Origin of the sequence: Nitrobacter vulgaris (assembly GCF_031453995.1) — a bacterium.
Taxonomy (GTDB): Bacteria; Pseudomonadota; Alphaproteobacteria; order Rhizobiales; family Xanthobacteraceae; genus Nitrobacter; species Nitrobacter vulgaris.
In genome coordinates, this window is the sequence record NZ_JAVDPZ010000017.1 from 1 (window position 1) to 80,829 (window position 80,829).

Below are 80,829 nucleotides of genomic sequence, written 5' to 3' on the forward strand. Positions count from 1 at the left end.
TCCGGCTTCGCTGCTTGCGTGTCCACATCCCAAGTGTGAATCATATTCGCTGCGATACCGGAATCCCCGCCTAGCCCAATTTTCAAACAGGCTCTAAGAGCCTGATCGACATGCACGGCGGTACGTTCACGCTGAAATCCAAGCTTCGCGTTGGCACGGAGGTCATCGTTACCTTTCCGCCGGAACGCGTGATGTCTGCTCTGGCGCCCATGGCGGAGGAAAGTCCGCGGCTTCAACCTGGGCAAGCAGACGATCACATGGCCGACGAAAGACGCCGCCTGCGAAACACACCGATCATGAACGCTGGAACAGGTCTTAGAGCATGATGGCGACTCGCACTCCAGGTCTGGCCGAAAACGCGGCAGGTGCGTTGTGATCCGCATCCTGCTCGTGATCGGAATGCTGGTGGCAACCGCCGGAGCGGTGGTTGCCTATGGGGATCCCGCACGAATATCGGCTGCGGGAAAATTGGTCTCGACGATGCTGCACAACGCCGCCGCGAGCCCCCCACGGAGCGTCCAGATTCCTCGGACAGAGAACGGCGATTTTACACTTCACGCAAAGATCAACGGCGTGAAGACGCCAATGATCATTGACACCGGCGCAACGTCCGTCGTCCTCACCTACGAAACGGCGAAGGCTGCCGGATTGCCGCTGGAATTGCTGAACTACGATGTCGATGTCGAGACCGCCGGCGGGCGCGCGCGCGCCGCTCGCCTGACGCTCGACAGGCTCGCAGTTGGGAAACTTGTCGAGCGATCCGTGCCCGCGCTCGTCGTGCCGCGCGGCCAGATGAAAGCCAACCTTTTAGGGATGAGCTTCCTCAATCGACTCGAGAGCTGGGAAGTTCGCGCGGACCGGTTGATGCTGCGCGGCTATCCCTGAGCCGCTCTGACTGCGTCCTTGTCGTTAGGGCTATAAGCCCGTTCCTGACGGTCCATTCTTTAGGTAATGCATCGTAGCCGCTTAGCATTGAGCACCGGGATTATCCAAGTGCTGTTTCAGCGATCCCGGAGCGCGTGTCGGAGCGCGCCGAGGTCGATGTGTTGGTCCAGATCTTCCAACTTGACTGGAATTCGTCTTCGCCAGTTGGGATGCTCATTCACCGTACCTGGAATATTCGGCTGATCCGTCAATCCGATCAGATCGTCGAGCGCGATCGCGAGAATCCGAGACGGCGTGCGCGCGAGAAATTCAACGGCCCCGAGAAAATTCTTCGCTGCGATATGTTCTTCACCGAGCTTCCATTCGAACGCATGACGCGCATTCGTCCGCTCCGCGTCGGTTTCGCCGGGATCGATCCCAAGCTCCCGCTTGACCCTGAGATCGGAATGCGATTGCCAGCCGGCGAAGGACGCAAGATCATGCGTCGTGAAAGTGACAAGCGCATTCGCGGCATATTCCGACGACTCAATAAAAGCACCATCGTTGCCGCGTTCGAACATCATCACCTTGTAAGACCACACACCCCATGCCGCGAGACTGTCGCGAAAACCCTCCAGTACCGTTCCAAGATCCTCGCCGATGACGATACAACGCTGGCCGACGCTCTCTTGCGCGATAACGCCGAGCATCGCCTGCAACGGCATCTCCACATATGCTCCCTGTAGAGGCGATGCCCCGGCCGGTATCAAGTAAAGCCGGCTGAGACCGAGCACATGATCCAGCCGTATGGCTCCCGCGAAACGCATCGAAGCGCGCAGCATCTCCCGAAACGGTGCAAAGTCGCTCGCCTCGAGGCCAGCGGCATGGAATCCCGCCAATCCCCAATCCTGCCCCGACGTGTTGAGTTGATCTGGCGGCGCTCCAACCGAAAGCGCGCGCGAGATGGCATTCTGCTCATTCCAGGCGTCGAACCCGCCAGCCTGAACACCGACGGCGACATCCAGATAAAGCCCGACTGCCATTTCACGTTTGGCAGCGAGATCGGCGCATGACTGTAGCTGAGCCGCCGCGCACCATTGCACGAACTCGACGAACTTCACCTCCTCGCGCTGTAGGCCGCTGCATATGGCTTGAATTCCGGCATCAGTCGGGTGGCGCCACTCTTCCGGCCACAGCCACCAAGGCGACGGACCGAATTTCCGCCGCAACACTTCGAAGCAGGCGTAGCGTTTCAACAGCTCGCCTCTCTCCTTCCTGAAGATTTCGAATGCGGCTTGCGCGGCCTGATCATGCTGAAACTCCGAAAAAGCCTGCCGGAATGCGGCGTATTTCAGTTTCGCAACCGCCGCATAATCGACCAGTTTGCCTTCCCGGACCCGATCGAGTTGTTCACGATGCTGCCTCAGCCACGCGCTCGAAAAATTCGGCATCCGCTCGGGATCGATATAAAGCGGATTAAGAAACAGCCGGCTGTTTGGCGCATAGGGGCTGCATTCAAGAGGGCGGTCATCGAACAGGGCGTGAAGTGGATTGAGGCCGATGCCCTGGCATCCCCAATCCGAGGACAGTTCGATCAGCGATGCAAGATCGGTGAAATCACCAATTCCCCAGTTGCGCGACGATGACAGCGCGTACAGTTGAACAGACAGAACCCAGACGCGCTCGAACGAGCCTTGAAAGGCTTTTTCAGGCGTGACCAGCAAGAGAACTGAATCGATGATGGTGCCGTTGCCACTTTCGAGTTCCAATCGATAAGTACCGACCGCTATTGAACGCCGGATATCGATCGTTGCCGAAGCGATGTATCCTTGAGCGAGCACCGCATCACGTTGCACGAGTCGCCAGGCGATGCCGTTCGCCTCGGCTTCGACAGGAATGCGAGACTTAATCTTGTCGGCGACGATGACCACGGGCTGTTTCAAGAAGCGATGGCGCGGGGGCGATGGCAAACTCTCAATAAAGGCGCGCAATCGATCATTTTCCAGGAGATGACGGCGGCCTAGTCCGTCGACAAAGTCTAGATTGATGCCCAAATCGCGCGCTTTTGAATAGATATCCATCCGCGTACCGGCCCTCACAGAGGGAACAAACTCGGGAACAAAAGGGCAGTTCCATCGGGAACTTTGCGGCTGCCCTGGGGTTAGCTTTTGAGTCTTTCATTATTCATCAGCAGGTTAACTGGCGCGTGATGTCCGTATCGACGCAAAAAAGCATGCCGTTGCGTGCAGACGAAAGAGGCGCAACCGTCGGCGCATTTCATATTGAAGACGTTTATCCCTGCATCGACGCCGGACGCTTTCCCGTTAAGCGCCTCGCTGGCGATAGGATCGATGTCTGGGCCGACATCTTCCGAAGCGGGCATGACGTCATCGTCGCACAGTTGATATGGCGGCAGGAGCAGGATCGCGACTGGCAAAGGTCGGTTATGACCCTGCAAGACAATGATCGCTGGTTTGGAATCTTCGCGCCGGCCGAACCAGGACGTTACGTTTATGCCATAGAGGCCTGGACCGACGAATTCGCCACCTGGAAGCGTGATTTCGAACTCAAGCAGAAGGCCGGTCAGGACATCACCCTCGACGCACTCGAAGGCGCCGCGCTGCTGACGCGCGCGCAGCATGGCGGCAAGGACGCGACCGCGATCATCCTCCGTCAATGCGAAGACTTTCTTCACAAGGGTGACCCCGCCAGCCTGCTCGTGCCGGAATTGACGAGCGCCATGGCCGAAGGTTGCGTCCGGTCCGATCTCACACGCTCCCGGTCTTACCCGCTGACGGTCGACCGCACCCTCGCCGTCGCGGGAGCGTGGTACGAGATGGTGCCACGCAGCCAGAGTGCCGTCCCCGGCCAGCACGGCACGTTCCGGGATTGTATTGCTCGGCTGCCCGATATCGCGGCCATGGGATTTGACGTCCTTTACTTCACGCCAATTCATCCCATCGGCAGAACTAATCGGAAGGGGCGCAACAATGCGCTGACGGCCGCCGACGACGATCCTGGCAGCCCCTACGCCATCGGCTCCAAGGAAGGCGGGCACGATGCCATTCACCCCGATCTCGGTACTTTCGACGACTTCCGGGAGTTGATAGCAGCCTGCAAGACTCATGGCATGGAGATCGCGCTCGACATCGCCGTGCAGTGTTCGCCCGATCATCCCTGGCTCACCCAGCATCCCGACTGGTTCAAACGGCGTCCGGACGGCTCGATGCGTTATGCGGAAAATCCACCCAAAAAATATGAAGATATTGTCAATCCAGATTTCGGTTGCGAGGACGCAGGGTCACTGTGGAACGCGCTTCGCGATGTGATCTTGTTCTGGATCAATCAGGGCGTGCGCATCTTTCGAATCGACAATCCGCACACCAAGCCGTTCAATTTCTGGGAATGGCTAATCCGTGAGGTCCAGACCAAGGATCCCGGCGTCATCTTCCTTGCCGAAGCGTTCACCCGACCCAAGGTCATGAAGGGTCTCGCCAAGCTCGGCTTCACACAATCGTATACCTACTTTACCTGGCGAACCCAGAAAGGAGAGATTGAATCCTATCTCAACGAACTGACGGGATATCCTGAGCGCGACTATTACCGGCCCAACTTTTTCGTCAGCACGCCAGACATTCTGCCTTACCATCTGCAAAGTGGCGAGCCGTGGATGTTCAAGTCCCGGGTTGCCCTGGCAGCTGCGCTGTCGAGTACCTACGGAATCTACAACGGCTTCGAGATTCTGGAGCACGAGGCCATTCCGGGGCGCGAAGAATATCTCAACTCGGAGAAGTACGAGATCAAGGTTCGCAACTGGGATGCACCCGGAAATATCAAATCTTATATCGCAGCGCTCAATCGGGCGCGGCGCACCAATCCGGCGCTTCTGCAAACTCGTAATCTGAGGTTTCTCTCCGTCGATAACGATCAGATCATCGCCTTCACCAAGCAATCCGACGATGGCTCCAACACGATCGTCGGGGCCATCGCGCTTTCGCGCGAGAGCCGTGAACTCTGGCTTCCACTTGAGTCGATCCGGATGGAGACCGTGAATGGATCAAAGCCTCCCGTCGCAATCGAAAACCTCATGACCTGCGAGCGTCACGCCATTGAGTGGGGCGGGGTACGATTGAGACTTGATCCATTACGCGATCCCGCGCTCTTGTTTCAATGTCTGGCGTGAGGTCCGTTATGAACGAAATGTCGCAGATAGATACCGACAGATACGTCCAGACCGACGATCTCTGGTATAAGGACGCTATTATCTATCAACTTCACGTCAAGGCATTCGCCGACAACAACAACGACGGCATCGGCGACTTCGTAGGTCTGACCAACAAGCTTGATTACCTTCAGGAGCTCGGCGTTACCGCTCTGTGGTTACTGCCGTTCTATCCATCGCCAGGGCGCGACGACGGATACGACATTGCCGATTACGGCTCGGTCAATCCCGATTTCGGCACCATGAAGGAATTCCGCCGGTTCATCTCGGAAGCAAAGCGGCGTGGCTTACGCGTTATTACCGAACTCGTTATCAATCATACGTCCGATCAGCACAGATGGTTCAAGCGAGCCCAGCGCAGTCCACCAGGATCGAGCGCGCGCAACTGGTATGTCTGGAGCAATACCGACAAAAAATATCAGGGCACCAGGATCATATTCACAGACACGGAAAAGTCGAACTGGGCCTGGGACGCCGAAGCCAACGCCTACTATTGGCATCGCTTCTTCAGCCATCAACCGGATCTTAATTTCGACAACCCGCGGGTCGTCCGATCTGTCATCCAGGTGATGAAGCGATGGCTCGACACGGGCGTCGACGGGTTTCGGCTGGATGCCATTCCGTATCTCTGCGAGCGTGAGGGCACCAACAACGAAAATCTCCCTGAAACGCATGCAGTGATCAAACATATTCGCGCTGAGCTTGATGCCTACGCCAAAGGAAAGGTTCTTCTTGCCGAAGCCAATCAATGGCCGGAAGATGTTCAGTTCTATTTCGGGGATGGCGATGAGTGCCATATGGCCTATCATTTCCCTTTGATGCCGCGCATCTACATGGCGATAGCTCAGGAGGATCGCTTTCCGATCACTGACATTCTGCGGCAGACGCCCGACATTCCCGACAGTTGTCAGTGGGCGATGTTCCTACGAAATCATGACGAACTGACGCTTGAGATGGTGACCGATATCGAGCGTGATTATCTCTGGTCGACCTATGCCGCAGATCCTCGCGCGCGCATCAATCTCGGTATTCGCCGCCGCCTTGCGCCCTTGATGGATAACGACCGGCGCAAAATTGAGCTGATGAATTCGTTGTTGATGTCGCTTCCGGGAACGCCGATCATTTACTACGGCGACGAAATCGGGATGGGCGACAACATCTACCTCGGCGACCGCAACGGCGTTCGCACCCCGATGCAATGGACTCCGGATCGCAACGGTGGATTTTCTCGATGCGATCCTGCGCGGCTCTATGCTCCTCCTGTCATGGATGCCGTCTACGGCTATGAGTCTGTCAATGTAGAGGCCCAGTCGCGAAGCCTTTCTTCGTTACTGAGCTGGATGAAGAAGCTGATCTCGGTACGCAAATCCAGCCACGCTTTCGGCCGGGGAACGATGTCATTTGCGCGCTCTTCGAACCGGAGCGTTCTCGCTTATGTGAGACAATACGACGATGAGGTCGTGCTCTGCGTCGCCAACCTGTCGCGATCAGCGCAAGCCTCCGAACTCGATCTGTCCCACTGGAAAGGTCGTTCACCGCTTGAAATGCTGGGACGAACGACCTTTCCCGATATCGGCGAGTTGCCGTACCTAATTACGCTCGCGCCTTATGGATTCTATTGGTTTCGGCTGAATGAAAAACCGCCGTCCCCGAACGTTGCGACAGCGACCGTACCTGATTACGAAACGTTGGTCGTACCGCTGGGTGCAACCTGGATGTCGCTGGCACGGACACGCTCGATCTTCGAGCGTGATGTGCTGCCATCCCATCTCGCCCGCGCGCGCTGGTTTCCGGAGCGATCCGCTGGCGCCATCACTGCGCGCGTGCCGGCGGCGATACCACTTACGAAGGACCAGGAATCCAGGCCGTGGCTCGTGATCTTCGACGCCGCCCATCGCGGACAATCAGGGCGATACGCGATACCGATCCGAATCCGGTGGGATCGACTGGACCGCCGAAACTATGACGCTAAAAACCTCGCCGCCGTGCGGCAGGGCTCGCGCGAAGGAACGCTGATCGACGCCGCCTATGAGGGTGATCTGATCGCGGGCATCATCGACGATCTGCGCCACTGTGCAACCTTTGAGGAAGGCCACTTGAGGCTTGCTTACGTTCCTACGGAGCGGCTGGCTTCGATTGCGGAAGAGCCCATTGAGAACGTACGAGCGGTTCAGACAGAACAGTCGAACAGCACCGCGCTGGTCGATCAAAAATTTGTGGTCAAACTCTACCGGACGCTCGAGAATGGCATCAATCCCGAAGTGGAAGTGGGACGCTTCCTGACGGACGTTGCTGGATTTACCAATACGCCCGCTCTGCTTGGCAGCGTGGAGTTGACGGGACCTGACGTGCAGGCCGCCATCGCTATCGTTCATGCCTTTGTCGGTAACCAGGGCGACGCATGGACCGTCAGCAGCGCCGCACTGGATCGCTTCATCGACGAGCAGCGGCTCGTCGGGGCGAACGATTCAGCTCCCGCGCTTGAGGAGAAGGCGGCCTATCAACGCTACATGATGCAAATCGGTAAGCGCGTCGCGGAAATGCACGTGGCACTGGCCAGCCGCGACGATATCGAGAATTTCAGTCCTGAGCCTGTGACCGCTTCGGATGTCGCACATTTCATCGATCGACTGATGGCACGTTCGGAGCAAACGTTTGATCGACTCGCTCAAGCTAAACTTTCGGAAGCGGATCGGATTCTTGTCGACGAAATCCAGAGTCTCCGCCCAGATTTGCATGGCTTGCTCACCGAGTTGCTGCCGTCATCGATTCAAATGCACAATATCCGGCATCACGGCGACTTTCATCTAGGGCAGGTTCTCGTCGTTCGCGACGACGTCTTTATCATCGATTTCGAAGGCGAACCGCGACGAAGCCTTTCCGAGCGGCGGATGAAGGCGCCGGCAGCTCGCGATGTCGCCGGGCTGATCAGATCCATCGATTATTCCGTGACCTCGGCGCAAGAGCGCGTTCTAAAAACCGGAGCGGACGACGATGGACGACTGACGGAGGCCTTGTCGGCATGGCGTGACGAGGCGACGCAGACCTTTATGGCCGCTTATCGAGAAGCGATGTCCGATTCGCGATTATGGCCGGAGGAGCAGGACGATAAAGACGGGATGCTGCGATTCTTCCTGCTCGAGAAGGCGCTTTATGAGATCGACTACGAGCTGGCGCATCGCCCGGATTGGCTGCGGGTCGCGCTGGATGGCGCACTACGGGTGCTGCGCAACAGGAAGCGAGATCGGGCATGACCGAATTGTCATCCGAAGCACGCGCCATCGTTGAAGGGCGACATTCGGACCCCTTTCACTATCTCGGCTGTCATCGCGAGACAGATCGCAACGTGGTTCGCGTTTATCTACCCGAGGCATCCGAAGTACGCCTGGTCGATGAGACCGGCGAAGAGGTCCCTCTGACGCGGATTCATGACGCCGGACTTTTCCTTGGAAATTTACCGGACGGGGCGGAGCACTACCGTCTCCGCGCTCGGTATGGTGCCGACATGGTTGAGCTTGAGGACCCTTATCGCTTTGCGCCCATCCTAAATGATTTCGACCTTTATTTGCTCGGAGAAGGAACGCACCAGAGGCTGTACGACAAGCTTGGCGCTCATCCCATAACGATGGAGGGTGTGGACGGAACAGGATTCGTCGTGCTGGCGCCGAACGCTCGGGCCGTGGCCGTCGTCGGCGATTTCAATTGCTGGGATCAACGCCGACACCCGATGCGTGTGCGGGGTAACGGATATTGGGAACTGTTCATCCCCGGTGCGCAGGTGGGTGATCGCTACAAATTCGCGATTACGACTCAAGATGGCTTTCTGCTCCCGCTGAAATCCGATCCGATGGCGTTCGCTGCCGAGGTCCGTCCGAACACGGCGTCGATCGTATTCGACGAAACAGCCTTGCCCCGCCCGACACCGACGGCCACCACGATCAATGCACGTAACGCACCTATCTCGATTTATGAAGTTCATCTTGGATCATGGCGCCGTGGCGACGGCAATCGCTGGCTATCCTATCGCGAGCTTGCCGAGACCCTGCCGCGCTATGCACGCGGCCTCGGATTTACGCATATCGAGCTGATGCCGGTGAACGAGCATCCGTTCGACGGTTCATGGGGCTACCAGCCAACCGGCCTTTACGCCCCGACCAGCCGCTTCGGCACGCCCGCCGATTTTGCATATCTCGTCGAAGCCTGCCATCGCGAAGGACTCGGTCTCCTGCTGGATTGGGTGCCAGGCCATTTTCCTGACGATCCGCACGGGCTCGGCCGTTTCGACGGAACGGCTCTGTACGAACACGCCAATCCATTGCAGGGCCGCCACCTCGATTGGGATACCCTCATCTACAACTACGGCCGCACCGAAGTTGTCAATTTTCTCGTCGCCAACGCACTGTTCTGGCTCGAGCGCTATGGCGTGGATGGTCTTCGCGTCGATGCTGTCGCGTCGATGCTCTATCTCGATTACAGCCGCCCCGAAGGCGGATGGATTCCGAACAAGCACGGCGGCCGGGAGAATCTGGAAGCCATCGAATTTATGCGCCGGTTCAACAGAGAAGTATTTGGCAGATTTCCGAACGCTACAACCGTGGCTGAAGAATCGACGGCATGGCCACAGGTCTCGCGACCGATCGAGTTCGGCGGTTTAGGGTTCGGTTACAAATGGAACATGGGCTGGATGCATGACACGTTGAGCTATTTCGGCAAGGACCCCATTCACCGCAAGCACCACCATGATCAAATTTTGTTTGGACTACACTATGCGTTCTCGGAAAATTTCATTCTGCCGCTGTCGCACGACGAGGTGGTGCACGGCAAGCGTTCCATCCTTGGCCGCATGCCGGGCGACGACTGGCAGCGGTTCGCAAACTTGCGCGCCTATTACGCCTTCATGTTCGGCCACCCCGGCAAGAAATTGATGTTCATGGGGGCTGAGTTCGGCCAGGAGCACGAATGGAACCACGATCACTCGCTCGACTGGCATCTTCTCGAACAAGCCCGTCACCAAGGGGTCCAGGCTGTTGTTCGGGATCTCAACGCGCTCTATCGCGATGTGTCGGCGTTGCACGAACTCGATTGCGATCCAGCCGGCTTCGAATGGATTGTAGCCGACGATGCAGATCACAGCGTCTTCGCATGGATGCGAAAGGGTGAGAGCGGGCGGGCCCGCTGTCTCATAGTCGCGAATCTTACACCGACGGTCCATCGCGATTATCGCGTGCGCGTCCCCTTCACCGGGCGGTGGCGCGAAGCGCTTAACACCGACTCCACTCATTATGGTGGGACCAACGTCGGAAATGATGGCGTGGTCGAGACATCAGGGGAAATCATTCCCGAGCTCAGGCTGACGTTGCCGCCTCTTGGGGTGATTTTTCTGGTTCCGGAAACTGCATGACGAGAATTTCAGAAGGTACACATGTCCGCCTCGGCTCGACTTGGGACGGCCGCGGAACGAATTTCGCACTTTTTTCCGCTCACGCAGAAAAGGTCGAGCTTTGCTTGTTCGACAGTAAGGGCCGCAGAGAGATCGAGCGTATCGCCCTGCCCGAGCACACCGAAAACGTCTGGCACGGCTATCTGAACGATGTCGCGCCCGGGCAGCTCTATGGCTACCGCGTCTATGGCCCCTACGATCCTCAGCGTGGCCATCGGTTTAATGCTCACAAGCTGCTGCTCGATCCTTATGCGAGGAAGATCAGCGGGCGACTGGTCTGGAGCGATGCACATTTCGCCTACCGCGCCGGAAGTCCGCGTGAGGATTTATCCTTCGACAGACGCGACAACGCTCGCGCCATGCCTAAAGCCACCGTCATCGACGAGACCTTCAACTGGGGAAGGCGTGAGCCGCGGCCAAGTGTCGCTTGGGAAGACACGATCATCTATGAAGCTCACGTCAAGGGCTTGACCAAGACGCGCCGGGATATTCCTCCAGAACTCCGGGGCACGTACGGTGCGCTGGCTGCGCCGGCCATGATCGATCACCTTCGACGCCTGGGCGTCACCACGATCGAACTTCTGCCGATTCATGGCTTCGTCGACGATCGCCATCTTGTCGAGCGCAAGCTCAGCAACTACTGGGGATACAACTCCATCTCGTTCTTCACGCCGGAGCAGCGTTACGCGAAGGACGCAGCGCTGGACGAATTCCGTATGTCCGTGGCCCGCCTTCATGACGCAGGCTTCGAGATCATGCTCGACGTCGTCTATAATCATACCGCCGAAGGAAATCACCTTGGCCCGACGCTGTCATTCCGCGGCATCGATAACGCCTCCTACTACTGGCTGATGCCGGACAATCCCCGCTACTACGACGACTTCACAGGAACCGGCAATTCGCTAAATCTGACCCATCCGCGCGTGCTCCAGATGGTTATGGATTCGCTGCGCTATTGGGTCGAAGTCTGTCACATCGACGGCTTCCGCTTTGATCTCGCAAGCACACTGGCGCGAGGCCCTCACGGTTTCGACCGCAACAGCGCTTTTTTCAATGCAATCCGGCAGGATCCCGTTCTCGCTAACGTTAAGCTGGTCGCGGAACCGTGGGATGTCGGCCCCGGCGGTTATCAGGTCGGCGGCTTTCCTTCGCAATGGTCGGAATGGAACGACCGGTATCGCAGCACAATGCGCCGTTACTGGGCCGGCGAAGGAAATCTGATCGGCGATGTCAGCGGCCGCATGACAGGATCATCCGACCTTTTCAATCATGACGACCGCGCACCGCGCGCCGGCATCAATCACGTCACCGTCCATGACGGCTTCACCATGGCGGATCTGTTTTCCTATAACGAGAAGCACAACGAAGCCAACGGCGAGGACAATCGCGATGGCTCCAATGATAATCTCAGCAACAATTGTGGACACGAAGGGCCGACTGACGATCCTGTAATCCTGACGCTCCGCCGTCAGCTTCGCAAGAACCAGCTCGCGTGCCTGCTGCTAGCCCAAGGGTTGCCGATTCTTCTTGCGGGCGACGAGGTCGGCAACAGCCAGAGTGGAAACAACAACGCTTATTGCCAGGACAACGAGATCGGCTGGATCGATTGGAGCAATCTTGGCGACAAGGACAACGACCTGACCGACCTCATCGGACGCCTTACCGCAATCCGAAGGCGCTTCGCCCAGATCAGGTCAAGACAATGGGTGACAGGGAAAAGGATAGACAGTTCCTACGGCGTGCTGTGGCTCACGCCGGAAGGCAACGAAATGACCGAGGCTGACTGGAGTTTCCCCGAAGGAAGGTTTCTTTCCTACGTGCTCGGACCCACGGAGCCACACCAGCAGGCGCTTTACATCGTCCTCAACGCGGCGCCGGAGCCGATCGAGTTTAAAATTCCGAACCTGGAAGAGTACAAGACGTGGTCGATCGTGCTTCATACCACGAACGACGACATCGACGTCGCCTCGCACCACCCTAACGCGACCATGCAGGCACCGCCTCGCAGTGTCATCGCGTTCGCAGGCCAGCCATGAGCGTCGGCCGCTTCGGCCCTACTCTCACGCCAGACGGCGCAACGTTCCGGCTGTGGGCGCCGGCAGCCGGCAAAGTGGCCATCGTAACCGATACCGCACATATGATGGAAAAAGACAGTAACGGCTGGTTCGTCGCGGAAGTGGCCGCAGCAAGCGCCGGTACGCGTTATCACTACCGGATCGATGATGAGCTAGACGTACCGGACCCAGCGTCATCCTATCAACGCGATGATGTGTCCGGTCGGAGCGAACTTATCGACCACCGCCGTTTCCGTTGGAAGGCAATCGATTGGCGTGGGCGGCCATGGCATGAAACGGTCATCCTAGAATGCCATGTCGGCACCTTTACGCCTGAGGGCACCTATCGTGCCATGATCGACAAGCTCGATCATCTGGCGTCAACTGGAATCACCGCCCTCGAGTTGATGCCGCTCGCCGACTTCGCTGGATCGCGAAATTGGGGTTACGACGGCGCGCTGTGGTATGCGCCTGATCATGTTTACGGCACGCCGGACGATCTGAGAGAACTGATCGATCAGGCTCATCTGCGTGGCCTGATGGTCTTTCTCGATGTCGTCTACAATCACTTCGGACCGGAGGGAAATTATCTGGGGCGCTACGCGCCGCATTTTTTTTGTGATGTAAAGACTCCCTGGGGAGCGGCAATTGATTATCGCGTTCCCGAGGTTCGCGCGTTCGCCGTCGACAATGCATTGCACTGGCTAGGCAACTATCGATTTGACGGTCTTCGCCTCGATGCGGTGCATGCCATCCCCGAGCCAGGCGAGCCGTCAATCTTGAACGATATCAGCCGCGCTGTCGGGATTCTGGCGCGGCAAGATGGACGCCATATCCACCTCGTGCTGGAGAACGACGATAACCGCGCGGGTCTGCTCGATCCTTCTTCAGGTGTGCCGAACGGGAAGTATCGCGCACAGTGGAATGACGACTACCATCATGTGTGGCACGTCATTCTCACTCAGGAAACCCACGGCTATTATGAAGATTATGCCATCCATCCACGCCATCTTCTCGCGCGAACACTCCGGGCGGGTTTTGCCTACCAGGGCGAGGCCTCTGCTCATCGCGGCGGGCGAGCTCGCGGAGAATTGATCGGTGGACTGCCCCCGGCCGCTTTCGTGAACTTCCTTCAGAACCACGATCAGATCGGCAACCGCGCGCTGGGCGATCGCCTCGAATGGTCCGCTGACGCGCGTGCTATCGAGGCGGCGCTAGCGATCACATTGCTAGCGCCGATGCCGCCACTGATGTTCATGGGCGAGGAATGGGGAGCAACCACGCCCTTCCCCTTTTTCTGCGATTTTAAGGGCGATCTCGCCGATGCGGTACGAAGAGGCCGGCGGAGGGAATTCGCCAGCGCCTACGAAATGTTCGGCAATGACGTGCCGGATCCCCTGGCGCTGTCCACATTCGAAGCGGCGGTTCTTGCTTGGCCCGACCCAGGCCAGCACCTACCGCGTCATGCACTCGTCAAGCGGCTATTGCAGGTCCGCCGGAATGAACTCATGCCGCATCTTGGCAACGCAATGTTCGCTTCCGCTGAGCTTTGCCAAAACGACCGTCTGCTGATCGCACGCTGGTCGCTGGGCAACGGCGCACAGTTGCACCTTCGCGCCAATATTTCGGATCATAACGTGACTGATGACACGTCGCCGATGCCGGGGCGACCGATTTGGGGTGGTGAGTTGCCGGCACGCCTGCCGGCATGGTCAGTTTTCTGGTCCGTGGGAGCGACCTGATAAACAGGCATTCCGCACGTAAGCGGTGAACAAAGGTTCCACAGACAGAACAGGAACGATATAATCGAAAACGAAAGGTCAACGCTGCTAAACCGCCAGTTGATCCCGGACTGCAGAAGGCGTCACATACTCTAAGTCGTGCCAGTTGCGGCTTACGAGTGATCCAGGCGGAAACAGATCGGGAGATTGGATGGTTTTAGAGATTTCGCCAAAGCGACTTCGTCGCCTCCAAGAGGACGCATCGGCGTGGCCCGAGCTTGAAGACGATGACATCGTCGCGGAAATCAAGAGTGCGATCCTGTCCAAGATCGTTCTGGTGGCAGGAAAGGACGTCAAACATGCCAACATTCACGACTGGTACATAGCGGCGGCGCTGACGCTGCGTGATCGCATCGTCTACCAATGGTTCAAGTCCGATCGGGCCACTCAGAATCATGGCGCCAAGCGCGTCTATTATCTCTCGCTTGAGTTCCTGATCGGACGGTTGCTGACAGACGCGCTGACGAATATGTCGCTGATGAGACCATTCCGAACGGCGATCGAGGATCTCGGTATCGACTTCGACGAGTTACGCGATGTCGAACCGGATGCGGCGCTCGGAAACGGCGGCCTCGGCCGACTTGCCGCATGTTTCATGGAAAGCATGGCGTCGCTCGCGATTCCAGCACGAGGTTATGGCATCCGCTATGAACACGGGCTGTTTCGCCAGATTGTTTCAGACGGATGGCAGGAAGAGTTTCCGGAGCAGTGGCTACTCTCAGGAAACCCGTGGGAGTTCGAACGCGGTGATGTCGTGTTCGACATCCAGTTTGGTGGACATCTCGATCGCATTGAGAAGCACGGGCAGGAAAGCCAGACACGATGGATACCCGATGAGACCATCCAGGCGATCGCGTACGATACGCCGATCGTCGGCTGGCGCGGCCGTCACGTCAATGCGCTGCGGCTATGGTCCGCGCGCGCGGTCGATCCGATGCGCCTCGATACCTTCAACAGCGGCGATCACCTCGGCGCGATGTCCGAGATGGCGCGGGCACAAGCGATATCGAAATTTCTATATCCAAGCGACGAGACACCAGCCGGGCGCGAGTTGCGCCTGCGTCAGGAATACTTTTTTGTTTCCGCCTCGTTGCAGGATATTCTCAACCGTCATCTCTACACCGACGGAGATCTCCGGTCTCTGCCGTCCCATGCGTCAATCCAGCTCAACGACACCCATCCCAGCCTGGCCGTTCCCGAACTGATGCGGCTGCTGATGGATAAATATCACATTGGCTGGAACGATGCCTTAGACATCACAACGAAGACAATCTCCTACACCAACCACACGCTGTTGCCTGAGGCGCTCGAGACATGGCCGGTCGAACTGTTCGAACGGATGTTGCCGCGGCATCTCGATATTATTTACCGGATCAATGTGAATCATCTTGCAGCTGCGGAGAAACATTTTGCAGCAGACACGCGGTCGCAAGCCTCGGTGTCGCTGATTGACGAGACCGGCGGCCGTCGTGTCCGCATGGGTCATCTTGCGTTCGTCGGTTCTCATCGGATCAATGGCGTTTCGGCCATGCATAGCGAACTCATGCGTGAGACCGTATTTTCCGATCTGAACAGCCTTTATCCGGATCGCATTACGAACAAGACCAATGGAATTACCTTCCGCCGCTGGCTGCATCAGTGCAATCCGGAACTCACCTCCCTGCTGCAGGATGCATGCGGAGCCGCAGTTCTCGATGAGCCCGAACGGTTACGGATGCTGGAGAGGTTGTCGGATGACCCGGCGTTTCAGCAGCGATTTCGAGCCATAAAGCGAACCAACAAGACTGCGCTCGCCCAGATCATAGCCAGACAATTCGGGATAATCGCCGATCCGTCGGCACTGTTCGACGTCCAGATCAAGCGCATCCATGAGTATAAGCGCCAGCTTCTCAACGCGGTTGAGATAGTCGCCCTTTACCAGGCCATCCTGGCGGACCCCCAAGGCAACTGGACGCCGCGCGTCAAGATTTTCGCCGGAAAAGCCGCCGCGAGCTACCGGCAGGCCAAGCTCATCATCAAGTTCATCAATGACATTGGTAATGTGATCAATAACGATCCTCGAATCAGGGATCTTCTCAAGGTCGTCTTCATTCCCAATTACAACGTCAGCGCTGCTGAAGTAATCGTCCCGGCGAGCGATCTGTCCGAACAGATTTCCACCGCAGGCATGGAAGCGTCAGGCACCGGCAACATGAAGCTCGCGCTGAATGGTGCAATCACAATCGGAACGCTCGACGGCGCCAACATTGAAATTGCCGAACATGTCGGCGAAGAAAATATCTATATCTTCGGCATGAAAGCGGATGAAGTTGTACGACGCCGCGCCATGGGGCTGGATGCAACCGATGTCATAGCGTCGTCGCCGAAACTGGCTGGCGTGATCGAGGCCATCGAGCGCGGTGTATTTTCGCCGGATGACGTTTCGCGTTTCGTGCCCATTGCTCACGCGCTGCGGTTTCTGGACTACTATCTGGTATCTGCCGATTTCGACGATTATTACCGCACGCAGCGCGCTGTCGACACAAAGTGGGACAGTCCGGAATGGACTCACTCCAGCATACTCAATGTCGCGCGCATGGCCTGGTTTTCTTCGGACCGCACGATCCGGGAATACGCCGAGGACATCTGGAACATACCCGTAGCCTGATACCGGTTACCGAGATACCGGCAAAAACCTCGACCCAATCGGCACCTGCGGATGAACCGTAGGCAAGCCTCAACATCGAACCAGCGCTTGGAAAAACAAGGGCCCCGAAGGGCCCCTGCATCACACCGCGTCTTTCGCAGCCTTGACCGGCCGCGCTCTGACGATCTTTCGGGCGGGTTTCGCCTTGAAAGTCATGGGTTCACCGGTGAAAGGGTTGGTTCCTTTGCGCGCCTTGGTCGCCGGCTTCTTGATAACCACGAACTTCGCAAAACCCGGAACCAAAAAGACACCGGTCTTTTTAAGCTCTTTGTAACCTGTCGTCGCAAGCGCCTCGAGAACGCCCTTTACGTCACTTTTGGACAATCCGGCCTGAGCCGAGATCTTCTCAACGAGCTGCGATTTCGTCATCTGGGTTGCCATCATCGATCCTGTCTGTTGATTCGGCCCAGAAAACAATATTTCCAAATCCAACGAAAAAAACACGCCTTGTGGGATTTATAACAGCTTACTTCGACCGCAGGGCTGGTCTCCCCCAGCGATTTGCAAGCAAAACCACGGTCGGGGGCGGTTCGACGAGCAGGAATTGCCCGCAGCCGCCTTCAGGAATGCTTCGACTCGGGCCGGCGCGGCCCGCAGATGTAAAGCGCGGCTGCGGTTCACGCGGCCTTCCCGTAGCGGCAAATTGTGCTATGCGCCAGCGATGAAGATTTTCTTCCGCATCGGCGCTTTCGTTCTGATCACGGCGGTCGTGTTCGCGACACTCGGGCCGGCGCGCTATCGTCCGCATGCCCCGCTCGGACAAGATGGCGAACACGCGCTAGCCTTCATTCTGCTTGGTCTCGCGGTGGGCCTTTCGTTTCCCCAGCGACGGCTACGCGTCGCAGCGGTAGCCATCCTCCTGATCGGCCTTCTTGAGATCATGCAATTGTGGGCGCCCGGCCGCCATGCGCGGCTAGAGGATTTTCTAGTTGATGCCGCAGCGGCGTGTCTCGGCCTTGTCGGCGCTGCCGCGATCGGCTGGCTTACCGCGCGATTGCGTGGATCAGTATCCCGATAACACATGAGCGTCGTTAACCGCAGCTCAACCGCTTTATAATCAGAACAATTCGCAATAACAGAGTCTGCAAATGAAAGGCGCTTGCGCAATCGGGCCGCGCTTTTATCCTGGGTGGCGGGCTGCTAAACCCCGCAGATGTCACGCCTTGCCTCCAAGTCAAAAACCAAAGTCGCCGCCATCTCGATGATGGCCAGCGCCAGCATGGCGACGATCAAACTCGTGGTCGGAATTGCGATCGGCAGTCTGGCGCTGATTTCCGAGGCGCTCCACAGTTCGATCGATCTGGTCGCCACGATCGTCACGTGGATTGTGGTGCGGATTTCCGACCGTCCCGCCGATGCCGAACATCATTATGGCCATGGCAAAATCGAGAGTCTCTCGGCCCTCGGTGTCATTGCGATGCTGTATGTCCTTGCCGGCGGCATTGTGGTGCAGGCTTACGTTCATTTGCGCGAAGGCGTGCCGCCGCCGACCCTCTCCGCCATTCCGTTCGTCGTGCTGGTCGCGGACATTGTCGTCAATGCCTGGCGCGCCCGTACGCTGCACCGAACCGCGCTCGACACCCGCAGTCAGGCGCTGGAGGCCGACGCCCTGCACTTTGCCTCCGATGTCCTGGGATCCATCGCGGTCATCATCGGGTTAACGCTATCCGGACTGGGCTACGCGTGGGGCGACGCCACTGCTGCGATCGGCGTCGCCGTCCTGATTTCCATTCTGGGTTTACGGCTCGGACGCGCCACCATCGAAACCCTCCTGGACCGTGCGCCGGATGGTGTTGCCGAACGAGCAGACGCGGCGATCAGAGCGCTGCCGGATGTCGTCGGCATCGCGAGACTAAGGGTGAGAATGGTTGGTCCTCGGCATTTCGTCGATGTGACCGCTGAGGTCCCTCGAACCTATCCGATCGACCGCATCGACGCCATCAAACAGCAGGCGCAGAACGCAGTGTCCGCCGCTCTCGGCGATGCTGATTTGACGTTTACTGCGATACCGGTCGCTCGCGACAACGAAAGCGTACGCGAACGCATCATGGTGATTGCTCGCAATTCGGGTCTCGCGATTCATCACGTCACGGTGCATGACCTTGGAGAAAAGCTGACGGTCAGCATCGACCTCGAGGTCGACGGCGAAATGCCCCTGGTGGATGCCCATGCAATCGCGCATCGGCTGGAGCATGATATTCGTCACGAGTTCGGTGCAGATGTCGAAGTGGATACGCACATCGAGCCGTTGGAGCCTGAGCTTCCGCTCGGGACCGATGCTGTCCCCACGCGTATCCACGCCATCCGGACAGCCTTGTCTGGTTTCGCCGCCGGCGGGGCGATCCACGACATTCACAACGTGCGAGTCAGAGACACCGAAGCCGGCGAAATCGTCAACTTCCATTGCCGCGCCGCGCCGTCGATGAGTGTCGCCAAGGTGCACGAAAGCGTCGATGAGATCGAACGGGCTCTGCGTCGCGCATTCCCGAGCGTTAAGCGCGTCATCAGCCACGCGGAGCCACCGCGCGAAAGCTGAAAATCCTCGCCGCTCACATGTTCTCGTTTCGGACTCAAGCGGCAACGGCAGCTAGGTACTGAATTTCTCTGTTGGACAAAATTCTTCGCGTTAACGAATCGTTGACTCTCGACAGATTCAAAAAAGTGGATTCAAATCGGAGTGATTCGGAGAAGTCAGAAATTACTCCGATGTGCGGAAAAATTCACACGGGGGCTAAAGGCATGGCGCGCGCTCAGGCGGCGAGCGCTTGCGCTCAATCCGATTCGATCAAAGGATTGGCGCAATCGATCGCGAAACCAGCCTATCGTAGACTGCTGACCGCCGAGCCTTTGCTTCGACGTGCCGTCCCAGCCCTGATCATCGCTTTCCTTGTGACGATATGCGTTGGCGCGCTGGTGCAAGTCATCGATCAGACGCGGCAAAAGCAGGTAATGACGAAACATGATCTGCTGGCACTTGCCGATCTTCTGGCAGAACAGCTTGAGCATGCCGGCGTCGTCGATCAAAAGCGCTCCGCCTCTATCGAGCGCCTCCAAAACCTTTTGCCAAAGCTCATTCCATCTTGGGGCGTTGCCGCCGGTCGCCACGTCATCGTCACCGGCGCTGATCAACGCGTTCTCGCGCGGGTGCCGATCGGGACCGAATCCGGCGAAAGTGGCCGGATATTCGAACTCATCAACATCACACAATCGCCGGCCTTGCGCGGCACGTCGCCTGCAAGCGTCGCCGACATCGTCCTGCTGGATGGCAGCAGCGCGCTTGCGGTCCAGCGAGTCGTCAGATCATTGCTGGGCCAGGTCACCGTCGTTCAGGAAGCCGACACAGTGTGGCGCCCGGACACCGCGTTGTCGATCACCCTGTCGGCCACGACCGGGTTCGTGGTCCTGATTTTGGGCTTTGCCTTTCACTGGCAATCTACCAGAGCTCGCGAAGGTGATCTGATCAATGATGCGGTCCGTGGTCGCATCGATACCGCGCTCAATCGCGGCCGATGCGGACTTTGGGATTGGGATTTGTCGCGCGGCCGGATCTTCTGGTCGCAATCGATGTTCACCTTGCTCGGACTGGAAAGTCGCAGCGACCTACTCACCTTCGGCGAGGTGACCTCACTGGTGAATTCCGAAGACATCGACCTGTTCGAAATAGCGGACCAGCTCATCTCGGGAAAGATTGGTCATATCGATCAAAGTTTCCGGATGCGACATAACAGCGGACACTGGATCTGGTTACGCGTCCGTTGCGAACTCAGTCGCAATGCGAGCGGCGGAGCTCATCTGATCGGGATTGCCGTCGATATCACGGAACAGAAGAGCCTCGCGGAAAGATCGGTCGAAGCCGATCTCCGGCTGCGAGACGCGATTGAATCCATTCCCGAGGCCTTTGTGCTGTGGGATGCAGACGACCGCCTGGTACTTTGTAACTCTCACTTCCAGCGGCTCCACAAGCTTCCAGACAGCGCGGTTGTGGTCGGTACCCCCTACGAGACCGTGGTCGAGGTCGGCCGCATGCCCGAAATCAGGGCTCGGCAGTCTGAAACCGGGACGGTGATATTGGAGGCGCACACCTTTGATGCGCAGCTCGCAGACGGCAATTGGCTTCACATCAGCGAACGCCGCACCAAGGATGGCGGCTATGTGTCGGTTGGAACGGACATCACCCGTATCAAGGAGCATGAGCAAAAGCTTGTCGAAAACGACCTCCGACTGCGGGCGACCGTTATCGATCTTAAACGAACGCAGGCAACGCTTGAGCAACAAGCCATCGAACTCGCAGACCTGGCACAGAAATACGCGGACGAGAAAAATCGCGCCGAAGACGCCAATCGGGCGAAATCAAAATTCCTCGCGAATATGAGCCACGAACTGCGAACGCCGCTTAATGCCATTATCGGGTTCTCCGAGATCATGAGCAACGGCATGTTCGGAACCCTCGGCTCGAAGAAGTACAGCGAATACTGCCGCGACATTCTGGCTAGCGGCCAATATCTCCTTGAGGTCATCAATGACGTCCTGGATATGTCCAAGATTGAAGCGGGCCGGATGAATCTTGACTTGGAGGCACTCGATCTCACCCGGGTGCTCGACGAATCGCTGCGGGTCGTCTCGGGCCGCACCAGCGACAAGGGCCTGACCTTCGACGTCAAAAGCGATGATGACATCTCCATCCATGCCGATCGTCGCGCGGTCAAGCAGATCATCGTCAATCTGCTTTCCAACGCAGTCAAATTCACGCCGGACGGCGGGCGAGTCATGGCGCGAAGCAAGATATTCGAGAATTCTATAACTCTGACGATTGCCGACACTGGAATCGGCATTGCATCACACGCGCTCCGCAAACTTGGCAAACCGTTCGAGCAGGTCGAAAGCCAATTGACCAAAATCCACGCGGGATCTGGCCTTGGCCTTGCTATAGCCAAGTCGCTGGTCAGCCTACACAGCGGCTCGATGCGGCTTCGCTCGAAACCCGGCGCGGGGACGGTAGTTCGCGTCACCCTGCCCCGTCACTGCCAAGAGCGAACGGCGGCCTGAGCGCAGCTCAAGTCTTGCCTTCTAACAATCTGAGAAATACGGCACGCACATCTGCCTGAGTATCGCGAATGCGCGCCTCGAGCGCCGAAAAATCGGGAGCGTCCCCCGCTCGCGCCAGCACCGGCAACAGATCATCGCCTGCCGTTTCCGGATTGAATTTGTCGCTGACACAGAGCCGCAGGATTTGGGTCAGGTCGTGATAGAGCCGCGCTGCTGGCCGCAGGATTTCCGCATCCGGCAACGACAGCACGCCAAGCCGCTGCGCGTTATCAAGGGCCTGCTGGGTATCGACGTTGAGAATGTCCGGCATGTCCGCAGCGTGCACGAGTTGAAGATACTGCGCGATGAAATCAATATCGACCATGCCTCCAGCGGCATTTTTCAGGTCCCATATATCGTCCTCGCCTTTTTCCAGCGCGATCGCGCGGCGCATCTCCGCGACATCGCTGGCGATAAGACGGGCGTCGCGCGGTCGCATCAGGATATCGCGAATAACTCGCTCGATCCGCTCACAAAAGTCGGGCGACGACGAAATCACACGCGCCCGCGTCAGCGCCATGTGTTCCCATGTCCACGCCTCATGCTCCTGATATTCGGCAAATGAATCGATATGCGAGGCGACGGGACCGGAACGCCCTGACGGGCGCAGCCGCATATCGACCTCGTAGAGAACGCCGTAGTTCGTTCGGGTGGTGAATGCACTGATAAGACGCTGGGTGAAGCGCGCGAAGTATTGCGCGCCCTGCAGCGGCCGCGCCCCGTCGGAATCCGGATGATCGGAATCGAAATCATACAGCAGGATGAGATCGAGATCGGACGATGCAGTCATTTCGCGACCGCCAAGCTTGCCCATCGCAACAATCGCAGTCTCCTGCCTGGAGATCTGGCCGTATTGATTTACGAACTGGTGATTCACCAGCCCATGCACGGTATCAACGATACCCTCGGCAACATCGGCGAACACATGTCCCGCCTGCCGCGCAGATACGGTACCGGACAGGATGCGGGTGCCGATTAGAAAAAGGCTTTCCTGGCCGAACAGCCGTATCCGGTCGAGAAATTCCTCGTAGGAATCCGCGTCTTGGAGCGTGGCCGAGAGCCGCGTGGACAACTCAAGCCGATCCGGCATGGCGCCGAAAAAGCGAGGATCAATCAGCCCGTCCATGATCTGGGGCCGTCGAGCCAGCATATCAGCGAGACGTGGCGCCGCACCGAGCACAAGTGCAACCAGCGCGACGAGATCCCTGTTCTGGCTCAGCAGCGATATCAGCCGACCGCCGCGCTGCAGCGCTTGCAGGAAACGATCAAACGTGACCACGGCGCTATCCGGCTCCTCGGCACGGGCCAAACCGTCGATCAGCGTCGGCACGAATGCTTCAAACGCGATACGCGTCGTCTCGGCCTTGAGGACTCGATATCCGCCTGCCATCCATTGCTGGACGGTGTCGGCAACCATTCTCGGCTGCTTAAAACCGAGCTTCGTGAGATGATCGAGAAGTCGCGGGTCGTCGGGTCCGGACCTGTAATCCGCGACCGGGAGCTTTTCTGCACCCGCGGGGTCGCCCTCAAACAACCGACTGTAGTGTCCCTGCACGCAATCCAGGTGCGCCAGCAGCTCTGCGGCAAAACTCGCCCGATCCTCAAACCCCAGAAAGCGAGCGAACCGCTCCATCGCTTCGGCGTCCGCGGGCAGAGCGTGGGTCTGCTCATCGGCGACCATCTGGATGCGGTGCTCGACCCTTCGCAGAAACAGATATGCGGCGGTCAGTTCATCCCGGGCCTGATGGGTGATCCAGTCGCTTGAAGCGAGAATATTCAGCGCATCGAGCGTGGGACGCACCCGTAATTCGGGGTGCCGCCCGCCAGCCACCAACTGCTGCGTCTGCGCGAAGAACTCGATCTCGCGGATACCGCCGCGTCCGATCTTGACGTTATGGCCTTCGACCGCGATCTCGCTTTGCCCTCGGAAGGTCTGCATCTGCCGTTTCATGTCGTGAACTTCGGCAAGAGCCGCGAAATCGAGATGCTTGCGCCAGACAAAGGGCGATATCTCCGCGATCAAGATCTCGCCAGCCTTCTGGTCGCCAGCACAGGGTCGCGCCTTGATCATGGCGGCACGCTCCCAGGTCCGTCCTTCCCGCTCGTAGTAGTCGAGCGCGGCGACGGTCGAGACGGCGACCTGCGTTGACGCGGGATCCGGCCGCAGGCGCAGATCGACCCGGAAAACATAACCGTCACCGGTCCTTTGCTGCAGCAGGCGCGCAAGTCCCTGCGTCAGGCGCACGAAGAAGGGCTGCGGCTCGATCCCGCTCGCGAGCGTCGGAGCCGCAAGATCGAAAAACACGATCAGATCGATGTCGCTGGAATAGTTGAGTTCGCCGGCGCCCATCTTGCCCATTGCGAGCACCACCAGGCCGCTGCCGCCTTCTGGATAGTCGAGATCAGGAGGGTTCAAACGGCCACGCCCCGTCTCCTGCCGCAACAGGAATCGCAACGCGCTCTGAACCGCGGCGACGGCAATGTCGGTCAATCCCGCCGTGATCTGCATCACCGGCCATACCCCGCCGACGTCGCACAACGCAATCAACAGCGCGGCCTCCGCCTTGACCGCTCGAAGCCGCCGCATGGCTTCGGCTTCATCGGCGGCCTCCGCTGCTTCCCAAATCTTGGCGATCAGCCGCCCGAGACGGCCTTCGGGATCGCCTTGTAACAGGCGAAGCATCCGGTCGGGATCGGAGCACATCAGATCAAAAAGATAGGGCGAGGACTCCGCGATGCCGAGCAGGATGGCTTTGACCTGCGGAAATGTACCGGCCAGCGTCCTGATCTCGCCCGATTGCTGCGGTGTCAGATCGGACAGCCAATCTTCCAGCCGGCGTTCGGTCTCGATAGGCGCGAACAGTTTTGGTCCGTCCGCAAGACGCGCCGCCAGACAGGCCGCGTCCGCGTCGCCCTTAACGGATGAAATCATGCATCAATCTGTTGCACGTCCACCGTCGGGGCTGCAAGCCCTGAGGCGCTTCGCGCGGGGAGCGACAGCGTGGCGCGCAGACCCGGCTGCGCATCGTCGAGCGTGAGATCGCCGCCATGCAGCTTGGCTACTGCCGACGCCAGGCTCAGACCGAGCCCGGATCCCGCCAGGGTCCGGCTGGTCTCGAGCCGCACAAACCGTTCGACCGCGTGCTTGCGGTTGGCTTCGGGAATTCCGCAGCCATGGTCGGTTACGGCGAGAATAATCCGATCGCCGTCATGGCGAGCTTCGATCAGTATCGTGCCGCCGGCCGCGGCCTCATCCGCGTCGGGCGGCTGCGCAGGCTTGGCCGGCTGCCCGTACTTGATCGCATTTTCGACGAGGTTTGCAAGCGCCTGGCTTATCAGTTCGCGATTGCCATGCAGCGGCGCAAACTCGGTCTGAACGCGGAGTTTCAGCCCGTTGTCTTCGGCTAGCGGCTCGTAGAGTTCGTGAATTCCCTGCGTGACCACTGCCGCGTCGAAATCGGCCATGTGGTCACGTGCATGTCCGGATTCCGCCCGGGCGATCATCAAGAGCGCATTGAAGGTGCGGATCAAACCATCGGATTCCTCGATAGTCTGTTCCAATGCCGCGCGATAATCGCTTTCATTGCCGGACTTGGCGAGCGCTTCCTCGGCGCGATTGCGTAGCCGCGTGAGCGGCGTTTTGAGATCGTGGGCGATATTGTCGGACACCTCCCTCAATCCATTCATCAGCGCTTCGATGCGTTCGAGCATCGCATTGAGGTTTTCCGCCAGCCGGTCCAGTTCGTCGCCGCTACGACCGACCGGAAGCCGGCCGCTCAAGTCGCCGGCCATAATGCGCTTCGTGGTCCCGGTCATAGCGTCGATCCGGTGCAGCACCCGCCTCGCCACGAAGATGCCGCCGCAAAGGCCGAGGACCACGACGATCAGCAGCGACCACTGCGCGGCCGAAGCAACCACGCCGATAATGCGATGCCGCTCCTCCAGATCGCGGCCGATCAGAAGCCGGAAATGGTTTGACAGTTCGGTCACGCGCACCAGCGCGTAGTGATGGGCCTGGTCCTGCTCGTCCAACCGGCGATAGGCGGTTTGGGCCCAGCCAGCGGTCTCCATCACACCGGGCTGAAGCGACCCGACATTGCCCGCCACCGCCAGTCCTGCCGGCGTCGTCACCAGATAAAGGTTGGAGCCCGGCCGCAACGCCCGATTTTCAATGGCGCCAACCAATCCGCGCAAGCCGCGGCGGTTGAACACGCCCGTGAGCAGGTCGATTTCCTCGCTGACTGTCGCCGTGATTTGATCGGTGATCAGGCGGCGAGTATTCCAGGCGAAGTACCCGAGAAGGGAGGCCGCAAACAGCGCGAACAACAGCAGATAGACCAACGTCAGCCGGAACGCCGTGGTACGGAACAGCTTACCGAACGCCGTCACGGATCGTCACTCTTGGACCATAGGGTTACTGCCGTCCATTGATCGACACGCTGTTACGGATATCTATGATTTCAAGCTCGGGATGAGTGAACACCATCACGTATCATGTATCCAGCGCCTCGGATCGTGTGCAGCAGGGGCTGCTCGAAGCCTTTGTCGATCTTGGAGCGCAGCCGCGAAACGTGCACGTCGATAACGTTGGTCTGCGGATCGAAATGATAATCCCAGACGTTCTCGAGCAACATGGTTCTGGTCACGACCTGACCCGCATGTTTCATAAGATACTCCAGGAGACGAAATTCACGCGGCTGCAGCGTCAGTTCCTCCCCACCCCGCGCGACGCGATGCGACAGCCGGTCGAGTTCGAGATCGCCGACGCGATAGACGGTCTCCTCAGCCCGGCCGCCATGACGGCGCGACAGAACCTCCACCCGCGCCAACAACTCGGCAAATGAATAGGGTTTCGGCAAATAGTCGTCGCCACCAGCGCGCAAGCCCTTGATACGATCGTCAACCTGGCCAAGCGCAGAGAGGATGAGCACCGGAGTCCGGATACCCTTGTCGCGCAGGCAACCGATCACGGAAAGCCCGTCGCGCTTGGGCAGCATCCGGTCGATCACCAGCACGTCGTAATCCCCACCGTCGGCAAGGGAGAGCCCCTCCTCACCATCGCTGGCGAGATCCGCGACATGTCCGACCTCGCGAAACGCCTTCACGAGGTAGTCTGCGGACTCGCGATCGTCCTCGATGATCAGCAGGCGCATCTGGCTACTGGAATTGTCCAAGAGGTATTGTCTTTCCATCACCATGGCGTGCTCATGCCCCGTGCGCAAGACTGCAAGACCAGACCCCACTACGCAAAAAACGGGCGGTGAAGCTTGGGGCAACTTCACCGCCCTAGTCCTTCCGACGGAGGGGGGCTTTTCCCATCGGAAGGTAACTCAAGGGAACGGGCTTTTGACCCGCTCCCCGGAAAGTGCCGTCGGCGGGGGGCGACTGATGCCGACGACGCTTCCCATCTCCCGCAAGGCTCGTACTTCAAGTCTGGTTGAACTGCGCTGAACCAGACTGAGCCTTATCGATCGGGCATAATCCTACTCAAAAACCAGATTCACGTTTCGGCATCAGGCTTAGCCCTTCGCGATCGGTATCGCGATGAATCGCGCCGTGCTGCCAGTGCGAACCCGCATCAGAACGCTGTTCTTCTCGTCCGCGCGTGCCGCTTTGATTGCCTCGCGTACGTCGGCCGAGTTGGACACACTCTTTCCCGCAACTTCCAAAATCACGTCGCCTTCCTTGAACCCGCGATCGGCCGCCGCGCCTTTTGGATCCACGTCGACGACAACAACACCCTCCGTTCCAGCACCCGCCACTGACGCCGCCGGCGCAACGCTCAAGCCAAGCCTCGGAACGTCGCTGTCGTGCGATGAGTCACGATCGCCATAGAGATCAGCCCGGGCTTCCACAGTGTTGGGCAGGGTGCCAAGCGTCAGATTGACGACTTTGTCCGTGCCCTTGTGCAGGATATTCAGCTTGATCGACGTTCCCGGTGCGAAGCTGCCGATGGTCCGCGCCAGTTCTCGCGCATCCCTGACATGGTCACCGTTGACGGCGGTGATCACGTCGCCGGATTGGATACCCGCCTTGGCCGCCGGGCCGTTGGGCTGCGGCTCCGCCACCAGCGCGCCTTCCGCTTTCTTGAGACCGAGGCTATCGGCGATGTCGGATGTCACCGGCTGGATCTGGACGCCGATCCATCCGCGGCTCACCGAGCCCTTGTCCTTAAGCTGAGCGACGACGCTCTTCACCGTGTTTGCGGGAATCGAAAACGCAATGCCGACGCTGCCGCCGGACGGCGAATAGATCGCGGTATTCACGCCGATGACATCGCCCTTCATGTTGAAAGCCGGGCCGCCGGAGTTGCCCTTGTTGACCGGGGCGTCGATCTGGATGAAGTCGTCATACGGACCGGTGCCGATGTCACGACCGCTGGCGGATACGATGCCGGCGGTCACTGAGCCACCAAGACCGAACGGGTTACCGACCGCGAGAACCCAATCGCCAATCCGCACTTTGTCGTCCGACAGTCTTGCAAACGGGAAATTAGAGCCGCCCTCGATTTTGATCAGAGCAATGTCTGTGCGCGGATCGGTCCCTATTACCTTGGCGGTGAAGGTCTTGCCTTCGTCTGTCGTGACTTCGACCTTGTCGGCGCCGTCGACCACATGGTTGTTGGTTACCGCATACCCGTCAGCCGAAATGAAGAAGCCGGAGCCCTGCCCTGTTACGAGGCCATGGCCACGCCGGCCACGCATTCCTGGAGGCAGACCATCCGGTCCGCCAAAGCGGCGAAAAAAACGTTCCATCGGCGAACCCGGCTGGAACGACCATTCCTCGCCGCCGGCTTCCGCCTTCTCCTTCATACGGATCTTGACCGAAATCACCGATGGTTTCACGCGCTCGACGATGTCGGCAAAGCCGATAGGCTGCGCGACCTTGCTAACATCGGTGTTCACCTGCGCATGGGCGGGACTGGTGAAGAACTCGGCTTTGTCTGCGGAAGGGTTAAACCCGTATACGGCTACGCCGACGCCCGCGACGACCGACGCCATCAACGCGAACTTGCGCGCGGTGACTTTAGAACGAGCGGGGTTTAACTGAGAGGTCGGCAAGTCGATCATGCGAAAATCTCCAGAGACAGATTTGATATAGGTGCTGAAAACCAGCACTTCATGTCCCTGAAGATGGGTATTTGCACCTTACGGCACGCTGGCCGTGAAATTAATGTTTCGTAACAACAGCAAGCGCCCTCATGCGGCGGTTTGGCGCACATCAAGGAGTTTCCGCTTCTGATGGAGTTGAAGTGAGTTCTCCGCTTTTTCTCGCGAACCCTTTGACACTTTGCTCGGAGCCGCTGTGAGCTGACTGGGTCGTCAACCGTCGCACTCCAGAACACAAAGCCAAAAACCGCTCGCTGGAGCACGATCCCAAAAATCGTACGCGGTTTAGGATGCGATCATGTCAACGCAGATGAGGTTGAAGTCGACTCAACCCTTGGACGTCTCACCCGCAGGGCGTTCCGTCGCCACCAGCTTCGCGAGCCGGACCTCTTCTTCCTCGCTCAATCGCGGCGGCGTATCCTGGGCCGCCTTCAACGCTTTCGACCGCCGCCGGCTGTATCCCCAAAGCACCAGTCCGCCGCCGACCAGAAGAATGGGAGTCAGAAGCCAAAGCGCCAGCGTGCTGGTCTCGAAAGGCGGCTTCAGCAGGACGAAGTCGCCATAACGGTCCACCAGAAAATCCCGCACCTGCTGATCGCTGTCGCCAGCGGCGATGCGCTCGCGCACCAGCAGACGGAGATCTCGGGCCAGCGGCGCCGAAGAATCGTCGATCGACTGATTCTGGCACACCATGCAGCGCAACCCGCGCGACAGGTCGCGCGCGCGCGATTCCTGTGCGGGGTCGGACATGATCTCGTCAGGCTGCACCGCATGAGCGGAAGACACCACCACGAGCACAAAACAAAAGGCGGCGCCGAAAACAGGCAGAAACCTGCTCGGTGCAATGAACCGTCTGCGTAGCGACGATAATGCTTGCACGAGTTCATGCATGGCGGCCTTACTCCGCCGGCTGGAGGGCGTGGCCAGACTTCGCCGGTTTCGGCGCCCCGACCCGCAAACGGCGGTCTGACAGCGATAGCACGCCGCCAAAAGCCATCAGAACCGGCCCAAACCAGATCAACAGCACCATTGGTTTGTGGTAGATGCGCACCGCGATCGATCCATCGGCGGAGGCATCACCGAGCGAGATGTAGAGCTGGCTCACGCCCCGCGTCAGCAGCGACGCTTCCGTAGTCGAAGCCGGGCGCGTCGTGAAGTTACGCTTCGACGGCGTCATCACCGCGATCGGCTGGCCGTCTCGACTGACGGTGAAGCGCGCGATCTGTTCACGATAGTTGGATCGCTGTTGCTGCGTCGTACCCTCGAACGTCAGACTGTAGCCACCGACCTGCGCTACATCGTTCGTCTTCATCGAGGCGATGTATTCAGTGTTCCAGGTGGTTTCGCAGACGATGCCGATCAAGGCCACTCCGAGGCCGGCGTGGGCGAAAACCGTACCCCAGGCCGAGCGCGGTAGCCCCTTCGCCCGGCGCAAGGACACCGCCAGCGACGCACGGAACAGGTTGGTGCGCTCGGCGAGATCGCAAAGGGCCCCGAGAATCACGAACACCGCCAGCCCGATCGCCAGCGGCGCAAATGTACTGCCGCCCCGTGTCCACGCCAACAGCACGGCCACTGCGATCACGCTGCCGACGCCGGCGGCGATCAGCCGTTGCGAAGCGCCGAGCAGATCACCCCGCTTCCACGCCAGCAGCGGCCCGAACGGCACCGCGATCAGGAGCGGAACGAACAAGGGTGCGAACGTCAGGTTGAAGAACGGCGCGCCGACCGAAATCCTGTTGCCGGTGATGACCTCGAGCGCAAGCGGATACAGCGTGCCGATAAAGACCGTGGCGCAGGCGGTGGTCAGGAACAGGTTGTTGAGCACGAGCGCACCCTCGCGCGAGATCGGCGCGAACAGTCCGCCCTGCTTCAACGCGGAGGCACGCCAGACGTACAGGGTCAGGCTGCCGCCGATGAAGGTGCAGAGGATCAGCAAGATGAAGACGCCACGCGTCGGGTCGGTGGCGAAGGCATGGACCGAGGTCAGCACGCCCGAGCGAACCAGGAAGGTGCCGAGCAGCGATAGCGAGAAGGTCAGGATCGCGAGCAAAATGGTCCATACCCGGAGCGCGTTGCGCTTTTCCATCACCACCGAAGAATGCAGCAGCGCCGTACCCGCCAGCCACGGCATGAGCGAGGCGTTCTCGACCGGATCCCAGAACCACCAGCCGCCCCAGCCAAGTTCGTAGTAGGCCCAGTACGACCCCATCGCGATCCCGAGGGTGAGGAAAATCCACGCCACCAGCGTCCATGGCCGCACCCAACGCGCCCAGGCTGCATCGATGCGGCCTTCGATCAGAGCGGCGACGGCGAAGGAAAACGCGATGGAGAATCCGACATAGCCGAGATACAGCATCGGCGGATGCACCGCGAGCCCGATATCCTGCAACACCGGATTGAGATCGCGGCCTTCCATCGGCGGGTTGGCGATCCGCATGAACGGGTTCGATGTCAACAGGATGAACAGGTAGAACGCGGTCGCAATCCAGCCCTGCACCGCCAGCACATGGGCGCGCAGCGTCAGCGGGAGATTATTGCCGAACGCGGCGACCAGTCCGCCGAACAGCGCGAGGATCGTCACCCACAAAAGCATGGAGCCTTCGTGATTGCCCCAGACGCCGGTGATCTTGTAGATCAAAGGCTTCAGCGAATGGGAATTCTGGAAGACATTGACGACCGAGAAATCGGAAACGACGTACAGTGTCGCCAGCGCAAAAAACGAAGCAGCGACAAACAGCAATTGCGCTAGCGCGGTCGAGCGCGCCACGTTCATCAACGCGCCGTCGTGCAGTTTCGCACCGATAATCGGAACCACGGATTGTATCAAGGCGAGCCCGAGCGCCAGCACCAGCGCGTAATGTCCGATCTCAGCGATCATTGCGACACCTCCGGCTTGCCCGAGGCCTCAACAGCTCCGGCCTGCGCGCCATAATCGTCCTTCCAATGCCCCTGCTTCTTCAAGGCATCAGCGACCTCCTTCGGCATGTAGGTCTCGTCGTGCTTAGCCAGCACGGTGTCGGCCTGGAACACACCCGACCTATCGAGCGCCCCCTCGGCGACCACACCCTGCCCTTCGCGGAACAGATCGGGTAGAATGCCCTTGTAGGTCACCGGGAGAGTCGCGCTTCCGTCAGACACCTGGAATGTCACTGCGAGATTGTCACCGCGGACCAACGAGCCAGTCTGCACCAGTCCGCCCAGCCGGAAGCGTTGCCCCGGCTGAATGTGTTTCTCCGACACCATCATCGGCGTCGAAAAAAACACAATGGAGTCGCGCAGTGCATTCAGCACCAGCGCGGCTGCGATACCGAGCACCACGAGCGATCCGCCGATCATCGTCAAGCGCCGCTGCTTGCGAGTCATGTTTCACCTGCGCGCAAAGCAAATACCTCGATCATCCATCTATCCCGAGCGCCTTGAACCCTTCGTTGAGCTGGCGCAAACCTGCTTCATTCTGCCCGAGCGCGCGGCGCGCGTCATCGCGCACGGCGCGCGACTTCTCCGGCTCATTGAGCACCATATAGGCGCGAGCCAGCCGCAACCATCCTTCAACATCGTTGCTGTCCTGCTTCAGGCGCGCAGCAAGCCGGTCGACCATCCTGTGAACCATTGCGGTGCGATCCGCTTCATTCATGTCGTTCGCCGCGGCCACCGCTTCGTCCGTCGGACGAGGCGCGCCGTCCCCGACCTGCGCCAGCGCCTCCTGTACGGTCGCACGCCACTGCGCATCCCCAGGCGCATCGGCCAACAGGGCCTTCCATATCTTGACCGCGTCGGTCGTGCGGCCGTCCTGCTCCGCGGCCATTCCGAGAAAAAAGCGTGCCTTCACTTCCTGGGGATTCAGCGCGACCGCCCGTTCGAACTCGTTTTTCGCGTCGGCGGTGACGATACCATTGGCAGCCCCAGTCATCGCTGCGCCGAGTTCGGCGCGGCGTTGCGCGGTTTCGCCCTCATACGTGATCACGTTGCGATAGGCGCGCGCTGCCTCATCGAAGCGACCGAGTTTTGCGAGCACCGGCGCCAAAACGGTCCAGCCCCGGCCGTCAGCGGGATTCTTTTCCAGGTGCGATTCGACCTGCGCCACGAGGTTGTCGAGGGACTGCGATGAATCGGCCGTTTGAATGCGCGCCGCAAGGGGGAAATCAGGCAGTTGGGGCGATCCCAGGGGAAGGTAGATCACGAACGCCAGCAACGGTATCCCGGCCAGCGCTACGACCGCCACCGCACGACGCAGCCAGAGTTTCGACTCTTGGGGCTGATGGCTTTCCACATCAGCCGCCTCCAGGAGCCGCCGTCCGATCTCGACTCGCGCCGCAGCCGCCTCTGGCTCGCCGATCAGGCCCGCGGCGGCATCACGTCCGACCTCTGCCAGCTGGTCGCGGTAAACTGTGGTCTCGCTGCCACCCGAGGTTCGCCGCTTACTCGACCGGCCGAGGGGCCACAGCACCGCAAAAGCCGCTCCGGCGGTCATCAGCGCGAACACAAACCACAACGTCATCTCATCAGGGTTCCGTTGGACCGGCGACGGAAACGGCCGATCCGATGGCCGGGTTACATCACGACTGGGAAAAGGACGCAATTGACAATTGCGGCACAATCGGCGGCAAACATCCACAACCGCATGATTTGATGGAGTTTATTCAGAAACGCCCCTGCCTGCTCACCCCGCCCGCGATGATTTGCGTTCGACCGTGAGCGCTTGTTCTGCCGCCCGGCTCATCAGCGACGAATAGTCTTGACCAAACAGAACCTCGCAGAAGCGGATCACCGCCTTGACCTGTTGCTGGCGGAATGCGCGGACACGCTCATCACCGTTGCGAAGCGATTCGACCAGTGTTTCGGCGGTCCGCTCGACGTAATGCTGCAAATCCGAATAGGTCCGCATGGTGACTTCGTTGATAGCCAGCTCGCTGGCGTAGTTCCGGCACACCGCGACGAAATCGATCAACGCGGCGGTTTCCTCGACCTCGATCGGGTCGAGCTGCGCACCGGATGGAATGTCCTTGTCGGGCCGCTGACGCAGCAGACGCCGCACGCGGCCGGAGACGCCCTCGATTTCCGATTGCAGAACCTCGGAAATATTGACCCTGATCGCCGCGAGCTGACGACCCCAGTTTGAATCGGAGCGGATATCGAGTTCGGTCCGCAGCCCGCGAACGCCATCATGCAAGGTCTTCAAGTGTTGGGAGACATTCTCGAACCGGCCGCGCCGGATATCGGTCCGCAAGCCTGCGGACGTCTGCGACAGATCGTCGAGCGCCATCTTGACCGCCACGCCATAAGGCGTCGCCGCCACTCGTATCTCGTCGTCCGAACCCGCTACCCGGACCGCCAGGCGGATGATCTGCCACGATGCGGACAACCGCTGCATCACCAGCGACAATGCAAACGGCAAGGCCAGCGGCGTTTGCAGGGAAGGAACATTAAGCGCCATCATCACGGAGGCGATCTGCGACTCGCCGAAGATGTGCAGAAAACTCGGCAGCCGGCTATTTAGGGTGTCGAGGGCATCGCGCGCGTTCAGAACCGCTCCGATTGCGGCCAGATCTTCAACGACGCTGGGGGCTCCGATGCGACCAAGTGCGCGCTGGCGATCCATATCGGAACGATCCGTGAGGGTCCGCTGGATCGCGGCTGCCGCGGCCAGCTGAAAAGTCCGCGCGGCCGCCTCGATATCGGATGTCGATCCAATCTGAGTCGCCAACGCAGCCTCGAACGCGTGCGCGGCGGCCGGTGCACCCTCGCGCGCCAGCCACTGCCAGACCGGCATGAGCGAGGTGCGCCGGATCTGCCCGGGGCGTAACACGACGCCGTCCTCCACAAGAAACGGATTCAGATGACGGAACAGATGTTGAGCCGGGTCTTCATTCCGCTGCTCGCCGTCACCCGATCTGCGGACGATCCGGCGCAGCTGATCGAGTACAAGGTTGGCGACCGCGGCATCTTCGCCGCGCTCCGCCGCGCGCTCGAACTCTCGCATAAGCAACGCCTGCGATTTCGGCGGAAGCTGCGCGAGATAGTCCTTCAGCCGTTCAATCGAGGTCTGGTCCATGCACGCACATCTTCGCGCGAACGATCGCGCGGGCACCGGAAAGCCCGTAGCGTGTCATATCAGAGACGGTCTTAAGGATGCGTTGCAGAAGGCCAGAGGACTTTCGAGACAACGGGATACCGGTTCGCGTGAAGAAAATACCTCAAATAAAATCACAATCCCGCTCCGATTCCATCGGAAGCGAAAGGGCTCGTTCGAGACTCGAACACAAATCAGCAAAGCTTTGATTTGATTCAAACTCGCGGGCCTTCCGATCGCGCCCCAGTTCTCGTCGGCATTCCGGCAAGTGGTTCTGCGCACAGTAGGGAGTTGGCATGGGGCCAGCGAAACGGGAACTCAAACCGCCGGCAGCAAGAGTTCGGCGCGCAATCCGCCGATCGGCGCCGTATCCAGTGTCAGGCGACCGCCATAGAGAGCCGCCAGATCGGTGACGATCGACAAACCCAGTCCGGAACCTGGCTTGGTCTCGTCAAGACGGCGCCCGCGCTGCGAAGCCTGCGTCCGCTCGGCATCCGACAGTCCCTGACCGTTATCGTCGACAATAATCTGCAACATCGCGGGTTCCGCTCCGGAAGGCGGACGGACCGAGACGTTGATGAACACCCGCGAATGCGCCCACTTGCAGGCATTGTCCACGAGATTGCCAACCATCTCCTCGAGATCCTGGCGCTCGCCGCAAAACTTCGCCGCCGGACTGACGTCGACATCGATGGCGACATCGCGGTCGCGGTGAATCTTCTCCATGGTCCGGCGCAGCGCCTCGACGACGGGCGCCACATCGGTCACCGTTCCAACGACGGTGAGCCGCGCAGCCATACGGGCGCGTTCCAGGTGATGAGCGACCTGATTGCGCATCATCTCGGCCTGTTCGAGCATTTTCGCGGCGAAGGGATCGCGCTCATGCGAGCTGGCCTCATTGATGATAACCGAAAGCGGTGTCTTGACCGCGTGCGCGAGGTTACCGACGTGGGTGCGGGCACGCTCGACGATGTCACGGTTGGCATCGATCAGCGCATTGGTCTCGCGGGCGAGCGGCGCGATTTCAACGGGGAATTCGCCCTCCAGTCGTTCCGCACGGCCGGACCGGATGTCGGCGATCGCATCTGAGATGCGTTTCAGCGGCGCAAGACCAAACCGCACCTGAAAGATCGTTGTAAAAAGCAGTCCGATCGTGAGCGCGGCAAATGTGCCGCCGAGATAATAGTCGAAAGTCCGCGATTCATCGAAAATTTCGCTGGCGTCTCCGGCCACAGCGACACGAAACTTGCCATCGGCACCAAGATCGACCGGCCGCTCCACCATGCGCAGGGTTTGCCCTTCTGGCCCGTCGACATATCCGACGCGGACTCCGGATAAGGAAAGCTCAATCCCCTGATCCTCCAGCTTCGGCAGCTTATTATCCCATAGCGAGCGTGACGCGCGGGTTTCCTTTTTCTTGTCCGGATCGCTGCGGTCAATTTCCCAATACCAGCCGGATAACGGCAGATCGAACAGCGGCTCGCCGAGCGACTGGAACTGATGATCGGCAGGCTCGTCAGGCGCCGTCACTTCGGCAATCAGGGTGCGAAGATAGAGGTTGAGGCGACGGTCGAAGGCACGCTCGGACGCTGAGCGATAGACCGACGACAACACCACGCCGGTGATGAGCAGAACGACCACAACCCACGCGGTCGCGGAGAGAAACAGCCGCGTAGCCAGCGAATTGGAACGGACGCCCGGAAACTGCCTAGCGCGCATTTGCCGGCGGCGTGAGCAGATAGCCGAGTCCGCGCACCGTCTGGATGATATCGACGTCCAGCTTTTTGCGGATGCGGCCGACAAAAACTTCGATGGTGTTGGAGTCGCGATCGAAATCCTGATCGTAAAGGTGTTCGACCAGCTCGGTGCGCGACACCACCCGACCGGTGTGGTGCATGAGATAGGCCAACAGCCGGTATTCATGCGACGTCATCTTGACCGGATTGCCGCCGACGCTGACGCGGCCCGTGCGGGTATCCAACGTCACCGGCCCGCAGGTCAGTTCGGACTGGGCGTGTCCTGTGCTCCGTCGCAGCAGCGCGCGCATCCGTGCCAGGATTTCCTCCAGATGGAAGGGTTTGGCGACATAGTCGTCGGCGCCAGCGTCGAATCCCTGAACCTTGTCACTCCAGCGGTCTCGCGCGGTAAGAATCAGGACGGGCATGGTCCGCCCCCCGCGTCGCCAAGCCTCCAGCACGGAAATGCCGTCCATCTTCGGGAGGCCGATGTCCAGCACCACCGCGTCATAAGGTTCGCTTTCGCCAAGGAAATGTCCCTCCTCGCCGTCAAACGCGCGATCGACCACGTAGCCGGCGTCGGTCAACGCGGTCGTAAGCTGGCGATTGAGGTCGGGATCATCTTCGACGACGAGAAGGCGCAAAGCGGACTCCTGATTCCTCCCGTCAAGATGGACCGCCACCGCGTGAATGGCAAATGAACAGCAAGAACCCGCTTACGCCTTTTTTCCGCCCGGGGGGCGGACACGCCTGCGCTGGCCGCCGAGCCGACCTACCAGGTCACGTCGTGGTCGAGCCATCATCAGGCGGCAGCGGACTCAGGAACACGTCGGCCTCGGCGTTGATCCGGGCCAGCACCGCATCGATCTCTTCGGCGGTTGCATTGCTGCCGCGTACCAGGCCGGCGATGGCCTGAACGTAGGGGATCGAGGAGACCACGCCTTGCTCGATCGCGGGGGCGACCTTGACGATGGCGCTGACGATGGCTTCAGCGGCCGCGAGGCCGGCTGTCACTTCTGCTGCGGTGACCATGCGCTATGCTCCTGATAAGAGGATTTGCTGGACGACGATCAGCGTTGACCGCGCCGCCGCTAGTGCGTTGGTGATGTCGACGGACGGATAGGCCTTCTGCAACGCGACCAGATTGTTCACGGCGAGGCGCGCCTTGCGCATCGCCGATTGCAACCTTTCGATCACCGAACGTTTGGCACAGATGTTGGCCACCCCCGGCTCGGTTCCTGTCCGGCAAAGCGGCAGTGCCTTATAGGCATTGGCGGCATTCACCGCGACGCCAAAGGCGTTCTCGATGCCGTACACCGTATTGAGCGAAACGGCGGTGTTCAGATTCAGCGACGGCAGCGCGACGGTCTGGCAACCTGCCAGCGCCAGACCGGAAACGACCGCTATCGTGGCGACAAGTTTTCGCATGAAAGCTCCTGTTGTCTGGATTACTTGACGGCACCGGTCGCGCCGCTGACGGTCGGCACGTCGGAACGCGCGGCGATGGCCGAGCGGACCGTCCTGGTGTCGGCCTTGACGTAGAGCCCCCATGCTACCGTAAAGAGCGTACCGATCGCGCCGATGACGCCGGTCACCTGGTCAGCGGTGACCCATCCCTTGCCGGTAGCGAAGCTTCCCGCCGCGATCAGCAGGTAGCGCGCGATCTGCCACACCGAATCCGATGTCATGTGTTGTCTCCAGTAATGTTTTGAGGATTGCGCGAGCCCGTCGCGCGGCGGTCGTTCTATTCACTCGCGACCCGTGCGTGCGAAGTAATCAGATTGGTATCGATGCGCTTGAACTCGATTTCGCGCTCGCTCGCCATTCTGGCCAGCTCGTAGTCTCGCTTGGCGTCGGTCTGCCGCTTGCTGGCTTCGTCCTCGTTGCGAAGCCGGATCTTCGCGAGTTCGAGTTCCTGATCGAGGGCCAGACGGCTGCGCCGCGTGACCGCGAGCGACGCAACGGCTGAAAGGCAGATGAAGGCAACGCAAAGCACGGCGGCGGAGTTGAAATCCACCGGCCCAACGATTTGAGAAAGCATGAAAGATTTTCCCTTTAGTGGATTCCGAGACTACGCTTCCATCTTGAAAGCCACGCCTCGCGATCTCGCAGCCCGACATAACCGCCGTTCAGCCGCTTTGTGACACCGCGCACGTCGTCTTTTTGAGCGAACGGAAGGCATCCGCAATTGACGAAATCTGCGACTCCGCATTTCAGAAAGTGCGCCGGATCGTTCACTAGGTCGGGATGCGTCACGACATCGAGGCCGGTCGCCGCCGCTAGTCGCCGATAGCCGTCCCTTCCTGTTGTTTGAACGGCGCCTCGGCCGCGAAAATCCCAGCCGTCGTCGGAGCCCGCGCGATTGCCCATGCGGCCGTTGTAGACTTTGTTGGCGAGCGCACGCGGATTATGCGCGTAAGGCGCGGCGCTGGACGCGTTCGGAAACCGCGACGGCCAAACCTGGGTCATTCGGCCCGCCGAATAATTCAGGTTCTCAATCACGGCAGTCCCGGCCCCGCATTCATGGCTGATCTGGGCCATGACATGGGCGATCAGCAGCGGCGTGGCGATCTCGTGTTCGTCGAATACGGCCGGTGCCGTTGCCGTGATGGTCTCGACCAGCCCGGCAATTCTGCTATTGCCGCGCGGCCAGAGCTTGCGAAGCGCTGCTCCGAAATCAGGCATGGCGGAAGCGTTCGCGGCCGAGGCTGCGTTGGGCATTGGATTGGTCCTTTTTGGCGGCGGAGCCGGGCTTCACCCGGCGAGGGCATCTGATGCTTTTCGCAAGTTCACTGACGACCGAAGACGACGACACTGAAGGCGCGATCGATCGCGCCGCCCCCGGCGCCCGTCCCGGTGATGGCAAGCGTCACGCTGGATGAAGAGCGACTCGCAAACACCTCCTGAACCGTTTCCGTGGTCCCAACCCCTCCGAACTGGTTGACGGTGGCAACTACTGCAAAACTCGTCGAGGCAAAGGGCGTCGTGAAGCCGATTGTGAGATTCCCCGTCGAATTTTTGCTGATGCTTGCGATGTTGTAGCCGGCCGACAAGGTGTATGTGCCGCCGGACTGGGTGAAATAGCCCCATGCCTTTGCCGCACTGTCATGATCCTGCTGATGCGCCGGCGTTACCGCCACTGTGTTGTCGGCGCCCGCCTGCTGCTGCGACTTGGTTGCAGCCGCCCCCGCCTCGCGCGCGATCACTTGCCAGCGCGCGGCGGTGCCGTCGTAACGAAGGATCGCGGCCTGCTTCGCCGACATCGTAAGGTTATTGTCGAGAGACAAACGATTCGATGCCGACGACGATGCGCTTTCGTTCAGCAGCGTGATCGGCTGGCTGCCCACGTTGATGACGATGAGACAACGCCCTTCGGCTCCGCCCGCAAGGCCGGACACGTTGCGCGCAGCGTTCGAACTGATTTGCAGCACCGACGCCGCCGCAAAGCCCGCGGGATTATAGTCGTTCTGATCGGCCGTGATCTGTGTGGGCGCAATGACGCCGGTCAACGCCAGTCCGCGCGGCAGCGAGACGTTGCCGCTGCCCTGATCGATGGTGAACGCCTCGGTCCAGCTTGACCCGTCCGCCGACACCTTGAGCTTGAAGGTATCAGCGCCGACGAGGCCGAACTCCGCTCGACCTGAGAAATTGTCGGAAAAGAAGATCGACGCCGTGTTAGCGGAGCTTTCCTTCGATACCTGAAGTCGCATGTCGCCGGTTCCGCCGTCGGCAGCGTCGATGGCGGCAAACAGCGCGGCATTGGATTTGACCGCGAGCAGATTGGGACTGCTCGCAGCGGTGTTGACGCCGAGATGCGCCAGGTTATCGAGCGCCGACGGACCGCCCGCACTCTGCCAGGCCGCGCCATCGAACACGAACAGGCCGCTGTCCGCCGCCGACCAGATGCACCATCCGGTCTTCGGCACGAGGAAGGCCCAAGCGCCGTCCTGCCAGGTCGCGATTGTACCGTCCTGCCCGGCCCACGCGCCGGTCGCGACGCCTGCGACCACATGACGTTCGCCCTCCGCTGGACTGGAGGGCGGCGCGGTGAGCGTCAGATCAAGCACGCCGATCTGAACCGCCGCGTCGAGAATGCGCAGCGCCTCATTGTGAGTGACGTGCTTCTGGGCTTGGCTGCCATCGATATACGGCAGCCCGAGATTCGGTGTGTCTGTCATGGCGACTCAGAGGGTGAGAGTAAGTTCAGTAGGGTGACCGGGGCCGACGGTCGCCGATACTTGCGCGACGCGGAGGTGCAGACTGCTCTGCGGCGCGCCGAAATCCGTCAGTTCGTCGGCATCGGGGTAAAACGCTTCGGGCGCGCTGCATGCGATGCTGCGCACGATCGCTCCGCCCGAGAAAACGTCGAGCGTGTATGCTTCGACATCCTCGCCGAGCGGCACTTCGACGCCCCAGCCGTCGCCGTCGATGCGCGTCCGGCGAATCCACGAGATACGCACACCGCCGTTCTCGCGGAACGCTTTCACATGCACCGGTGACAGCGGCAGCAGGGCAGTCGCGCGCGGCGTGACCGTCAGCGCCACCGCCGTGGGATCGTCATGGTTGCGTCCGGCGGCGGCAAGCCGCACCAGGATCGGACGATCCTGCGCGTTCAATCCTTTCGCCAGCGGCACAAGACGCGTGTCGAGGAGAACAAAGGGCGCGCCCGGCGGCAACACATCAGTGATGGCGTAATCGCTGCCAGCCTGCCCGCGCAGCAGGCGCGACAGTTTATACGTGCCGCTGTCCACCAGCTCCGCATTGGCAAACTGTAGGATCTCCCAATCGCCGTTCGGGTTCTGCACCGCCGCCGCATTGGCGCCGGCGAGCACGCGGGCATCGGACACCGACGTGAGCAGGCCGCCGTAGAGACGCACGCGCAAGGCGTTGCCACGGTCCCATCTCCCTGAGGCTCCGGCCGGCAGCGGATCGAGCGTTTCGCCCGATGTCGAGGGCGCTGGAATAATCGCCTCCGGCTGAAAACCCGCACCGTCCGGCGAGGTCCATACCGTCACCGACGTCGGCCAGGGGCTGGCGAAGACGGCGAGCCGCGTCAGGACCGGCGGCTCCGATGACTCGATCATCGGCAGATCGAGCACTGCAACCTGAACCGGTCCGATCGCAGCTGGAATTCCGGGTCGCGTCGGCCGCGGCGTCGACAGCGGCACGGAGAAGACTTCGGGATCGATGCTGCGGGCAGTGACTTGCCGCGCTTCGGCATCGAGCAGTGCGCTGATTTCGAATAGCCGTCTCCGCCCGTTGATCGTCACGGCGATCACATCGCCCGGCGTGAGCGACAGGCATTGCGGGCCGAGCGAGAACGCGGCGCTTTCGCGGCCGGCCCACAAATCCTGAAGCCAAACCTCGGTTCGGCGCATCATCGCCGCGTCATCGCTGACAACCGCGAGATCGGAGTGAACGCTTCGGTTCGAACCACCGTCCAGCCGGCGCGAGGTCACAGCAGAGCGCCTGTAATCCACCGTCCCGTCGGTAAAACCAAAGCGCGCTTCGCGCGGCAATTCGGTTTCCTGCGCGCGCGTGAGCCGCGCCAGCCCGCCGCCGTCCGTCAGCACCAGATCGTCATCCGAAAATTCCGCAACCGGCGCGCCGCCCCGCGAAACGAAGCGCAGCGTTCCGTCTGCCGCGGAGGCATCGAAGGCGTAAGCCCCGGCGAGCGGTTCGATCATGGCCCGCGGCGACATCGGCCGGTCGACCACGTAGCCGTCGCAGCTCTCGCGCAGCGCCGAGGTGTCGGCGCCGGTGACGCCGCAATCGGCAAGAAGCGCCTGCACCAGCGCGTCCATCGGCGCCGCGCCGAGACGGCCGGTGAGCCAATGCCCGGTCTGCCAGTTCGGTCCGTCGCTCTAGACCTCGGTCGCGGCGGGAAACGCCGGATATGGTCGCGCATCCCAGGTCCAAAGGTGGATCGCGGACGGCTCGATCATGCGGCTCCCATAGATCGGAGAGACGGGATTGTCGGCATCCGCCGCGCCGAGCGATGGATCCAGCTTGCCGAGAAAGGCTTGCAGATAGCGGCGCTGGACCAGATCATCGCGGCTACCGCTCGAGAAATACGGCAGGTGGTTTTCCGACGATTTGGGATCGGGAAACACGTTCGGTTGGTTGGCGCCTTTATCTACCGCCGGACAGCCGACCTCCGTCAGCCAGACCGGCTTGCTTTGCGGCGCCCACGCGGTCGGGCTTGGAAGCTCGACCCCGCCGACCCGCTCATAATGCGCTGACGACCACCACGACTTGATGTCCTTGACGCGGAATGTCCACGGCTTGCCAAGTCCATCGGTAATCGGCGTGCGGTTCTGCGCGGCGCGCGCCGAGTCATCTGTGTAATACCAATCGAAACCCTCGCCGCCATAGACATTCTCCGCGAGGTAATCGAGATCATAGGTCGAGGTTGCGACGCTTGCGTCCAGATGTCCGGCCTCGTCACGCCAGTCCGCGAGCGGCGCATAGTAGTCGATCCCCACGGCGTCGATCGCACTGCACGCCCACAGCGGATCGAGCGGAAAGCGAACCTCGGACGCACCGGCGTCAACGACATCCGCGCCATATTCTGTCCAGTCCGCGCCATAGGTCACGATCGTCGACGAGCCGACGATGGATTTCACGTCCACCGCAAGCGTCACCAGCGCATCGACGGCAGGATAGATGCCGGCCCCCGAGCGCACGCGCGTCAACGACCGCAACTCCGAGCCGATCAGAAACGCATCGACGCCTCCCGCGGAGGCCGTCAGGTTGGCATAATGCAGGATCATGGCGCGGTAGTTCCAGCTTCCACTCGTGAAGAAGCTGGCGACCTGCGTCGCCGCCGGCGCGGTGCCCTGCGGCGAACCCGTTTGTCCCGGCGCGGGATCGCAAGTGATGCGGCCGCGCCAGGGATAGGCTGGCTGCGACGAGGCTCCGCTCCACGGATCGCTCAGGCCGTTACCGGCCGGAAGGTCCATCATGATGAAGGGATAGAACGTGACCTTGAGGCCGCGCGCCTTCAGTTCCGCGATCAGATGCCTCACGCTGGCGTCCGACGGCGTGCCGCCGAAGGCCGGACGACCATCGACCTGTGACACCACATAAGCGCTTTCTCGTGTCACCCCCGCCACCGACCAGTCGCTGCCGCGCGTGATCTTGCTCGCGCTGTCGACGCCGGGACGCACCACGCAACTTCCGGCGCGAAGGTCCGATCCGAACCACGCCACCACTACGGCCACGCGTTCGAGATTGGGGCACATGCCCTGCAAGTCATCGAGCGCCGCGATCACGTCGGATTCGGCATTCATCACATGCCGGTTTTCCGGCGCCGACTGACCCGGACCGAGCGACCGCACGACGGCGGACGGCTCATAGCCGAATTCGGTGGTGCCGGGGATCAGCGTCACGGCACGTACCATCCGTTCGAGTTGGCCTATGGGGCGGATGATCTCGAACGAGAGCTGCGGAATGCGGTTGCCGAATTTTGCCAGCGGCATCCGCTCGAACACGACATAGGCGAGCCCGCGATAGGCCGGCGCGTTGCTCGCCCCTTCTTTTGCGACGATCAGGTCGTCCGGAGCCTGATCCTCGGTGCCGCGATGGACCCGGAAGCTCAGGCCGGAAACATCGAGAGGGCTGCCGTCGGCCCAAATCCGCCCGACACGGCCGATGACGCCGTCGCAAAGACCAACCGCGAAATTAGCGAAATAGCTGTAAGTGGTGGTCGTCGTGCTCGGTCCGCTGAACAGGCCGCCCTTGCCGCCGGACGACGAGGTTTCGCTGTTGACGGCCTCTTCGAGCCGCGTCGCCCAGATCACCTGACCCGACAGCCGCGCGCGTCCGTAAACGCGCGGAATCGGCGCGCCCTCGGTCGAGGCCATCACATCGAGATCGGCGAGGCGCGGCCCGACGATCGTCTGGTTTCCTGGCCCGAACAGCTTACGATCGACGACATTTCCGATCAGCGCGCCGGCGAGGCGTCCGGCAATTGCACCGGCCGGCCCGAACAACGCGCCAGCGGCGCCGCCTGCGACGGAAAGAACCAGCGCTGCCATCAGTCCGAAACTCCGGGAAAACGAAACGCGTAAGCCAGCCGTCGCCGCCACCACGGCGCAAGCACGATCTCGCAGACGGCCGCGCCGTCATGCGCATGAATCATGGTGCGCTCGCTGGAAGCGATCGCGACATGCTTGGCGACAAACCCGTCACGCCACCGAAACAGCAGCACGTCGCCCGCTTCGAAACCGTCGCACGTGACCGGAACGAGATCGCGCAGCGCCGCCGCGGCCAGTGTCTCGTCGCCTTTTGCTTCGGCCCAGTCCGGCGCGTAAGGCGGCGGCGCTTCCGGCTCATCGCCGATGCAATTGCGCCAGACGCCGCGCACGAGGCCGAGACAGTCGCAGCCGATCCCCTTGAGCGAGGCCTGATGCCGATAGGGCGTGCCAATCCAGGCGCGGGCTTCCGCGACGATGGCCGCGCGGGTCGAATACGCGCAAGTCACGAGCGGCTCCTTCACAACGCCTTGCTGCCGTTGCCGTTGTCGGGCGAACCGGGCAGCGGATAGCTGACGACGAAATCGTTGCCGGGAATCTGCGGAAAGCCGCGAAAATTGTCGGTGTTGGCAAAGCGGTCGCGGCAGGTCGCGAAACTCTTGTCGCAGCCGGCGGTGATCACGAAGCTGTCGCCGATGGCTATCGGCTCCGCCATCGCCTGCCACAGCGATATCAGCGCCTCACCCGCGACGACGCGGTGCTGTTTGACTTCAATCGCAAGCCCGGCATTGGCCCCGCTGGTCCAGTTCAATCGCCCCGCTGTGAACCAGCCGCCGGCAAAGCCAACAAGGCCCGAGACGGCAAGGATCGACGTTCCTTCGATTGCCGTGACCGTCCCACTGCTGCGAAAGGTTGAGCTGGTCAGATCGACACGGCATTTTCCGTCGCCAAGATCGACACCGCACCGCGCCGTAAACAGGCGTCCGCTATCCTGCGTCAGCGCATCCGCGAGCCCGCGCAATTCCGCGGTGAACGCGGCCCCCTCGCGCCGGACCTCTCCAATGGTGCCGCGGGCGATCAGGATCTTCAGCGAGACGTCGCTCCAATCAACCAGCCAGGTCGCAACCTCGGCGGCGTCGTAACGTCCGGCGGAGAGATCGGCTTCGCTCAGAGTATCGTCCGAGAATGCCCCCGATATCTCGGCGCCATCGACAGCCAGATCGAAGCGGCTGGTGGCTTCCGACGCGGTAAAACCAGTTGCGGCGCGACAGACGACGCTGCCGATCGTCAGATCGCAATCGTGATCGGTGAAGCCGAGCACGACGCCGTCGCGCCGCGTCACAATCCAGCAGCGCGCCAGAGTGGTCGCGCCGGAATCGAGTTTTGCCTGAAGCGCGGAGGGAATGCTTCTCACGTGCGGATCTCCACCAGCGGAATCTTCGGAATGGCGCCGGCGGCGAAGGTCGCGAGATCGACTTCGAGATAGTCGGTGTCGAACCGCACCGGCACGTCGAAATTGAATCCGGCGGTGACAGCCGCTCCCGGCGGCGGCGTGTGCCCCGGAAGAAACGTCACAACGCCGGCGGTGGCGTCGCAGGTGAAGGCCGATCCCGCCACCATCTCGCTATTGGCAACCGCGACACGCACGCTGCCGTTCACCGGCTTGGCGATCACGCGCGCATAAGGCGCGAACGCGCCGCCATATGTCTTGATCAACTGAAACGTCGATGTCGTTCCGTCTCCTATTCCGATGACCTGATCGAGCGGCGAGATAACGCTCCCAGTCGTCGCGGAACCGCAATCCAGCCGGTCACGCCAGCGAAAGCCGTAAAGCCTTCCGCGCCGCTCCTCGAAGAAAGCAATAACAGCCTGCAAGGCATCCAGCGTCTTGACGCCGTAGCCGGCGTCAAAGCGCCGCCGCGACTGCGCCCAGCGCGCGTTGCGCGCCTCGCGGCCCGAGCCGAAGCTGACGATATCGGTTCGCCGCTCCGGCCCGCCCGCGCTCTTCAGCGCGACGTCGAGCGGAAACAGCACTTCGTGAAAGCTGGTCATGTGTCACAAGCTCCGCTGTCCTCGCGCCACCGCGCGCGCGATCTGGCCCGCGATGTAACTCTCGGAGCGGCGGAAGCTGTCGATGTCGGGCGTCGCGATCTGCACCGTGATGCTGTTACCGCCGCCCTTGCCGGAAACGCCAAGCCGGCCGTCGGACCCGCGCGCCAGCGGCATGATCGCTTCTGGTCCCGCCTCCCCGGCGAGACCAACGCCGCCATCCATCATCGGAAAATAGCTAGGCGTGCCGATCACGCCGCCTGTCGCGAACGGCTTGATCGAGCCAAGCGCGTTGGACGCGGTCGAACCAATGCTGCCAGCAAGCCCCGAAAATAGGCTGGAGATGCCGCTGGTCAGGCTCGCCGTCAGCGGCTTGAACGCCGCCGTCACGGCGAGACCCGAGACGCGCAGCGCCAGCGTCTTCAGCACGTCGTCGAACTGCTTGCCGCCGACGACCGATGATGAAAAAGCCTGCGTCATCGCTCGTGCAAAACCGCCTGCGCTGATCGTCAGCGCCTGGGTCTTTGCGGTAAGGCCATCCAGCGTGCTCGACGTATCCTGCAAACTCGTGTCGTCAGTCATCGCGTCCTCCCTTGGGCGGCGCATCCGGAAACCGTGCCTGCAATTCATCGAGCTCGGCCCGCGCCAGCGGCGCGGTCGCATACCCCTGGATCGCGCGGATCGCCTGCGCCAGTTCGCGCGGCGTCATCCGCCAGAAATCATCCGGCGCAAGACGCAACACGCCGAAGCCGAAGCCCATTGCCTGTTGCCACGGGAACGGCTTCATGGAGCCCCACTCTCGTCGAAGGTCGCGCCGATCAGATCCGCCGCGATCCTGACGAAGCCGGCCGCGCCGCCCTCCACCGTCATCACGGCCACATCATCGTCGCTGACAGCCTCTCCCGCACCGCGCAGGCCTGCGCCGATGATACGGATCAAGTCGCGCGACGACACTCGCCCCGAACCGAACCGCTCCGCGAGCGTCATCAGGTCGCCAGCGCCGAATGCGGATTCAAGCTCCGCCAGGGCGCCCAGCGTCAACACCAGCGTGCGCTGTCGTCCGCCAAGCTCGGCACCGATCTCACCGCGATATTTGTTGGGCATTTGAATCCTTTCGTCTCACAGCGCCGTAAACGTCAGAGCGCCAGCGGACTCGAGCGAAAGATCGAACGTCACCTCGCCATTGTGTTCGCCCGCGAATTCGAGGCTTGCGATCTGGAACGGACCCTCGATGGCACCGAAGTCCGGCACCACCACCTGACAGTCATTGATCGTGCCGTTGAAGAATGCCTGTCGAACCAGCGCGTCGGATCCGGCGTCCTTGAACAGACCGCGTCCCGACAGCGACGCTCGCCTGACGCCGGCGCCCGCGAGCAACTCGCGCCAGCGGTCGGTCGATTCCGCGTTCGTGATATCGACAATCTCCGCGTTGAACGCGATCCTGCGGCTGCGCAGTCCCGCCACCGTGACGAAGCTCGAGCCATCGCTCATCTTCAGAAGCAGGTCCTTGCCTTTTTGTGCGCCCATGACGGCTCCTTGATTAGGTTGTGGGTTCGGTCACGGCACGGAACCGCACCTGTGTGTGATAGGTGCGGCCGTCGGATTCGCGCCGGATGTCGGCGACCGCGAAGCGGAAATTGACCAGCCGGTGAGCGACGAGCGTCAGTGGCGCGTCGTCGAGAGCCTGCAACACCGCGCCGGCGATGGCATGAGCTTCGCTTTGGCCGCCTTGACGGGAACGCGCATGAAGCGTGATCTGGTGCTCCTGTGTCGGCCCCTCGTCAACCGATGCGTCGGTGATGCGCGCCTCGCCGATCGAAACGTAAGGCAACAGCGCTCCGCGCGGCGGCTCGTCATAGACCCGCTTGCCGCCGAGCACGGCCTGAAGGCCGCTGTCGGCCGCGAGCGCATCGTGAACGGCAGCGCGAAGCGCTGCATTGGCGCTGGTCATGATGATGTCCTTTTCGAGAATGCGAGAACGATCAGAGCGAATGGACGCGGTAGCTCGCGATCATGGCGCCGACGCTGGCCGGCATCATCGCGACGCTCTGGCCGATGGCGATAAGGCTGCGGTTCTCGTACCAGTGCGCCACGAGCGTCCGCACCGCATGGCGGAGCACATCAGGCACGTCGGTCGCGCTCGTACCAAATCCGATCTCGACATCGAGCTCGATGCCGGCGCTGGCGCGGCCCGGCAACACCCAGGCGGACGAAACGATCACGCCTGCCGTCTTGTCGAGAACGAACGTTCCGACGTCGATCGGTGCGGCGATCCCCGCAGAGTCGTAGACGCGCGCCGCGGTGAGCGCCCGTAGCGGTCCTCGGCCCAGCTTGATGCGGCCGTCATTCGGCCACTGGTCCAGCACCAAGCGCCAGGTCTCCGCGATCAGAGCACAGCGAGTCATCGCTTCGACATGGCTTCGTGCCGCCGCGATCAGCGACGCGATGATCGCGTCGTCGTCATCGTTCTCCGCGCGCAGGAAGCTCTTGGCCTCTTCGACCGACCATGGTTCGACCGCAGGTCCGGTCAGGAGTATCGACGGCATCGGATATCCTCGCTGTGACGATGCATATGTTGACAGACACGCGACGCGATGGCTCACATCGCTGCATGATTCAAAAATTCATTCGTTTGGCTGCAGCCGCGACAGCCGTGATGCTGACGCACCCTGCCCTTGCCATGGTCGGCGGCGGCGGCGCGCCTTCGCCTGCGGTGGCGAACGCAGTCGTCACCATCGTCGGCTCGCGCGGCTCATCCTGCACCGGCACGCTGATCGCGCGCGATATCATCCTGACCGCCGCGCACTGCATCGCACCCGGCGTCACCACCAAGATGGTGGACTACAAGAGCCAGCCGCCGCGCCTGCTCGATATCAAGCGCGTAGCCGTGCATCCGCAGTTCAACCCGCAGAGCGTGCTCGCGCACCGCGCCACCGCCGACATCGGCTTGTTGCAACTCGCCGCGCCGCTCGCTGTGCAACCCTTCCGGATCGGCGGCGCGTTGATGCCGATCAACGTCGGTCAGCGCCTCACCGTCGTGGGCATGGGCGTCGCAATCGTTGGCGACGGCCGCAGCGGCGGCGTGGCTCGCGCGGCGAGTCTTGCGGTAACGGGGCAGCCCGGCACCTTGCAGATCCGTCTGGTCGATCCCGCAACCCATAATGCGCGCACGGGCCTCGGCGCCTGCACCGGCGATTCCGGCGCGCCGGCGATGCTCGACTCCAGCAGCGGCGCTATCATCGTCGGTGTCGTGAGTTGGTCGACAGGACCGAACAACGCGTCAGGCTGCGGCGGCCTTACCGGCGTCACGCCGCTCGCGCTCTACCGCGACTGGATTCTGACAACGGCGCGAAGCTGGGGCGCTGGGATATGAAAAAGGTTCGTCCCTCACTTCGGAATGTAGCTGCCTTCATCGAGCCTTCTGATAGCCGTCGCCGCCTCCCCGTTCTGTGGCTCGATGCCGGATTCACGGATACTCTCAAGAGCATTGCGAGCCAAGTCCGGATAGAGCGCGAGGAGCGAACGCGCCGTTGCCAACCGAACCTGAACGTTCGAATGTGAAAGCAGCGGCAACAGCGCCCTTCGCTGATCGCCAGGCATCTCCTTAAGCTCCGCCCTTATACGCTCCATCTTTTTGTACAAGCGACTGTACTTAGCATTGTCGATCACATAGATCGCATCATATTGCGCAAGGCCGATCTCGACGAACTGAGTGACGAGACTTTGTACTCGAGCGTCGTCCCATTGAACGGAGGTCATCACCTACTCCTTTACGCGCAGGATATTCAACTCCTCTCGCATTTGCTCATTCCAGCTCCTGCCGCGAAGATAGTCCCGTGGCGATAAATCACCATAATCCGGGCTAGGCGTAGAGTACCATCCATTGATGCGAAGATGTTCGACCTTTGAAATCCACGCCGCATTCTCCGCTCTATCGCAACTTGATGGCGATGACGTTGCGAAGCTGGCGGAGGCCGTGAGCTACGTCGGCTTGAAAATTCCACGATCAAGGTTAAGCAAGCACATGCCGGCATCGCCAGATTGAGGTAACCATCGCGAAGATGCAATAGCCTCAATTTTCCTGCGAGCCTCGTCAGACACAACAGCCAGCGTGAGCTTGGCTGCCTGCAGCTGAACCTGCATGTTGGGGTGGTTATAAAGCGCTATCAATGCGCGTCGTTGATCGCCTGGACGTCCTTTCAGTTCTTCCGAGACTTCCATCATTCGATCGAAGAGACGATTGAATTTTGTGAGTTCGTTGCCGAGAAGCGCGTCATCCTGTGCGGCAGTGATTGCCGCAAATCGAACGACCAGCTGATCGACGGCCATTGCGTCGAGTCTAATTTTTCTGAAGATCATGGCTTGAGAAAGTATGTCCTTGAGGACATGCGCTCCAAAAAGGAAAGCGGCGCGATTATACTTAGCATTGTCAGACTACATAAATCGCATCATATTGCGCGATGCCGACCTCGATGAACTACGCAACGAGACTTTGTACTCGGGCGTCATCCGATTTGAACGGAGGTCATCACTTAAGCACTCCTTTACTGCGCAGAATCTTCAATCCCTCTTGCATCTGCTCGTCCCAACTCTTGCCGCGAAGATAGTCACGACAACGGCACGGAGTTGAAATGCGAGGATATAGGGAGCGAGCCGGTTTAATCCCGCTTCAATCCCGCCAGCTTCAAGTCACCATCCATGATGGCCAGTGCCATGCCGGCGTCGCCCGCCTGAGGCATCCAGTGGCTCTCGGCGATAGCCTCGATTTGCTGGCGAGCCTCAACGGGCAAAACCTCGCGCGTGTGTATCGCGGCTTTGAGCCTGACCTGCATATTTGGATGCTGATAAAGAGATGCAAGCGCCCGTCGCTGATCACCGTCCCGCTTCTTCAGTTCATTCGATAGTTCAACCATTTGTTTAAATAGGCGATTGAATTTTGAGGTCTGGCCCCCAAGCAATGCCTGATCCTGCGCAACACCGATCTCTGTAAAACGCTCGACGAGATCAGGAGAGCTCATTTCTTTCAAGTTGGCGCGTTTCATTGGCTTAGAACCTTGAATTTAACTAGAGCAAGGTTTGTCTCTGTCGTTCCTCACTTTGGAATATAGCTGCCCTCATCAAGCCCGCTGATTGCCATTGCAGCCTCTCCATCTTGTGGCTCGATGCCAGATCTGCGGATACTTTCAAGCGCATTGCGAGCCAAATCCGGATAGAGCGCAAGAAGAGAGTGAGCCGCTTTCAGTCGAACCTGTACGTTCGGATGGGAGAGCAGCGGCAACAGAGCCCTCCTTTGATCGCCAGGCATCTTTTTTAGCTCTGCTCTTATACGCTCCATCTCCTTGTACAAGCGATTATACTTAGCATTGTCGATTACATAAATCGCATCATATTGCGCTATACCGACCTCGACAAACTGCGCAACGAGGTTCTTCACAAGAGCATCATCCGGCTGAACAAATATCATTACTTGAGCACCCCATTCTTGCGCAGGATTTTTAGTCCTTCATGTGTCTGCTCATCCCAACTCTTGCCACGAAGATAATCTCTGGGCGACCGACCATTATATTGCTCGTTGGCCCTTGAATAGTAACCGTTGATATCGAGGTGCTTTACGACAGGAATCCGCACCGCATTTTCAGGGCTGTCAATCCGCACGCGCCCGAATTGCAGCCTGTTTTGCGCGAGTTGACCAACGATGTGATGATCCTGGCAGCCGGGCTCGCTGGGCAGCTGCGCGCGGGCTTGCAACTCCTCGAGCGTGCGCGGCGGATCATTTGCTGATTTGATCGCCGCCGTCTCTCCTCTAAGTCCCTCGGCTTGCCGCAGCGCCTCGAAAACTGAGTCAGCGGCAGGCGACATAGGACCGACGACGCGAAGATATTTAATCACTCGGCGAATAAGCTCGATCGGTCGTTCCCCTGGCTTCCGGGCAGCTGGTGGAATCTCCGGCGGTTCTTCGGTGGACGGCGGTTCTCCCGCGAGCCGCACGCCGTCGATCGTGTTATCGCGCGGCGTGATCTGAAAGAGGCCGAGACTGCCTCCTCCTGCGCCGCCATCCGTCCATTGCCCGCCATCGGAATTGCCCGCCGGCACACGCGGCTGGTTTGGATTGTATTTCCAGGCCAACGTCGGAAACGCTTTGGCTACATCTGCGCCGGGCGGGAGAAACCGCGCGGCGTCAGGACGAACCCAACGTGCCGCATCCGGCCGCAGCCATCGTGATTGCTGATGGCGCAGCCAGGCTTCGTGATGCGATGGCATGGAAGTATGTTCTTGAGGAACGATATGCGCTCCAAAAAGAAAGCGGCGCGCCAAAGAAGCGCGCCGCTGAATTTCCGGTCATGCTTGAACGCAGGCGCGAAACGCGCGGCAACGCTGGCGCTCTACCGCGACTGGGTTCTAACAATGGCACGAAGCTGGGGAGCGTGGATATAAGTTACGACAAGCCCTATGGTCCATCAGCTCGGCTTGAATGTGCCATTATCGAGAAGCTCAAGACACATCCCAGCATCCCCAGCTTGCGGCATCCAATGTGTCTCCGCGATAGACTCGAGTTGCTGTCTTGCTTCGATCGGCAAGACAGCAAGCGTATGCTTGGCCGCTTTAAGCCGCACCTGCATGTTTGGATATTCGTACAGCCTTACAAGACTACGGCGATGATCCCCTGTGCGCGCCTTCAGCTCGTTGGAGACATCACTCATTAGCTCGAACAACCGATTGAATTTCGCGATTTGCCCACCGAGCAGCGCTTGATCCTGCTCAACACCGATCTGCGCAAATCGATCAACAAGGTCTTCTGTTGATACGTCAGCCAAGCGAACCCGTTTGACGTTCATGGCTTTAATACCTTAAACCTTACAAGAGCCTGCAGGCCAACCCGCCGACGCGAATCCCAGCCCTTGTCCGCAAGATACTGACGCGGCGAGAGCCCGCCAAATTCTTCGGTGCTGGTCATATACCAGCCTGTTGTTTGATAATGCGTCAACCGTGGAATACTGACAAGATTGGATGGATCGTCGATCTCGCTGCGGCTATAGCCGAACCGCTCTGCCCACGTCTGCTCGACGATATGATGATCATCGTAACCTGGCCGCTTCAAACCGACATTGGCTTGTAATTCGTCAAGCGACTTCGGTTCGTCGCGCGCCGCTTGAACCAGATCACGGTAATCCTTGAGCCATTCCGCATTGTTCATTGCGCCCGTGTAAATTTCGCCTGCGAGCCCTCCGTGCCGAACCAGCCAACTAGCGGCCGCACGGAGATAGCTCGTTCGTTCGGCGCTTGTGCTAGGTTGCTTTGGCGGAATTTGCGGCGGCTCGTCACTCGGAATGCCGGGTCCGTCATCCGGCGGCCAATCACCCGCGAGTTGCACGCCGTCGATCATGTTATCGCGCGGCGTGATCTGAAAAAGGCCGAGACTGCCTCCTCCTGCGCCGCCATCCGTCCACTGGCCGCCGTCCGGATTTCCGACCGGCACGCGCGGCTGGTTTGGATTGTATTTGCGCGCCAGTCTGGGAAACGCTTTGGCAACATCCGCTCCGGGCGGAAGAAAGCGCGCGGCGTCGGGACGAATCCAGCGTGCCGCATCCGGCCGCAGCCATCGCGATTGCTGATGGCGCAGCCAGGCGTCGTGATGCGGTGGCATGAAAATATGTCCTTGAGGAACGACGCGCGCTCCAAAAAAACGGCGCGCCAGAAAGGCGCGCCGCTGAATTTCAGGTCATACGCGGGGGCCTGCGTGAAGACACGCTTCGCGGTTTGGTCCGGCCATGACGCCGGATGCAGGACCGGCGACCTTCCTTAGCTCGCTGCGAACTTCATCAGCTTGATGGCATCGAAGTCCTGCACGCCGCCGCCGACGCGCTTGGTGGTATAGAACAGCACGTAAGGTTTTGCCGAATAGGGATCGCGCAACACGCGCACGCCGGCGCGGTCCACCACGAGGTACCCGCGGCGGAAATCACCGAACGCGATCGACAGCGAATTCGCCGCGACATCCGGCATGTCTTCGGCCTCGACCAGCGGGAAGGTCATCAGCGAGGCGCGTCCGCCAGCCTGCGCCGGCGGCTGCCACAGATAGGCCCCGCCGGTGTCCTTGAACTTGCGGATCGCGGCTTGCGTTTTGCGGTTCATGATGAAAGCAGCATTCTGGCGATAGCCAGCCTTCAGCGCATAGATCAGATCGACCAGCGCATCCGACGGGTTGCTCGAGGCGAACGCGCCGGCCGCGCCGCTGGCAACGTAACCCAGCTTGCTCCACACCCACGAGCCGTTCGCAACCGTATCGGATTGCAAAAAACCCTTCGGCTGGTTAGTGCCGTCACCGTTAACGAACGCCGCGCCTTCCTGCACCGCGAAGGTCAGCTCGACTTCTTGCGCGATCCACTCGTCAATGTTGACGGCGGAATCGTCAAGCAGCGTCGCAGTCGCCGCGGGCATGGCGTAAAGCTCCATCGCCGGGAAGCTCAAGGCATCCAGCGTCGGCGAGGTGGTTTGCGTTCGCGAGTCCGTCTCACCGACCCAACCCGTGGCGGGACCCGCGGTCATGAACGGCTTCTTGTAGACATTGCCCGAGATGGTGCGAACCGACGCGAGCGCGCGGATCGGCGAAATCGCCGCCAGGCGTTGCCCGATTTCGTGCTCGAGTTCGACCGGCACGAGATAACCGCCATCCGGATTGGAGCCGACCGACATCGCCTTGGTCTCGAGCGCGCGCAAGGCGCCGGTCTCGCCGCCACGCACGTAAGCCTCGAAGGCGCTTTTGTGCTCGCGGGAGCCAGCATCCCTGAGGATTCCAGCGCGGCCTTCGAGCGCCGGGCGAGCGCTCTTGAGCGCCAGTTCATCCATGCGCCTGTGCTGGGCATCGAGCGCGGCATTGATGCGATCGACCTTCTCCTCCAGCAGTACGTCGCCGCGCTTTTGCTCCAGCCTTGCCAGGCGCTCGTCGTTGGCCGCCTTGAATTCCTCGAAGGTGACGCGGAAGTCGTCGTAGCCGCCGCGGACGGCACCACCGGATTTATGCTCCGGCGCGATGTCGGTGATATCGAAGTCCATTCATGCTCTCCTCAGTGATAATAATTTCGCCCCGTCGTGTCTGACGTTTGAGACTTGTTTGACCTCAAGACCTGTTGACCCCAAGACCCTGTTGACCCCAAGGCTTCTCTGACACCCAAGACTTGCGCGCGGTTGTGCGCTACAATGGCTTCCGGCAACGGCAGCACGTTGAGGCGAACCATGCGATTTCTGATCTTTGTCTGGATAACTCTGGCCGTCGCCTCGGCCGGAAGCGCGTGGTATGCGATGCAGCCCTTGAGGCGGGTCGTCGCCTGGTTCGCGATCGCCGCCTGCGTCGTCCTGTTGGCGGCGTTCGGGATATCCTTCGTAATGCTGAGCGCCAGCGCCGAAAAATCGCTGCTGTCGATAGTGCTTTATCTTTTGAACTGGAGCATGGCCACCGGTGGCGCGGCGATCTGCGTCGGAGCCATCGCAGGCCTCGCGCTGGCGCTGGCGTTCAAACGGTGATCCGATATGTCCGCAGGCGAACCCGCGACAGGATACCGTCCGCGCCGATTACAAAATAGCGGCTGCGAGCCGAAATCGGACTCTGGAAGCCATGAGATCAGATTTTTGGAGCCTTTCCGCTTCTGATGGAATCAGAAGCGGAACTGTCAGATCTTGATCTGATGCCTTTCCTTCACGCGTGCGAACGCGTGTCTACCGGCCCTTGCGTTTCTCGCTGTCTCCTAATCGATCGCGTCCCGTATCAGCGTCAATACCCCGCGTATGTTGTCAAAGAAGTAGTCGGCCCCGGCATCGTTCCATATCCGCCCCAACTCGGCGTCCGTAAGGTTTTGCGCGAGCAATTCCTGCAGAAAGCGCTTGACGATCGCTTGATCCTGTTTGTTCGAATATCCCAGGGCCAGCGCAACCCACTCTTCCATCGAGGAGACTTCAGCGCTGCTGCCCTGATAGAAGCATTGGACCACGTGGTCGAACTCTTTCGGAACCAACATGACCTCTCCTTGCTATTTGCTAGGTTCGTTTCTGGGATAGGCCGTTATCACGCTGAAACCCCTGGCAGCGCGTGGATCATGTACGATAGATACGCCGACCCCATAGGTGTCTCGGAGGTAAGGCACCGCATCGACGTCTTCCCTGAAAGCCTCGCGGCCGGCTAACCGCCCAGTCGCCACGGCCTCGACTTGATCAGGATTCCGCTCAAGTGTCCGGTTGACGAAATCGTTTGCACTTTCTACGGAGACGAAAGATCCGTTCGTTGATGCCGCCGCCGCCATCCGTCCACTGTCCGCCGTCCGGATTGCCCGCCGGCACGCGCGGCTGGTCCGGGTTGAACTTGCGTTGAAGCGCCGGATAGACATCACGAGGATCAATGCCGGGAGCGAGAAAGCGCGCGGCGTCCGGCCGGATCCATCTGTAGGCATCGGGCCGCATCCAGCGCGCGCTGCGCGGCTTCGAATATGCCAGCATGATTTGACATCAGCGCGCTCCCGCCAACTGCGCGCGCACCGCGCCGTGAAGCGTAGCGCGCCGCGCTTCCCTTCCGCGCAGAGACGCCGAAACCATCGCCGAACGCGGGCGGAGCTGCGGTGCCGGTTCATCCGCGGCCTCCGTCATGCTCCGCCAGCCGCGCTCGGCCTGTGTCCGCACGCGTGAGCGCGGCGACTGGGTTGTCGCCTGCTTCACCGCGCGGACACGCGCTCCCGCCAGCAGCGGGAACGTGACGATGGAAATCTCCCACAAGTCGACCTGATAGAGATGGCGCACGCGCGTGCGCGGATCGATTCGACCACGTACGGTGCGATAGCCGATCGACAGCCCGTCCACCGCGCCAGCCTCGACCAGAGAAAGTAATTCGCGCGCGCGCATCACGTCGGGAATCAACTTTCCCCGCACCCACAGGCCACGAAAATCCTCGCGCAGTTCGAGCCAGACGCCGACCGGCTCGGCGGGATCATGCTGAAACAGCATCGGGATCCTGCGTAGCCCCCGGGTCTTCAGCGTCTGCGTGAACGCACCGGGCATCATCATGTCGCGCGCCTGATCGATCTCGCCGAACAGGCTGGCATAACCTTCGACCGTGCCGTCGCCGGAGAACGACAGACGCGAGACGGATGACAACGGAGCATGCATGATCGGCCTCGCAACAGGCGGGGAGGATGTCTGAAATTCGTAACAGGACGTTGTGCGCCACGCGCCCATCAGGGCACCGGGCGTCACTGGATGAACGCTATCCCTTGCGGTTGCGCTTCACCGGCTTGCGCCGCGTCTGCGATTTGGCACGAGGCGCGCGAGCCGCGGGTGGCTTGCGCTGAACGCGATCAAGATGCGCGAGGAATTCGCGAAACACGGTGAGATGATCACGCGAGGATTTCGTTTCGGCGCCGAATGACCGTAACACGCTGTGAAGGGTATCCATCAGTCCAGATCCTCTTTGAGGTTTCCGGCGCGGCGATGCGCCTTGCGGTTGAAGCGCTGCAATTCGCGAACGAAATCATCGAAACGGCGCGAGGCCGCAGACAGTTCGCGAAGCGTGAACAGCAGACCCGCGCTCGCGGCGCTCGCCCAAAGAAACAGCGCGAGATGCGCAAGATCGCCGCGCTCGCTGAAGATGCGGATGAGGTCCGGCATGACGATCTTTCTCGCCTCTTTCCCTTGCGGAAAATGGCTGCTTACTCCAGCCTGTCGCCGCCCTCGATCGGTGCATAGCCGACCGCTTCGCGCTTTTCGTTGAGCGTAAGAAACGCCGCGTTGCTGACTCGTTCCCACAATGCCGCACGATCGGCGGCCAGCGCGTCGATCCTGTCGGTGTCGACGACGATACGGATTCTCTCGCCGAATTGCGGCGACAGCCATTGCGCGAATGAGTTACCGATACGGGACGCCGGCGGAAGAACGGTCTGACGAAAGAAGCAGCGATTGGCCTCCAGGAAATTTGCATAGGTGTTGTCGCCGGGAATGCCGAGCATCATTGGCGGCACACCGAAAGCGAGTGCAATCTCACGCGCGGCCGTGTGCTTGGCCTCCAGGAAGTCCATGTCCTTCGGCGTCAGCGACATTGTTTTCCAATCGAGTCCGCCTTCGAGCAGCAGCGGCCGGCCGGCATTCACCGCGCCCTGATAGGTGTCGGTCAACTCGCGCTTGAGCCGATCGAACTGTGAATCCGACAGCACCGCGCCTTCCGGCCCGGAATAGACCAGCGCGCCGGACGGCCGCGCCGCGTTGTCGAGAAGCGCCTTGTTCCATTTCGATCCGGCGTTGTGGGTGTCGATGGCGACAGCAGCAGGCTCGATCGGCGCAAGACCGTAGTGATCGTCGAGCGGATGAAAGAATGTCAGGTGCAGGATCGGCGGCACCACGGATGACGCTTGATCGAAGCGCACGCTGCGCCCGCCGACGCTATATTCATACGCTTCCGCCCAGCCCTCGGAGCCGGGCACCACCTTCATGCGATCGGGCCGCAGCGCATGAAGCTCCCGAACCGCCCCGTCAAGAGCGACGGTTTCGACATAGGCATTGCCTGCCAGCAGCAGATGCGACACCAGCATCTCGAGAAATGCGCCGCCGTCCTGCCGTGTATTGGGTCGCGCGAGCAGCAGCGACAGCGGATGCGCTTCGTGTTCCTGCGCGCCCTCGAACACGAGGTAGCTGCAGGACGCAACATTCTCCGCAATCAGCCGCACCGCGCGATGCACGATGGGGTTGGTTAGATATCCTTCGCGCGCCAGCGCAGCATAATCGCGTGGTGTCCAGCGCGCGCGGCCGCCACTCTCGAAGGCGAGCAGTCTGGCCGTGCGGCTGGCTTTTGTCTCGGGCGGGGTGAACATGTTTTTCAAGCGCAAGCGCATGGCCATTTTCCTGTTATGTCGTGGCTGCAACGCAGCGCTCTGTGCGGCATTGCAGTTCCCTCTCAGAACCCCCTCACCCGCGGCTGAGCACGCGGTGCGAGCGCCAGCGATGTCACCGCCCACACCAGGGCGTCGAGCCGGTCGGGCGAGCGCCCGGACGACAGGCCGGACAGAGCGAAATCACACATCTCGTCTTCCAGCGCGGCGAAGCTACCGGCGTGCCTGACGCGGCCTTGCTCGTAGAGCGTCGCCACCGGCTCGGCGCGCAGCCATTTGCCGCGAGTCGCGCGCACCGCGATCACGGGCACCTCCGCGTCGACCTCCGCGATCACGGCTTTCACCATGTCGCCGCCCTGATTGACTTCCGCCACCAGCGCATCGGCCTCACACCGCCGCCACAGCGCGATCGCCTTCGCCGCCCACAGCGCCGGGGTCACGCCTGCCACGGTCTCGTCGGCAATCACGTAAACAGTGCCGTCCGCGGCTTGCCCCGCCGCGACAATGCCGCAGGCGTCCGCGCGCTTGCTTGCGCTCGCCGGCGGATCGACCGCGACCACGATGCGTTGCAACGGCGGCGCCTCGTGCACGCGACATCGCTCCAGAAGCGTACGCGATCACAGCGCATCCGGCCGATCCTCGATGATTTCGCCATCAAGCTCCTGACGTCCAAGCCGCGTTCCGGCGTAGCGCGCCATCACGCCTTGCAAGAAGGTCGGCGCCAGATTGAAAGCATTCGCTTGCGTCGGCGCGCGCGTCACCACGCTCGCCCGGTCGTTCATCAGGCGTTTCAAAAGCGCGGTCGGCCGCGGCGTCGTCGTGATGAGCTGGCGGGGCTGCGATCCCAGCCGCAAGCCGAACTGCAGCATATCGAACGCGGCTTCCGCGTAGCGCCACTTCGCCATTTCGTCGGACCAGGCACAGCCGAACTGCGGCCCGCGCAGGCTTTCGGGATCTTCGGCCGAGAACGCCTGCGCCACCGCGCCGTTGTTCCACTCCAGCCGCTTGCGCGACGGCGACCACGATGGCCGCTCATGAGCGGCGTGAACCGCGAGCAACCCGGAGACGCCTTCGATCATCACCTCGCGCGCGTCATGCTCGGTCTCGCCGACCAGTGCGATGCGCGACACCGCCTCGCTGGCGAACGGCGGCAGACCCAACGCCTGCGCACGAATCCATTCAGCTCCTGCGCGGGTCTTTCCGGCGCCGCGGCCGCCAATCATCAGCCAGATCAGCCACGGCGCGCCGTTCGGAGCGAGTTCGGAAGGCCGTTGATGCGGATGCGCGAAAACATCCCACTGTCGGGCAAGAAATCCGAGTTCCGTCTCACTCATGCTCTCCAGCAGGAGCCGGCGTTGGCGCGGCGACCATTTGCTCCAGTCGGCGCGAAAGCGCGCGCCGGAACTCGTCAAGGTCGCGGGGCACGGCGTCGTCATCGGCTGGCTTCACCTTCTCCTGACCTGCGCGCAGCCGCGTCACCTCTCCCGAGCGTACGCGCGAGACTCGCCAGCGTCCGGGCACGGCGCTCGGCCTCCGTGCGCTGCTGCGGTTTCAGATGGCTGCCGCCGACGATCACCTCGATCAGGGACAGCTCGCGCTCAATCGCGCGCGTCACCCTCTCAATCAAAAGCGCGCCTGTCGCCGGCGGCGGATCGTCGACACGCTCGACTGCGGTGCGCTTGATGCGCGGGCTTGGTTGATCCTTGCGGCGGGCGGTTGTCGGCCGCTTGCGCTGCCGCTTCAATCCGGCCTTTGCCGCATCGTCGTCTTCATCAACGATAACGGGGACATCATCAACGTACCGTGTGGTGGCAGCGATTGTCGCCTTGCGCGCGAGAACGGCGGCGCGGGTCTTGCTGGGAGGCGACGTTCTAACCGCGCTTCGCTTTATCGCCGCTTCGGCCGGCGTGAGCGGCTTATTCTGCTCCGATGACGACGACGCTTTCTTCTTCGATGCTGAGGACGTTCCGGTCCTGGATGGCGTCAGCTTTGAGCGAGAGGCAACGCGCCCCGCCGCCGGCTTTCGTGCCGGCTTGCCGGTTCGCGTCGCACACATGAAGATCAAGAACTCCCTTCAAGCGGACCCAATGCCGCTGAATTCCTGGATTAGCTGGATTGCGATGAAGATTTCGGGTCCCTTGGCCGGCTTCATCCCCGCCGACCAAAACCGTATTTTTTATTGTGTAGACCCTTGAGTCCCACTCTCACTGATGGACGAATACGAGCCACGTTACGCAAAGGATCAACGCGACCAGACCGGTGCTGATGGTCGACAGCAAAAGGGCGGGAAGCTCAGGCTCGGACCGTCGCATCTCCATGGATGTCTTCACAGTTTGACTGTGTTTTTCCGTCGTCATGTTCGTTCTCCCCCACGGTCCGCCATCGCATGCCAATTGTTCAGGACAACAGCAGACTCCCTGCGATGTTCCGTGCAAAAAAAGAGCCGTGGTTACGACTCGCTATGAGCTTCATCCGGGAATTCCCGGCAATGTTCGTTTGACGGTTTCGTCAGCCGCGCGATCAGAAAGCATCGCGTGATGTCTCGGCGCAACTGTGGAGCATGGCGTAAACCTACTCCGGCAGCGTCACGCTGTCAAGGTATATTTTCCTAGGAAAATTTACCTGTCGTCTAGCCTTATTTCAGCAGCCCGTTCAGCGTGTCGAAGCGGTCCTTGAGCGAACTGCCGATGCCGGTGACCGCGGCCACGATGACGATGCTAATGCCGGAAGCAATCAGGGCATATTCGATCGACGTGGCGCCTGTTTCGTCCCGCAGAAAATCCGACGCAAGTTTTGGAATGAGGTGCAACGCCAACTCCAGCCTTTGAATCCCCGCGGATGCTCCAATAGTGATCGGGCGCAGCGCGACAACCTTTCAAAAATAGGATGCTAGAGTTGAAAGATTTCTCGGAGCCTAACCGACACTCTGAAAGAATGCTTAAGAGCGATAGCAAAAGTTGCGTGCGGATCAAGCCGGGGGGCCGGTGAGCGGCCGTTCCTCCATTCGCACCAGCAACAGCGCGGCCCCCGCCAGCATCGCGGCTGTGGCGGCGAATACATAGCGAAATGCGGTCGTGAGGTCGGAGGCGGAGATTACACCGACCCGACCGCCGCCCTCATTGCCGATCGAGGCATCGGTTCCCAGCGCCATCAGCAGGATGGCGGCAAATGCAGCGACGGCGAACGAGGAAACCAACGCGCGAAAAAAATTCATCGCGCCGGTGACGGTTCCGACCTGCTGACGCGCCACCGCGTTCTGCAGCGACACCACGCTGACGGGAAATATCGTGCCGAGGCCGAAGGCGAACAAGGATAGCAACGCAAGCAGCGGCCATAGAGGCGGCGTCACCACAGCCAGAATCGCGGCCACGACGGCGGCAAATGTGGTCCCCAGTACCGCGACCCGCTTGTAGTGAAGGGTACGCGTCATGGAGCGGCCCGCAAGCGCCGCCCCGCCGGTCGAAATCGCCGCGATCGGAATCAATGCCAGTCCGGATTCGCTCGCGCTGAGATGGTGGACGACCTGATAGTACAGCGGCAAATGCACGGTGATCCCGATAATCGCGCCGAGCGCCAAAGCACCCGCGGCTATCGCATACGGAACCACCGGGCCGCCCATCAGCGACAGCGGCAGGAATGGTTCGGACGTCTTGCGCGCGTGCCGGACAAAGACCGTGGCAAGCACCAGCGAGGCGCCAAGCATGGCGGCGATTTGCGGCGACGCCCAGGCGAAGCGGTTACCGCCCCATGTCAGCACCAGCAGGAAAACGACGGCGGATGCCATCAGCAACAGGCCACCGGTCCAATCCACTCTGCGGCGGCGGTGGAACACCGGAATCTTACCCATTTTCGGCAACAGCAACGCCAGCGAGACAAAGCCGAGCGGCACGTTGATCCAGAAAATCATCGACCAGTGCAAGTGCTCGGCGAAAACGCCCCCCAGCACCGGCCCCGCGATGCCTGCCGCAGTCCATACGCCACTGAAATAAGCCTGATACTGACCACGCTCCCGGGGCGTCACCACATCGGAGATCACAGTCTGCACCACGGGCAGGATGCCACCGCCGCCGATGCCCTGCACGCCGCGCGCCATGATCAGCGCCGCCATGTTCGGCGCCAGCGCGCACAGGACCGAACCCGCAACGAACAGACCGAGCGCGGTGACGATCATGGCACGGCGACCGTAGATATCGCTCAAGGTACCGAACAACGGCGCGACCGCTGTGGACGCCAACAGGTACGCCGTAATGACCCACGACAGGGTGGTGACCTCGTGGAACTGGCGGCCGATGGTCGGCAGCGCGGTTGCGACAATGGTCTGATCGAGGGCGGCGAGGAACATGGTCAGCATCAGGCTGACCAGAATGGTGCGCACCTCGCTCCGGCTCAGCGGCGCGGGCGTCACGACCGGCGGCGCATTGGCGTCACCCTCAGCCTTGCCAGAACGCGCCGCAGCCTCTGGCGCGGCGTCGCCGGACAGAATCGGGGGATCCGACGGACCCCGACCCAGACGCTCGAATGTATTCATGCGGACAGACAAAATATGAACTGGCTAACAAGAAACGGAGGCCGGTGCGGTTCGCTGCTTTGTGAACATTAACGCTTGAGGCCCACGTTCGGACAGCAACCGACGGAATAAAAAGCCTCCAATGCAAAATCGCAAATTTGTGATGGGAGACCGGTCAACCCTTCGGCGGTTTCCGAAGCCGGGCGCGCTTCGGCAGCCGAACCGGCCACTGCACGATATGATCCTCCAGTTCAGAATCCGGAATCTCATCCTCGGTGCCGCGGACCCGGCCACGCACCGAAACACCGGCCTCGTGGACGGTATTGGGATTCCCGGAAATCAGCGGGTGCCACCAGTAGAGATCGCGCCCCTCCGCGACCAAGCGATAACCGCAGCTCGGCGGCAACCAGTTCAAGGTCCGGACATTGTCCGGCGTGAGGCGGACGCAGTCCGGAACTTGTTCGGAACGCTTCGGGTAATCCTTGCAGGCGCAGACCCCGGCATCCAGAAGCCGGCAGGAAACATGCGTGAAATAAATGTCGCCGGTATCCTCGTCCTCCAGCTTCTCCAGGCAGCAGCGTGCGCAACCATCGCACAGGCTTTCCCATTCGGCGCTGGACATTTCATCCAAGGATTTGGTCTTCCAGAAGAACCCGTTTTGTTCCGACGATCGCGCGGGTCGTTGGGTCATGGAGTGAGCCAAGGGGGGTGCCAGAGGTTGCGCCGAAGAAAACCGATTTTCCGTCTATGGGCTTCGCCGGCACTTCGCGCAAGCGCCCTAGGGGGATCTGGGGTACCAATAGCGGCTGTGCCAGGCTGAAATCGCAACCGGCCATTGGTTTATCTTCCGCGCTCGGATAGAAGAAAATCGGCTTTCCCGAGGATGCCAAGATGATGGTCCAGCGCGGGTTTTGAGATGCCTTCTCGAGTGCCTTGGGTTTGCCGTAACGTTCTTGCATGAGGGTGGCGAGATGGCGCCTTAGAGAAGGCGCTGCGATGCCGCAGATCGGTCACAGGCCTTGGTGCGCAACAACCTGCCCTCCGATTGGAAGAAGCGAATCCGGCATATCCTGCTGGATCTCGATTCGCGCATCGATTCGACCCTGTTCTCCTCGGCGGCCGGCGCGCGGGAACTTTATGAGCGCTTCTCCACCTTCATGGACCGCTTCTATGTCGGCCATTGGAAGCGCTGGGTCATCGTCGAGCCGCTGTCTGAAGCTGCAACCTTGGGCCTCGGCGGTCTCATCCTCCTGCTGGCGCTGGCACAGCCGGCGTTCCGCGAAACCGCCGACGAGGACTGGCTGAAGAAATCCGATCTCGCGGTGGCGTTCCTCGATCGCTACGGCAATCCGATCGGCAGCCGCGGCATCAAACACAACGATTCGATTCCGTTGGAGGAATTTCCCGACAACCTGGTCAAGGCGACGCTCGCGACCGAAGATCGTCGCTTCTACGATCACTTCGGTATTGACGTCGGCGGCACCTTCCGCGCGCTGGTAACCAATGCGCAAGCCGGCGGCGTGCGGCAAGGTGGCTCATCGATCTCCCAGCAGCTTGCGAAGAATCTGTTTCTCTCCAACGAGCGCACCATCGAGCGCAAGGTCAATGAGGCCTTCCTTGCCGTCTGGCTGGAAACCCGACTGAGCAAGAACGAGATCCTTAAACTGTATCTCGACCGCGCCTACATGGGCGGCGGAACCTTCGGCGTCGACGGCGCGGCGCATTTCTACTTCAACAAGTCGGTGCGTGACGTCAACCTCGCCGAATCCGCGATGCTCGCCGGCCTGTTCAAGGCACCGACAAAATACGCGCCGCACATCAACCTGCCCGCCGCCCGCGCCCGCGCCAACCAGGTGCTCGACAACATGGTCGATGCAGGCTTCATGACCGAGGGCCAGGTGTTCGGTGCGCGGCGCAATCCCGCCACCGCGGTCGACCGCCGCGACGAGAACTCGCCGAACTATTATCTCGACTGGGCATTCGAAGAAATGCGCAAGCTGGTCGACACGTTTCCGCGCTCCTACACCGAGCGCGTGTTTGTCGTCCGCACCGCAATCGACATGAATGTGCAACAAGCGGCGGAAGAGGCGATCGAGAGCCAGTTGCGCCAGTTCGGACGCGACTATCACGCGACGCAAGCGGCAACGGTCGTCGCAGATCTCGACGGTGGCGTGCGCGCAATGGTCGGTGGACGCGATTATGGCGCAAGTCAGTTCAATCGCTCGACGGATGCCCTGCGCCAGCCCGGATCATCGTTCAAGCCGTATGTCTACACCACAGCGCTGCTCAACGGCTTCAGTCCGACATCCAAGATCGTCGACGGCCCCGTCTGCCTCGGCAACTGGTGCCCGCAGAATTACGGCCATTCCTACTCCGGGACGGTGACGCTAACCCAGGCACTGACGCGGTCGATCAATGTCGTGCCGGTAAAACTCTCGATCGCGCTCGGCAAGGGGGCAAAGAATCCCGCTAAAGCCGGCCGCGCCAAGATCGTCGAGGTCGCCCGCAAGTTCGGCATTGTCACACCGCTGCCCGACACGCCCTCGCTGCCGATCGGGGCCGACGAGGTCAACGTGCTCGAACACGCCGTCGCCTATGCGACATTCCCGAACAAGGGCAAGGCGGTGGCGCCGCACGCGGTTCTGGAGGTCCGGACCGGCGCCGGCGATCTGGTATGGCGCTACGACCGCGACGGCCCAGCACCGCGCCAGATCATTCCGCCTTCAGTCGCCGCCGACATGGCCGGTATGATGAGTCATGTGGTCAGCGAAGGCACCGCACGACGCGCCATTCTCGACGGCATTCCGGCCGCGGGCAAGACCGGAACCACAAACGCTTATCGCGACGCATGGTTCGTCGGCTACACCGGCAACTTTGTATGTGGTGTTTGGTACGGCAATGACGACTATTCGCCAACCAATCGCCTGACCGGCGGCGCGTTGCCCGCCCAAACCTGGCACGACATCATGACGGCCGCGCATCGCGGTATCGAAGTCAAAGACCTCGCCGGCGTTGCAGCGCCAGCGAAGCCGACCGCCGACGCGGCAGCCAAAACCGCCGCCAGCGACGACAATGCAAAACCGGCCCCCCCGCCGATCCTGACCAAACGCGGAGCCGACATCCTGGTCCGCGTGGAAAAGATGCTGGATCAAGCAGCCAAGACAATCGGAAAAACCTCGGCCGGAAAACCGGTCGATCCGGCTCGCTCCGGCGCCCTTAGTCCCACCTCCTCTGGCGGCGGCGCAGAAAACTTGGCGGCCGCGACGTCCAGCGACCGAGCAGCCCCGGCGCCAAGCAAGAATTAGAGTGGGATGCGGAAGTGTGTACGGTTTGCGACCGCTATAAACAATGGAATCGATCACGGTTATGATTTGGATCTTTCTGATCCAAACGTGGCGTGTTTCCGACATTCGCATTACAGATGCGCGACTCGAATGGCTTCAACACCGGAGCGCCGACACGTGCGGCTGATTGTCATTTTGCTGGGCCTCGGTCTCGCCACCGCGATAGGCCTCGGAACTACCTGGATCACCGCAACGCGCGGCACTAATCTCGGCACGCTGACCATCGGCGCATGGACGGCAAAACCAAGGATTGGATCCGCCGAGATCGACCCTTACTCCCGCGCCGCAATTGCGCGAAGTGGAGAGCTGCCGATCGGAGCGGGAGACGGCATAGCATTTCTTGCCACGACCGACGACGCCAAGCGACCGCTCGATGGCCGATGCGACGTCATCATCAGCGGCGTCACACCGGCAGCGCGGTTCTGGACGCTGACGCTCCACGACCGCAAGGGCCATCTGGTGGCGAACTCGCTGCAACGCTATGGCTTCACCAGCCAGGAAATTGTGCGGAATTCCGACGGCTCATTCGTGGTGCATGTGGCGTCTCGCGCGCGTGCCGGCAACTGGCTGCCGACCGGCGGCATCGAGAGCTATGTGCTGATGCTTCGACTCTATGACACGCCCGTCGGAGTGGGTACGCGAACCCGACGCGACGCCCCAATGCCTTCCATCGCGACAGAGAGGTGTTCATGATCCGCCTGCTGTTTGCGATCGTCGGCGGCATTCTGCTCGGCGGGATCGTGCATCTCGTCAGCGTATTGGCGCTGCCGCGGATCGCCTCGCAGGACGCCTATTCGCGACTAACGGAAATGACGACGCTGAACGCCGTGACGCCCTTGCCGCCGGCGGATCCCGCCAACTCGCTGATGCCTTTCATGGACCCCGCCTTTGCCGTCGCGGTCTGCCGCTACGATCTGTCAGACGGATCGATCAAGCTCACGGTACCCGTGAGCGAGGCCTACACGTCGGTGTCATTTTACACCCAAAGCAACGTCGCCTATTACGCCATCAACGACCGTTCAGCTGGACGCAAGGTGATCGAACTCAATCTGATGACCGAAGCACAGCACGCAGAGCTGCCCGAAGAAGAGGACGTGACGGCCGCGGACCGCCTCATCATCGACTCCCCCTCGACGACGGGGCTGATCGTTCTGAAGGCGCTGGCGCCTGAGTCCGGCATGACGGAGCAGGCGAAATCATCTCTCGCCGCCGCAAAATGCCGGCTGCAAACTGAGCCGCCCGTGGTGAAACCGGAAGCGAAACGATAGGACGTTTGCGAGGAAATCCGGGTTAACGAGACTTGGTCGGTTTTGCTCTTGTCAAGCGTTCGCTACAATCAAGGATGCGCTACCCGCGCGTGCGGAGAGCGCGGCCGATCACGGGGGCCGCGGTCACAGGGGGATTGGCGGCCAACATCGCAAGTTGCCCGATCAGGCGGTCTGCGTCGGCCGCCATACCGTCCGGCGCCTGAACCACCAGATGCTCGAGCGCCCAGCGATAGGACGCGATCCGCTGCTCGAGGCATTGTTGCACCCACTGCACGATCAGAGTGTTTTCCTCCATGCGGGCGACGGCGTCAGCGTGCTCACGCGGCGATAGGTCGGACACCAATCTCAGGCTGGCGTTGCGCTTGCCGTCGAGAACGAAGACCTGCCGGGCGGTGTTGAAGAACGGATCAAAACGGGTGATGTCGTCGCGGACGTCATCGATTAATTGCGTATAGCGCGAAGTGTGAGAACGATGCGGCTCGTCGATGAGCAGGCGGCCGTAAGCGGAGCGATCAAATGCAGGCTTTTGCCGCCATGGCGTAGCGAGCGGGTCGTAGTCGCCGAACACACTCTTCCAGGCCGGCCGCGAATGCGGCGGCTCGACCAGCGGATAGGCGAGATCGCGCAACATCCTCTCGCTCTCGGTTAGTTGAAACCGCGACGGCTGACGACCGATGCTGCCGGTCGCTTCCGCGCCCATCCAGCGGTGCATGTCGTCGTTGCGTGCATCCTGACGAACGCGGCCGAAGTCACCACCACTGCATGCTGCGAGCGCAGTTCCTAATAGAATCACGGAAACAAGCGAAGTGAGAGGTGAACGTTTCAGCCCTGGCATCGCAAGCGACGTCTCCTGCATCGGGCGTGTCCGGAAAAATCAGGAGCGGGCGCGGCGGCGGCGCCGCCGCCCGGCAGCCGTGCCTTGCTCGGGACCGCTTCCACCGCTGGTTTCGTCGGTCTCGCGGTCGATGCGTATGACCGGCAGAATCACCACCGTTCCCCTCATCTGATCCGAAGAGCGATTTACCGTCGATCCCAGCCGCGAAGCCGCATCTGCCGGAAACGCAATAACGGTGCCCATGCTCAGCCTCTCCTCGCCCCAGCGCTCGTCGCGATTTGGGCAGCGACGCGTCGGGATTTAGAACCCCGCATGGTTAACGGCCTGTTAAAGCGGCCGCGCTAGGTTGAGAACAAACTGGTTCCGTAAGCGTAAGCCGCCATGACCACATCTCCGATGTTTCCCGGCTTCGACGGGTTGTTGATGCTGTCCCGCCGGGACGGCGTTGACATCCGTCCGACTCTGCTACGGGTCCTGACCGATCTTTACGTGCAGACCAGCACACACTCTGTCGAAGAGGAACGACATTTCGTCGAACTCACCTCACGCCTGATCGATCATGTCGACGACGCCACCCGCGCCGTAGTGCGCGCCCGCCTGTCGATCTACCCGCGGACGCCGGCGGCGATCATGAGCAAGCTGCGGCTCGACGCGTCCACCACCCCACCGCAGGCTGGTAGCCCCGCGCCGCCATCGCCGCCCGCGACGGCGGCCCCAGCGACGAAACCGCACACGGTCGCAACGCTATCGATGGCACCAGGTGACGCCGCCGAAATAAGTGAGATGTTCTTTGGCGCAAGCTCTAAAGATCGCGCTTTGATCCTGCACAACCTATCCACGGCCCCGCTGCGGCCGTCGCCGCATATTCATCCGTCCCGTGCCCTGCGGGCGATCGAGATTTTGCACATGGCCGCATTCGCGTCCGACGTTGATAGCTTCGCGACCGAACTCAGCGCAACCTTGATGCTTCCCGCCGCGATCTCCGAACAGGTGGTGAAGGATGCGGGCGGCGAGCCACTCGTTTGCGCCGCCAAGGCCATCGGCATTCCCTCTGAAATCTTCCAGCAGATTTTGCTGTTTCTCGATCCGGCCATCGGCACGTCCGTCACTGAGGTCTATCGGCTCTCGCGCCTCTACGACGCGCTCAGTGAACGCTCTGCGCGAATCATGCTGGCCGCCTGGCGCGGCGCCACGATGACGGAAGCTCGGGCGAAGTATCGCTCCACCCTTTACGATGACGGGCGCAATCGCACGCGGACAGCGCCGGCGCACGGGCGTCACGGCGCTGTCCAACCCGGCACGGCGCCTGCCGCGCGCGGAACCGGACGCAATCCAATAAAAGGGTAGATGAGCGGATTGCCAAACCGGTTCTTGAAGGCCGAGCGGTCAAGGGCAGGCCGAAACATCGAGGCTAGGATGCCGTCATCGTCTCCTTGACCTTGGCGATCAGCGCACTGAGCGCGAAAGGCTTCGCAAGGAAAGCGAACTGCTCGTTCTCCGGCAGACTCTTGTCGAATGCTTCTTCCGCGTAACCCGACACGAAAATGATTCTGAGATTGGGATTGCGCACCCGCATTTTCCGCAACAGAGTTGGTCCGTCCATTTCCGGCATAACAACGTCAGAGACCACCAGATCAACGGCACCATTCTCGTCGAGCGCTTCCAGCGCCTCGATGCCGTTGGATGCCTCGATCACGCTGTAGCCGCGCGAACGCAGGCCGCGAGCATTGAGCGAACGCAACCCCTCTTCGTCCTCCACTAACAAAATAGTGCCTTGGCCGGTCAGATCGGTGTTGACCGGTTTGGCCGCGGGAGAAGGCTCCTTCGCCGCGCCAATCACGCCGGACGACGCCGGCGGCGCCTCGGCTTCGGGATGGTGGCGCGGCAGGAAAATACGAAACGTCGTGCCCTCGCCCGCCTTGGAGTCAACGTAGATGAAACCACCGGTCTGCTTGACGATGCCGTAGACCGTGGACAGACCGAGCCCGGTGCCCTTGCCCACCTCCTTTGTGGAAAAAAACGGCTCGAAAATCTTATCGACGATCTCGGGCGGAATGCCTGTACCGGTGTCGCCGATCTCGACCAGCACATAGTCCGCGGCCGGCATTCCCTTGTGGCCGAACGCCGCGACCTCCGCGGCCGCGACGTTCGCGGTGCGGATCGCGAGCTTGCCGCCATTTGGCATGGCGTCGCGCGCATTGACCACGAGATTGACGATCACCTGTTCGAACTGCGAGACGTCGGCCTTGACCGGCCACAGGTCTCGCCCGTGCACGACGCCTGGGAAAGTAACCTTCTCGCCGATCAAACGTTTAAGCAACATGCCGATGTCGCTCAGGGTGTCGCCGAGATCGAGCACTTTCGGCTGCAGGGTCTGTCGCCGCGAGAACGCCAGCAATTGCCGCACCAGGGCTGCGGCGCGGTTGGCGTTCTGCTTGATTTGCATGATATCCTGGAAAGACGGATCGGTCGGCTTGTGCGCGTTCAGCAGGAAGTCATTTGCCATCATGATGGCGGACAGCACGTTGTTGAAATCGTGCGCGATGCCTCCGGCAAGCTGGCCAACCGACTCCATCTTCTGGGATTGATTGATCTGGCTCTCGAGCGTGCGCCGCTCAGTCGTCTCAAGCATGTAGACGATGGCTGCTTCCGCGTCGCGATCGTCCTCCACCGCGGTGACGAAAAACTGTCCCCATCGCTCGCGCGCGCCCTCCAGCATCACCTCGACGGGAGGGATATCACCCTGCCCGTCCGCCGCAGCGTGGATGGCCGCGCTCAATTGACCACGATCGCGCTCCTTGACCGCCGCAAGAATCGACTTGGCCACGGCGCCGTCCGGACTGAGGCTTTGCGCGAGTTTCGCAAACCGCGCGTTGGCGCGACCAACCGCGCCGGATTTATCGACCGTCGCGATCGCCATCGGCGTGTTGTCGAAGAAGCGCATGAAGCGTACTTCCGCCGCACGCTGCGGATCGACGCGCTCGTCGCGGGCGCGGCTGATCACCAGCGTTCGCGAGGGACCGGGCACACCGTCGGCGCCGAAAGCCAACTTGTGATACAGCCGCGCCGGCATAGTCTTGCCATTGCGCATCCGCAGATCGATATCGAAGACCTCGGTGCGGACTTCGCCGGGCGCAGCAATGATCGATGTCAGCAAAGACGCGCCGTCCCCCGAAACGATGTCGGCGAGCTTCAGGCCACCCGAGCCGACCTCCGCCAGATCGTGATCCAGCCAGTTGGCAAGCGTCGCATTGACATAGACAAGATCGCCTGACTGGTTGACCGAGAAGAATCCGCACGGCGCATGATCGAGATATTCGATCGCATGGCGCAGTTCCTGGAATACATCTTCCTGCCGCTCGCGATCACGGGTGATGTCGGCGATCGACCACACGGCATATCGAGAATACCGCTTTGCCTGTGCGAGCCGGCGGACCCTCAGCCGCAGCCAGCGACCGTTCGTGCCGTCGGCGGCGGCAACGCGCACCTCTTCCTGCTGACGTTTACCCTCGCGCGCCGCCTTCAAAAGGCGGAACACCGCCTCGGAAACGTCGGGATTGCCGATGAATACGCGCTCCACCGGCCGCACGTCCTGCATCGACGTAGCTCCGGTCAGGGCGAGATAAGCGGAGTTGGCATAAATGACGTGCCCGCCGGAATCGGTGACGGCGATACCGTCGAAGGCGTGATCCGCTATCGGACGCATCAGCGGATCATCAATGGTGCGGTCGGCAAAGCGGACGATCCCGGCCGCGAACGCGAAAAGCGTGAACAGCCCGACCATCGCCAGCGAGGCCAATAGCGCCAGAATATAAGGCTGGGCGTTAGTACTCCCCAGCGTCATAAACGCCACGGCGGCCGCGACGATCGAACCCGCGACCAGCAGAACCAGGAGGATGCTGCCGCTCCGCCGCGCCGGCTCCTGCCCCACCTGCGGTGAATCGATGTCGGGATCTGGCGTCATGGAATCCGGCGGGGCCTATCGCGGCGGGCGCGGAATGCGCATGCGCCGGGTCCTGAGTGCCTGAATCGGACCCGGCAGCGCAAGCGCCTCATGGGCTCATTCCCGCCATTTCCCCCACCCCGATGCTCCTCCGATCCCGGCCACCGGCCTCAGATCCGGTGCCCCGAAAACCCGCGCTTCAGGCCCATGACGTAACCAATGATTTCGGCGACGGCGTGATAGTGCTCGGCCGGAATCTCGTCGTCGATTTCGACAACGGCATACAGCGCGCGGGCCAAAGGCACGTTCTCGACGACTGGAATGTCATGCTCGCGGGCGATTTCCCTGATCTTGAGCGCGATGTTATCCACGCCTTTGGCTACGCAGACCGGCGCCGACATGCCGCGCTCGTAGGACAAAGCGACCGAATAGTGCGTCGGATTGGTGATGATCACCGAAGCCTTGGGAACGGCGGCCATCATGCGCTTCTTCATGCGGACATGGCGCAACTGTCTGATGCGAGCCTTGATATGCGGATCGCCCTCTGACTGTTTGAACTCCTCTTTCATCTCCCGCAGCGACATTTTCTGTCGCTCGAACCATTGCCGGTACTGGAACAGGTAGTCTGCGATCGCGACCAGCGCGAGCATCACAATCACGGCGCCGAGCAATTGCAGCGTCAGGCTTTTCGTAATTCCGAGAAGGGCGTCCGGATCGAGCCGCACCATCGCGTCGAGCCGCGAGCGCTCCGGCCAAAGCACCGCCGTCATGACCGCGCCCAGCGCGATCAGCTTGAAAAGTCCCTTGGCGAAGTTCGCAGCAGCCTGCTTGCCGAAAATCCGCTTGGCGCCGGACACCACTGAAATCTTGCTGAGCTTCGGCTTGAGCGATTCCCCCGACCAGACGAAGCGGTGCTGAATGACATTGCCGGCAACGGCAGCCATCATCAGCAAAAGCAACGGAATGCCCAGCACGGCAGCAAGGCGATACCCGATTTGCTCGGTCAGTGCCAAAAGACCGGGGCCGTCGGTCCGAATTTGCCAGGAATTGGCGATCAGATTGCGCAACGGCGTCTGGAACCCGTCGCCGATCGAACCAGCAAACGTCGAAAGTACCAGTGTCGCACCCGCAATCACGAACCAGGTGTTGATCTCCTGGCTCTTGGCGACGTCGCCGCGCTCGAGCGCATCGTCGAGGCGCTTTTGCGTCGGGTCTTCTGTTTTCTCGGTATCGTCGCTCTCGTCGGCCATCGCGGAGACCTCAGTTCAGCGACGTCAGATCTTGCATCACGCCGACCAGATAATCCATGTAGGTTCCCATCATGGACGCCAGCACGGCGGCGAAGATCATGAAGCCGATAAGAATCGAGAGCGGCACGCCAACGAAATAAACCTGCATCTGCGGCATCAGCCGCGCGAGCACGCCAAGCCCGATATTGAAGACCAGTCCGAACACCAGAAACGGAGCCGACAGTTGCAGGCCGATCTTGAAAGCGCCGGCAAAAGCACGCGTCGCCAGCGCCGCCACGTCGCCGCTCGGCATCAGTTCGCCTGGCGAGAATATCTTATAACTGTCGTTGAGCGCGGCAATGACCAGATAGTGGGTGTCGGTTGCGAACAGCAGCGCGATCCCGAGAAGGGTCAGGAAGTTTCCCATCAACGCGCCTTGCTGGCCCTGCGTCGGGTCCACCGATGTGACGAATCCAAGCCCGAGCTGCTGTGCGATGATCGAGCCTGCCACATGCAAGGCCGCGAGCGTGACGCGTGCCGTAGCGCCCAGCACGACGCCGATAATGATCTCGTGCACCAACAAAACCGCCAGTGGCGCGACCGACTGCATGTCAACGTGATAGGCGGCACGATGCAGCGGCAGGATGATGAGGGTCAAAAGCAGAGCGATGGCGAGCTTCACACCCACCGGAATGAAGCCCTCGCCGAACCCAGGCAACAGCATCACCATCGCGCCAATGCGGGCGAATACCAGCATGAAGGTGGCGGCGAGAGCGGGTAGAAGCGAGATATCGATGTGCATCTCGCGACTGTGCGTCAGCCGCCGATGATTCGCGATGAAATCCGTATCATTTCGGCGTGCAGCGCATCGGCCATGAACGGTAGCGCCAGCACCAGCGTCACGAAGATCGCCAGAATCTTCGGCACAAACACCAGCGTCTGCTCCTGAATCTGCGTCAATGCCTGCACCAGCGAAATCGCGACGCCGACGATGAGTCCGACGGCCAGCAGCGGTCCGGAGACCAGAACGATGGTCCAGATCGCGTCACGCGCGACATCCAGTGTTTCAGCGCCGGTCATGACAAACCTCTTTTCGGCCAGATAAGGAATGACGCAGCATCAGCGAACTGATGTGCGCTCCAATCAGATCGGCATCCTCATGATGTCTTCATAGGATTGAATGACGCGGTCGCGCACCGACACCAGCGTCGACACCGCGACGTCGGTATCCGCGACCGCGGTCACCACATCCATCAGGTTGGCCTTGCCTGATGCCATCGCCACCGTCTGCGCATCGGACGCCCGCCCCGCTTCCCTCACGCCGCCGAGCACATCTTTCAGCACCGCACTGAACGCGGGACCATCACCGCCCGGCGCTTTGCCACCGGCGGCGCCGGAATCCATCATCCTCGCGAGGCTCGCATAGGCATTTGCTGCAACTGTGGGCGACGCCATGGTCAGATCTCCGATCAGGACTTGAGGATATCGAGTGTGCGCTGGATCATCCGGCGCGTTGCGCTGATGATGTTGAGGTTCGCCTCGTAGGACCGCTGCGCGTTGCGCATGTCGGTCATCTCCACCAGCGAATTGACGTTGGGATATTTGACGTTGCCGCTGGCGTCTGCGGCCGGATTGCCCGGCTCGTGCTTGACGCGGAACGTTGACATGTCAGGCCTCACCCGGCCGAGCGTCACCACTTTCGCATCGAGCGCACGATCGAGGGCCGAAGAAAAGGTCGGCACCTTGCGGCGATAGGGATCGCCGCCTGGCCCTTGCGCGGTTGAGTCGGCGTTGGCGATGTTTTCCGAAATCACCCGCATTCTCCCGGCCTGCGCTCGCAGACCAGAGGTCGCGATGCTCATCGATCGCATGAAGTCGGCGCCGTTGTCTGCCATGATGCGGTCTCCCTCCGTTTAGCCCTGCGTCACGCCTTGCCGACAGCCATCTTCAGCAGCCGCAGGCTACGGCTGTAGAGCGAGGTCGCGGCGGCATAGTCGATCTGGTTGGCCGACACCTGGAGCATTTGATCCTCAAGGCTGACGGCGTTGCCAGCCGGACGGGTCTGAAAGCCGCCATTGCCGTTTTGTCCGAAGTGCGAGAACGCTTCGAAACCGGCGATGCTCTGACCTGAGGTGGGGCGGATCATCGCCAGAGTCGCGCCGCCCGAGGCATTGCCGCCTTGCGCGTCGAACCTCGGTTCCACCAGATCGTGCGGCCTGAAGTTCGGCGTATCGGAGTTAGCGACGTTTTCGGCCAGAACACGCTGGCGCTCGTGATGCCACTGCATCCGGGTGCGCAGCGCCGCCAGCGAGGTAATATCGTTGAGGGGCACGGGTCTTTGCTCCGGCCTCGGGACGGGGCGCCGCCGAGGTAGGCAGAATTTGCCCCCCTCATGGTTAACAGCGGGTTAAGAACAGCAAAGCGGCGGATCTTGCCTAAACCCGCTTTCCGCTCAGGCGCACGTTAAAATCTCGGATTGCCCAGATACTTGCCACGAGTGCGTTAACCACCTTTGTTAACCGGAGCGCACGACGCGCAGAAGTTGTTTTGGTCTCTTCGATTCATAGGTTATTAAGGCTGTCGGCGGCAGTTTTTGCCGGGCGGGATCAATAGACTGGGCCAAGGCTCGATCGTCACGGGAGGAATGCCGGAAGGCATTCGACGATCCGAAGCTGAATTAAAGGCGCTTTCTGTCAGGAACACAGCATGCAGGCAGTCACATTCGTCATCGCATTCATTGTGGTCCTGGCGCTGATCGCCGGGGCCGCCTGGCTCGTGCGGCGATTCGCAGGAGATCGTCTCGGCGTCAATGCCAATCGCGGACGCATGCCCCGTCTGGCGGTGATCGATGCCGCCGCAGTCGACGGACGTCGGCGGCTGGTTCTGGTGCGCCGGGACAATGTCGAGCACCTGCTGATGATCGGAGGACCGACCGACATTGTCGTGGAGCACAACATCGTTCGCGCCGCCAGCCCCGGACGCGATCAGGCTCCGCAACGCCCGCTATCGAACGTTGAAATGCCGAGGCTGCCACCGCTGGCCGAGACCGGCTGGATGGAGTCCGACGGCACTCGCTCCGATCCGTCCGGCCATCCTGAGCCTCCAATCCCGGAATCGCCTCCCCCGGCCCGCCCGCCCTTCGCCGATGCCCCACGCCGGCCGGTTGCCGCCGAGCGCCGCAGCGATCCGTTGGCCGGTTTCACGCCCGAGCCCATGAGCCGAACCGACATTCGCGGCGCCCGTCCGGCGCGACAGGAACCGGTGATGCCGCCGCGTCCAGCGCCGCCTCCTGCGCCGACGCCCTCACCGCCTCCCTCTGCCTCCAACGCGGATCAAAATCTCGCGGAGATGGCGCAACGTCTCGAGGCCGCACTCCGGCGCCCGACGGGCGACAGCAAGCCTTCGGCCGCGGCGCCCGCGACCTCCGAACCACCGCCTCGTCCGCGCAGTACGCAAATTACACCCGGTCCCGCATCCCGTAGCGAATCGTCAGGGGCACCGCCGGTCGCGCCACCCGGTCCGAAATCCGGGTTCGAGCACCTTGAGAACGAGATGGCGTCTCTGCTCGGGCGCTCGAAGTCCCCTTCGTGAGTGCGGCGACCCACCCGCGTAGAGTTTCATTCCTTCTCATTCTGATAGCCGCCGGATCGCTCACCGATCCGGCGTTCGCGCAGGATATCAGCATCAATCTTGGCGGCGCCGGCAACGGCGGCGTGAGCGAGCGTGCGATCCAGCTGATCGCGCTGCTCACCGTGTTGTCGATTGCACCGTCGATTTTGATCATGATGACGTCGTTCACGCGCATCGTGGTGGTGCTTTCACTGCTGCGTACCGCGCTAGGCACCGCGACCGCACCTCCCAACTCCGTCATTATCGCACTTGCGATGTTCCTCACTGCCTTCGTAATGGGACCAACGCTGCAGAAATCCTACGACGATGGCATCAAGCCGCTGGTCGCCAACGAAATCACGGTTGAGGACGCTTTGCAGCGTGCGTCCGTTCCACTGCGCGGCTTCATGCAGAAGAACGTGCGGGAAAAGGATCTCAAGCTGTTCATGGATCTGTCCGGCGAGCCGCCGCCGGGTACGCCCGCTGAACTCTCGCTGCGCATCTTGATGCCGGCCTTCATGATCTCCGAACTGAAGCGCGCCTTCGAGATCGGATTTCTGCTTTTCCTGCCGTTCCTGATCATCGATCTCGTGGTGGCATCGGTCTTGATGTCGATGGGCATGATGATGCTGCCGCCCGTCGTTGTGTCGCTGCCGTTCAAGCTGATCTTCTTCGTGCTGGTCGACGGCTGGGCGCTGGTGGCCGGCAGTCTCGTGCAGAGCTACGGGACTTAAAGCGGTACGCGCTCTGGCGTTTGATGCCAGACTTGATCGCTTACTCTTTCCTCAATTGAGGAATGCTAGGGACGAAATTTCACACGGCCGAAAAGGACAGATACCGGCCCACAGGCATTTGCTGTTGGGCCGGCGCGGTCTTTAGAAGAAGAAGCTGGTCTGGAGATAGCCGTAGAAGGTGTCGGCTGTGGCAGGCGCGTTGGGGGCAGTCTGCAGGAATCTGCCTTTGATCAGGTAGGTGACGCCGGTATCCATCAGCCAGGCGTCCGGGATGAGCCAGTACCGCAGGCGAGTCTCGATCTGCTGGCCGGCGAAGTTGCCGGATCGGCCGGTACGGTCCCGTACCCCTGTGGTGGCGAAGGAGTCGGTCGCGTCCGCCAGGAAGAGCGGGCGGTAGGTGACGAAGGCATCCCAGATCGGGCTCGGCGTGACCTCCAAGCGTATGCCCGGCGAGATCAGGTTGGACCGCTGCACCGCGCCGTAAAGGCTGGTCGGACCGTATTCCCAGCGCCGGGCGCCGAACAGGGTATCGAAACGGGTGAAGGTGGCAGGGTTGGCGCTGTCGCCGCTGGCTTGATCGTATTGAAACGAGACCCGCGGCAGCCACGCCGTATTGAAGGTGTAGCCTGCCTGCGTATGGAAGAAGTAGGCCGAGACATGGAGATCGCGCCTGTCGGTGATGGCGGCCGTCTCGCGGGCGCGACCCGTCTGGTAAGTCGTTTCGACCTCCCAGTCCCACTGCGCAGGCCTCGGCGCCTTCCATAGCCGGAAGCCGGGGGTGAACAGGCGGCGGTTGCGGGTTTGCAACGATCGCAGGCCTGACCCGGTATCATCCTCGTACAGGCCGTAGCCATAGAGCTCGAGGGTTCCACCGAATACGTTCGCGAAGGTATAGGAACTGCCGTAAAATTGCAGATCCAGGTTCTCCTCATCCAACACGATCGCATTGTCGAGGATGCCCGGCACGTCGTTGGGCAACCGGTTGTGCGGCATGGTCCAGAACACGGTCATCTGATCCTTGTTCGCGCCCTGCCAGTCGAAGGACGCGCCGGTGAAGGCATTGATGGTGTTTCGGTAGTCGTTACGCGCCATGAGGCGGCGTGAGCCGACGTCCTTCGTGAACCGGCCGGTGGTGAGGCTGCTATTCGAACCATTGCCCGTTTGCTCGGAAAGATCGAACTTGAGATAGGCCTGGGTGAGCTCGAGGGCGTTCACCTCCGTGGTGGAGGCCGTCGAGTTCGGTTTCTGCAAGTAGCCGCGGCTGTCGAACACTTCGCCGCCGATCTTGATCTTGTGACCGGTATCGTACTCGGCGTAAATGTTGGTGCGGAGTGCGAGTAACACGTCGTCCTGCGGAGCAGGCGCCGGACGGAACTGGTTGTTGATCCCTTCGATGCGGGACCGGAAACTGCCCCCGATCTT

Annotated in this window: 75 protein-coding genes and 3 pseudogenes; 19 read left to right on the forward strand and 59 right to left on the reverse strand. The window is 61.0% G+C overall.

Annotation, left to right across the window (positions count from 1 at the left end; genetic code table 11):
* Positions 1-92: 92 nt before the first annotated feature.
* Positions 93-326: pseudogene (locus GGQ85_RS11665) on the forward strand (ATP-binding protein); the annotation flags it as partial.
* Positions 327-372: 46 nt separating this feature from the next.
* A complete protein-coding gene (locus GGQ85_RS11670) occupies positions 373-885 on the forward strand; it encodes a TIGR02281 family clan AA aspartic protease (RefSeq protein WP_309774648.1) in 513 nt (170 codons plus the stop codon).
* A gap of 116 nt (positions 886-1,001) precedes the next feature.
* On the opposite strand, the gene malQ is transcribed toward GGQ85_RS11670, so the two are convergent.
* Positions 1,002-2,945 carry a 4-alpha-glucanotransferase gene (malQ, locus tag GGQ85_RS11675; protein WP_309774649.1) on the reverse strand — a complete coding sequence of 648 codons (1,944 nt, stop codon included), beginning with the start codon at positions 2,943-2,945 and terminating at the stop codon, positions 1,002-1,004.
* 128 nt (positions 2,946-3,073) lie between these two features.
* Here malQ and GGQ85_RS11680 point away from each other — a divergent pair, with 128 nt between their 5' ends.
* The 6 genes from GGQ85_RS11680 (at position 3,074) to GGQ85_RS11705 (ending at position 17,008) form a co-directional block, all read left to right on the forward strand.
* Complete coding sequence (locus GGQ85_RS11680) at positions 3,074-5,047, forward strand: alpha-1,4-glucan--maltose-1-phosphate maltosyltransferase (RefSeq protein WP_309774650.1); 1,974 nt, start codon at positions 3,074-3,076, stop codon at positions 5,045-5,047.
* An 8-nt stretch (positions 5,048-5,055) separates the two neighbouring features.
* Positions 5,056-8,340, forward strand: coding sequence for a maltose alpha-D-glucosyltransferase (gene treS / locus GGQ85_RS11685; protein WP_309774651.1), 3,285 nt, complete (start codon positions 5,056-5,058; stop codon positions 8,338-8,340).
* Positions 8,337-10,487: a 1,4-alpha-glucan branching protein GlgB gene (gene glgB, locus GGQ85_RS11690; protein ID WP_309774652.1), complete on the forward strand. Its 2,151-nt coding sequence runs from the start codon at positions 8,337-8,339 to the stop codon at positions 10,485-10,487. The genes treS and glgB overlap by 4 nt, the downstream gene beginning before the upstream one ends.
* Complete coding sequence (gene glgX / locus GGQ85_RS11695) at positions 10,484-12,562, forward strand: glycogen debranching protein GlgX (protein ID WP_079446251.1); 2,079 nt, start codon at positions 10,484-10,486, stop codon at positions 12,560-12,562. Before glgB ends, glgX begins: the two co-directional genes overlap by 4 nt.
* Positions 12,559-14,322 (forward strand): malto-oligosyltrehalose trehalohydrolase, encoded by a 1,764-nt coding sequence (gene treZ / locus GGQ85_RS11700; RefSeq protein WP_309774653.1) that lies wholly within the window; start codon positions 12,559-12,561, stop codon positions 14,320-14,322. Before glgX ends, treZ begins: the two co-directional genes overlap by 4 nt.
* Before the next feature lie 190 nt (positions 14,323-14,512).
* On the forward strand, positions 14,513-17,008 hold the full coding sequence (locus tag GGQ85_RS11705) for a glycogen/starch/alpha-glucan phosphorylase (protein ID WP_309774654.1): 2,496 nt from the start codon (positions 14,513-14,515) through the stop codon (positions 17,006-17,008).
* Positions 17,009-17,128: 120 nt separating this feature from the next.
* On the opposite strand, the gene GGQ85_RS11710 is transcribed toward GGQ85_RS11705, so the two are convergent.
* Positions 17,129-17,428 (reverse strand): HU family DNA-binding protein, encoded by a 300-nt coding sequence (locus GGQ85_RS11710; RefSeq protein WP_079446299.1) that lies wholly within the window; start codon positions 17,426-17,428, stop codon positions 17,129-17,131.
* Between the two features lie 280 nt (positions 17,429-17,708).
* Between GGQ85_RS11710 and GGQ85_RS11715 the strand changes: the two genes are divergently transcribed.
* From GGQ85_RS11715 to GGQ85_RS11725, 3 genes are all read left to right on the forward strand, one after another.
* Positions 17,709-18,065, forward strand: a complete 357-nt coding sequence (locus GGQ85_RS11715) for a VanZ family protein (RefSeq protein WP_079446249.1) — start codon at positions 17,709-17,711, stop codon at positions 18,063-18,065.
* 135 nt (positions 18,066-18,200) lie between these two features.
* On the forward strand, positions 18,201-19,583 hold the full coding sequence (locus tag GGQ85_RS11720) for a cation diffusion facilitator family transporter (protein WP_309774656.1): 1,383 nt from the start codon (positions 18,201-18,203) through the stop codon (positions 19,581-19,583).
* Between the two features lie 203 nt (positions 19,584-19,786).
* Positions 19,787-22,093: a PAS domain-containing sensor histidine kinase gene (locus GGQ85_RS11725; protein ID WP_309774657.1), complete on the forward strand. Its 2,307-nt coding sequence runs from the start codon at positions 19,787-19,789 to the stop codon at positions 22,091-22,093.
* A gap of 7 nt (positions 22,094-22,100) precedes the next feature.
* Here GGQ85_RS11725 and GGQ85_RS11730 read toward each other — a convergent pair whose 3' ends face one another.
* The 27 genes and pseudogenes from GGQ85_RS11730 to GGQ85_RS11860 all read right to left on the reverse strand — a co-directional run bounded on the left by GGQ85_RS11730 (position 22,101) and on the right by GGQ85_RS11860 (position 49,621).
* Positions 22,101-25,064 carry a bifunctional [glutamine synthetase] adenylyltransferase/[glutamine synthetase]-adenylyl-L-tyrosine phosphorylase gene (locus GGQ85_RS11730; RefSeq protein WP_309774658.1) on the reverse strand — a complete coding sequence of 988 codons (2,964 nt, stop codon included), beginning with the start codon at positions 25,062-25,064 and terminating at the stop codon, positions 22,101-22,103.
* Positions 25,061-26,521, reverse strand: coding sequence for an ATP-binding protein (locus GGQ85_RS11735; RefSeq protein ID WP_309774659.1), 1,461 nt, complete (start codon positions 26,519-26,521; stop codon positions 25,061-25,063). The genes GGQ85_RS11730 and GGQ85_RS11735 overlap by 4 nt, the downstream gene beginning before the upstream one ends.
* 71 nt (positions 26,522-26,592) lie before the next feature.
* Positions 26,593-27,330 carry a response regulator transcription factor gene (locus tag GGQ85_RS11740; RefSeq protein WP_079446244.1) on the reverse strand — a complete coding sequence of 246 codons (738 nt, stop codon included), beginning with the start codon at positions 27,328-27,330 and terminating at the stop codon, positions 26,593-26,595.
* 321 nt (positions 27,331-27,651) lie between these two features.
* On the reverse strand, positions 27,652-29,202 hold the full coding sequence (locus GGQ85_RS11745; protein ID WP_309774660.1) for a Do family serine endopeptidase: 1,551 nt from the start codon (positions 29,200-29,202) through the stop codon (positions 27,652-27,654).
* 366 nt (positions 29,203-29,568) lie between these two features.
* Positions 29,569-30,132: a cytochrome c-type biogenesis protein gene (locus GGQ85_RS11750; RefSeq protein ID WP_309774661.1), complete on the reverse strand. Its 564-nt coding sequence runs from the start codon at positions 30,130-30,132 to the stop codon at positions 29,569-29,571.
* Positions 30,133-30,139: 7 nt separating this feature from the next.
* Positions 30,140-32,122 carry a heme lyase CcmF/NrfE family subunit gene (locus GGQ85_RS11755; protein ID WP_309774662.1) on the reverse strand — a complete coding sequence of 661 codons (1,983 nt, stop codon included), beginning with the start codon at positions 32,120-32,122 and terminating at the stop codon, positions 30,140-30,142.
* Positions 32,119-32,607 carry a cytochrome c maturation protein CcmE gene (gene ccmE, locus GGQ85_RS11760; protein ID WP_079446240.1) on the reverse strand — a complete coding sequence of 163 codons (489 nt, stop codon included), beginning with the start codon at positions 32,605-32,607 and terminating at the stop codon, positions 32,119-32,121. The genes GGQ85_RS11755 and ccmE overlap by 4 nt, the downstream gene beginning before the upstream one ends.
* Before the next feature lie 31 nt (positions 32,608-32,638).
* Entirely contained in the window at positions 32,639-33,742 is a 1,104-nt protein-coding gene (gene ccmI / locus GGQ85_RS11765) for a c-type cytochrome biogenesis protein CcmI (protein ID WP_309774663.1), read from the reverse strand.
* A gap of 162 nt (positions 33,743-33,904) precedes the next feature.
* A complete protein-coding gene (locus GGQ85_RS11770) occupies positions 33,905-35,296 on the reverse strand; it encodes a hypothetical protein (protein ID WP_309774664.1) in 1,392 nt (463 codons plus the stop codon).
* Positions 35,297-35,632: 336 nt separating this feature from the next.
* Positions 35,633-37,033, reverse strand: a complete 1,401-nt coding sequence (locus GGQ85_RS11775; RefSeq protein ID WP_309774665.1) for an ATP-binding protein — start codon at positions 37,031-37,033, stop codon at positions 35,633-35,635.
* A complete protein-coding gene (locus tag GGQ85_RS11780) occupies positions 37,023-37,694 on the reverse strand; it encodes a response regulator transcription factor (protein WP_309774666.1) in 672 nt (223 codons plus the stop codon). Before GGQ85_RS11780 ends, GGQ85_RS11775 begins: the two co-directional genes overlap by 11 nt.
* A gap of 136 nt (positions 37,695-37,830) precedes the next feature.
* Positions 37,831-38,082, reverse strand: coding sequence for a hypothetical protein (locus GGQ85_RS11785; protein ID WP_309774667.1), 252 nt, complete (start codon positions 38,080-38,082; stop codon positions 37,831-37,833).
* Between the two features lie 3 nt (positions 38,083-38,085).
* Positions 38,086-38,478: a hypothetical protein gene (locus GGQ85_RS11790; protein WP_309774668.1), complete on the reverse strand. Its 393-nt coding sequence runs from the start codon at positions 38,476-38,478 to the stop codon at positions 38,086-38,088.
* Between the two features lie 20 nt (positions 38,479-38,498).
* The gene (locus tag GGQ85_RS11795) at positions 38,499-38,738 is read right to left on the reverse strand and encodes a Pam3-gp28 family putative phage holin (protein ID WP_309774669.1); all 240 of its coding nucleotides are present in this window, start codon (positions 38,736-38,738) and stop codon (positions 38,499-38,501) included.
* Positions 38,739-38,794: 56 nt separating this feature from the next.
* Positions 38,795-39,091 carry a hypothetical protein gene (locus GGQ85_RS11800; protein ID WP_079446233.1) on the reverse strand — a complete coding sequence of 99 codons (297 nt, stop codon included), beginning with the start codon at positions 39,089-39,091 and terminating at the stop codon, positions 38,795-38,797.
* Positions 39,092-39,105: 14 nt separating this feature from the next.
* Complete coding sequence (locus GGQ85_RS11805) at positions 39,106-39,771, reverse strand: glycoside hydrolase family 19 protein (protein WP_309774670.1); 666 nt, start codon at positions 39,769-39,771, stop codon at positions 39,106-39,108.
* 68 nt (positions 39,772-39,839) lie between these two features.
* Positions 39,840-41,228: a DUF2793 domain-containing protein gene (locus GGQ85_RS11810; RefSeq protein WP_309774671.1), complete on the reverse strand. Its 1,389-nt coding sequence runs from the start codon at positions 41,226-41,228 to the stop codon at positions 39,840-39,842.
* A 6-nt stretch (positions 41,229-41,234) separates the two neighbouring features.
* A pseudogene (locus GGQ85_RS11815) lies at positions 41,235-45,089 on the reverse strand (baseplate multidomain protein megatron).
* The gene (locus GGQ85_RS11820; RefSeq protein ID WP_309774672.1) at positions 45,089-45,535 is read right to left on the reverse strand and encodes an NlpC/P60 family protein; all 447 of its coding nucleotides are present in this window, start codon (positions 45,533-45,535) and stop codon (positions 45,089-45,091) included. Before GGQ85_RS11820 ends, GGQ85_RS11815 begins: the two are co-directional and overlap by 1 nt.
* An 11-nt stretch (positions 45,536-45,546) precedes the next feature.
* Positions 45,547-46,440 (reverse strand): phage/gene transfer agent baseplate hub protein, encoded by an 894-nt coding sequence (locus GGQ85_RS11825; RefSeq protein WP_309774673.1) that lies wholly within the window; start codon positions 46,438-46,440, stop codon positions 45,547-45,549.
* Entirely contained in the window at positions 46,437-47,078 is a 642-nt protein-coding gene (locus GGQ85_RS11830; RefSeq protein ID WP_309774674.1) for a phage distal tail protein, Rcc01695 family, read from the reverse strand. Before GGQ85_RS11830 ends, GGQ85_RS11825 begins: the two co-directional genes overlap by 4 nt.
* Positions 47,079-47,081: 3 nt before the next feature.
* Positions 47,082-47,657, reverse strand: coding sequence for a phage tail tape measure protein (locus GGQ85_RS11835; protein ID WP_309774675.1), 576 nt, complete (start codon positions 47,655-47,657; stop codon positions 47,082-47,084).
* Complete coding sequence (locus tag GGQ85_RS11840) at positions 47,650-47,862, reverse strand: rcc01693 family protein (RefSeq protein ID WP_079446228.1); 213 nt, start codon at positions 47,860-47,862, stop codon at positions 47,650-47,652. The genes GGQ85_RS11835 and GGQ85_RS11840 overlap by 8 nt, the downstream gene beginning before the upstream one ends.
* Positions 47,859-48,179: a gene transfer agent family protein gene (locus tag GGQ85_RS11845; protein WP_309774676.1), complete on the reverse strand. Its 321-nt coding sequence runs from the start codon at positions 48,177-48,179 to the stop codon at positions 47,859-47,861. The genes GGQ85_RS11840 and GGQ85_RS11845 overlap by 4 nt, the downstream gene beginning before the upstream one ends.
* A gap of 15 nt (positions 48,180-48,194) precedes the next feature.
* Positions 48,195-48,602 (reverse strand): phage major tail protein, TP901-1 family, encoded by a 408-nt coding sequence (locus tag GGQ85_RS11850; protein ID WP_079446226.1) that lies wholly within the window; start codon positions 48,600-48,602, stop codon positions 48,195-48,197.
* Between the two features lie 13 nt (positions 48,603-48,615).
* On the reverse strand, positions 48,616-49,026 hold the full coding sequence (locus tag GGQ85_RS11855; protein WP_309774677.1) for a DUF3168 domain-containing protein: 411 nt from the start codon (positions 49,024-49,026) through the stop codon (positions 48,616-48,618).
* A gap of 31 nt (positions 49,027-49,057) precedes the next feature.
* On the reverse strand, positions 49,058-49,621 hold the full coding sequence (locus GGQ85_RS11860) for a head-tail connector protein (protein WP_309774678.1): 564 nt from the start codon (positions 49,619-49,621) through the stop codon (positions 49,058-49,060).
* A 65-nt stretch (positions 49,622-49,686) separates the two neighbouring features.
* On the opposite strand from GGQ85_RS11860, the gene GGQ85_RS11865 reads away from it, so the two are divergent.
* A complete protein-coding gene (locus tag GGQ85_RS11865; protein WP_309774679.1) occupies positions 49,687-50,448 on the forward strand; it encodes a S1 family peptidase in 762 nt (253 codons plus the stop codon).
* A 14-nt stretch (positions 50,449-50,462) separates the two neighbouring features.
* On the opposite strand, the gene GGQ85_RS11870 is transcribed toward GGQ85_RS11865, so the two are convergent.
* The 8 genes from GGQ85_RS11870 to GGQ85_RS11905 form a co-directional block, all read right to left on the reverse strand.
* Entirely contained in the window at positions 50,463-50,834 is a 372-nt protein-coding gene (locus GGQ85_RS11870) for a DUF2019 domain-containing protein (protein ID WP_309774680.1), read from the reverse strand.
* Between the two features lie 222 nt (positions 50,835-51,056).
* On the reverse strand, positions 51,057-51,404 hold the full coding sequence (locus tag GGQ85_RS11875) for a DUF2019 domain-containing protein (RefSeq protein WP_309774681.1): 348 nt from the start codon (positions 51,402-51,404) through the stop codon (positions 51,057-51,059).
* Between the two features lie 329 nt (positions 51,405-51,733).
* The gene (locus tag GGQ85_RS11880; protein WP_309774682.1) at positions 51,734-52,117 is read right to left on the reverse strand and encodes a DUF2019 domain-containing protein; all 384 of its coding nucleotides are present in this window, start codon (positions 52,115-52,117) and stop codon (positions 51,734-51,736) included.
* 50 nt (positions 52,118-52,167) lie between these two features.
* Positions 52,168-52,539 (reverse strand): DUF2019 domain-containing protein, encoded by a 372-nt coding sequence (locus GGQ85_RS11885; RefSeq protein ID WP_079446221.1) that lies wholly within the window; start codon positions 52,537-52,539, stop codon positions 52,168-52,170.
* Positions 52,539-53,336, reverse strand: coding sequence for a hypothetical protein (locus tag GGQ85_RS11890; RefSeq protein WP_309774684.1), 798 nt, complete (start codon positions 53,334-53,336; stop codon positions 52,539-52,541). The genes GGQ85_RS11885 and GGQ85_RS11890 overlap by 1 nt, the downstream gene beginning before the upstream one ends.
* A 197-nt stretch (positions 53,337-53,533) precedes the next feature.
* Entirely contained in the window at positions 53,534-53,911 is a 378-nt protein-coding gene (locus GGQ85_RS11895) for a DUF2019 domain-containing protein (protein ID WP_309774685.1), read from the reverse strand.
* Positions 53,908-54,720, reverse strand: a complete 813-nt coding sequence (locus GGQ85_RS11900; RefSeq protein WP_309774686.1) for a hypothetical protein — start codon at positions 54,718-54,720, stop codon at positions 53,908-53,910. Before GGQ85_RS11900 ends, GGQ85_RS11895 begins: the two co-directional genes overlap by 4 nt.
* 155 nt (positions 54,721-54,875) lie before the next feature.
* Positions 54,876-56,129 (reverse strand): phage major capsid protein, encoded by a 1,254-nt coding sequence (locus tag GGQ85_RS11905; protein ID WP_309774687.1) that lies wholly within the window; start codon positions 56,127-56,129, stop codon positions 54,876-54,878.
* Positions 56,130-56,309: 180 nt separating this feature from the next.
* On the opposite strand from GGQ85_RS11905, the gene GGQ85_RS11910 reads away from it, so the two are divergent.
* Positions 56,310-56,597 (forward strand): hypothetical protein, encoded by a 288-nt coding sequence (locus GGQ85_RS11910; protein ID WP_244553439.1) that lies wholly within the window; start codon positions 56,310-56,312, stop codon positions 56,595-56,597.
* A 221-nt stretch (positions 56,598-56,818) separates the two neighbouring features.
* Here GGQ85_RS11910 and GGQ85_RS11915 read toward each other — a convergent pair whose 3' ends face one another.
* The 12 genes and pseudogenes from GGQ85_RS11915 to GGQ85_RS11970 form a co-directional block, all read right to left on the reverse strand.
* Positions 56,819-57,088, reverse strand: coding sequence for a hypothetical protein (locus tag GGQ85_RS11915; protein ID WP_079446216.1), 270 nt, complete (start codon positions 57,086-57,088; stop codon positions 56,819-56,821).
* A gap of 205 nt (positions 57,089-57,293) precedes the next feature.
* Positions 57,294-57,563: a hypothetical protein gene (locus tag GGQ85_RS11920; protein WP_309774688.1), complete on the reverse strand. Its 270-nt coding sequence runs from the start codon at positions 57,561-57,563 to the stop codon at positions 57,294-57,296.
* 9 nt (positions 57,564-57,572) lie between these two features.
* Positions 57,573-58,226 (reverse strand): HK97 family phage prohead protease, encoded by a 654-nt coding sequence (locus GGQ85_RS11925; RefSeq protein WP_309774689.1) that lies wholly within the window; start codon positions 58,224-58,226, stop codon positions 57,573-57,575.
* A 97-nt stretch (positions 58,227-58,323) separates the two neighbouring features.
* Positions 58,324-58,512 carry a hypothetical protein gene (locus tag GGQ85_RS11930; protein WP_079446213.1) on the reverse strand — a complete coding sequence of 63 codons (189 nt, stop codon included), beginning with the start codon at positions 58,510-58,512 and terminating at the stop codon, positions 58,324-58,326.
* Positions 58,512-58,724 (reverse strand): hypothetical protein, encoded by a 213-nt coding sequence (locus GGQ85_RS11935; protein WP_079446212.1) that lies wholly within the window; start codon positions 58,722-58,724, stop codon positions 58,512-58,514. The genes GGQ85_RS11930 and GGQ85_RS11935 overlap by 1 nt, the downstream gene beginning before the upstream one ends.
* 41 nt (positions 58,725-58,765) lie before the next feature.
* A complete protein-coding gene (locus GGQ85_RS11940; protein WP_309774690.1) occupies positions 58,766-59,941 on the reverse strand; it encodes a phage portal protein in 1,176 nt (391 codons plus the stop codon).
* 62 nt (positions 59,942-60,003) lie between these two features.
* Positions 60,004-61,272: pseudogene (locus GGQ85_RS11945) on the reverse strand (DNA-packaging protein).
* 98 nt (positions 61,273-61,370) lie between these two features.
* Complete coding sequence (locus GGQ85_RS11950; RefSeq protein WP_309774691.1) at positions 61,371-61,994, reverse strand: hypothetical protein; 624 nt, start codon at positions 61,992-61,994, stop codon at positions 61,371-61,373.
* Between the two features lie 579 nt (positions 61,995-62,573).
* Positions 62,574-62,738 (reverse strand): Flp family type IVb pilin, encoded by a 165-nt coding sequence (locus GGQ85_RS11955; RefSeq protein ID WP_309774704.1) that lies wholly within the window; start codon positions 62,736-62,738, stop codon positions 62,574-62,576.
* Positions 62,739-62,906: 168 nt separating this feature from the next.
* Complete coding sequence (locus GGQ85_RS11960; protein ID WP_309774693.1) at positions 62,907-64,466, reverse strand: MDR family MFS transporter; 1,560 nt, start codon at positions 64,464-64,466, stop codon at positions 62,907-62,909.
* A gap of 154 nt (positions 64,467-64,620) precedes the next feature.
* Positions 64,621-65,136 (reverse strand): YcgN family cysteine cluster protein, encoded by a 516-nt coding sequence (locus tag GGQ85_RS11965; RefSeq protein ID WP_309774694.1) that lies wholly within the window; start codon positions 65,134-65,136, stop codon positions 64,621-64,623.
* Positions 65,069-65,404 (reverse strand): hypothetical protein, encoded by a 336-nt coding sequence (locus GGQ85_RS11970; RefSeq protein ID WP_309774695.1) that lies wholly within the window; start codon positions 65,402-65,404, stop codon positions 65,069-65,071. The genes GGQ85_RS11965 and GGQ85_RS11970 overlap by 68 nt, the downstream gene beginning before the upstream one ends.
* A 63-nt stretch (positions 65,405-65,467) precedes the next feature.
* On the opposite strand from GGQ85_RS11970, the gene GGQ85_RS11975 reads away from it, so the two are divergent.
* From GGQ85_RS11975 to GGQ85_RS11985, 3 genes are all read left to right on the forward strand, one after another.
* Positions 65,468-67,750: a transglycosylase domain-containing protein gene (locus GGQ85_RS11975; RefSeq protein ID WP_309774705.1), complete on the forward strand. Its 2,283-nt coding sequence runs from the start codon at positions 65,468-65,470 to the stop codon at positions 67,748-67,750.
* A 156-nt stretch (positions 67,751-67,906) separates the two neighbouring features.
* On the forward strand, positions 67,907-68,482 hold the full coding sequence (locus GGQ85_RS11980; RefSeq protein ID WP_079446207.1) for a DUF1214 domain-containing protein: 576 nt from the start codon (positions 67,907-67,909) through the stop codon (positions 68,480-68,482).
* Positions 68,479-69,057, forward strand: coding sequence for a DUF1254 domain-containing protein (locus GGQ85_RS11985; RefSeq protein ID WP_309774696.1), 579 nt, complete (start codon positions 68,479-68,481; stop codon positions 69,055-69,057). Before GGQ85_RS11980 ends, GGQ85_RS11985 begins: the two co-directional genes overlap by 4 nt.
* 79 nt (positions 69,058-69,136) lie before the next feature.
* Here GGQ85_RS11985 and GGQ85_RS11990 read toward each other — a convergent pair whose 3' ends face one another.
* Both GGQ85_RS11990 and GGQ85_RS11995 read right to left on the reverse strand, forming a co-directional pair.
* Positions 69,137-69,892, reverse strand: coding sequence for a hypothetical protein (locus GGQ85_RS11990; protein ID WP_309774706.1), 756 nt, complete (start codon positions 69,890-69,892; stop codon positions 69,137-69,139).
* Between the two features lie 39 nt (positions 69,893-69,931).
* A complete protein-coding gene (locus GGQ85_RS11995; protein WP_079446205.1) occupies positions 69,932-70,135 on the reverse strand; it encodes a hypothetical protein in 204 nt (67 codons plus the stop codon).
* A 138-nt stretch (positions 70,136-70,273) separates the two neighbouring features.
* On the opposite strand from GGQ85_RS11995, the gene GGQ85_RS12000 reads away from it, so the two are divergent.
* Positions 70,274-71,239, forward strand: a complete 966-nt coding sequence (locus GGQ85_RS12000; RefSeq protein ID WP_309774697.1) for a DUF2336 domain-containing protein — start codon at positions 70,274-70,276, stop codon at positions 71,237-71,239.
* A gap of 64 nt (positions 71,240-71,303) precedes the next feature.
* Here GGQ85_RS12000 and cckA read toward each other — a convergent pair whose 3' ends face one another.
* The 7 genes from cckA to flgB form a co-directional block, all read right to left on the reverse strand.
* Positions 71,304-73,856: a cell cycle histidine kinase CckA gene (gene cckA / locus GGQ85_RS12005; protein WP_309774698.1), complete on the reverse strand. Its 2,553-nt coding sequence runs from the start codon at positions 73,854-73,856 to the stop codon at positions 71,304-71,306.
* A gap of 149 nt (positions 73,857-74,005) precedes the next feature.
* Positions 74,006-75,085: a flagellar biosynthesis protein FlhB gene (gene flhB, locus GGQ85_RS12010; protein WP_309774699.1), complete on the reverse strand. Its 1,080-nt coding sequence runs from the start codon at positions 75,083-75,085 to the stop codon at positions 74,006-74,008.
* A 10-nt stretch (positions 75,086-75,095) separates the two neighbouring features.
* The gene (fliR, locus tag GGQ85_RS12015) at positions 75,096-75,866 is read right to left on the reverse strand and encodes a flagellar biosynthetic protein FliR (protein WP_309774700.1); all 771 of its coding nucleotides are present in this window, start codon (positions 75,864-75,866) and stop codon (positions 75,096-75,098) included.
* A gap of 14 nt (positions 75,867-75,880) precedes the next feature.
* Entirely contained in the window at positions 75,881-76,144 is a 264-nt protein-coding gene (gene fliQ / locus GGQ85_RS12020; RefSeq protein ID WP_079446200.1) for a flagellar biosynthesis protein FliQ, read from the reverse strand.
* Between the two features lie 63 nt (positions 76,145-76,207).
* Positions 76,208-76,519: a flagellar hook-basal body complex protein FliE gene (gene fliE, locus GGQ85_RS12025; RefSeq protein WP_079446199.1), complete on the reverse strand. Its 312-nt coding sequence runs from the start codon at positions 76,517-76,519 to the stop codon at positions 76,208-76,210.
* Positions 76,520-76,533: 14 nt separating this feature from the next.
* The gene (gene flgC / locus GGQ85_RS12030; RefSeq protein WP_079446198.1) at positions 76,534-76,959 is read right to left on the reverse strand and encodes a flagellar basal body rod protein FlgC; all 426 of its coding nucleotides are present in this window, start codon (positions 76,957-76,959) and stop codon (positions 76,534-76,536) included.
* A 29-nt stretch (positions 76,960-76,988) separates the two neighbouring features.
* The gene (flgB, locus tag GGQ85_RS12035) at positions 76,989-77,351 is read right to left on the reverse strand and encodes a flagellar basal body rod protein FlgB (protein ID WP_374708881.1); all 363 of its coding nucleotides are present in this window, start codon (positions 77,349-77,351) and stop codon (positions 76,989-76,991) included.
* A 419-nt stretch (positions 77,352-77,770) separates the two neighbouring features.
* Between flgB and GGQ85_RS12040 the strand changes: the two genes are divergently transcribed.
* Positions 77,771-78,655: a flagellar biosynthetic protein FliO gene (locus GGQ85_RS12040; protein WP_309774702.1), complete on the forward strand. Its 885-nt coding sequence runs from the start codon at positions 77,771-77,773 to the stop codon at positions 78,653-78,655.
* Positions 78,652-79,407 carry a flagellar type III secretion system pore protein FliP gene (gene fliP / locus GGQ85_RS12045; RefSeq protein ID WP_079446195.1) on the forward strand — a complete coding sequence of 252 codons (756 nt, stop codon included), beginning with the start codon at positions 78,652-78,654 and terminating at the stop codon, positions 79,405-79,407. Before GGQ85_RS12040 ends, fliP begins: the two co-directional genes overlap by 4 nt.
* A 141-nt stretch (positions 79,408-79,548) precedes the next feature.
* On the opposite strand, the gene GGQ85_RS12050 is transcribed toward fliP, so the two are convergent.
* On the reverse strand, positions 79,549-80,829 hold a 1,281-nt coding region (locus tag GGQ85_RS12050; protein WP_309774703.1), incomplete at its 5' end, for an alginate export family protein.

What these genes read in the sequence shown, in the direction of transcription:
- malQ (WP_309774649.1), bottom strand. Translation starts at nt 2,945, where the DNA reads ATGGATATCTATTCAAAAGCGCGCGATTTGGGCATCAATCTAGACTTT.
- GGQ85_RS11680 (WP_309774650.1), top strand. Translation starts at nt 3,074, where the DNA reads ATGTCCGTATCGACGCAAAAAAGCATGCCGTTGCGTGCAGACGAAAGA.
- treS (WP_309774651.1), top strand. Translation starts at nt 5,056, where the DNA reads ATGAACGAAATGTCGCAGATAGATACCGACAGATACGTCCAGACCGAC.
- glgB (WP_309774652.1), top strand. Translation starts at nt 8,337, where the DNA reads ATGACCGAATTGTCATCCGAAGCACGCGCCATCGTTGAAGGGCGACAT.
- glgX (WP_079446251.1), top strand. Translation starts at nt 10,484, where the DNA reads ATGACGAGAATTTCAGAAGGTACACATGTCCGCCTCGGCTCGACTTGG.
- treZ (WP_309774653.1), top strand. Translation starts at nt 12,559, where the DNA reads ATGAGCGTCGGCCGCTTCGGCCCTACTCTCACGCCAGACGGCGCAACG.
- GGQ85_RS11705 (WP_309774654.1), top strand. Translation starts at nt 14,513, where the DNA reads ATGGTTTTAGAGATTTCGCCAAAGCGACTTCGTCGCCTCCAAGAGGAC.
- GGQ85_RS11710 (WP_079446299.1), bottom strand. Translation starts at nt 17,428, where the DNA reads ATGGCAACCCAGATGACGAAATCGCAGCTCGTTGAGAAGATCTCGGCT.
- GGQ85_RS11715 (WP_079446249.1), top strand. Translation starts at nt 17,709, where the DNA reads ATGAAGATTTTCTTCCGCATCGGCGCTTTCGTTCTGATCACGGCGGTC.
- GGQ85_RS11720 (WP_309774656.1), top strand. Translation starts at nt 18,201, where the DNA reads ATGTCACGCCTTGCCTCCAAGTCAAAAACCAAAGTCGCCGCCATCTCG.
- GGQ85_RS11725 (WP_309774657.1), top strand. Translation starts at nt 19,787, where the DNA reads ATGGCGCGCGCTCAGGCGGCGAGCGCTTGCGCTCAATCCGATTCGATC.
- GGQ85_RS11730 (WP_309774658.1), bottom strand. Translation starts at nt 25,064, where the DNA reads ATGATTTCATCCGTTAAGGGCGACGCGGACGCGGCCTGTCTGGCGGCG.
- GGQ85_RS11740 (WP_079446244.1), bottom strand. Translation starts at nt 27,330, where the DNA reads ATGGTGATGGAAAGACAATACCTCTTGGACAATTCCAGTAGCCAGATG.
- GGQ85_RS11745 (WP_309774660.1), bottom strand. Translation starts at nt 29,202, where the DNA reads ATGATCGACTTGCCGACCTCTCAGTTAAACCCCGCTCGTTCTAAAGTC.
- GGQ85_RS11750 (WP_309774661.1), bottom strand. Translation starts at nt 30,132, where the DNA reads ATGCATGAACTCGTGCAAGCATTATCGTCGCTACGCAGACGGTTCATT.
- GGQ85_RS11755 (WP_309774662.1), bottom strand. Translation starts at nt 32,122, where the DNA reads ATGATCGCTGAGATCGGACATTACGCGCTGGTGCTGGCGCTCGGGCTC.
- ccmE (WP_079446240.1), bottom strand. Translation starts at nt 32,607, where the DNA reads ATGACTCGCAAGCAGCGGCGCTTGACGATGATCGGCGGATCGCTCGTG.
- ccmI (WP_309774663.1), bottom strand. Translation starts at nt 33,742, where the DNA reads ATGACGTTGTGGTTTGTGTTCGCGCTGATGACCGCCGGAGCGGCTTTT.
- GGQ85_RS11770 (WP_309774664.1), bottom strand. Translation starts at nt 35,296, where the DNA reads ATGGACCAGACCTCGATTGAACGGCTGAAGGACTATCTCGCGCAGCTT.
- GGQ85_RS11775 (WP_309774665.1), bottom strand. Translation starts at nt 37,033, where the DNA reads ATGCGCGCTAGGCAGTTTCCGGGCGTCCGTTCCAATTCGCTGGCTACG.
- GGQ85_RS11785 (WP_309774667.1), bottom strand. Translation starts at nt 38,082, where the DNA reads ATGGTCACCGCAGCAGAAGTGACAGCCGGCCTCGCGGCCGCTGAAGCC.
- GGQ85_RS11790 (WP_309774668.1), bottom strand. Translation starts at nt 38,478, where the DNA reads ATGCGAAAACTTGTCGCCACGATAGCGGTCGTTTCCGGTCTGGCGCTG.
- GGQ85_RS11795 (WP_309774669.1), bottom strand. Translation starts at nt 38,738, where the DNA reads ATGACATCGGATTCGGTGTGGCAGATCGCGCGCTACCTGCTGATCGCG.
- GGQ85_RS11800 (WP_079446233.1), bottom strand. Translation starts at nt 39,091, where the DNA reads ATGCTTTCTCAAATCGTTGGGCCGGTGGATTTCAACTCCGCCGCCGTG.
- GGQ85_RS11805 (WP_309774670.1), bottom strand. Translation starts at nt 39,771, where the DNA reads ATGCCCAACGCAGCCTCGGCCGCGAACGCTTCCGCCATGCCTGATTTC.
- GGQ85_RS11810 (WP_309774671.1), bottom strand. Translation starts at nt 41,228, where the DNA reads ATGACAGACACACCGAATCTCGGGCTGCCGTATATCGATGGCAGCCAA.
- GGQ85_RS11830 (WP_309774674.1), bottom strand. Translation starts at nt 47,078, where the DNA reads ATGACCAGCTTTCACGAAGTGCTGTTTCCGCTCGACGTCGCGCTGAAG.
- GGQ85_RS11835 (WP_309774675.1), bottom strand. Translation starts at nt 47,657, where the DNA reads ATGACTGACGACACGAGTTTGCAGGATACGTCGAGCACGCTGGATGGC.
- GGQ85_RS11840 (WP_079446228.1), bottom strand. Translation starts at nt 47,862, where the DNA reads ATGAAGCCGTTCCCGTGGCAACAGGCAATGGGCTTCGGCTTCGGCGTG.
- GGQ85_RS11845 (WP_309774676.1), bottom strand. Translation starts at nt 48,179, where the DNA reads ATGCCCAACAAATATCGCGGTGAGATCGGTGCCGAGCTTGGCGGACGA.
- GGQ85_RS11850 (WP_079446226.1), bottom strand. Translation starts at nt 48,602, where the DNA reads ATGGGCGCACAAAAAGGCAAGGACCTGCTTCTGAAGATGAGCGATGGC.
- GGQ85_RS11855 (WP_309774677.1), bottom strand. Translation starts at nt 49,026, where the DNA reads ATGACCAGCGCCAATGCAGCGCTTCGCGCTGCCGTTCACGATGCGCTC.
- GGQ85_RS11860 (WP_309774678.1), bottom strand. Translation starts at nt 49,621, where the DNA reads ATGCCGTCGATACTCCTGACCGGACCTGCGGTCGAACCATGGTCGGTC.
- GGQ85_RS11865 (WP_309774679.1), top strand. Translation starts at nt 49,687, where the DNA reads ATGATTCAAAAATTCATTCGTTTGGCTGCAGCCGCGACAGCCGTGATG.
- GGQ85_RS11870 (WP_309774680.1), bottom strand. Translation starts at nt 50,834, where the DNA reads ATGACCTCCGTTCAATGGGACGACGCTCGAGTACAAAGTCTCGTCACT.
- GGQ85_RS11875 (WP_309774681.1), bottom strand. Translation starts at nt 51,404, where the DNA reads ATGGCCGTCGATCAGCTGGTCGTTCGATTTGCGGCAATCACTGCCGCA.
- GGQ85_RS11880 (WP_309774682.1), bottom strand. Translation starts at nt 52,117, where the DNA reads ATGAAACGCGCCAACTTGAAAGAAATGAGCTCTCCTGATCTCGTCGAG.
- GGQ85_RS11885 (WP_079446221.1), bottom strand. Translation starts at nt 52,539, where the DNA reads ATGATATTTGTTCAGCCGGATGATGCTCTTGTGAAGAACCTCGTTGCG.
- GGQ85_RS11890 (WP_309774684.1), bottom strand. Translation starts at nt 53,336, where the DNA reads ATGCCATCGCATCACGAAGCCTGGCTGCGCCATCAGCAATCACGATGG.
- GGQ85_RS11895 (WP_309774685.1), bottom strand. Translation starts at nt 53,911, where the DNA reads ATGAACGTCAAACGGGTTCGCTTGGCTGACGTATCAACAGAAGACCTT.
- GGQ85_RS11900 (WP_309774686.1), bottom strand. Translation starts at nt 54,720, where the DNA reads ATGCCACCGCATCACGACGCCTGGCTGCGCCATCAGCAATCGCGATGG.
- GGQ85_RS11905 (WP_309774687.1), bottom strand. Translation starts at nt 56,129, where the DNA reads ATGGACTTCGATATCACCGACATCGCGCCGGAGCATAAATCCGGTGGT.
- GGQ85_RS11910 (WP_244553439.1), top strand. Translation starts at nt 56,310, where the DNA reads ATGCGATTTCTGATCTTTGTCTGGATAACTCTGGCCGTCGCCTCGGCC.
- GGQ85_RS11915 (WP_079446216.1), bottom strand. Translation starts at nt 57,088, where the DNA reads ATGTTGGTTCCGAAAGAGTTCGACCACGTGGTCCAATGCTTCTATCAG.
- GGQ85_RS11920 (WP_309774688.1), bottom strand. Translation starts at nt 57,563, where the DNA reads ATGCTGGCATATTCGAAGCCGCGCAGCGCGCGCTGGATGCGGCCCGAT.
- GGQ85_RS11925 (WP_309774689.1), bottom strand. Translation starts at nt 58,226, where the DNA reads ATGCATGCTCCGTTGTCATCCGTCTCGCGTCTGTCGTTCTCCGGCGAC.
- GGQ85_RS11930 (WP_079446213.1), bottom strand. Translation starts at nt 58,512, where the DNA reads ATGGATACCCTTCACAGCGTGTTACGGTCATTCGGCGCCGAAACGAAA.
- GGQ85_RS11935 (WP_079446212.1), bottom strand. Translation starts at nt 58,724, where the DNA reads ATGCCGGACCTCATCCGCATCTTCAGCGAGCGCGGCGATCTTGCGCAT.
- GGQ85_RS11940 (WP_309774690.1), bottom strand. Translation starts at nt 59,941, where the DNA reads ATGCGCTTGCGCTTGAAAAACATGTTCACCCCGCCCGAGACAAAAGCC.
- GGQ85_RS11950 (WP_309774691.1), bottom strand. Translation starts at nt 61,994, where the DNA reads ATGTGTGCGACGCGAACCGGCAAGCCGGCACGAAAGCCGGCGGCGGGG.
- GGQ85_RS11960 (WP_309774693.1), bottom strand. Translation starts at nt 64,466, where the DNA reads ATGAATACATTCGAGCGTCTGGGTCGGGGTCCGTCGGATCCCCCGATT.
- GGQ85_RS11965 (WP_309774694.1), bottom strand. Translation starts at nt 65,136, where the DNA reads ATGACCCAACGACCCGCGCGATCGTCGGAACAAAACGGGTTCTTCTGG.
- GGQ85_RS11970 (WP_309774695.1), bottom strand. Translation starts at nt 65,404, where the DNA reads ATGCAAGAACGTTACGGCAAACCCAAGGCACTCGAGAAGGCATCTCAA.
- GGQ85_RS11985 (WP_309774696.1), top strand. Translation starts at nt 68,479, where the DNA reads ATGATCCGCCTGCTGTTTGCGATCGTCGGCGGCATTCTGCTCGGCGGG.
- GGQ85_RS11990 (WP_309774706.1), bottom strand. Translation starts at nt 69,892, where the DNA reads ATGCCAGGGCTGAAACGTTCACCTCTCACTTCGCTTGTTTCCGTGATT.
- GGQ85_RS11995 (WP_079446205.1), bottom strand. Translation starts at nt 70,135, where the DNA reads ATGGGCACCGTTATTGCGTTTCCGGCAGATGCGGCTTCGCGGCTGGGA.
- GGQ85_RS12000 (WP_309774697.1), top strand. Translation starts at nt 70,274, where the DNA reads ATGACCACATCTCCGATGTTTCCCGGCTTCGACGGGTTGTTGATGCTG.
- cckA (WP_309774698.1), bottom strand. Translation starts at nt 73,856, where the DNA reads ATGACGCCAGATCCCGACATCGATTCACCGCAGGTGGGGCAGGAGCCG.
- flhB (WP_309774699.1), bottom strand. Translation starts at nt 75,085, where the DNA reads ATGGCCGACGAGAGCGACGATACCGAGAAAACAGAAGACCCGACGCAA.
- fliR (WP_309774700.1), bottom strand. Translation starts at nt 75,866, where the DNA reads ATGCACATCGATATCTCGCTTCTACCCGCTCTCGCCGCCACCTTCATG.
- fliQ (WP_079446200.1), bottom strand. Translation starts at nt 76,144, where the DNA reads ATGACCGGCGCTGAAACACTGGATGTCGCGCGTGACGCGATCTGGACC.
- fliE (WP_079446199.1), bottom strand. Translation starts at nt 76,519, where the DNA reads ATGGCGTCGCCCACAGTTGCAGCAAATGCCTATGCGAGCCTCGCGAGG.
- flgC (WP_079446198.1), bottom strand. Translation starts at nt 76,959, where the DNA reads ATGGCAGACAACGGCGCCGACTTCATGCGATCGATGAGCATCGCGACC.
- flgB (WP_374708881.1), bottom strand. Translation starts at nt 77,351, where the DNA reads ATGCAGTGGCATCACGAGCGCCAGCGTGTTCTGGCCGAAAACGTCGCT.
- GGQ85_RS12040 (WP_309774702.1), top strand. Translation starts at nt 77,771, where the DNA reads ATGCAGGCAGTCACATTCGTCATCGCATTCATTGTGGTCCTGGCGCTG.